This is a genomic window from Mesorhizobium sp. LCM 4576 (assembly GCF_001854815.1).
GTDB classification, from domain to species: Bacteria; Pseudomonadota; Alphaproteobacteria; order Rhizobiales; family Rhizobiaceae; genus Mesorhizobium; species Mesorhizobium plurifarium.
Map to the genome: position 1 here is coordinate 173,014 of NZ_MDDT01000057.1, position 115,343 is coordinate 288,356.

Below are 115,343 nucleotides of genomic sequence, written 5' to 3' on the forward strand. Positions count from 1 at the left end.
GCTGCCGTCGCTCGATATTGAGGCCCAGCCGCTTGGCGGCGATCTCGAAGCGTCGGCCGATCTGCCAGGCATAGGGGCCGGCGCCCTTCATGCGCTTGCCCCATTCCGAATCGTAATCCTTGCCGTCGCGCATCGAACGGATCAGCGACATCACATGGCGATAGCGGTCCGGATAATGCCGCAACAGCCAGTCCTTGAAGATCGGCGCCACTTCGAGCGGCAGGCGCAGGATGACGTAGCCGGCCTCCCTGGCGCCCGCGGCTCTGGYCGAATCGAGGATGCGTTCCATCTCCGGATCATTGAGACCCGGGATGATCGGCGCCACCATCACGGATGCCGGAATGCCGGCATCCGAAAGCTGCCTGATCGCCTCCAGCCGCTTCGTCGGCGTCGACGCGCGCGGCTCCATGGTGCGGGCCAGCATGCGGTCCATCGTCGTCACCGACAGCGCCACTTTTGCAAGGCCGCGCTCGGCCATGCGCGACAGGATGTCGATGTCGCGCGTCACCAGTGCAGACTTCGTCACGATGCCGACCGGATGGCCGCGCGCCTCCAGCACTTCCAGGATCTCGCGCATGATCCGGTATTGTTTCTCGATCGGCTGGTAGGGATCGGTGTTGGTGCCGATGGCGATCGTGCGCGGCAGATAGCCCGGCTTCGACAATTCCCGGTCCAGCATGCGCGCCGCGTCCGGCTTGGCGAACAGCTTCGATTCGAAATCGAGCCCCGGCGACAGGCCCATGAAGGCATGCGTCGGCCGGGCGAAGCAATAGACGCAGCCATGCTCGCAGCCGCGATAGGGGTTGATCGAACGGTCGAAGGAAATGTCGGGCGACTCGTTGCGCGTGATGATCGTGCGCGGCTTTTCGACCTGCACTTCCGTCTTGAACGGCGGCAGTTCCTCCAGCGAGTTCCAGCCGTCGTCGAACACATGTCGGCTGACCGGCTCGAACCGGCCGGACGGGTTGATGCCGGCCGAACGGCCGCGATTGCGATCGGGCCGCACGCGCATGCCGCTCTGCTCGATCATCGCATTTGCCATCTCGGCTCGTCCTGCTCCGAAAGCAGCAATATCGGCGCGTACGATCTGTTCCATTTTCGCCCTCTCCCAAGGACTGTCGGCAGGCTGTCGAATCGCTYTGTTCATGAAACTATTCCTATTTTACCGATGAGAACAAAGCAAGAACTTTTTCGCTTGGAGCGCCCAACTGGCGCTTCGCCGCGCTTTCCGCTATTCGGCTGATATGCTCAGCGTTCTCATCGAAACCTTGAACGACGAGGAGGGTCTTGCCCGCACGCTCGCCTCGCTGGTCGGCGGCGCGGTCGAAGGCGTGGTGCGCGACGTGATCGTCTGCGATCAAGGCTCGACCGACCAGACGCATCGGGTGGCGGAGCATGCCGGCTGTCATTATGTGACCGGCGGGATCGCCGTGGGCATCGGCCAGGCCAAAGGCGATTGGCTGCTGCTTCTGGAACCCGGCGCCCGGCTCGCCGAAGGCTGGATCGACGAGGTCGTGGCGCACACGGCGAAGCAGACTATGCCGGCGCGCTTTTCACGCGCCCGCGCCGATCGGGCGCCATTCCTGGCCCGCGTCTTTTCGGGCAACCGGGCGCTGGCCGAAGGCCTTGTTATAAGCAAGCGCCAGGCATCGGCCTTGGCAAAGAGCGCGCGCAGCGCTGAAGCCCTGGCGCGCGGCCTGGCGACCAGGCGGTTGAACGCCGAAATCTGGGTGGCGCCGCCGAAGTAAGGCCGGCTCTCCCTTCTCCCACAAGGGGAGAAGGAAGAAGCGCAACCCAGCCCAGTCAGATCCCCTCGATCTCAACCGGCATCCAGGCACTGCGGCGCCTGGCCAGGCGCTRCTCGCGCGTCTCGGTGTCGAACCAGACGGCGACCGGCTCGCRCGAGAACGACGCGCGATCGTCGAGCGCGTTGACGATGACGACCGCCGTGGCGTCGTCGCCCTGACCGGCGATTGCCGCGACATAGACGCCGCAGTCGCGGCAGACGAGATAGTCGGCGGTGCGCAGGCCGAAGCGGTAGACCTGGAAGCGATCCCTGTCCGCGACCGAGATAACCAGCCTGCCGTTCGGGTCGGCGGCCGCGCGCGAGCCATGGCGTGTGCAGAAGGAGCACTGGCAGGCGCGAATTTCCAGCGCGGCCGGATCGAGCGCTGTGGAGAAGATCAGACGGATGTTGYCGCAATGGCAGCCGCCGCTGTGAACGGTCATGGCAAGGTTCCTTGTTCGCGGCGCAAGGTACTTTGCTGGTGCCGGCTTCGAAATGGCTGCTCGCAGGCCATAGCGCCATTTCGCCTGCGAACCGGATGCCGGCCGCTCGCTTTGCCTGCGGTTAGGAGGCGGGCTTGCCGCCGCGCCGGAGATGCTCGTCCAGCCGCGGCATGATCTCGACGAAATTGCAGGGCATGTGGCGGTAGTCGAGCTGCGCCTTGATGATGCCGTCCCAGGCATCCTTGCAGGCGCCGGGCGAGCCCGGCAGCACGAAGACGAAGGTGGCGTTGACGACCCCGCCTGTCGCCCGGCTCTGGATCGTCGAGGTGCCGATCTTGTCGTAGGAGATGCGGTGGAAGACTTCCGAAAAGCCGTCCATGCGTTTCTCGAAGATCGGCTCCAGCGCCTCCGGTGTCACATCGCGGCCGGTGAAGCCTGTGCCGCCGGTGGTGATGACGACATCGATGTTTTCGTCCTTCGACCAGCCGAGCACCTTGTCGCGGATCWTGTCGCGGTCGTCGGTGACGATGTCGCGCGCGGCAAGCGTATGGCCGGCTTGCGTGATGCGGTCGGCCAGCGTCTGGCCGGACTTGTCGTCGGCAAGGCTGCGCGTATCGGAGACCGTCAGCACCGCGATGCGCACCGGGATGAAGGGCCGGTTTTCGTCAAGCTTCGCCATCGCTCACCTCCATGCTGCGCGTCGCCGCGACGAACCAGTCGGGGTGGYGGGCGCGGATCGCGATCGCCGCGCGCTTGGCGACATTGCCGGTCTCGAACAGGCCGAAACACGTGGCGCCCGAGCCGGACATGCGCGCGAATGCGGCGTCGGCGCGCTTGAGCGCCTTGAGCGCCTCGCCGATCGCAGGTTCGATCGAGCGGGCGGCGCCTTCGAGGTCGTTGCGCGTCGCCGTCARCCAGTTGCGGACGGCGTGGAAGTCGAGGCGCTTCGGCAGCGGCGGCAGCGCCTCGTTGTCGCGGCTGGACAGCGCCTTGAACACCTCCGGCGTGGAGACGGCGATACCCGGATTGACCAGGACGAGGCCGAGCGCCGGAAATGCGGTGAGCGGCGACACCTCATCGCCGATGCCGCGCGCGACCAACGGCTGCGACTTCAGGCACATCGGCAGATCGGCGCCGAGCGAAAGCCCGATCCGGGCCAGCGAACGATCGTCGATATCGAGCTTCCAGAGCCGTGCCAGGCCATTGAGCGCGGCCGCCGCGTCGCTTGAACCGCCGCCGACACCTGAGGCGATCGGCAGGTTCTTCTCCAGCCGGATGGCGACGGGCGGCGCATGTTGCGCGCCGGCTTCCAGGCGCAAGGCATCGCGGGCCCTGACCACCAGATTGCCGTCGTCGAGCGRCAGGCCGGCGGCGTAGCGGCCGGACACCGAGAAGTCGTCCTGCTCAGCCGGCTCGATCTCGAGCCGGTCGCCGAAGCGGGTGAAGACGGCAAGGCTGTCGATGAGGTGGTAACCGTCGTCGCGCCGTCCGGTAATATGCAGCGCCAGGTTGACCTTGGCCGGCGCAAGCCACGTCCGGACCTCTGTGCCGGGCTCAAGAATGTCGGCTGCTGGCGAGATGGGATCAGTCCTTGGCCAGACGGTATTCGCCGGTCTTCGGATCCTTGACCAGCGTCCCCATCGTGCCGTTCGCCGCCTGTTTCTCGGTGCGCCGGATCTTGGCCGTCACGCGTTCGGCCTCGCGCACGAACGCGCGGTAGCCGAAGTAAGCGGYGGCGCCGACGACGGCGAAGAAAATGATCTGCGGCATCTCAAACTCCTCCCGCGTTCTCGCGGCAAGGCCGGCCGAATGGGTCGGTCAAGCGGTTATGCTAGACGCAATCATGGCTTTTTCAAAGCCCGAACCGCGCCCACAATGCGCGCTCTTCCGCCGCATCGAGCACGCCGTTTGCAGCGGCAGCGGCGATATCGGGCGCCGAGAAGCGTGAGCCGAACAGGCCGAAACGGCCAAACAGACCGCGTGGCGCGGTGATAAGCTTGAGCTGCGTCTTGTCGCCGAAACGGGTCTTGAGCACGCTGCGCATATCGCCCAGCGCATCGACGAGGCCGAGCTCGAGACCGCGCTTGGCGGTCCAGAACAGGCCGGTGAACAGGTCCGGATCGTCCTTGAGCTTCGACCCGCGCCGCTCCTTGACCAGGTCGATGAAGGTCTCGTGCACTTCGAGCTGCAGCGCCTTCAGCCGTTCGACGTCTTCCTTCTTCTCCGGCTTGAACGGGTCGAGCACGGCCTTGTTCTGGCCGGCGGTGTGGACGCGCCGCTCGACGCCGATCTTCTTCATCAGCTCCGGGAAGCCGAAAGAAGCGGAGACAACGCCGATCGAGCCGACGATCGATGACGGATCGGCGAAGATCTCGTCGCCGGCGACCGCGATCATGTAGCCGCCGGAAGCCGCCACGTCCTCGACGAACACCAGCACCTTCTTGTTTTTCTCGGCTGCGAGATCGCGGATACGCTTGAAGATCAGTCGCGACTGCACCGGCGAGCCGCCCGGCGAATTGATCGAGATCGCGACCGCCGGCGCATCGAAGCCGAACGCCTTTTCGATGACACCGGCCGTCGAGGCGAGCGACAGGCTCGGCCGGAACTGGCCGCCGCCGGCCATGATGGCGCCTTGCAGCCGGATGACCGGAATGGTGACGACTGTCGAGCGCCAGGATTTCGGCAGCAGGCGGTTGAAGAGGCGTTTCACGAACGGGTGTCTCCGATGGAATGCAAAGAAGCAAGATGAGATCGGTTACGTCGGTAATGTCTCTCAGGCGCGACGTCATCTTGCTCTGGCATGTAGGAATTCGCCGCCTAACGGCAATGCCGCATCGCGCGCCTGGGATCAATCGCCGAACAGCGACGCCAGGCCGTTATTGATCATTTCCGCCCGCTCCGCCGGCGCGTTGCCGGACGGCCCGTGCAGGATGAGCGGCGGGCGGATCGACAGTTTTCCGCGCGCCCCGAGCGCCGCCCTGACGACGATGCGGATCGCCGCCGCGTCCGGACGAGGATGAACGCAAAGCATCTCGGCATCGCCGAAACGTCCCTCGATTGCATCGAGGATGGCGACCAATTGCTCGGGCCGGGCGATGATGGCCAATCCGCCGCGCGGCTTCGTCACGGCCGCCGCGCTCCTGATCCAGCGCTCGAACAGCCCGTCCTCGCCCACATGCGCTTGCCTGCGCAGCGCGTCGGGCGTCGAGCGGTCCTCAGCCGCGTTGAACGGCGGGTTCATGATGACGAAGTCGAAGGAATTGTCGGCAAGCCCGGCGTCCGCTCGCGCCCGGCCGGTCAGCGTCACGTCGGCCGTCAGCACCGAGGCGCGGTCGCCGAGATGCGCGTTGCCCGGATGCGAAAGCGTGGCGGCGGCGAACCCCGCCATTTCGGTCGAGCGCTCGACCAGCACGGCCCGCGCCGCCGGACAGCGCGACAGCACGGCAAGGGCGGCAGCACCCGCGCCAGCGCCGAAATCGGCGAGCCGGCCGGAAAAGCCGGACGGCACGGCGGCCGCCAGCATCATGGCGTCCATGCCGGCGCGATGACCGCCCCGGCTCGGCTGCACCAGCCAGAAGCGCCCGCGATGGAAGGCATCGACCGTGTGCGCCGGCGTATCTGGGGTGGTTGTCGCTGCCATTATTTCTGGCGGATCTCGTTTTCGATGCCGGCATCCTTGAGGATGCGGCGCGCCACGTCGGCCTTGTCGGCGTCGACCATGACACGCTTTTGCAAAAGGCCGATCGACCCTTCGAGCACGCTCATATTCTGGTCGGCGACGAAACAGGCGATGCCGGCGTCGCGCATCAGCGATTCGACGAAGGAKATGACGACGGCGTCATTGGTGCGGACAAGCTCGATCATGGAACGAAAATCGCAGGTTGCGGCGTTCGTGTAAACGTGGGAGCGACCCGCGCGCCAACAGCCGCGCCAATTCGCCTCTTGCCGTGCCCGGTTGTACCGACCTAGAGTCGGAACGGGATTAAGGGTGCCGTCGTGCGCGTTAAGTCGCGCGCGTTAATAGACGGGAGTTGTCGTGGTGGGTGTCGTTCTCAACATCGAAGGCAAGCGGGAACCCGCTTCCATCAAGGATTTGATCGATCTGACGGCCGCCGACATGGGGCGTGTCAACGAGCTGATCCTGTCCAAGGCCGGCTCCGACGTCGAGATGATCCCGGAGATCGCCAACCACCTGATCTCCTCGGGCGGCAAGCGGCTGAGGCCCATGCTGACGCTGGCCGCCGCGCAGATGTTCGGTTATTCCGGCGAAGGCCATGTCAAGCTCGCCACAGCCGTCGAGTTCATGCACACCGCGACGCTGCTCCATGACGACGTGGTCGACGAGAGCGCGCTGCGCCGCGGCAAGAAGACGGCGCGCATGATCTGGGGCAACCAGGCGAGCGTGCTCGTCGGCGATTTCCTGCTCGGCCAGGCCTTCCGCATGATGGTCGAGGTCGGCTCGCTGGAGGCCCTCGACATCCTGTCGAGTGCCGCTTCCATCATCGCCGAGGGCGAGGTGATGCAGCTTGCCGCGGCCAAGAACCTCGACACCACCGAGGACGAGCATTTCGCCGTCATCAAGGCCAAGACCGCGGCGCTGTTCTCGGCCGCGGCCGAAGTGGGGCCGGTGATCGCGCTCGCCTCGCGCACCGACCGCGCGGCATTGCGCTCCTACGRCATGAATCTCGGCCTTGCCTTCCAGCTCATCGACGACGCGTTGGACTATGGCGGATCGAGCAAGGATCTCGGCAAGAATGTCGGCGACGATTTCCGCGAGGGCAAGGTGACGCTGCCGGTGATCCTCGCCTACCGGCGCGGCACCAAGGCCGAGCGCAGCTTCTGGAAGCGCGCCATCGAGGAAAACGTCACCGACGATGCCGGGCTGGAAAAGGCGATCGGCCTGATGGCCCGCCATGGCGCTATCGCCGACACGATCGGCCGCGCCCGCCATTTCGGCGAGATCGCCCGCGACGCGCTGGCGCCGCTGGAGGCGACGCCGCAGAAGTCGGCTTTGATCGACGTTATCGATTTCTGCATCAGCCGGGTGAACTGAGCCTGCTGGTCTCTCTGCGCTTGCCTGGCATCCTCCGGGCAGGGCGCCTGTGAATCCCGTGCCGGCCGTCTCGACAAAGGGCGGCCCGGCAAATTATCTATAAAATATGGCCAGCACAGAAGATACGATCGCCGTTCGCATCAGCAAGGAACTGGCGGACCGCATCATTTCGGGCGCGATCGAGCCTGGATCGCGGCTGCGCCAGGACCATGTCGCCGAGGAATTCAACACCAGCCATGTTCCGGTGCGCGAGGCCTTCCGGCGCCTTGAGGCGCAAGGGTTGGCGATCRGCGAGCCCAGGCGCGGCGTGCGCGTCRCCTCTTTCGATCTCGGCGAGGTGAGGGAGGTGGCTGAGATGCGCGCCGCGCTAGAAGTCCTGGCGCTGCGCCATGCCGCGCCGCATCTGACGGCGTCGATCCTGGACCAGGCCGAGGAGGCGACCAAGGCCGGCGACAAGTCCCGCGACGTGCGCTCCTGGGAAGAGGCCAACCGCACCTTCCACCGGCTGATCCTGGCGCCCTGCAACATGCCGCGCCTGCTCTCCACCATCGACGACCTGCACGCGGCGAGCGCGCGCTTCCTGTTTGCGGCTTGGCGCTCCGAGTGGGAAACCCGTACCGACCAGGATCACCGCGCGATCCTGGGAGCGCTGAGGCAAGGCAACACCGAATCCGCCRCCGCGACGCTCGGCCGCCACGTGCAGTGGATCGGCCAGAAACCGGTCAAGACCGCTTCTGGCAAGACGCGCGACGCGTTCGCCATCGTGGGGTGATGTCGGCGCAATCTCCACGCGGTCCTCATTCCAGGGCGGAGCAAGGAGCGAAGCGACGCGCGCAGACCCTGGAATCCATTCCGTGACGTCGAAGCTTTGCAGCGGTGCAGAACGCCCCCTGTTCTGCGCCGCTTTTGCCATTCGGCCAAGGTCACGGAATGATCCTCGGGTCTCCGCGTCCGCTTCGCTTCCGCTCCGCCCGTGGATGACGAACCTGYGGGCTTGCCATCGTCGCGAAAATATGGATTCGATAATAGATGAAGTTCAAAAATTATCTATAATTTACTCGAACCAGGGAAGACACCGTGACCAACGCAGCCATTTCGACCCCAAAACCCTCCTTCAGCCCGTTGCGGCTGCAAAGCCGTTCGCTCGCCTGGCAGATCGGCGCCGTGATCCTCGGATCGCTGTTCCTGGCGCTGTCGTCCTATATCGAGGTGCCGATGGTGCCGGTGCCGGTGACCATGCAGACCTTCGCCGTCACGCTGGTCGGCGCGCTCTATGGCTGGCGCTTCGGGGCGCTGACCATCGCCGCCTGGCTGGTCGAAGGCGCGGCGGGATTTCCGGTGCTGGCGGGTGGGGCGGCCGGCGTTCAGCATTTCGTCGGTCCGACCGGCGGCTATCTCTTGGCCTTCCCGGTCGTCGGCGCCGTCGCCGGCTGGCTGGCCGAACRCGGCTGGAACGGCAAGCGTGTCATGCTTGCCTTCGCCGCCATGCTCATCGGCAACCTGCTTTGCCTGGTTCTCGGCACCGCTTGGCTCGCCGTCATGATCGGCGCCGAGAAGGCTGTCACGTTCGGCTTCCTGCCGTTCATCGTCGGCGGCCTGCTCAAGTCGGCGCTGGGCGCGGCGACATTGAAGCTGTTCTCGACCTATCAGGCGGCGCCGCGCGACCGCTCGCCCGCGGCCTGATGACCATCAGGTTGCGCTCCCATCATCTGCTCTGCCTGCTGACCTATGTCGGCAAGGGCTACTCGCCGGCCTTCACCGCCAATTACGACCAGGTGGTGAAGCGCCTGGGCGAGGGCGAGGCGGTGGTGATCGTTTCCGGCCCGGATGATATCTGTGCGCCGCTGATCGGCGAGCCGGAACCGCATTGCCTGCGCCAAAGCGCCGCCGAGCGGGACGGGCTCGCCGCGCGCGACGTGGGGGCTCTCCTCGGCCGGCCGATCCAGGACRGCGACCGGTTCGTGCTGGACGCCTCCAGCCTTTCAGGGATGCGAAAGGCTTTTTCCGCCGGYCTGACGCGCCAGGCATGCTCCGGCTGCGAATGGTCCGGCCTGTGCGATACGGTTGCCGCCGGCGGATTCCGCGATACCTGTCTGTAGGCATCCCGGTACCACATGTCGGYGTCCCGGACCTCCGCGCGGGATTTTTCGGTGGCGCCGCATCGTTTTTTAAGCCGGATGATTGCATTGTGATTCGCTCGGCGATTGAAGCTCGACCCCAAAAAGGCCATGCTTTGACCGGAAAAGATCGAGTCTGCGGGCGGTCCGCCAAGGGCGGGATCGCGTCTGGCTGAAAGGGATACGATGCGGCAAGGACGTGCGCGCTGGCTGACGAGGCTGGCATTTTTGGCCGGTGTGGCGCTTTGGGTGCYGCCGGTCCAGGCCAAGGAAGATGCCCAACCGCTGCAGATCACGTCTTTCTCGGGCGCCTATCTTGCGGCCCATATCGCCGAAAGCGACAACGACCTCGACGACGCGATCGCCTATTACAAGCAGGCGCTGGCCTTTGCGCCGGACGACAAGGAACTGCAGCAGAGCCTGATGCTGGCTCTCGTCGCGCAGGGCCGCTTCGAGGAATCGCTGGTCTATGCTGACAAGCTGAAGGAAGTGCCGGATGTCGAGCGCTTCTCGCGTCTGGCGCTGGCCATCGATTCCTTCCACAAGAAGGACTACGCCAAGGCGCAGTACTGGCTGAAGCTGTCGCTCGAATCCGATCTAGACCGGCTGGTGTCCGGCGTCATGGATGGCTGGGCCAAGGARGGCGCCGGCAACGCGTCCGAGGCCATGGATTCCATCGACAAGCTCAAGGGTCCGGACTGGTTCGGCCTGTTCAAATCGTTCCACCGCGCGCTGATCGCCGATGCCGCCGGCCTGAACGACAAGGCCGATGCGATCTACGCCGCCACGCTCGCCGACACCACGGCCGGCGGYTCCTCGCCCGAAACCTGGATGCGCAATGYCCAGGYGTACGCCTCCTTCCTAGCCCGCAAGGGCGACGAGTCGAAGGCGCTGGCGGTGTTGAACCAGGCCGAAGCCTTCGCCCCCGGCAAACTCGAGATCACCACGCTGCGCGACCGCATCGCCAAGGGCGACAAGATCGAGCCGTTGGTGGCCAGCCCGGCCGACGGCGCGTCCGAAATTCTGCTCGACCTTGCCACCGCGCTCAACCGCGGCGGCGGCGAGCCTTTCGTACGGCTTTACCTGCAATACGCGCTGGCGCTGAAGCCGGACAGCGATGCGGCCCTGGTGCAGCTTGCCGCCGTCGCCGAGCAGCTCAAGGACGGCGAGGGCGCCATCGCGCTTTATCGCCGCATTCCGGCGTCCTCGCCGCTGAAGGAGCTTTCCGACCTGCAGCTCGGCCTGAACCTCGCCGATCTCGACAAGCATGACGAGGCGATCGCCCATCTCAAGGCCTATCTCGACAAGCATCCGGACGACATGCGCGCTTATCTGGCGCTTGGCGGCGTCTATGGCTCGAAGGAAGATTTCCGCTCGGCCGCCAATCTCTACGACAAGGCCGTCGAACAGTTGAAGAACCCGACCGCCGCCAATTGGAACATCTTCTACCAGCGCGGAATCGCCTATGAGCGGCTGAAGGAATGGCCGAAGGCGGAACCGAATTTCCGCAAGGCGCTGGAGCTGCAGCCCGACCAGCCGCAGGTCATGAACTATCTCGGCTATTCCTGGGTCGACATGAACATGAACCTCAAGGAAGGCCTGGCAATGATCCAGAAGGCCGTYGATCTGCGGCCGAACGACGGCTACATCGTCGATTCACTGGGCTGGGCCTATTACCGCCTCGGYCGCTTCGACGACGCCGTGCGCGAGATGGAGCGCGCCGTTTCGCTGAAGCCRGAGGATCCGGTCCTCAACGACCATCTCGGCGATGCCTACTGGCGCGTCGGCCGCAAGCTCGRGGCCACCTATCAGTGGACGCAGGCACGCGACCTGAAGCCGGATCCGGACGTGCTCGCCACCTTGCAGCAGAAGCTGCTCAAGGGCCTGCCGCCGATCGAGTCCAACACCGCGCAGGAAACCCCCAAGGTGAAGCCGGTGCCGGCGCCCGCGCCGAAAGGCTGATCCTTCGCTAGCGTTCAGGACGACGGGGCTCATCGAGCCCCGTTTTCGTTTCGGCTTGGCGTCGCGATCGTCATCCACGGGCGGAGCAAGGAGCGAAGCGACGCGCGCAGACCCGAGGATCCATGCCGTGACTTGGAAGCGTCGCCACGGTGCAGAATCCTGAGCCGTTGCACGCCTTGGCGAAGGTAACGGCATGGATTCCAGGGTCTCCGCGACGCCGCTTCGCGGCTGCTCCGCCCTGGAATGACGATCGCGATGGGCGTTTCGGCTAATCTCCAAGGCATGGCGCCTGYCAACCCAAACAGGGCCGACCGGTCAAAGCTCCGGTGCCCTAAAACATCTTGCGATAAACGACGAACCCGGGCTTCTCGCCGACCTTGTCGTAGAGCTGCATCGCCGTGTGGTTCGTCTCATGCGTCAGCCAATAGACGCGGTTGGCGCCTGCTTGCCTGGCGCGCTCATAGACGCCCTCGATCAGCGCCCGGCCGACGCCCTGGCCGCGCGCGGCTTGCGTGGTGAAGAGATCCTGCAAATAGCAGTTCGGCGCGATCGACGTCGTCGAGCGGTGGTAGAGATAGTGGACGAGGCCGAGCAGATTGCCTCCTCGCTCGGCCACCAGCGCATGCATCGGCTCGTAGGCATCGAAGAAACGCGACCATGTCATCTGCGTGATTTCGCCGGCCAGCGCCGTCGGGCCGGAGCGCCCGTAAAACGCGTTGTAGCCCTCCCATAGCGGCAGCCATTGCTCGTAATCCTGCCTCGTGACGGGTCGGACGGTGAGTGGACCGGGCATGACGGAACCTTCGCTATTAGAACTCGACGGAGCAAAGGATCACCGCCGTTCGCCGGCAATGGGCCAGCCGAGCGCAAAGCGTTCAACCTCCTCGGATGTGTGGCGCTGCCTTGACGCTTGCCGGCCCGGCAACTAGGGAAGCGTCATCCTGCGCTTTCCGAGGCCGCCGTGACCATCGACATCCCCGCCCATATGCATCCCAGCCGCTCCTTCCAGGGGCTGATTCTGACCTTGCACAATTACTGGGCGGACTATGGCTGCCTCATCCTGCAGCCCTACGACATGGAGGTCGGCGCCGGCACCTTCCATCCGGCGACCACCTTGCGCGCGCTGGGCCCCTTGCGCTGGAACGCCGCTTACGTGCAGCCGTCGCGCCGCCCGAAGGACGGCCGCTACGGCGAGAACCCGAACCGCCTGCAGCATTATTATCAGTATCAGGTGATCCTGAAGCCCAATCCGCCGAACCTGCAGGAGCTCTATCTCGGCTCGCTCGAGGCGATCGGCGTCGATCCGCTGCTGCATGATATCCGCTTCGTCGAGGACGACTGGGAGAGCCCGACGCTGGGCGCCTGGGGGCTTGGCTGGGAGTGCTGGTGCGACGGCATGGRAGTCTCGCAATTCACCTACTTCCAGCAGGTCTGCGGCATCGAATGCGCGCCGGTGGCCGGCGAACTGACTTACGGGCTGGAGCGGCTCGCCATGTATGTGCAGGGCGTCGACAATGTCTATGACCTGAACTTCAACGGCCGAGAGGGCGCCGAGAAGGTCACCTACGGCGACGTCTTCCTGCAGGCCGAGCAGGAATATTCGCGCCACAATTTCGAATTCGCCAACACCGCGATGCTGYTGAGGCACTTCGAGGACGCCGAGGCCGAGTGCAAGGCGCTGCTCGATGCTGGCACGCCGAAACCGAGCGACAATCTGCCGATGCACCRCATGGTCTTCCCGGCCTACGACCAGTGCATCAAGGCAAGCCACGTCTTCAACCTGCTCGACGCGCGCGGCGTGATCTCGGTCACCGAGCGGCAAAGCTACATCCTGCGCGTGCGCAATCTGGCCAAGGCCTGCGGCGAGGCGTTCCTGAAGACGCGGGCGGGCGGGCTGGCGGCGGCTTAAGCCGACACAGCCTTTACGACCTCGGTGGCGGCGCCGGCCGGCAACACGATCTGCGCCGTTGCGCCGTCGATCGTGCGCATGGCCTGCCTGACCCCCGGCATCGTGATCGTGCCATGCGCCTGGGCGGCGAAGCAGGCRCTGAGCGCCAGGATCTGCAGGGTTCTCGATGCCGTCTTCATCGTCGTTCAGCCAATAGGTCTCTGCCTGAGCGTTTGTCGCTTCAGCGCAGCGTTCGGTTCATGGGATGGTCTGCTCCAAGGACGACCGGCTTCGCCGCGTCCCGACAGCGGGCTGAAAAATTCCGTCAAATCGCTTGAAGGGGCGATCCGTTAGCGGGGTGACAGCGGCCGGCCGAGTTGCTATGCGCTTCTACCTCCCCCTTGATGGGGGAGGTCGCCGCGAAGCGGCGGGTGGGGGTGACTGGCGCTTCCCTATGCCAAAACTTGACCGTTTCAAGTTGCAGTCCGCGCGAAGGCTCCGCGCCTCGATGACGGATGAAGAACGGCTGCTATGGCGGCACCTGTGGCGCATCCCGGTCGAAGGGACGCATTTCCGACGACAGGCGTCAGTCGGTGTCTACTATCCAGATTTCATCTCGCATCGACTGAAATTGATTATCGAGGTGGATGGCTCCCACCACAGTGCCGATGATCAGCTGCGCCATGATGAAGTTCGAACACGATGGTTTGAAAGCCAGGGCTATCGCGTCGTCCGTTTCTGGAACCATGAGATAAAAAACGAACTAGATTCCGTGCTCGATACAATTTATGCGGCGGTGGAAGAACGCAAATTACACCTGCATTTGCGCGATGGTGCCGAAGGTATTGGCAGCTGAGAGGCCGCCACCCCGCCCCGGCGCTACGCGCCGACCCTCCCCATCAAGGGGAGGGTGGGGAGCTTAACTATGCCTGACCTGCTCTTGGAACTTCGCTCCGAGGAAATCYCCGCCCGCATGCAGCGCAAGGCTGCCGGCGACCTCAGGAAGATGCTGACCGACGGTCTGGTCGAGGCGGGTCTGACCTATGAAGCGGCGCGCGAATACTGGACGCCGCGGCGCTTGGCGCTCGACATAAGGGGCTTGACGCCGCGCTCCAAGGACATCCGCGAGGAGATCAAGGGTCCCTCGACCACGGCGCCCGAGCAGGCGGTGCAGGGTTTCCTGCGCAAGGCCGGGCTTTCGTCGATCGCCGAGGCGCATGTCCATTCCGACCCGAGGAAGGGCGACTTCTATGTCGCCCATATCTCGAAGCCGGGCCGGGCCGCCGAAGAGATCATCGCCGAGCTGGTGCCKGGCATCATCAAGAGCTTCCCGTGGCCGAAGTCGATGCGCTGGGGGCCGGCCTCGGCCAAGCCTGGCTCGCTGCGCTGGGTGCGCCCGCTGCAGTCGATCGTCTGCACCTTCGGCCCTGAGACCGAGGAGCCGGTGGTGGTCGATTTCGAGATCGACGGCATCCGCGCCGGCAACGTCACCTATGGCCATCGCTTCCACGCGCCGGGTGCCATCACCGTGCGCCGCTTCGACGACTATGTCGCGAAGCTCGAAGCGGCCAAGGTCGTGCTCGACGCCGACCGGCGCAAGGAAATCATTCTTCACGACGCTCGCAACATCGCCTTCGCCAACGGCCTCGACCTGGTCGAGGATGAAGGCCTGCTGGAGGAAGTCTCCGGCCTGGTTGAATGGCCGGTCGTGCTGATGGGCGAGTTCGAGCAGGATTTCCTCACCATTCCGGGCGAGGTCATCCGGCTGACCATCCGCGCCAACCAGAAGTGTTTCGTCACCCGGCCGCAGGGCGCGGGCGAGGACCTCTCGAACCGCTTCATCCTCGTCGCCAACATCGAGGCGAACGATGGCGGCAAGGAGATCGCCTACGGCAACGGCAAGGTGGTGCGCGCGCGCCTGTCCGATGCGCTCTATTTCTGGAAGACCGACCAGGGCGATTTGCCCGACCTCGACCAGCTTCGGGAATCGGCGGCGAAGTTCGACCTGGATCTGAAGAAGCCGCTCGACCAGCGCATGGCGCGCCTCGACCATCTCAACGTGACCTTCCACGCCAAGCTGGGCACGCAGGGCGCGCGCGTCGAGCGCATCAAGYGGCTGGCGGAAGAACTGGCGCCGGTCGTTGGCGCCGATCCCGCGCTCGTCGCCCGCGCGGCAGTGCTCGCCAAGGCCGATCTGCAGACCGAAGTGGTCGGCGAGTTCCCTGAGCTACAAGGCGCCATGGGCCGCAAATACGCGCTGCTGCAAGGCGAGCATGCATCGGTGGCCGCAGCCGCCGAGGAACACTACAAGCCGCAGGGCCCATCCGACCGTGTGCCGACCGATCCGGTCTCGGTTGCCGTCGCGCTCGCCGACAAGCTCGACACGCTGACGGGCTTCTGGGCGATCGATGAAAAGCCCACCGGCTCGAAGGACCCGTTCGCTCTGCGGCGTGCCGCGCTTGGCGTGGTCAGGATCCTCATCGAGAACCGCATTCGTCTGTCGCTGACGTCTGTTTTCGCCAAGGCTTTTGCAAACTTCAAAGGCGGCGCGGATCAGTCGTCCGACCTCCTTGCCTTCTTCCACGACCGCCTGAAAGTCTATCTGCGTGAAAGCGGTGCACGGCATGACTTGATCGATGCCGTGCTGTCAGCGGGCTCGCGCCCAATCTCCCCCCTTGTGGGGGAGATGTCGGCGAAGCCGACAGAGGGGGGCGCTGTCCCGCCGGCCCCGCGCTCTGTCGCGCCCCCCTCTGCCCTGCCGGGCATCTCCCCCACAAGGGGGGAGATCGGCCAATCGCCTAACGACGACCTGCTGCAGATCGTCCGACGCGTCGAGGCGCTGGGCTCCTTGCTCGACACCGAGGAGGGCAAGAACCTGCTCGCCGGCACCAAGCGCGCCGCCAACATCCTGGCGGCCGAGGAGAAGAAGAAAACCCTCGTCGCCGAGACTGTTCAGCCGGCGCTGTTCCGCGAGGAAGCGGAAAAGAAGCTCAATGCCGCAGTGAATCAGGCCGAGAAGGAAGCCGGCCAAGCGATTCAAAACGAAGATTTTTCCGCCGCCATGCTGGCGCTTAGCGTGTTGCGCGAACCGGTTGATTCATTTTTTGAAGGCGTTCTCGTCAATGATGAGGACCAGGCCGTGCGCGCCAACCGTCTGGCGCTGCTCGCCCGCATCCGGACCGCCACCGATCAGGTCGCGGATTTTTCAAAAATCGTCGGCTGATAGCTCGAAAAATCGCAGGTTCGGCACTGCCTGCATCCGCTAGGATGCGGGCAGGCTTGAACAATTCGGCGCCCGAAATTTAATGCGCCGGAGCCGGCTTACAGTCATATGACGATGACCTCCGCATGGGAGAACCAATGCATGTCGCCCGGAAGTGTACCGCGGTTCTGGGACAACGACATGCATCAGACAAAAAACGTTCCCCAAACCACGGAGGCATGCCATGAATTCCGTTGACGATATCCACTTGATTGAAGAGACCCCCGCCGCCGCCGAGGCCATCGAAGCCGCTTCCGAAAACCTCCTCGACCATGCCGCCGCTGCAGCGGTCGAATCCGCCGATCCTTCCGAAGACGACGAGGAAGAAGGCGATGACGAGGAAGCCACGGCCTCGGCCGACGATGAGTCGGACGACGAGGAGGAAGATGACGACGAAGACGATGACGCCGACGAAGAAGCCAAAGCCTCGGGCGACGATGAGTCCGACGACGAGGATGAAGATGGCGACGACGATGAAGACGACGCCGATGAGTCCGACGATGACGACAAGGAAGAAGCGGCCTGAGCTGTCTCCTGGGTCTGAAGCATGAAGGGCGACGCGTAACGCGTCGCCCTTTTCGTCAGGCTCGTCAATCTTCCAGGAAGATTGACCCCGTCAATCTTCTATGATGCTGACCCGCACGCTGTCCGGATAGACGTCGACCTCGATCAACGGCTCGCCATTGACGATGGCGCGCCTGGTGGCGCTGCTCATGGCGCCGCCGCGTTCCAGCATGCGCTGCAGGCCGGCGCGCGAGCCGTCGCGGCGGAACCAGGGATCGCCCTGGTCGTCGCCGTCACGCCGGTGGAACTYGTGCCAGTTGGCGCGGTCCTGCCGCACCATTTGCGCCGCGCTGCTCAGCGGATAGCCGTCGCTGGCGCGGTGATCGCGGTCCGAGATCCGCGCGACGTAAGAGCCGAGCATGTCGTCGGCCCGCGCCACACTCGCGCCCAGTGTCGTCGCCGCCACCAGTGCGGCAACGGCCATTGCTTTCGAAACAGTCATGAAAYCCCCCTTTTGAAACGCCAGCACCATCGTGCCCGACCCCGGTGACGGGAATCGGACAGAGTTAAGCGCCTAGCACATAGAGGCGGTATCCAGTGTGATCTACATCGCCTTGCCGACGCGCGGCAGGGGCTGGCCATTTGACGGCTGCGCCTGTGGCTGCGCGTTGGCCGTCGCGGCCGGTTTGTCGCCGGTTTTGCCGTTGCCGTTCGAAGCAGACGCCGTGCCGTTCGCGGGCGTTGCCGGCGAAGTGCCGTTTGCCGGGGCGGCCGCGGTTGCCGGTGCCGTKGGCTTGGCTGCCGCGGTCGCCGCGGGCGTCGCGAAAGCGCCGCCGACAATGCCGCCGCGAATGATCATCGGGGCCTGCTGGTGCCTGAACTTCTCGGGGATCGCCGCGACCTTTTCGTCGGTCACGGCGGGCATAGGATCGCCCAGCGCTATCATCGACGGCGTCGAGGCCGAGGACAGCTTGGCCGGCTCGATCGCATTCAGCCTGATGACCGAAGGCGTCGAGGTCGAGGGSCCGACCACGACGATAGACGAGGCATGCGCCGCGCCGCTCATCGCCAGAAGGCTGATACCGAACGATCCAAGCAAACGCATCACAACAGCTCCCAAGCCCGCAACCGCATCGAACCCGCGCCCTAAGCAGGTTCCGCAAAAGTGTCCCACGGTTTTGCGATCAGAACCTGCGAAACCCAGGGAACCTAAACAGATATTCGTGGGGTACCCCACGAATATCTGTTTAGGACCGGCAGATTGAAGCCGGCTTGCGTGGAAACTTAACATTTTAGGGATTGATAAATCGCCAATGCCTGCCCTTGCCCGATGAAGGCCGCCGTATTACGGGACCGGCATGTTCAGGACTGGTGGCGGATTTGGCTGAGATACTGGCGGCCGGCGAGGCTATGAAGCGGGCATTGGCGCTGCTCGAAGACGGCGATGTCGTCGCCATCCCGACCGAGACGGTTTACGGCTTGGCGGGCGATGCCACCAACGGCGTCGCCGTGGCGCGCATTTTCGAGGCCAAGGGCCGGCCGCGCTTCAACCCGCTGATCGCCCATGTCGCAAATCGCGCGATGGCGGACCATATCGCCGGCTTCGATCCGCTCTCGGCAAGATTGGCCGAAGCCTTCTGGCCCGGCCCGCTGACGCTGGTGCTGCCGCAGCGCGCCGACAGCGGCATCCATCCGCTGGTCACAGCGGGGCTGGACACGATCGCGCTGCGCATGCCGCGCGGCTTCGGCGGCGAGCTGATCGCGCGGCTCGGCAGGCCGCTCGCCGCCCCCAGCGCCAATTCCTCAGGCAGGATCAGCGGCACGACGGCAGGGGCGGTCGCCGCCGATCTCGGCGACAGGATCAGGCTGGTCGTCGATGGCGGCGCGACGCCGGTCGGCCTGGAATCGACTATTCTCAAGGTCGAGAACGGCAAATTGCGGCTGTTGCGGCCCGGCGGCATCGGCGCCGAGGAGATCGAAGCGGTGGCCGGCGCGAAATTGTCGCGCGGCGCTTCCGGCATCGAGGCGCCGGGCATGCTCGCCTCGCATTACGCGCCGGGCGCCGCGATGCGGCTCAATGTCGGGGACGTTGCCGAAGGCGAGGCGTTGCTTGCCTTCGGCCGCAATCGCGCCGAGGGCTGGGAACGGGCCGTTGCATTGCGCAACCTCTCCGAGACAGGCGACTTGCGCGAAGCAGCCAGCAACCTCTTTGCCGCCATGCAGGCGCTCGACCGTGTCGGCGCCGCGACCATCGCCGTCGAGCCGATCCCGTTCGAGGGCCTGGGCGAGGCGATCAACGACCGGCTTGCCCGCGCCGCCGCCCCCCGTGACAAGACCGCTTGAGCCTATCTCTTTGTTTTGATGCAATTCCGGGCGGAACCGCTTCGCACTTTTCCTGGAATTGCTCTAGGTTCTGACCCATGAATGATCAGCCCTTCGACCTCGATCCCGCCGTCATCGACCGCTTCGTCGCGATCGTCGGCGACAAATATGCGTTGCGCGACCAGGCCGACATCGCGCCTTACATCACCGAGCGGCGCGGCCTCTGGCACGGCCGGACATCGCTGGTGTTGCGCCCCGGCAGCGTCGAGGAGGTGAGCCGCATCATGCGGCTTGCGACCGAGACCGGCACGCCGATCGTGCCGCAGAGCGGCAACACCGGGCTTGTCGGCGCCCAGGTGCCGGACAAATCCGGTCGCGACATCGTGCTGTCGCTGTCGCGGCTGAACCGCATCCGCGAGATCGATGTCTTGTCGAACACGGTGACCGCCGAGGCCGGCGTCATCCTGCAGACGCTGCAGGAAGCGGCCGACGCCGCCGGCCGGCTGTTTCCGCTGTCGCTCGCCGCCCAAGGCTCCTGCCAGATCGGTGGCAATCTTTCCTCCAATGCCGGCGGCACCGGTGTGCTTGCCTATGGCAATGCGCGCGAGCTCTGCCTGGGTGTCGAGGTGGTGCTRCCGACCGGCGAGGTGTTCGACGATTTGCGTAAGCTGAAGAAGGACAACACCGGCTACGACCTCAAGAACCTGTTCGTCGGCGCCGAGGGCACGCTCGGCATCATCACTGCCGCGGTGCTGAAACTGTTCCCGAAGCCGAAGGGCAGGGAGGTCGCCTTTGCCGGCCTGCCGTCGTCCCCCAAGGACGCGCTGTCGCTGTTCACCCTGGCGATGGACAGGGCCGGCGCCTCGCTTACCGCTTTCGAGCTGATCGCCAAGAGGCCTTACGACTTCACGCTCAAGCATGGGCAAGGCATCACGCGGCCGCTGGCCGACGACTGGCCGTGGTATGTGCTGATGCAGGTCTCCTCAGGCCGTTCCGAGGAGGACGGCAAGGCACTGATCGAGGAGGTTCTTTCGGCTGGCCTCGAGCAAGGCATCGTCRGCGACGCGGTGGTGTCGGCAAGCCTTGCCCAGGGYGACGCCTTCTGGAATTTCCGCGAGACGCTGCCCGAATRCCAGAAGCCGGAAGGCGCCTCGATCAAGCACGACATCTCGGTGCCGATCGCCTCGATCCCCGAGTTCATYGAAAAGGCGGCTGGCGCGGTGGAAGGCGTCTGCCCCGGCGCCCGCGTCGTCTGTTTCGGCCACATGGGGGACGGCAATCTCCACTACAACATCTCGCGCCCGGTGGACTGGCAGGACGAGGCGTTCCTCGACCTCTACCACCCCATGAACAAGGCCGTGCACGATGTCGTGCGCTCTTTCCACGRCTCGATCTCGGCCGAGCACGGCATCGGCCAGYTGAAGCGCGACGAACTGATCGCCACGGCGCCGCCGATGGCGATCGACCTGATGCGCCGCGTGAAGACGGCCTTCGACCCGGCCGGCGTCATGAATCCCGGTAAGGTTATCTGATCCTCACCACATCTGGTGGCCGGTCGCATTCCGATAACCATCCCCGAGATCRGCAAAATTTAACCGACTTTCTTAAGCGCGCCGGTAAGAAGCGAGCGCTAATATTTCTTCCCATAACGAGGCCRGAAAAACCGGCCCTGAGAGAACCGGAAAAACGGCCCTCAGGACTAACAGGGAAGACATCGATGAACACTGGACTGAAGCCAGTCTGGGCCGGTCGCAACATGCGTCTCGACCCGTTTCGCCTGCCGCAGATGGTGAGCTATGYCACGCGCGACGATTATGGCGATGTGACCTTCACCATCGACCAGCGCGGCGCGGTCATCCGCCGGGTGCTGGAGATGAGCGGCGTGCCGGCGATCATCGCGCTGCCCCCCAATGCGTTCCGCGGCGTCGCCGCCCGCGCCATGGAGGATCCGGACGGCAACGTCACGGTGACGCTGGAACTCCTGCACAATGATCCGATGCTGTCGGTGCCGCTTCTGGTCGCCGACGACCTCGACGACGTCGCCGCCGACTGGCGCGCCTGGGCCGACGCCTATCGCCTGCCGATGCTGCTGATCGAGGCCGACGGCATCGCCCGCACGCTGGAAGAATCGCTCGGCGCCGCCATCAAGGCGCTGCCGCCGCAGGAGCGCCGCAAGGGCCGCGTCTCCACCACGCGCCGCCCGCGCTTCCTCGCCCGCCGCAAGGCCGGCAATCTGGGCTTGCGGCTGGTTATCGACGGCCAGGAGATTATCGCAAGGGAGTAGGTTTCTTCTCCCCGTTCTACGGGGAGAAGTGCCGGCAGGGCGATGAGGGGCAGCACCGGCCTGGGTGTTTGGCCACCTCACAAACCGACGACATTTTGYCGCTGCAAATTGCCTCAAGGCTGGCGCCGCCCCTCATCCGGCTGCCGCCACCTTCTCCCCGTAGAACGGGGAGAAGGGAGAACTACACCAGCGGCTTCAGCCAAATCCACACCGACCCGCCGATCAGGCCGAGGAAGATCAGCCAGCCGACCTGGTTGTTCGACTTGAACAGTTTCAGGCACTGGTCCGGATTGTTGATGTCGAGCCGGATGATCTGGCGCGCCATATGCGCGCCGGCGGCGATCAGCCCGGCCAGCGACACCACGGGCGCCTGCGCCGAARCGAAGGCGATGGCGAAGCAGATCAGCGCGCCGCCATAGAGCCCGGTGAGCCACATCTTGGTGTTGTCGCCGAACAGCCGCGCCGTCGAGCGCACGCCGACGATGGCATCGTCTTCCTTGTCCTGATGCGCGTAGATCGTGTCGTAGCCGATCACCCACAGGATCGAGCCGATATAGAGCATGATCGCCGGGTCATCGATGTCGCCGAACTCGACCGCCCAGCCCATCAGCGCGCCCCAGGAGAAGGCGAGCCCAAGCACGAATTGCGGCCAGTTGGTGATGCGCTTCATGAAGGGATAGACCGCGACGATCGCGAGCGAGGCGATGCCGAGCGGAATGSCGAAGCTGTTGAACTGCAACAGCACGGCAAGACCGATGAGCGCCTGGATGATGACGAACGCCCAGGCTTGGCGGCGCGTCACCTTGCCGGCGGGCAGCGGCCGCGAGCGGGTGCGCTCGACCTGGTTGTCGATGTCCTCATCGGCAAGGTCGTTATAGGTGCAGCCGGCGCCGCGCATGGCGACGGCGCCGATGAAGAACAAAAGCAGATACCAGGGCGCCGGCAGCAACGTCAGCAGCGGGTCGGTCGGGCGCGGATAGGCGCCGGCGGCAAGTGCCGCCGACCACCAGCAGGGCCACAACAGCAATTGCCAGCCGATCGGCCGGTCCCAGCGCGCCAGCTGCGCATAAGGCCACAGCCAGCGCGGCAACACCCGGTAGACCCAATGGCCGCTCGGCGCGTCGGCGACGCGGCCCTGGATCGCTTTCGACTGGACGGTTTCCATCACGTTGAAGTGACAGTCGCAAGTGACGCCGTCAAGCGGCCGCGGTGTCGCTTACGCGGTGAAAACATCGTGACCGGCAAACCATGCCCTGGCGACGTCGATGAAGGCCGCGGCCGCCTTCGACAGGCGCTGGCGGGTGTCATGGGTCAGGATGATGCGCTGCATCGGCAGCGCGTCGGAGAGCGGTTTGCAGACCAGCGGCAGTCCGTCATAGCTGCGGTCGCCATAGGGCCTCGTATAGCTGACCGCGACGCCGAAGCCGTTGGCGACCATGGAGCGCTGCAATTCGAACGAGCTCGTCGCCGTCCGCGCGATCGGCGACAGGCCGCGGCTGAGGAAGAGGTCCAGCATGTGCTGCCAGCTGTGCGGCTGGTCGGTGGTGATCAGCGGATGCTGGGCGAGCTCGGCCAGGCTGACGGCATGCTTGTCCGCAAGCTCATGGCCGGCMGCCAGAAGCGCATGCGGCCGCAACTCGTGCAGCAGGATGCGCTTGAAATGGCCTGGAAGGCCGAGATCGTAGGTGAGGCCGAGATCGACGGCGCTGTCGGCGAGCCGCCGCCCCAGCGTCTCGAAGGTCTCGTCGCCGATGACGACCGTGACGGCGGGGCAGCGCTCGGCGAAGGTGCGCATCAGCGCCGGCGCGAAATAGGGCGCCAGGTCCTCGAAGCAGCCGAGCACCAGCTCGCCGCCGATATCCGCCTCGCGCGTACCGAGCGCCGCCAGCTCGTCCGCCTCGCCCAGCACCTGCCTTGCCTTGGCGACGGCCTTGCGGCCGAAGGACGTCAGCGCAACGCCGCTTCCGCGCTGGCGCACGAACAGTTTCTGGCCAAGCGCGTCCTCGACATTGTCGATCGCCACCGAGATCGACGGCTGCGACACGTTCAGCGCCTGGGCCGCCGCGGTCACGCTGCCATAGCGGGCCACGGCGACGACATAGCGCAACTGGGTGAGGGTCAGTCTCATAGGTCAAAACTATAAATTACATGACAAGTTATTATTTTACGCGATGTCCGACGCTTGCGATAGTCGCTTGCCAAATGCAAGGAGAACGCGCCATGGCCAGCCCAAAGATCGATGCCGAGACGATTGCCGATTACCAGCGCGACGGCGCGGTCTGCATCCGCGGCGCCTTCAAGGACTGGGTCGACGTGATCGCCGCCGGCATCGAGCGCAATATGCAGAACCGCAGCGCCACGGCCTCCGACATCGCCGGCGGCAAGGGCAGCTTCTTCGACGATTACTGCAACTGGGAACGCATCCCGGAATTCGTCAGGATCGTCAGGGAATCGCCGGCCGCCGAGCTTGCGGCGGCGGTCATGCAATCGCGCAGCGCCCAATTCTTTCACGACCACGTCCTAGTGAAGGAGCCCGGCACGCAGAAGCCGACGCCCTGGCATCAGGACATTCCCTATTACTTCGTCGACGGTAGCCAGACGGTGAGCTTCTGGATCCCGATCGATCCGGTGAAGGAGGCGACGCTGAGGCTGATCGCCGGCTCCCACAAATGGGAAAAGATGGTCCTGCCGGTGCGCTGGCTGAACGACGCCAACTTTTACGCCGACGAGGGCGACTATTTGCCGGTGCCCGATCCCGACAACGACCCGTCGATGAAGGTGCTCGAATGGGAGATGGAGCCGGGAGACGCCATCCTGTTCGATTTCCGCACCGCCCACGGCGCGCGCGGCAACCTGACCGCGGCACGGCGCCGGGCGCTGTCGCTGCGCTGGGTCGGCGACGACGCGCATTATGTCGAACGCCCCGGCCGCACCTCGCCGCCCTATCCCGGCCACGACATGAAGCCTGGCCAGAAACTGCGCGAGGACTGGTTCCCCGTTATCTATCAGAGCTGAGTCGTTTTCCCGCCCGGTCAGGACGCGTGACTTGCCTATCACATCTTGATGAGGCCCATGTTCCCGTGCGCAATTGCCGCCAAAATGCCAAGACGCCTTGACCCRCCGCCCGCGGACCAATAGCGGGTTCGGGGAGACGATCAGCAAGAGGTGGCCATGAACGTTCTTCTTCTCGGCTCGGGTGGCCGCGAACATGCGCTCGCCTGGAAGATGTCCGCTTCGCCGCTGCTGACGAAGCTCTACGCCTCGCCCGGCAATCCGGGCATCGGCCGTGTCGCCGAACTGGTCAAGCTCGACGTCGCCGACCATTCCGCCGTCGCGTCCTTCTGYCAGGAAAAGAAGATCGACCTGGTCGTGGTCGGCCCGGAAGGCCCGCTGGTCGCCGGCATCGCCGATGATCTGCGCGCCTGGGGCATCCGTGTCTTCGGCCCGTCCAAGGCGGCGGCCAGGCTCGAGGGGTCGAAGGGCTTCACCAAGGATCTTTGCGCCAAATTCAACATCCCGACCGCCGCCTATGGCCGTTTCGGCGACCTTGCCTCGGCGAAAGCCTATGTCGAAAAGACCGGCGCGCCGATCGTCATCAAGGCCGACGGGCTCGCGGCCGGCAAGGGCGTCACCATCGCGATGACGCTCGATGAGGCGAACGCCGCGCTGGAAGCCTGTTTCGACGGTGCCTTCGGCGCCGCCGGCGCCGAGGTCGTCGTCGAGGAGTATCTGACCGGCGAGGAGGCGAGCTTCTTTTGCCTGTGCGACGGCGCCACCGCGCTGCCCTTCGGCACCGCGCAGGACCATAAGCGCGTCGGCGACGGCGATACCGGGCCGAACACAGGCGGCATGGGCGCCTATTCGCCGGCGCCGGTGATGACGCCGGAGATGACCGAGCGCACCATGCGCGAGATCATCGAGCCGACCATGCGCGGCATGGCCAAACTCGGCGCGCCCTTCGCCGGTATCCTCTTCGCCGGTCTGATGATCACCGACCAAGGGCCGAAGCTCATCGAATACAACACCCGCTTCGGCGATCCCGAGTGCCAGGTGCTGATGATGCGGCTGAAGGACGACCTGCTCGTTCTGCTTAACGCCGCCGTCGATGRCCAGCTCGCGCATATGTCCATCCGCTGGAGCGACGAGACGGCGTTGACCGTGGTGATGGCGGCGCGGGGCTATCCGGGCACGCCGGAAAAGGGCTCGGTCATCCGCGGTCTCGACGAGGCGGAAGRCGAGGGCGCCCAGGTCTTCCATGCCGGCACCRCCATCAATGGCGGTGCGCTGGTCGCCAATGGCGGCCRCGTCGTCAACGTCACCGCGCTCGGCAAGACCRTCGGCGAGACGCAGCAAAAAGCATACGCGGCGATCGATCATATCGATTGGCCGCAGGGCTTTTACCGCCACGACATCGGCTGGCGCGCCGTCGAGCGCGAGAAAGCTGGAAACTGATCAGGCGGCCTTGCTCCTGCCGCCCTTGCGCGCCCAGGCCGGCAGCCAATCGCCATGCGCTGCAAGCAGGTCGTCGACCAGCGACCAGATCTGGTCGAGGTCGAGCTCGGCCGCGGTGTGCGGATCCATCATCGCGGYGTGGTAGATGTGCTCGCGATTCTCGGTCGTGAGCGCCCGGACCGTCAGTTCCTGCACATTGATGTTGGTGCGGATCAGCGCCGTCAGCTGTGGCGGCAGGTCGCCTATATAGGTCGGCTGGATGCCGGAGGCATCGACAAGGCACGGCACTTCCGCCGCGCAATCGGCAGGCAGCGAGGTGATGCAGCCATTGTTGCGGACATTGCCGTAGATCACCGACGGCTCGCCGGTCCACACCGAATTCATGATCGAGGAGGCATATTCCTTCGAGTGCTCGACCTCGATCCTGTCGGCCGAGCGATAGGCTTCCGCCTGGCCCTTCCAGCGCTCGATCTGCTCGATGCAGCGTTTCGGATATTCGTCGAGCGGAATGCCGTATTTCTCGATCAGGTCGCCGCGTCCGTCCTTGATGAAATAGGGCGTGTATTCGGCGAAATGCTCCGAGCTTTCGGTGACGAAATAGCCGAGCCGCGTCAGCATCTCATAGCGCACCTTGTTCGGGCAGCGCGGATTCCAGCCGGGTTTCGGCGCGCGGCCCTCGCGATAGGCGCGCACGAGATCGGGATAGAGGTCGCGATAGGAGCCGTCCGCCTGGCGATGCTCGAACTTCAGGTAAAAGGCCATATGGTTGATGCCGGCCGAGCGGTAGCGGATTTCTTCGTAGGGAAGGTCGAGGTCGTGCGCCAGTTCCATCGCCGTGCCCTGCACCGAGTGGCAGAGCCCAACCTGCTTGATCGTGGGGTATTTCTCGGCGATCGCCCAGGTGTTGATCGCCATCGGGTTGACATATTGCAGCATGATCGCCTCCGGGCAGACGGCGAGCATGTCCTCGCAGATCTTCCACAGATGCGGCACGGTCCTCAGGCCCCGCATGATGCCGCCGACACCGAGCGTGTCGGCGATGGTCTGGCGCAGGCCGTATTTCTTCGGCACCTCGAAGTCGGTGACGGTGCATGGCTCGTAGCCGCCGATCTGGAAGGCGACGACGACGAAGTCCGCGCCTTTCAGCGCCTTGCGCTGATCCGAATAGGTCTCGGCTTTCGCCTTGACGCCCAGCGTCGCGATCAGCTTGTTGACGACGATGGCGCTCTCTTCCAGCCGCTGCGGGTTGATGTCCATCAGCGCGATGGTCGCGCCCGACAACGCCGGCCGCTGCAGCACGTCGCCGACGATGTTCTTCATGAACACCGTCGAACCGGCGCCGATGAACGCGATCCTGGGATTTCTTGCCACTGTAAAACCTCCGGCACTTCTAGGCCACGTCGAAAGCGGCCCTGACGAGCCGTTCGGTGTAGGCGGTCTTGGGATTGGAAAGGACCTCGTCGACGGGTCCCTGCTCGACGATCTTGCCGTGCTGCATGACGATGACGCGGTGGCACAGCGCCCGCACCACCTTGAGGTCGTGCGAGATGAAGAGATAGCTGAGGCCCCGCTCGTCCTGCAGCTTGCGCAGCAGGTCGATGATCTGCGCCTGGACGGAAAGGTCGAGCGCCGATGTCGGCTCGTCGAGCAGGAKGAATTCCGGCTCCAGCGCAATCGCCCGCGCGATCGCGATGCGCTGCCGCTGGCCGCCCGAGAATTCATGCGGGAAGCGCGACAGGATGTTGCCGGGCATGCCGGCGCTGACCAGCGCTTCGCGTACCCGCTCGACCCGTTCGCGCCGGTTCGCGCCCAGCCTGTTGACGACCAGCCCTTCCTCGATGATCTGGCCGATCGTCATGCGCGGGTTGAGCGAGGAGAACGGGTCCTGGAAGACGATCTGCATGCGTGAGCGCAGCGGCCGCATCTCGGCGCGCGTGAGCTTGTCGATCGGCTGGCCGTCGAAGCTTATTTCGCCGCGCTTGGCGTCCTGCAGCCTGAGCAGCGCCTGGCCGAACGTGGTCTTGCCGGAGCCGGATTCGCCGACCAGCCCCAGCGTCTCGTGGCGGCAAAGCTTCAGGTCGAGGTCATCGACCGCGACCAGCTCGCGCCAGTCCGGCTTCAGGAACGTGCCATGGCGCAGCATGAAGCAGACGCGCACGCCGTTCGCCTCGAGGATCGTGCCGCTGCCCTCCGGCAGCGGCTGCGGCCGCCCGTGCGGTTCGGAAGCGAGCAGCCGCTGCGTGTAGGGATGTTGCGGATTGGCGAACAGTTGCTCGGTAACGTTGTGCTCGCGCATCTCGCCATGCTGCATGACATAGACATAGTCGGAGAATTTGCGCACCACGGTGAGGTCGTGGGTGATCAGGATCACCGCCATCTTCAGCTCTTTCTGAAGATTGCGGATCAGGTTCAGGATCTGCGCCTGCACCGTGACGTCGAGCGCCGTGGTCGGCTCGTCGGCGATCAGCACGTCGGGGTCGTTGGCCAAGGCCATGGCGATCATCACGCGCTGCCGCTGGCCGCCCGAGAGCTGGTGTGGATATTGCTTGAGCCGCGCTTCCGGCTCGGGGATCTGGACATGCTTGAGGAGCTCGAGCGCCCGCGCCCAGGCCTCCTTGCGGCTCACTTTCCGGTGCACAYGGATCGCTTCGACGATCTGGCCGCCGACCGTGTAGATCGGGTTGAGCGAGCTCATCGGCTCCTGGAAGATCATCGAGATGCGGTTGCCGCGCAGCTTGCGCCGGGCGGCCTCGGGGAATTTCAGGATGTTCTGCCCGAGATAGTCGACGCTCGACCGCGGCGACACGGTCGCGCGCCGCGTCAACAGCCCCATGACAGTGCGCGCCGTCACCGACTTGCCGGAGCCGGATTCGCCGACGATCGCGATCGTCTCGCCGCGATAGAGCTGGAACGAGACGTCCTTGACCGCTTCGACGGTGCCATGCTCGACCTTGAAGGCGACCTCGATGTTGCGGGCGTCGATGATAGGCTGTTCATGGCGCGCGGCGTGGTCGAGCCGGACGGCCGGTGCGAAATTGTCTGCAAGCGCGATCGTCGTCATCCCGGCCACCTCAATAAGGATCGACGGCATCGCGCAGGCCGTCGCCCAGCGCGTTGAAGGCAAACACGGTGATCAGCACGAAGCCGACCGGCGACAGGATCCAGGGATAGRTGCCGATGACCGAATAGGTCGCGGTGTCYTGCAGCATCAGACCCCACGAGATCAGCGGCGGCTTCACCGCGAAGCCGAGGAAGCCGAGGAAGGATTCCAGAAGCACCACGGTCGGGATCGCCAACGTCACGGCGACGATCACGTGGCTCATCACATTGGGGAAGATGTGCTGCATGATGATGCGCCGGTYGGTGGCGCCGACCGCCATGGCGGCGCRCACATAGTCGATCCGCGCCAGCGCCAGCGTCTTGCCTCGTACCTCGCGCGACATCTGCGCCCAGCCCAGCGCCGACATGACGATGATGACGAAGGCGAGGAAGACGTTGGTCGGCGCGGTGACCGGGATCAGCGTCGTCAGCGCCAGATAGAGCGGCAGCTGTGGGAAGGCGAGCACAAGCTCGACGAAGCGCTGCACCCAGACATCGAACCTGCCGCCGAAATAACCGGAGACCATGYCGACGCTGGTGCCGATCACGGTGATGATGAAGACCACCGTCAGCGCGATCATCAGCGACACGCGCGAGCCGTGGATGGCGCGCGACAGCACGTCGCGGCCGAACTTGTCGGTGCCGAGGAAATGCACCGGCTGGCCGTCCATCGAGGCAAAGAAATGCCGGTCCGCCGGGATCAGCCCGAACAGCCTGTAAGGCGCGCCCTCCACGAAGAAGCCGAGCAGCCGCGGATGGTCGTAGTCGGGGCCGACGATCGGCTGAAAGGTGACCGGATCGAGATCGGCCGAGTCGGCCAGCGCATAGACCCTGGGCCGCGCGACGAAATTGCCGTCCTTGTCGTGGAAAACGGGCACTTGCGGCGGCGCGAAGGCGACGTCGGTCGCCTTCGGGTCCATCGGCGCCAGGAATTCGGCAAACACCGCCATGACAAGCAGGAGCACGACCAGGAAGAGCCCGGCCATGCCGGTCCAGGAGCGTCTCAGCCGGCGCCAGACAAGCGCGATATAGCTCTCATTGCCGTGCGCGGCTTCGGCTACGGTCACGCCTTCGGCCGGCAAGGGCGTAAGGGGCGTCGGGAAGGGGTCGCGCGCCAGCATCTAGCGCTCCCCGAATTGGCGGATGCGGGGATCGAGCAGGACAAGCAGCATGTCGGCGATGATGTTGCCGACGATCAGCGTCGCCGACAGCACCATCATGAAGGTGGCGGTCACGTAGACGTCGCCCACCGCCATGGAGCCGACGATCGCCGGACCGACGGTGGGCAGCGCGAAGATGATCGCCGTCTCGATCTCGCCGGTCAGCATATAGGGCAGCACCACGCCCTGATACATCACCAGCGGGTGCAGCGCGTTGGGCACGGCGTGGCGCACGACGACGGCGCCGCCGGTCAATCCCTTGGCCTTGGCCGTCTCGACATATTGGGCGTTGAGCGTGTCGAGCAGATTGCCGCGCATGACGCGCATGTTGTAGGCGAGCCCGCCGAAGGTCGCGATCGCCACAACCGGCCAGACGTGCTTGACMAGGTCGACGAACTTCGCCCACGACCATGGCGCGCCACCATATTGCGGCGAGAAGAACGAGCCGATCTCCGACACGTTGAACTGGAAGACYAGGAGATAGACGATGATCAGCGCCATCAGGAAGCGCGGCACCGTCATGCCGAGGAACGAGATCGCTGAAAGTGTCGAGTCGATCCAGGAATATTGCCTTGTCGCCGCCCATATGCCGAAGCTGATGCCGAGCACCGAGGCGAGCAGGTGGCAGACCARAGCAAGCAACAGAGTGCGGGGCAGGCGTTCGCCCACCACATCGGCCACCGGCTTGTTGTAATAGAGGCTGTAGCCGAAATCGCCGCGCGTGACGATGCCGCCGATCCAGTTGAGATACTGGACGGCCAGCGGCTTATCGAGGCCATGCTCGACGCGATAGGCCTGTGCCTGCGCCTCCGCCTGCGCATAGGAGGCCCCGCCCTGGTTGATGAGCTGCGATTTGATGTAGTCGGCATAGTCGCCGGGCGGAGCCTGGATGATGGCGAAGGTGACGAGGCTTAAGATTGCGAAAACCGGAATCGCCGAGGCGATGCGCATGAGCAGGAATCGCAGCATCGGATCGTCCGCCTTCTTGTCTGCCCGCCGCYCCCCTCGGGGGCGTTCGGAGATTTCGCTTCGTCCGGCCACGCCGCGGCGCGGCCGGACGTCTCTCGGTCAGGGGAGGTAAGACTTAATCYATCGGCCCCTTGCTTCCCGGTTTGCCGGGAAGCTCCTCGGGGAACAACTCATATTTTGCCTGCTTGTCCGCCTTGACGAACACGCGCTCGCGGATGATCGAATCCTCGGCCCAGTTGAACATGTAGATCGGCGTGCCCTGCGGGATGTTGGAGAAGCGCTTGTTGATGATCAGCGCGCCCGGATATTCCGTCAGGCCGACATTGTAGACGTGCTCGGTCGAGATCTTCTGGAAGTTCCGCATCAGCTCGGCGCGCTGGTCGTTGTCCTGCGTGGAYGCGAACTTGTTGACGATGTCGACGAGGTCCTTCTCGAAGGRCATCAGGTCGACCTGGCCGCTTTCCGGCRCGCRGTGGTTCCAACTGGTCTTCGGCCCGACCGGCGCCAACTGCTCGGTGTTTTGAACGACGGATGTGAGCTCGGTTTCGTTTCGCCGGATCAGCCAGTCGAAGCGGCCGGAATATTGCGTGGCATCGCGCTGCGTGYCGTTGAGCCCGTTGAGCACGACCCTGAGGCCGAGCTTCTCCATCTGCGCGACCACGCCTTCGGCGAGGCTCTTGTCGGTCGTGTAGTCGTTGTTGACCAGCATCACGATCTCGACATCCTTGCCGCCGGCCGTGCCGGCCGGGAAGTTCACGATGCCGTCGCCGTCCGTATCCTTGAGGCCGGCCTTGGCGAGCAGGGCCTTGGCGCCTTCGAGGTCGAACGGGTAATAGACGGTCGACTTGCGGTCATAGAAGCTCGTGCCTGACGAGAAGCCGCCCGGATAGATCGCGGTGAACGGGCCCTTGACCAGCGAGTCGCCCAACGCCTTGCGGTCGAGCGCCATGGTGACGGCCTTGCGGAAGTCCTCGTTGCGGTTCAGTTCGCGGATAGCCTGRCCGCGCTCGTCCGGGTTGCCCCAGCCATTGGCGGAAAAATTCATGCGCAGATTGTAGCCGATCAGGCGTGGGCCGAAGGCAAGGCGTGCAGGCGCGTTCTTATCGGCCGCGCGCTTCAGCGAGGCGACGAAGTTTTCCGGCTGCTCGAGGTTGGAGAAGTCGCCCGAGCCCGCCACCGCCTGGACGTCGCGGTCGGCCCAGGTCGAGAGCTTGTATTGCAGCTCATTGAGGTAGGGCAGCTGGTTGCCCTTCTCGTCGACCTTCCAATAATAGGGGTTGCGGCGCATGACGATGATGTCGTCCGGCCGGTACTCCACCGGCACCCAGGCGCCCATCACCGGCATGTTCATATATTCGGGCGGGAAGGCGTTCTTGAACTGGTCGTAGGTGTTCTTCGAATATTTCGGATGCTGCGGCTTCAGGATGTGCGACGGACCGGGACAGAAGGTGCCGTAGGCCATCGCGTAGAGGTACTGCCGCGGGAAGGCGTCCTTGAACGTCCACTCGACGGTGTAGTCGTCGATCTTCTTCAGCGTCGTGCCGACGCCGAAGGTTTCCGGCGTGGCTCCGTTGAGCGGCGAGACGTTCGGATCGACGACCTCGTCGTCCCAGTAGAACATCACGTCGTCGGCGTTGAAGGGCGCGCCGTCCGACCATTTGGCGCCTTCGATCAGATGCATGGTCAGCTTGTGGCCGTCGCTCGACCAGTCCCAGCTCTTGGCGAGGTTGGGCAGCGGCTCGGTGTCCTTGGCCTCGACCTGGAACAGCGGCGCGGTGCGCGTCAGGCATTCGGAGAGGCCGATATCGATGCCGCCCCAGCCTTGCGTCTGGCCGGCGCCGTAGTTCCAGCCTTCCGGCCTGCCGCCGATGACATGGCGCATCGTGTCGCCATAGACGCCGATGYCGTCCGGCATGTTGCCGGTCTTGAAGACCAGCGGTTCCTTCGGCAGCCTGTCCTTGACCGGCGGCAGCTTGCCGGTCTTGACGTATTTCTCCGTCACCCAGTCCGGCTCGTGATATTCGGGCAGCGCCTTGAATTCCAGGATGGAGTCGCGCGGCACATAGTGGATCTTGCCTTCGGCCGGAAACGTCGCCGGCTCGGGCGGGATCGTCGGCTCGGATGCGAAGACGTGTGCCGGAACGGCAACGCTCATCGCCAGTCCGGCGGTAAAGCCAATTCTGCGTAAAATCCTCATCGTCTCCTCCCAGTTGTTTTGGACGCCTGCTGCTGCCCGCCTCTTGTTTCTGGACGGCTGATCCGGCGGGCGCGCCTGCTGYGCGTCCGCCTGCTTGCCGGCGCTTTCAGCCGGCCTGTTTCAGCGCCGCCTTTTCGGCGCGCAATTCCTCGATCGAGCGCACGTTGCGCCGCGCCGCGCCCGCCCATTCGCGGGTCTTGACCTTGGATTTCGAAAGCCGCTCCTTTGCCGCCGGTACGGCGTGCGCATATTGCGGCAGCCATGCGGCTTCAGCGACCACCATCTCGTCCACCATCTGCCAGACCTCCTCCGGCGTCGACACGGCGCCGACGAGCGGGTCGTGCAGCACGGCGAGCTTCAAGAGATCGATGTCGCCGGCGATCGCCGCATGCACCGACATGCGCTGCACGTTGATCGAGGCCATGCAGGTTGCGGCGCAGGCTTCGGGCAGCGTGATGCCGGCGGCCATGTTGATGCCGAAACGGTCGACGAAGCCGGGCGATTCGATGATCGCGTCCTGCGGCAGGTTGGTGATCACGCCGTTATTCTTGACGTTGAAATGGCCGCGATAGACGCGGTTGGTCTCCAGYGCCTCGAGGATGTGGCTGGCATGCTCGTTGGAGCGTCTTGCCAGGTCGATCGGCTTCGACGCCGCTTCGAGGAATTGCGGATATTCGGTCTCGAACCAGTTGCGGGTCTCGGTCGAGTAGCGCAGATAGCCGCCGGTCTCGCCATGGATCCAGTCGGACATGTCGATCCAGCGCGTGATCTCGTCGGGGYGCTTGCGGTACCAGGGCAGGTACTCGGAAAGATGCCCGTTGCTTTCGGTCGAGTAGACCCCAAAACGCTTCAGCACGTCGATCCTGAGCTTTTCCTGCTTCGAATAGACGGGATGCGCCTCGAAGGCGGCGACGAGCTCGTCCTTGCCGATCGGCCGCCCGTTCAGCCTGAGCTCGATGAACCAGGTCTGGTGGTTGATGCCGGAACAGACATAGTCGAGTTCCTTGGGCGATTTCGCGCCGAGCACCTCGGCAATCTGCTCGGCGCCATGCTGCACGCCATGGCAGAGCCCGACCGTGTCCACCTTGCCGTACTCGATCGCCGCCMATGTGTTCATCGCCATCGGGTTGGCATAGTTGAGGAACTTGGCGTTGGTGTCGGCGACCTCGCGGATATCCCGGCAGAAGTCGAGGATCACCGGGATGTTGCGCTGGCCGTAGAGGATGCCGCCGGCGCAGATCGTGTCGCCGACGCACTGGTCGATGCCATATTTCAGCGGAATGCGGATGTCGTCGGCATAGGCTTCGAGCCCGCCGACGCGCACGCAGCTGATGATGTAGCGCGCGCCCTCCAGCGCCTCGCGGCGGTTCGTGGTCGCCGTCACTCTGGTTGGCAATTTGTTGGCTTCGACGATCCGGTCGAGGATCGCCTTGATCATCGAAAGATTGTGCTCGCTGACATCGGTCAGCGCGAATTCGATGTCCTTGAATTCCGGCACGCACAGGATGTCGGTGAACAGCTTTTTGGTGAAGCCGACGCTGCCGGCGCCGATAATAGCGATTTTGAAGCTCATCACCTTCACCTCGATCCGTTCGAATGCTAGGCAAGGAGCAGCAAGGGAGGACAGGGCCGCGCGCCGTTGCGCACGCACCGCTCAAAGCCGGAAATCCGGCCTTTCTCCTCCCGCCCGCTCCTCGACCGCGGGTCTGTCGCGTTCTTGAGGGCCCGATTATGCGCTTATTCGCCGGCGCGGCCAGAGAAGGATTATGCTTTCGAGGGTAATTTTGTGCTGCGGGATCTGATCGCCAACGGAAAGCTGATGCGCACGATCTCGCTGCCGCGCGGCCGCCAGCGCCTGCATGCCATGCCGACCAGCACCGGCTACGAGCTGCGCGAGGACGAGACATATGACTGGGACGGGCGCAGGCGCGGCCAGACCCCGTTCACGGTGCTCCAGCATACGATCGGCGGTACCGGCCAGTTGCGCTACGAGAACCGCAACTATCGCCTGCAGGCGAACGACACGCTGCTGGTTCTGGTGCCGCACAATCATCGCTACTGGCTCGCCAAGGGCGACCGCTGGGAATATTTCTGGATCTCGATGAACGGCGAGGAGGCGCTGCGCATCCACAAGTCGATCCTCAGCGTCTCAGGCCCGGTGTTCAGGCTGCAGCCGGCGACCATCGACCATCTCGCCGATTGCAGCCTGCGGCTGATCAAGGGCGCGGCTTCGCCCGGCGCTGCCTCGGCCATCGCCTATGAGGCGGCCATGGCGCTTTATGACGATGTCTTCGGCTCGCACGCCTTCGCCGAGAAGCAGAGCGCCATGCAGCCGGTCATCGACCACATCAACGCCAATCTCGAYAAGCCGCTGCCGGTGGCGGAGCTGGTCGAGATCAGCGGCCTCAGCCGTGCCCATTTCTCGCGCTRCTTCGCCGAGAGCGAGGGCCTGCCGCCGGCCGAATTCGTCCTGCAGCAGCGCCTGCAGCGCGCGGCGAAGCTGCTCACCAAGGCGGATTTCCTGCCGGTTAAGGAGGTGGCTGTACTCTGCGGCTTCGAGGATGCGAACTACTTCTCCAAGGTCTTTCGCCGCTGCTACGGCATCAACCCGACGCAGTTCCGCACCACCGGCATGTATGCCAGCCTCGGCAGCCATCGCTGACGGCTTCAAAGCTTTTGGAAGAAGTCAGCGCCTGGCGCTGTCGAGCGTCGTCGAGGCGGTGCTGACCGGATCGGCCGCCGCGGCGAAAGCCGCGTCGATCTGCTCGGGCGTGCGCTGTCCGGAGCGCTGCCAGGCGACATATTGCACGATGCCGAAGATGGCACGCCGCGGCACCGTCTTCACCACCGGCATGCGGAATCCGTCGCGGAACTTTTCCCAGCGCGCGCCGAGCACGGCGACCATTTCCTCCACGGTCGGCGGCGTCGCCACATCGGCATAGGTGATCGTGACCTTGCCGGCGAGGGCTTTTTCGCGCGAGAGCGGCACCGGGATCGAGGCAAGGTAGTCGGCCGGCACGTCGAGCAGGCCGCCGAAGGCCCATTGCCGGCGCAGCTCGTCGACGCTCATCGGCGCGACGCTGACGTCGATGTCGTTGGGCGTGCCGGGCACGCGGTAGGGGCAGGAGAAATGGCCGCAATTGGCCTGCGCCGAGAATTGCCACAGCGCGTAGCCCTGCCAGTTGCCCATCGGGAAATGCACGTCGATAGCGGGCTTGTAGCGCGCATACCAGAGCGGCAGCCGCGACAGGAGCCGATACTGGTAGCGGTTGTCGGCGATGTACTGGGCGGTCTTGCCGTTGACATAGAGCACCGGGAAGCGGCCGAGGYGGCGATGCACCTGGCGCACGAATTCCTCGGCGTCTTCCAGCGACATCCATTGCGTGGGGTCGATGCCTTCGATGTCGAGGGCCATCAGCTCATCCGGCGCCGGCTCGGCGAAGTCGATGAAATTGTTGGCCTGTTCGACCGGGTTGCCGGGGCGGGCAAGGTGATAGGCGCCCCATTTGAGGCCGAGAGCCTTTGCCACCACCTTGCGCGTCTGGAACAATTCGCGCGTCACCGCATAGCGCTTCCATTGCGCCTTGCAGAGTTTGACGTCGGCCTCGGCGCCGAAGCAGACATAGGGCGGCGGCAGGCCGTCGGACGCCTTGTTGATGAAGCCGGCGATGCGCTTGTCGGTGACGAGCTGCTGCCAGTCTATCGAGTTGTATTCGTAGGCGTCGATCACCAGCGGGCGGTCGGCATTCTTCCACGGCTCGGAGAAATCCGAGGCCTTTGCCGCCGTGCCCAGCGCAACCGCAGCTGCGAGAAGCGCCAGGCGGCGAAGAGGGCGCGCCGGCTTTTTCAATCAGGGTGTCCCCACTGACCAGGGGACGATCCTGAACCGCTATGGTTAAGGAAGTGCTTTCACAACAGCGGCTTGCTTCGCTTCGCTCCAAAACGTCAAAAAAGTATCGGTCGGGTGGACAAGCCGTGGTGGCAGGCGCTTCAATTGCCGCCTAAGCTTTCAATCACGGCGGCCAGTGGGGAGACACAGGCCCGCCTGACGAAGCGCAGCAACCGGTCACAAGGCCGGACCCGCGCGGGGAGGAAATGAAGATGAATCCGGACCTGGAAGTCGTCCAGATCAGACAGGGAGAGTCGTTCAAGGCCTGGGCCCACGGCTATCCTTTCCGCACTGTCCGCTGGCACTTCCATCCCGAATACGAGTTGCATCTGGTCGTCGCCACGACCGGCCGTTATTTCGTCGGCGACTTCATCGGCGAATTCGAGCCGGGCAATCTGGTGCTCACCGGGCCGAATCTGCCGCACAACTGGGTCAGCGACGTGCCGCCGGGCGAGACCGTGCCGCTGCGCGGCCGTGTCGTRCAGTTTTCCGAAGAATTCATCGCCAGCGCTTCCGCCGCGTTGCCCGAGCTTGCCGCCTGCGCCGGCATCCTCGAAACCAGCCGCCGCGGCGCGCTGTTCTCGACGGCGACGGCCGAGCTCGCGGCGCCCTTGCTGGCGGAGCTGGTGGAGGCRCAAGGGGTGCGCCGCCTGGCGCTGTTCATGGCCGTGCTCGATATCCTGAACCGCGCCAGCGATGTCCGCACGCTGGCCAGCGCCGGCTATCTGCCCGATCCCTCCGGCTTCATGTCGGCCGGCATCAACCAGGCGCTTGCCTACATCAATTGCCACCTGACCGAGCCCTTCAGCGAAGGCACGCTCGCCGAGATCGCCGGACGCAGCCCGAGCGCCTTCTCGCRCAGCTTCCGCCGCCACACCGGAATGGCGCTGGTGCAGTATGTCAACCGCCTGCGCATCAACCTCGCCTGCCAGCTCTTGATGAGCGAGGCGCAGATGTCGATCACTGAAATCTGCTACGCCGCCGGCTACAACAACATCTCGAATTTCAACCGCCAGTTCCTGGCGCAGAAAGGCATGTCGCCTTCGCGCTTCCGGGCCTTGCTGGCTGAGAACATCAACGCGGAGATTGCCGCCTAACAGGGAGGAAGCGGGAGGAGCCAAAGGCATTCCGGTCCGAAGACCTTTCGTCCGGAATTGCATCAAACAAAGAAACACTCAGGGAAGGAAAGACGCGGGGTGCAGGGCACCCTGTGCTGGGGTTCGTTTGCCCGAAATCCAGCACGTTCAGGAGGATGTCCGCGTGGTTCATCGGGATCGAGCGATCCCCGACTGCCGTCATACTCCTTTCAACAGTTCGACATGCAGTCAAGGCCTGGGGCGTTGTCCACCGCTCAGGTCCTGGTGAAACCATTTCTCGAAACGGAGACATTCGAATGACCAGACATGCTTGGAAATCGCCGTTTGCCTTGAAGTCGACGATCGCTGCCGTTTTCGCGGTCTCGCTGCTCGGCGGCACCGCGGCATTCGCCGACACGGTCACCGACGCCACGGTCGCCTTCCTGATGCCCGACCAGGCATCGACCCGCTACGAGCAGCACGATTATCCCGGCTTCGTCGCCGAGATGAAGAAGCTCTGCCCGGGCTGCAAGGTGATCTACCAGAACGCCGATGCCGACGCGGYGCGCCAGCAGCAGCAGTTCAATTCGGTGATCTCGCAAGGCGCCAAGGCGATCGTGCTCGATCCGGTCGATTCGACCGCCGCCGCCTCGCTGGTCAAGCTGGCGCAGAGCCAGGGCGTCAAGGTGATCGCCTATGACCGACCGATCCCGACGGCCCCCGCCGATTTCTACGTGTCCTTCAACAATGAAGGCATCGGCAAGGCCATCGCCGACTCGCTGGTCGAGCACCTCAAGGCGCTCAAGGTCGACCCGGCCGGCGGCGGCCTGCTGCAGATCAACGGCTCGCCGACTGATGCGGCCGCGGGCCTGATCAAAAAGGGCATCCACGAGGGCCTCGACAACAGCGGCTATCCGATCCTGGCCGAGTTCGACACGCCGGAATGGGCGCCGCCGAAGGCCCAGCAATGGGCGAGCGGCCAGATCACGCGCTTCGGCGCCAAGATCCTCGGCGTCGTCGCCGCCAATGACGGCACCGGCGGCGGCGCGATCGCGGCCTTCAAGGCGGCCGGCGTCGATCCGGTTCCGCCGGTGACCGGCAATGACGCGACGATCGCCGCTTTGCAGTTGATCATCGCCGGCGACCAGTACAACACCATCTCCAAGCCGAGCGAGATCGTCGCGGCCGCCGCGGCCAACGTCGCTGTCAAGCTGTTGTCGGGCGAGACGCCGAAGGCCGAGATGACGCTTTACGACACGCCCTCGCAGCTCTTCACCCCGGCGGTGGTGACGCAGGAGAACCTCAAGGCCGAGATCATCGACAAGAAGATCAACACGGCGGCCGAGCTCTGCGTCGACCGCTATGCCGAGGGCTGCAAGAAGCTCGGCATCACCAACTGATCAGTTGGCATCCGGCCGCCGACGGGCGGCCGGATGTCCAAGGAACGAAGTCAAGAAAGGCGGCGCATGAGCGAGAGTTTTGAAAGGTCGGCTTCCGTCGGCGAGCTGGTGCTCAGCCTGCGCGGCATATCGAAGAATTTCGGCGCCGTCTCGGCGCTGACCGATATCGACTTCGACGTCCATGCCGGCGAGGTCGTCGCACTTGTCGGCGACAACGGCGCCGGCAAGTCGACGCTGGTCAAGATCCTGGCCGGCGTGCACCAGCCGAGCTCGGGAACGATCAATTTTCGCGGCCAGCCGGTCACGCTGCCCGACCCGCGCGCGGCGCTGACGCTCGGCATCGCCACGGTGTTCCAGGATCTCGCGCTCTGCGAGAACCTCGATGTGGTCGCCAACATTTTCCTCGGCAACGAGCTCAGCCCGCTGCGGCTGGACGAGGTGGCGATGGAGATGCGCGCCTGGACGCTGCTCAACGAATTGTCGGCGCGCATCCCGAGCGTGCGCGAGGCGGTCGCCTCGCTGTCCGGCGGCCAGCGCCAGACGGTCGCCATCGCGCGCTCGCTGCTGCTCGAGCCGAAGCTCATCCTGCTCGATGAGCCGACCGCCGCGCTCGGCGTCGCCCAGACGGCGGAGGTGCTCAACCTGATCGACCGCGTCCGCGCGCGCGGCCTCGGCGTCGTGATGATCAGCCACAACATGGAGGATGTCCGCGCCGTCGCCGACCGCATCGTGGTGCTGAGGCTCGGGCGCAACAACGGCGTCTTCGAGCCGGACGCCTCGAACCAGGACCTGGTGAGCGCCATCACCGGCGCGTCTAACAACGCGGTGTCGCGTCGCGCCGAGCGCCTGCGCATGGAGCGCGATCACAGCGGCAGCGCACAGGCGAGGGAGCAGCGCCCATGACGGAGCAAGGCAATTCGGCTCCGCTGGCGCTCGACCGCGCCGATGCGCGGGTGAAGCATGAAGCCGGCGTCGGCGGCGCGGTCCGCGCCTTCCTCGACCGCGTGCGTAGCGGCGATCTCGGCTCGCTRCCGGTCATCGTCGGCCTCGTCGTTATCTGGACCGTCTTCACCAGCCTCAACCCGGTCTTCGTTTCCAGCAGCAATCTGGTCAATCTCCTGTTCGACTGCTCGACGGTCGGCGTCATCGCGCTCGGCATCGTCTGCGTGCTCATGGTCGRCGAGATCGACCTCTCGGTTGGCTCGATCAGTGGCTTCGCCTCGGCGCTGGTCGGCACGCTCTGGGTCAACCAGGGCTGGCCGGTTGCGCTCGCCATCATCGCGGCGCTCGTCTTCGGCGCCCTGATTGGCTCGCTCTACGCGCTGCTTTTCAACCGGCTCGGCATGYCGAGCTTCGTTTCGACGCTGGCCGGCCTGCTCGCGGTGCTGGGCATGCAGCTCTACATCCTCGGCTCCACCGGCTCGATCAACCTGCCATACGGCTCGGCATTGGTGGATTTCGGCCAGCTGATGGTGATGCCGAAATGGGTCTCGCACACGCTGGCCGCGATCCCGGGCCTGGCGATGCTGGTAAGCGGGCTGCGCACCTTCGCGCGCCGCCGCGCGGCCAATCTCTCGACGCCGTCCGTAGCCGGGCTCGTCCTGCGCGTCGCCACGATCACCATCGGCCTCGAGCTGATCGTGGCCTACCTCAATCAGTCGCGCGGCATCCCCTGGATGTTCGGCCTGTTCGTCGGCCTCGTCGTGGCCATGAACTATGCGCTGACCCGCACCAAATGGGGGCGTTCGATGACCGCCGTCGGCGGCAACCGCGAGGCGGCGCGGCGCGCCGGCATCAAGGTGCGCGCCATCTATCTCAGCGCCTTCGCGCTGTGCTCGCTCTTCGCCGCGCTCGGCGGCGTGCTCGCGGCGGCGCGGCTCGCTTCCGCCAGCCAGCAGGCCGGCACCGGCGACGTCAATTTGAACGCCATCGCGGCCGCGGTCATCGGCGGCACCAGCCTGTTCGGCGGCCGCGGCAGCGCCTATTCCGCGCTGCTCGGCATCATCGTCATCCAGTCGATCGCCAGCGGGCTCACGCTGCTCGATCTGTCCTCGTCGCTTCGCTACATGATCACCGGTGCCGTTCTGGCCATCGCCGTGATCGTCGACTCCCTCGCGCGCCGCTCCCGTGCTTCGCACGGCCGCGCCTGAACAGTTCAAACGAGAAGGGTACACATGGCTCACAATCTTTCGGGAAAAGTCGCCGCGGTCACCGGCGCGGCATCGGGCATCGGCCTCGAATGCGCCAGGGCGATGCTTGCCGCCGGCGCCCGCGTCGTGCTGGTCGACCGCGCCGAGGACAGGCTGAAGGAGGTCGTCGCCGAGCTCGGCGCGGGCGCGATCCCGCTGGTGGTCGACCTCACCAGCCCCGCCAGCGTGGCGACCATGCTGCCCGGCATTCTCGACAAGACCGGCCAGCTCGACATCTTCCACGCCAATGCCGGCTCCTATGTCGGCGGCGAGATCCTCAACGGCGATCCCGACGCGTGGGACCGCATGCTGAACCTCAACATCAACGCGGTGTTCCGCTCGGTGCATGCGGTGCTGCCGCATATGGTCGAACGCAAGACAGGCGACATCATCGTCACCAGCTCGATTGCCGGGCTCGTCCCCGTCGTCTGGGAGCCGGTCTACACAGCCTCCAAGCACGCCATCCAGGCCTTCGTCCATACGCTGCGCCGGCAGGTCGCCAAGCACGGCCTGCGCGTCGGCGCCGTCGCGCCAGGGCCGGTGGTGACGGCGCTGATCAGCGACTGGCCGAAGCAGAAGCTCGAGGACGAGCTGGCGGCCGGCGGGTTGATGCRGCCCACCGAGGTCGCGGACGCCGTCCTGTTCATGCTGACACGGCCGAGGAACATCACCATTCGAGATCTGGTGATCCTGCCGCAGAGCAATGATTTGTAGGCAGTAGGAACTAGGCAGTAGGCAGTAGGGAATAGGGAAAGAGACTCTTGCGGCCGGCCGTTCAAGGCTGACCATCTCCTACTGCCTACTGCCTACTGCCTACTGCCTACTGCCTACTGCCTACTGCCTACTGCCTGCTCCCCTACCTTTTGAGGTCCCTATGCCTTCCTACTTCCTCGGCATCGATGTCGGCACCGGCAGCGCGCGCGCCGGCCTCTTCGACGAGCGCGGCGATCTGCTTGCTTCCGCCAAGCGCGACATCGCACTCTTCGTCGAGCCCGGTGAGATTGCCGAGCAGTCGAGCCGCGACATCTGGCAGGCGGTCTGCGCCAGCGTGCGCGAAGCGGTCGCGAAGGCGGGCGTCGATCCCCGGGACATCGGCGRCATCGGCTTCGACGCGACCTGTTCGCTGGTGGTGGTTGGCGACGATGGCGAGCCATTGCCGGTCGGCCGCTCGGGAGACAGCGACAGGAACATCATCGTCTGGATGGACCATCGCGCCCTCGACCAGACCAGGCGCATCAATGCCCTTAAGCATCCCGTCCTCGACTATGTCGGCGGCGTCATTTCGCCGGAGATGGAGACGCCGAAGCTTTTGTGGCTGAAGGAGAACCTGCCCGAGACCTTCGCCGGGGCGAGGCATTTCTTCGACCTCGCCGACTATCTCACGTGGCGTGCCACGGGCAGCCTTGCCCGTTCGGTCTGCACGCTCGCCTGCAAATGGACCTATCTTGGCCATGAGCGGCGCTGGGACGACAGCTATTTTTATTCCATCGGGCTCGCCGAGCTTGCGGACGAAGGATTTGCCCGCATCGGCACCGAAGTGGTCGATCCAGGCACGGCGCTGGGCGCCGGCCTGACGGAAACGGCCGCGGCCGAACTGGGGCTGGTCGCGGGCACAGTCGTCGCCGCCGGGCTGATCGACGCCCATGCCGGCGGTGTCGGCACGGTAGGCGCTGCCGGCGACGCCGGCACCATTTCCTCGCGCATGGCTTATGTGCTCGGCACCTCGGCCTGCACCATGGCGAGCAGCCAAGATCCGGCCTTCGTGCCGGGCGTGTGGGGACCCTATTATTCCGCCATGGTGCCCGGGTTTTGGCTGAGCGAGGGTGGCCAGTCGGCGGCCGGCGCGGCCATCGATCTCCTGGTGCATTTTCACCCGGCCGCAGCCGAGGCTGCTGCGCGCGCCGCGGCCGAAGGCAAGTCGCTGGTCGATTGGCTGGCGGCGACCGCCATGGCGGCCTCAACCGACCTCTCGGCCGCCGCCACGCTCGCGGGAAGCATCCATGTCGTGCCCGAATTCCTCGGCAATCGTTCGCCGCTGGCCGATCCCGATGCTCGCGGCCTGATCGCCGGGCTTGGCACCGATCGTTCCGTCGAAAGTCTCGTCGGCCTTTACGTCGCCGGGCTTTGCGGCCTCGGCTATGGCGTGCGCCAGATCGTGGCGGCGATGGCGTCGTCCGGCCTTGCCGTCGACACCGTCGTCATCAGCGGCGGCGCCGGTCAGTCGCCGTTGGTGCGCCAACTCCTTGCCGATGCCGCCGGCCTGGYGGTCGCCGCCTCGCAATCGCCGGAGCCGGTGCTGTTGGGCGCCGCGATGCTCGGAGCGGTCGCGGCCGGACGTTACCCCGACCTTTCCAGCGCCATGCCTGCCATGTCCCGGCTTGGCGACGTTTTCACACCCGCGACGGGCGACATCCGCGCTTGGCACGACCGCCGTTACGAAGCCTTCCTGGCGTTGCAGGCGGTGGGCCRCAGCATACGCTGAGGGATCGATCAGCGCCTGAACAGCGACGGAACCTCGAACGGATCGGGCGCCGGCTCCTGCGGCAGCGTGCCATCGGCCCTGCGCTTCTTGTGGTGCGCAAGCGAGCATTGCGGCGAGCACAACAGGCCGCGATCTGTCCAGTAAGCGGGGCCTTCCTCGAGCATCCCGTGATAGTAGTTGAAATCCGGGGCCCGGTAGGGCAGCCCGCATTCGATGCAGCGATAGGCGTCGGGTCTGGCAAGCATGGGATGTCCGGTTTTGGTCTGCAATCGGCGGACCATACCAGCCGGATGCAATTCGTGGTGGAAATTTTGAGGTTGGGCCGCAGCCTTCACGGGTTCGTCATCCACGGGCGAAGCAAGGAGCGAAGCGACGCGGCGCAGACCCGAGGATCCATGCCGTTACCCACGAGCGTTGCAGCGGTTCAGAACGATCTCCGTTCTGCACCGCCTCTACCCTTCGCGCGAGGTCATGGCATGGATCCTCGGGTCTGCGCGACGCTTCGCGTCGCTCCGCCCGTGGATGACGAAGCTCGGGGCGCTTCGGCCAATCTCCGAGGTCGGCGATCTGCTTCGTTGGTGGAAAGCGTCTCCCGACCTTCGTGGTTAGCCGAAACGCTCGCGATTTCGTCATCCAAGGGCGGAGCAAGGAGCGAAGCGACGCAGCGCAGACCCGAGGATCCATTCCGTGACGTTGAGGCGTTGCGACGGTCCAGAATTCTGCTCCGCTGCGTTCTACGGTCAAGGTAACGGAATGGATCCTCGGGTCTCCGCGCCGCTTTGCGTCGCTCTGCCCGTGGATGACGAAGTTCAGATGCTTCGCCTAATCTCCGATGTCGGTGATCGGTTCGTTTGGGCTAGGCGCCTCTTAATCTATGCGATTGGCCGAAACGCTCGCGACGTCGCTATCCTCGGGCTTCGCGCTGCGCTCGCGCTCCGCCGTCGATGACGACCCCATGCAAAATCCGCGTGACAAAGTTTGACGTTTACGTAAAAAGAAGGCGCGAAATCGACGCATGGTTTCGCTTCGGCCATGCATTACGATCGGCCGGAACGGAAGGAGGAGCAGACATGTATCGCGCGCCGGTCGAGGACATCGCCTTCACGCTGAAGCAGGTGGCGGGGCTGAAGCCGGCGCTGGACGCCGGCATTTTCGGCGATCTCGGCGAGGACCTTGTCGACGCGATCCTGGCCGAAGCGGGACGTTTCGCCAGCGAGGACGTCGCTCCGCTCTACAAGATCGGCGACGAGCATGGCGCGGTGCTGAAGGATGCCGCCGTCACCACGCCGCCCGGCTGGAAGGATCTCTACCGGCGCTGGATCGAGGGCGGCTGGAATGCGCTGTCCGGTCCTGAGGAATTCGGCGGGCAAGGCCTGCCGACCATGCTCGGCGTTGCAGCGCTCGAAATGTGGAACTCCGCCGCCATGGCCTTCGGCATCGGCCCGACGCTGACCATGGGCGCGGTCGAGGCGCTCGACAAGCACGCCTCGGAGGAACTCAAGGCCAAATATCTCGCAAAGCTCGTCTCGGGCGAGTGGATGGGCACGATGAACCTKACCGAGCCGCAGGCAGGCTCGGACCTCGCGGCCTTGCGCAGCCGCGCCGAGCCGGTCGGCGACGGCACCTATCGCATCTTCGGCCAAAAGATCTTCATCACGTATGGCGAGCACGATTTCACCGACAACATCGTGCATCTGGTGCTGGCGCGCCTACCCGACGCGCCGGCCGGCACGCGCGGCATCTCGCTGTTTCTGGTGCCGAAGYTCTTCGTCAATGACGACGGCTCGCTCGGCGCCCGCAACGACGTCTTCTGTTCGGGTCTCGAGCACAAGCTCGGCATCCATGCCTCGCCGACCTGCACCATGATCTATGGCGACGGCTTCCGGGGCGCGACGCCCGGCGCGATCGGCTGGCTGATCGGCGAGCAGAACAAGGGGCTCGCCTGCATGTTCACGATGATGAACAATGCCCGCCTTGCCGTCGGCATGCAGGGCGTGGCCGTGGCCGAGACCGCCACCCAGAAGGCGGTCGCTTATGCCAATGAGCGCCGCCAGGGCAAGGCGTCCGACTATTCCGGCTCCGGCATGGCGCCGATCGTCCATCACCCGGACGTGCAGCGCAATCTCTTGACCATGAAGGCGCTGACCCAGATCGCGCGCTCGATCAGCTATTCCTGCGCGCATGCGATTGACCGCGCGCGCGTCGGCGAGGGCGRGGCAAGGGCGAAATGGCACGACCGTGCCAGCCTGCTGACGCCGCTCGCGAAAGCCTTCTCCACCGACGCCGGCGTCGAGGTCGCCTCGCTGGGCGTCCAGGTACATGGCGGCATGGGCTTCATCGAGGAGACGGGTGCCGCCGCGCTTTATCGCGATGCGCGCATCGCGCCGATCTATGAGGGCACCAACGGCATCCAGGCGATCGATCTGGTAGCGCGAAAACTGCCGCTCGGCGGCGGCGAGCATGTGCATGGCTACATCGKCGAATTGAAGGCCGTGGCCGACGCCGTGCGCACCTCCAACATCGATGGCTTCGGCCGCACCGCCGACAATCTCGACCGTGCGCTGGCCGATCTCGACGAGGCGACGCGCTTCCTGCAGAAGCTCACGGACGAGGGCAAGGCCGACGCCGCGATGGCCGGCGCCACGCCCTATCTGCGCCTCATCTCGCTTGCCGCCGGCGGCGCGTATCTGGCGCAGGGCGGGCTCGCCGACCGCGGCCGCATCCCGCTTTGCCGCTTCTTCGCCGAAAACCTGCTCGGCGAGACGCGCGCCTTGAAGGAGCGCGTCATCGACGGCGCCGAAAGCCTCGCCGCCGCCGGCAAGGCGCTGATTTCCGCTTAGGCATCCTGACGTTCAAAGGACCAATCGTGACAGACCATATCCTCGTCGAGCGCCAGGGCGCCGTGCAGATCATTCGGATGAACAGGCCGGACAAGAAGAACGCGCTGACCCGCGCCATGTATGCGAAAATGTCTGCGGCGCTCGCCGAAGGCGATGCCGACCCGGCGGTCCGCGTCCATGTCTTCCTCGGCGTTCCGGGCGCCTTCTCCGCCGGCAACGATCTCGCCGATTTCCTGGTCATCGCCACCGGCGGCGAGGGCGGCAACGAGGTCTRGGATTTCCTGATGGCGCTGGCCAGGTCGCAAAAGCCGATGGTGTCGGGCGTCGACGGCATTGCGGTGGGCATCGGCACCACGCTCAATCTGCATTGCGACCTCACCTTCGCCACGCCGCGCACGCTCTTCCGCACACCCTTCGTCGACCTCGGCCTTGTACCGGAGGCCGGCTCCAGCCTGATCGCGCCGCAACTCCTGGGACGGCAGGGCGCCTTCGCGCTGCTCGGCCTCGGCGAGGGCTTTTCGGCCGAGCGCGCCAAGGCCGCCGGCATGATCTACGACGTCGTCGCGGAAGACGCGTTGGAAAGCGCGGTGCTGGCCGCCGCCGACGGCATCGCCGCCAAGCCGCCGCAGGCGCTGAAGATCGCGCGCGACCTGATGCGCGAGYCGCGCGAAGCGCTCGTCGCCCGCATCAAGGTGGAAAGCGAGCATTTCCGCGAGCGGCTGACCTCCGAAGAGGCGCGCGCCGCGTTGACGGCTTTCATGACGCGCAAGAAGGCGAGCTGATTTCACGACACTGTCAGGTTGTGGCAGGTTCGAACGAAACTCGCGTAAAACGCGATTTTCGGTCTGTACACTCGCGTCATGCCGCCCTATCTCACGAATTCGACGGGCGGGGGCCGAGTCGCCTGGAGAGGACATGGCCCGCAATATTGCCGCCCACGCGCAATCTTCCGAAATGATCAGAGGCCTGCATTGACGGATTGAAGCGTCCGACATGCTTGCCGTTGCCGTAAAACCGCCGGTTCTGACCCTGAGACTCTGGTGGCGCTTCTGGCCGCAACTGGTCGCCATGGTGCTTCTGGGCATCGTGTTCGGCGACCTGTTCATGCAGGTCGCGGCACGCGCGGCCTTGCTCAACCACATGGCCGGCTTGGCCTTGCTGACGCTGGTGGCGCTGACACAGCTCATCGTCACCGTGGCCATGTTCCAGACGTTGCTGCCTGCCTTGCCGGCCGTGCGTGCCGCGCAGCAGGCGGCCCAGGGCGAAAGCGAAACCGGGCCTGCCGGCGGCAGCGCGCGGCTGGCGCGCATGATCACCGTCGCGCTGCTGCCCTTTTTCGCCTATTACGCCGCCTGGGGTTTTCTCGGYGACACGGTGCGGCAATATTCGCGCGTCGCGCTCGACATGGCGCCTTTCGGCGAGGGTGCCGGCAATGTGCTCGATGTGCTGGATTCGCGCTGGCTGATCGTGTCGGTCGTCATCTCTTGGCTGATCAGGCGCTTCGCCACCGCCATGCAGAAGCGCGGCGGCTCGCGCTCCTTCTGGCAGATCGTCGTGGTCATCTGCGAAACCAACTGGATCTTCATCGGTCTCTACGTGATCTCGCGCTGGAAGGACGAGRCCATCGCCTGGATCATGAGCCGCAACATCTTTTCCGTGCTGCAGGCGGCGGCCGACGGCGTCACGCATCCCATCGCCGGCGCCTTTGCCGCCCCGATGGTGYCGGTCGAGGTCACCTCCGTCGACACGACGACCAGGCTGGTGAACCTGTTCTTCTACATGCTCCTGCCGGTGATCTGGCTGGTTCTGGCGGCGCTGATCTATGGCTATGACGTGCGCGACGACAAGGAATTGATGCGCGTGCACCGGCGCGTCGAGCGCCTGGGCGAGCGCTATCGCGCCATCCCGAAATTCCTGCGCGACTTCGCCGAGCATTTCATCTCCGGCTACCGATCGCGCTACCTGCCGATCGCCAACGGCGTGCGCATCACGTTGAGCTCGGGCGTGGTGCTGATCGTGACGCTCATCGTCGGCTACCGCCTGATCGACTGGCTGGCGGCGTGGGCGTGGCTCGGCATGACGCGGCTCATCGGTCCGCACGAGCTCGACACCTGGCAAGTGCTCTCCGAAGGTGTATCGCTGCTGTTCGGCAGCCCATTCCAGGATTCCTCGACCGGCATCCTGGTCGAGCCGCTGCGCATCTCATTCCTCGCCGCGATCCTCGAAACCRCCTTCGCGCTGCCCAAGCGCCAGGTCGGCGAGAGTGGGCAGCCTTCCGGACCGACGAGCACGGCAGAGGCGCAGCATGCTTGAAAGCGCCCGCTCACGGCTGAAGRCATGGACCGTCGCCGGTATCGGCACGGCGGCCGCAATCGCCGCTGCCGGCGTGCTCGGCGCTTTCGGCGCAAGGCATGAACCGCTGCCGGTTCTGGCGCCGGCAAGCCAGATCGACACAGGCGAGTGGCTGCTGCGGCCCTTGAAGGCCTATGTCACCGCGGAGAAATACGCTTACGGGACGTTGCTCAAGCCGGGCGGCAAGGCGCTGGTGCTGGAGGTCGAGATGACCAACCGCACGGCAAAATCCACCAAGGACTATTTCGACGTGCTGCAGGCGGGGCCGACGGTGGTCGATCCGGCAACCAAACCCTTCATAGTGCTGACGCGCGATTCCACCATGTCGCCCGAGCTGCATCCCGGTATGCCGGAGCGCATGGCCTATATCTGGCAATTGCCGGACGGAGCGGCCGTACCGGCAAGTTTCGACCTGACCGTCATCCGCAAGATCTACAAGCCGCGCGACAACCTCTACGGCCTGCCGGGTTGGTTCAATCCCACGCCGGCCGGCACGCTGACCATTCCCGTCGGCGCCGGACCCGCCGGCGCGGATATCCAGCCATGAGGGGCCCATGATGCGAAAATCGGCCAACATCGTCCTGCTGCTTCTCGCCGTGGTGTTCTGCTACGGCCTGCAGATATCGAAGCCGCATTATGGCGACCTGATCGGGCCGATCCCGGCGCGCGGGAAGCTGGGCGATACGGTCGTCGGGCGCGCCTTCGAGGTCCGTGCCGAAAAGATCGAGTTCGCCCGCAAGCTGAAGGTCGACCAGTTCGRCCAACAAAAGGTGCTGACCACCGGCGGCGTCTGGGCCGTGGTCACGGTCGCGTTCGCGGCGCGGGCAGAGTCGACCGTGGTCTCCGTCGCGTCCTGGYAGGGGCCGACAGGCCTCACTTACGACCAGACCGAGCGGCTGTCCTTCATGAACGGGCTTTTGCCGGTCGCGGTCGATCCCGGCCTGCCGAGGAAGGCGAGGCTGATCTTCGAAGTGCGGCCGGACCAGGCGAACAACGCGACCTTGCTCATTTCGGAGAAGCTGGTGGCAGCGCTGGACTCGCAGGCCGAGATCTCGCTTGGGCCGGTGACGATCACGGCGGACGGCCTGCCCGGCGGCACGGTCGATACGCTGGATATGGCTGAGCCACTCTGAGGAGAGCGAATGACGGCAGAGGMTCTGGATCGGGACAATAGGGCAAGCGAGCGGAAATGGCGCCGCCGCAGCCTGTGGTCGCTCGTGCTGCTGATCCCGTTCGCCTTGGCCGTGGAGTCCTATGACAGTGTCAAGACGCTGCTTGGAAACAACGATCTGTTCCCGCGCCGTGTCGCCTGGGGCCAGAGCGCGCAGTTCGGCGGCAGCGACTGGAAGCTGACCGATTTGCGCGGCRCTTTCGGCATGTCGAACCTGCCGCCGGACTCCGCGCCGGTGCTTGCCGACTTCCAGGTCAAGATCGGCAATCCGGACCTGCAGAAGCTCTGGCTCGGCTGCAAGATCGTGCTGGTCGACAAGGACGGCCGGCGCTGGTCGCCGACCTCGATCGTCTCGCTGAAAACCCCCGACAATGTCGGCAACTGCATCTCGGCGATCTTCTCGGGCGCCAAGAGCGGCGACACGCTCAACCTGCGCGAGACGTTCCTGGTGCCGAAGGAAGCGACGACGTCCATACGCCCAGCCGTCAGCGTCGCCAGCGAACGGCCGCATTTCCTGCTGTTTCAGCTCGAGAAGGACTGATCTCCCGCCTCGAGGTCAGGGATAGAGTCGCGTCTTATCCCAGCCGCCCTTGGCGTTGCGCGAAAAGACGACACGGTCGTGCAGGCGGAACGGCCTGTCGTGCCAGAACTCGATCGTCTGCGGCAGGATGCGGAAGCCCGACCAGTGCTTCGGCCGTGGAATCTCGCCGATGGCATAGCGCGCCGTGTATTCGGCCACCGCCTTCTCCAGCGCGAAGCGGCTCTCCAGCGGCCGCGACTGTTTCGAGGCCCAGGCGCCGATGCGGCTGCCGCGCGGCCGTGTCGCATAATAGGCGTCGGCCTCGGCGTCGCTGACGATCTCCACCGGCCCGCGCACGCGCACCTGGCGGCGCAGCGATTTCCAGTGGAAGCACATCGCCGCCTTCATGCTGCCAAGAATCTCGCGGCCCTTGGCGCTCTCGAAATTCGTGTAGAAGACAAACCCCTTTTCGTCGAACCCCTTGAGCAGCACCATCCGCACATCCGGCATGCCGTCGGCGTCGACGGTTGCCAGCGCCACGCCGTTGGGATCGTTGGGCTCGCTTTTGCCGGCATCCTCCAGCCATGCGGCAAAGAGCCGGAATGGCTCCGCAGCTTCGGTGAAGTCACTGCTTGTTAACTCGGTTTCGTTCATAGTTTTCCAAATTTTTAACATTGCGGGAGGAGTTCGCCGATTGTCGCGTATCGCGCAAGCTTTTGACAGCAGGYAATGGAGCGTTATCGCTTCGGCCAGCGCCAAGGCTGCGCTGTTGACGTTGGTGCTTCCCCTTGCCGCCTGCGGCGCCGGCGGCTTCAGCCTCGAAAAGGTCGATGTCGACCRCTCCATCGTCACCTCCAGCACGCCGTACTCGCCTGCGGCGCCGGCTTCGGCCGACCAGGATTCCGACCAGACCACGATCGGCAACGCCGTTTCATCCGCCGACATCAAGGAGCTTGGCGGCCAGGCGGTGCCATGGGCCAATGCCGGCACCGGCTCGCGCGGTGCCATCACCGAACTGGTGGAGTTAAAGGAGGGCGGCCTGACCTGCCGTCGTTTCAGCGCCACGCGCGAGAGCTTCGATGGCGTTGCCCTCTACAAGGGCGAGCTGTGCCTCGCCGGCGCCGGCGGCTGGCGCATGCAGGAATTCAAGGCGCTCTGATTATCGGATGCCGCGAATTCGGGCACTCTCAGTTTCGTGCGCTAATTGCCTTGCACTACTGGAATTTCTTCCTATGCGAGYGCATATAGGGGGCGACTACAAATCCATTCTCTCTAGCAGGCAGGAAGCATGCGCGACCCCTATGAGGTGCTGGGCGTTGCCAAGAACGCATCGGCCAAGGACATAAAATCGGCTTACCGCAAGCTCGCCAAGAAATATCATCCGGACCAGAATCCGAATGATCCCAAGGCGAAGGACCGTTTTGCCGCCGCTAACCAGGCTTACGAGATCGTCGGCGACGAGAAGACGCGCGCCGCCTACGATCGCGGCGAGATTGACGCCGAGGGCAAGCCGAAATTCCAGGGTTTCGAGGGCGCGGCCGGCGGCGACCCGTTCGCGGGCTTCCGCCGTCAGCAGGGCCCGGGCGGTGCGCATTTCGAATTCCGCACCGGGCGTCCGGGCGGCGATCCGTTCGACGGCAACAGCGACATCTTCAGCCAGATCTTCGGCGAAGCCTTTTCCGGCGCCCGCGGCGCAGGCCGGGCCGACCGCCGCCAGCCGGTCCAGGCGGYCGACCTCAACGTCACCATGGATATCAGCGTCGAGGAGGCAGCCACCGCCGATAAGGTGACGGCGATGTTCCCCGATGGCCGCAAGGTGGCAGTCAAGCTGCCGGCCTATGTCGAGGACGGCCAGACGATTCGCCTGAAGGGCCAGGGCGAGCAGGGGCCGGGCCAGCCGGGCGACGCGCTGGTCAAGATCCACATCCGCCGCCATCCGCGCTATCGTATCGAGGGGCGCGACCTGCATGTCGATCTGCCCGTCGATCTGGCCGACGCCGTGCTCGGCGCCAAGGTGGCGGTCGAGACGCCGACCGGCAAGCTCGCGGTCAACGTTCCGGCATGGTCGAGCTCGGACAAGGTGCTGCGCCTGAAGGGCAGGGGCCTGCCGGAAAAGGCCGGCGGCCGTGGCGATCTCTATGCCCATGTGCGGCTGATGCTGCCGGAAGGCGGCGATGCCGAGCTTGAGGCCCTGATGCGCCGCCAAAAAGGCTGATTGGGGGAATTTTGTTCCTGTTGCAGTGTCTTTTGGGCGCTTGAAGGGGCTCTRTGCCTGTGCGATAGGCTCTCCACAAAGCAGATATTCTTGCGGAGAGCTTGCACATGGCAGGTGGACAGGGCCTGATGGCCGGTAAGCGAGGCCTGATCCTGGGCGTCGCCAACAATCGGTCGATCGCTTTCGGCATCGCCAAGGCTTGCGTCGATCACGGCGCCGAAATCGCTCTGACCTATCAGGGCGAGGCCTTCAAGAAGCGCGTCGAGCCGCTGGCGGCCGAACTCAATGCGCATGTTGCCGGCCATTGCGACGTCACCGACCCGGAAAGCCTCGACGCCGTCTTTGTCGATATCGCCAAGCACTGGGGCAAGCTCGACTTCCTCGTCCATGCCATCGCCTTCTCCGACAAGGACGAGCTCACCGGCCGCTATGTCGAGACGACGCGTGACAATTTCCTGCGCACCATGGACATCTCGGTGTTTTCCTTCACCACCATCGCCAAGCGCGCCGAGCCGCTGATGAGCGAAGGCGGYTCGCTTCTGACGCTGACCTATTACGGCGCCGAGAAGGTGATGCCGCATTACAACGTCATGGGCGTTGCCAAGGCGGCGCTTGAGGCCAGCGTTCGCTATCTGGCCGTCGACCTCGGCGCCAAGAAGATCCGCGTCAACGCGATCTCGGCCGGTCCGATCAAGACGCTTGCCGCTTCCGGCATCGGCGACTTCCGCTATATCTTGAAGTGGAACGAGTACAATTCGCCGCTGAAGCAGACGGTCACTCAGGAGGAGGTCGGCGATTCCGGCGTCTATTTCCTGTCGGACTTGTYGCGCGGCGTAACCGGCGAGGTCCACCACGTCGATTCCGGCTACCATGTCGTCGGCATGAAGGCCGTCGACGCGCCGGATATCTCGACCGTCAAGGACTGATCCTCTCCGCTTATCCCGCGTCCAAGCAATTCCAGGAAAAGTGCGAAGCGGTTTTCCGTCCGGAATTGCTTGAAAAGCAAATAGCGCCCGACCTCCGGAAGACCTGATGTATCCGCTCGTCTACATCGCGCGCCACGGCCAGACCGAGTGGAATGCCGAGCACCGCCTGCAGGGCCAGGCGGACACCGATATCAACGCATTCGGCCGCGAGCAGGCGAGGCTTAACGGCCGATGGTTGGCTGAGCTTGTCAGAAATCCCGCGGATTTCGATTTTGTCGCCAGCCCGATGCGCCGCACGCGCRAGACGATGGAATTGATGCGCGAAGCGATGGGGCTCGATCCCACCGCTTACCGCACCGATGCGCGTCTGGTGGAGATAAGTTTCGGCGACTGGCAGGGTTTTACCTTCGCCGAGCTCGAGGAACGCGCCCCCGGCTCGACCGACGGCCGCCGCCACGCAAAGTGGGATTTCCAGCCGCCCGGCGAGGGCGCCGAAAGCTACGAGATGCTGCTTGAGCGGATAAAGCCATGGTTCGCCGAACTTCGGCAGCCGACCGTCTGCGTCACGCATGGCGGCGTCATCCGCTGCTTCTTCCGCTTCGTCGCCGGCCTTTCCAAGCAGCAAGCGGCCGGCCTCRATGTCCCTCAGGACCGCCTGCTGCGGCTGGAGGGCCGCAGTTTGCAGTGGTTGTGAGGCAGTCTCAAAGCCTACAGGAGAGCGGACGAAGCCACCTGAATTCGTCATCCCAGGGTCTACGCGACGCTTCGCTCGCTCCGCCGTAGGATGACGAAGCTTCGGCGTTCCGGCCAGTTTCCAAGGTCGTCATATACCCGGCTCAGTACAGCGGCCAAAACCCCGCGGCGTAGACTAGTTCTGGTCGCTGTCGGGCAGCTGCATATCCGTCACGACATTCTCGCCATTGGTCACGTCATAGGCGATGACGATGTCCATGCCGGGCTTCAGCGAGTCGATATCGGTCTCAGCGTTGAGCTTGTAGGCCTTGCCGTCGTCAAGCGTCAGCGTCAGCGTGTCCTTGTCGACCTTCTTGATCAGGCCTTCGGTCTGGCCGGCGAACGCGGCGGCGGTGGAAATCATGAGCATGGCGCAGGCGGCGCCAATCAGGGTACGCATCGTCGTCCTCTTTGGTCATTGCGCCGGCTGGTCAGCGGCGGATCCTCAACGGCGGATGGGAAGAGAGCAGAAACCAACCGAATGTGTCAAAACTAAATCCGCCACATCACAGTTTGATGCAGCCGATCACCGTTTGACCACTGTGGAAAACGCCAATAGAAGGCAGCCTTAACCGGGTTCCCTCACCGGGGCAKGGCGTATTTTCATGTCTCACAACACCTTCGGCCACCTCTTCCGTGTCACCACCTGGGGTGAAAGCCATGGTGCGGCGCTCGGCTGCGTTGTCGACGGCTGCCCGCCCGGCATCCGCTTCAAGCGCGAGGACATCCAGGCCGAGCTCGACCGCCGCCGCCCTGGACAGTCGCGCTTCGTCACCCAGCGCCGCGAGCCGGACGAGGTCAAGATCCTGTCCGGCTTCATCCTCGACGAGGACRGCGAGACCATGATCACCACCGGCACGCCGGTGTCGATGCTGATCGACAATGTCGACCAGCGCTCCAAGGATTACGGCGAGATCGCCCGCCAGTACCGGCCCGGCCATGCCGACTACACCTATGACGTCAAATACGGCCTGCGCGACCACCGCGGCGGCGGCCGCTCCTCTGCGCGCGAGACGGCGGCCAGAGTGGCGGCGGGCGCGCTCGCCCGCAGGATAGTGCCCGGCATGGTGGTGCGTGGCGCGCTGGTTTCGATGGGCGAGAAACAAATAGATCGCGCCAACTGGAACTGGAATTTCGTCGGCGACGCCGAAAACCCGTTCTTCACCCCGGATCCGGCCTCGGTTCCGGTCTTCACCGCCTATCTCGACGGCATCCGTAAGGCCGGCTCCTCGGTCGGCGCGGTGATCGAGATCGTCGCCGACGGCGTGCCGGCGGGGCTCGGCGCGCCGATCTACGCCAAGCTCGACCAGGACATCGCGTCCGGCCTGATGTCGATCAACGCCGTCAAGGGCGTCGAGATCGGCAATGGCTTCGAGGCGGCCCGCATCACCGGCGAACAGAATGCCGACGAGATGCGCATGGGCAATGACGGCAAGCCGGTGTTTTTGTCCAACCATGYCGGCGGTATCCTGGGCGGCATCTCGACCGGACAGCCGATCGTCGCCCGCTTCGCCGTCAAGCCGACGTCTTCGATCCTCACGCCCCGCAAGTCGATCGACAAGGACGGCAAGGATGTCGAGGTGATGACCAAGGGCCGCCACGACCCGTGCGTCGGCATACGCGCCGTTCCGATCGGCGAGGCCATGGTTGCTTGCGCGATCGCAGACCATTATCTGCGGCATAGAGGACAGACAGGGAAGGCAGTAGGCAGTAGGGAATAGGCAGTAGACCGCCCGACACAGCCGTTTCTTTCTTCTACTGCCTACTGCCTAATTCCTGCGAGCGAAGCGAGCGCCCCATGCCTTACGACCAGAAGAAGATCGTCGAAGCGATCCGCGCCTTCGAGCGCGGCGAAATCGTCGTCGTCATGGACGATGACGGGCGCGAGAACGAGGGCGACCTGATCGTCGCCGCCGTGCATTGCACGCCGGAGAAGATGGCCTTCATCGTGCGCAACACCTCCGGCATCGTCTGCACGCCGATGCTGCGCGAGGATGCCAGGCGCCTGAACCTCGCACCGATGGTGGCTGACAACGATTCCGCGCACACCACCGCTTTCACGGTCAGCGTCGACTTCAAGCACGGCACGACAACAGGCATTTCCGCCGACGACCGCACGCTCACCGTGCGCAACCTTGCCAACGGCAATGTCGGCCCGTCGGATTTCGTGCGCCCCGGCCACATCTTCCCGCTGATCGCGCGCGAAGGCGGCGTCTTGATGCGCTCCGGCCATACCGAAGCCGCGGTCGATCTCTGCAAGCTCGCCGGCCTGCCGCCGGTCGGTGTCATCTCCGAGTTGGTCAACGACGACGGCACGGTCAAGCGCGGGCCGGAAGTGCAGGCCTTCGCCGAGGAACACGGCCTGAAGCAGGTTTCGGTCGCCGATCTCATCGCCTACCGCCAGCGCAAGGAAACGCTGGTCCAGCGCGTCGCCTGTTCCGACATCGAAACGCCCGGCGGCAAGGCGCAGGCTTTCACCTACACGCTGCCATGGGATACCATGCACCACCTGGCGGTCGTTTTCGGCGACATCCGTGACGGCGAGGACGTGCCGGTGCGCCTGCATCCGGAAGATGTCGTCACCGACGTCTTCGGCACCAGCCACCGGCTCGACGGCATCATGAAGGCGATGGGCGAACGCCGGCGTGGCGTCATCGTCTATCTGCGCGAGGGCTCGGTCGGCGTCGCCCACCAGGAGCGCAAGCGGCCGCAGAGCGGCGACCGCGAGGACCACGAGGAAGCCCGCCGCCGCGAGAACGAATGGCGCGAGATCGGCCTCGGCGCCCAGATCCTCAAGGACCTCGGCATTTCCTCGATCAACCTGATCGCCTCGCGCGAGCGCCATTATGTCGGCCTCGAGGGCTTTGGCATCCACATCGCGAAGACGGAAATTCTGTAAGTCGACGAGCGGTTCGCGTCACTCCGCCGGGGCCACCGCCTCGCGCCTGTCCACGTCGCAATCGCCTGTCGCCAGCCGGCATTGTCCGGCGAGCACGGTGGCCAGCGCAATCGCGCCGGCTGCCACAGACACCCAGAACCCGTTCTGCGGTCCGAACGTGTCGACCATCCAGCCGGCGGCGAAGGAACCCAGCGCCATGCCGATGCCGATGCCGGTCGTCACCCAGGTGACGCCTTCGGTGAGCATCGCCGGCGGCACGTGGTGCTCGATCAGGCCGAAGGCGGTGATGAAGGTCGGCGAGATCGCGACGCCGCTGACGAACACCGCCAGCGCCAGCGTCGGCACTGTGTCGGCAAAAAGCAGCGGCAGCGTGGTGAGCGCGATCACGGTGACCGCGACCGCCAGTTGCCGCTGCAGCGGCGCCTTCGGGCCGAGCGCGCCGACGATGATGCCGAGCACGAAGGAGCCGAGCGCGTAGACGCCGATGACCAGGCTTGCCGCCTCAGGCTGGCCAAGCGCCTTGGTGATGGCGACTGTCGTGACTTCCGTGGTGGCGAAGGTCGCCCCGACGAAGATCAGCGCGAAGGTGATGATCTGCACCGGCCGCAGGCGGATCGCCGAGCTGGTCGCCCCATGTTCCGCCGGGCGGATGGGCGGCTCGGAGGAACGCTGCAACAGGAATGCCGCCGAACCGAGCGCGAGCAGCAATGTGCTGGCCACCATGCCGGCCTCGGGAAACAGCGCCGCGCTCAAGCCAACCGACAGCGAGGCGCCGGCGACGTAGACCAGCTCGTCGGCGGCGGATTCGAAGGCGAAGGCGGTGTTCAGCTCGGGGCGATCGCGAAAAATCTCGGTCCAGCGCGCCCTGACCAGCGCCGGAATGCTGGGCATGGCGGYGGCAACCAGCGCCGATCCGAACAGGGTCCAGGCCGGCCAGTGCTGGTTGGCCGCGACGATCAACGTCGCGAAGGCAAGCACCGAGACGAGCGTGGTCGGCAGGGCAATCGCGGTTTGGCCGCGCTGATCCACCCATCGCGAGATCTGCGGCGACAAAACTGCATTCACAAGGGCATAGGTCGCTGAGACTGCTCCGGCCAGCCAGTATTCGCCATGTGTCTGCGACAGCATCGCCACGATGCCGATCGGCGCCATGGCGATCGGTAGCCGCGCGATGAAGGCGGCCGCTGCGAAGCCTTTGGTGCCGGGAGCCCGAAAGATGTCCGCATAGGGGTTTCGCATGATCCTGCTCCTCGACAAGGGTGAATACCACAATTACATACGTCGCGTATGAATGTCAGATAATTCATACGCCGCGTATGTCAATTGGCATACGACGCGTATGTGAGTAGGGCCAGAGYCATGCACAGACCGCGCAAGGAGATGATCGCCGAAACGCGCGCCAAGCTGATCGCGGCTGCCCGCCACGCCTTCGGCACGGTCGGCTATGCCGAGGCCTCGATGGACGATTTCACCGCGTCGGCCGGTCTGACGCGCGGCGCGCTCTACCATCATTTCGGCGACAAGAAAGGCCTGCTGCAGGCGGTGATCGCCGAGATCGACGGCGAAATGRCCGTGCGGGTGAACGAGGTGGCCTCGAAGGCGCCGACCCGCTGGCAGCATTTCGTCGACGAATGCACCACCTATATCGAGATGGCGCTGGAGCCGGAGATCCAGCGCATCATGTTCCGCGACGGCCCGGCCGTGCTTGGCGACCCGGCGCAATGGCCGAATGCCAGCGCCTGCACGGCCTCGATGACCGAGCATCTGACCAGGCTGCAGGAAGAGGGCGTGGTCGTCGCCGATGTCGATCCCGAGACGGCCTCGCGGCTGATCAATGGCGCCAGCAGCCAGGCCGCGCAGCGCATCRCCAATTCGAAGGATCCGGAAGCCACCTCGAAGAAGGYGATCGCGGCGTTCAAGCAGCTGCTCGAAGGCTTGCGCAAGAAGCCTTGAGGGCACGCTTGGGTAACCAGGCCACCGCGTTGTGCACTGGTTTCAGGCCGGTGCAACCCTGCCGTGATTGACAATCAATAGGGCGAGCGCATCCTCCCCAGCCATTCTCTTACAGCGCCGCGCGTTCTTTGAACGCGCAAAGGACGCTGTAAAACTTTGATTTGGCGCATGATCCTCTCCGAAAATCGCTTCCGATTTTCGGGGTCATGCGCGGGGTGTGGGGAGTCGGGGCCATGTGGGACTTCAGCATTGGCCGGTCTGTGTCGATCATGATGCGGACATGGCCGTTCATCGTCTTTCGCATGATCGTCTATTTCGGCATCACGGTCGCCTACATCATGGCGACAGGCACGGGCGCCAGCGTCGGCTACGGCGTCGGCCACATCTCGACCGATCCCGACGGCCCGATGTCCTTCGCGCTCTGGGGCGRCGTGGTCGGCTTCGGCATCGTCTCGATCGCCGTCTACTGGATCCGCGAATACATCCTCTACGTGCTGAAAGCGGGCCATATCTCCGTCATGGTGCATCTGATCGACGGCCATGACGTGCCCGACGGCCAGGGCCAGATCGCCTATGCCAAGGAAGTCGTCACCCAGCGTTTCGCCGAGGCCAACATCCTTTTCGTCGTCGATCAGCTGGTCAAGGGCGCCATCCGCGCCATCACCGGCCTGATCGGCGGCATCGCCGCCTTCCTGCCCATTCCGGGCCTGAGCGGCATCGTCAGCTTCATCAACACCGTCATCCGCATCTCGCTGACCTATGTCGACGAGATCATCCTGGGCTACAACATCCGCGTCAATTCGAGCTCGCCCTTCGAGACGGCGCGCCAAGGCGTCGTGCTTTACGCCCAGAACGGCAAGCACATGGTCAAGAACGCCGTCTGGCTTGGGGTGATCATGTGGGGCGTGTCCTTCGTCATCTTCCTGCTGATGCTGGCGCCTGCCGCCGCCATCCTGTGGGTCATGCCCGGACAATTGGCCGGCTGGGCCTTCGTGCTTGCGATCGTCTTTGCCTGGGCCTTCAAGGCAGCCTTCATCGAGCCGTTCGCCATCGCGTCCTTGATGCAGGTCTATTTCGAAGCCATCGAAGGTCAGGTGCCCAATCCCGAATGGGACACGCGGCTTGCCGAGGCCTCGTCCAAATTCAGGGAACTGCGCGACAAGGCGCTGGGCTCCTTCGGCGGTGGATCGCGCTGGGACACGCCCCGGGCCGCTTGATCACGGCTTTGGCGGGCCGCTAAGTCTCGCAATCGCCGATTTGAGTGGCGCTTCTCCGGCGCCRCAAAACGTCTCGCTCATCACCAGCTCGGGCAGCGACAGGCGCCTGCCCCAGCCATGCGCTTCGAGGTCCGGTTTCGGTGCGAAGGCCGAGACGCGGCCGACGCACAGATAGGCGATCGGCGTGACATGCTCCGGGATCGACAGAAGCCGCTTCAGCGCCTCCGTTTCGATGATGCTCACCCARCCGACGCCCACGCCTTCCGCGCGTGCCGCCAGCCAGAAATTCTGCACCGCGCAGACGGTGCTGTAGAGGTCCATCTCCGGATTGTGCCAGCGCCCGAGCGGCGAGTCCTTCGATCGCTGCCGGTCGCAGGTGATGCAGAGATTGAGCGCGCTTTCGCAGATGCCTTCGAGCTTAAGCTTGCGGTACAGCGCCTGCCGTTCCGCCTCGATCRCCGGCAGTTCCTGTTCGCGCGCGGCGAGGAACAAGTCGCGGACCTGCCGCCGCCTTGTCTGGTCGCGGATAACGATGAAATTCCACGGCTGCATGTAGCCGACCGACGGCGCGTGATGAGCGGCGGTGATGAGCCGCGCCAGCACGCTGTCATCGAGATCGTCGGGGACAAAATAGCTGCGCACGTCACGCCTGGTGAACATCGCACGATAGACCGCGTCGCGCGCCAATTGGTCAAAATCGTCGCCGCTCGCGGCGATCGCTGCTGCCGTCATCGCATTTCCCCTTGCGACAAGCAGTCATCCGCCTGACCAAGCGGATGACCATGTCTGCCGGGCCGGTCTTCTGGCTCGGGATCGTCCCGCTCCGGCGCCTTCCCGTCATGGACAGTGGCGTTTGCCGGCGCGGTCCCCCTCACAGCGTTGGGCACGCCACGGAGTTCAACCGTGTTCCCGATTCTCCCGCGTCACGGGCACCAGGCAGCGAAGTGACCTTACCGCAAAGTTCGGCGCCCGCCAATGGCGCGGACGACATCGGCTGGCGCAATTTCCCCAGCCATTCGGCGTTTCAAACATGGTCATTACGGCCGCGGGTGCCTAGATTAGGCGCCATGGCCACCCGTCTCTACACGCACCCGATCTTCCTCGAACACCTCACGCCGCCCGGCCACCCCGAGCGGCCCGACCGGCTGCGCGCCATCGAGCGTGTGCTGGACGACGATGCCTTTTCGGCGCTCGACCGCGTCAAAGCGCCCGAAGGCGACGAGAAAACGATCCTTTACGCGCATCCCGAGCAATTCGTCGAACGCGTCCGCGCGGCAATCCCTGAGACCGGCATCGTCTCGATCGACGCCGACACCAGTGCCAGCCCGAAGAGCTGGCAGGCGGCGGTGACGGCGATCGGGGCGGCCAATGCCRCCGTCGACGATGTCTTCGAGGGCCGTGCCGCCAATGTGTTCGTCGCCGCCCGCCCGCCGGGACATCACGCCGAAAAGACCACGGCGATGGGCTTCTGCCTGTTCAACACGGCCGCCATCGCCGCCCGCTATGCGCAGAAGAAACATCAGGCCGAGCGCGTCGCCATCGTCGACTGGGATGTCCATCACGGCAACGGCACGCAGGACATTTTTTGGGACGATCCGTCTGTGCTTTATTGCTCGACGCATCAGATGCCGCTTTACCCGGGCACCGGCGCGAAGAGCGAAACCGGCGCCGGCAACATCGTCAACGCGCCGCTCGCGCCGCAGACCGGCAGCGACCTGTTTCGAGACGCCTTCCTGTCGCGCGTGCTGCCGTCCATCGATGCGTTCGCGCCGGACCTGATCATCATTTCCGCCGGCTTCGACGCGCACCACCGCGATCCGCTGGCCGAGATCAACCTGACCGAGGACGATTTCGACTGGGCGACCGGCAAGCTGATGGAGCGCGCCGGGCGCCACAGCTCCAACAGGCTCGTCAGCCTGCTGGAAGGCGGCTACGATCTGCAGGGACTGGCATTTTCAGTCGCCGCCCATGTCGGGCGGCTGATGAAGGGATAGGGTATGGCAGTGGAAGGCAATGAGGACGTCAAGGCGATGAGCTTCGAACAGGCGCTCGACGCGCTGGAGAAGATCGTCGATGATCTGGAGCGCGGCGATGTTCCGCTCGACCAGTCGATCCGGATCTATGAGCGTGGCGAGGCGCTGAAGGCGCATTGCGATCGGCTGCTGAAGGCGGCCGAGGACAAGGTCGAGAAGATCCGGCTGTCGCGCGACGGCAAGCCGGCGGGAACGGAGCCGTTGGACGCGGAATAACTTGGGGGCAGAGCAAGCAGGTAAGGAGTCCAAGCCATGTGCCGCAACATCAAGACCCTGGCCAATTTCGAGCCGCCGGCGACCAATGACGAAGTGCATGACGCAGCGCTTCAGTTCGTGCGCAAGCTGAGYGGCTCGACGAAACCGTCCAAGCGCAACGAGCATGCTTTCCACCACGCCGTCGAGGCAATCGCGGCCGCCGCGCGCGAACTGATCGATTCGCTCGAAACCAGCCAGGAACCGCGCAACCGCGAGGTCGAGGCGGCCAAGGCGAAGGCCAGGTCGGCGCTGCGTTTCGCCTAAGAGACAGTCATGAGCTTCTTTCCCGGAAATGATCCTGAACCCGGCGATGCCTTCGCCTGCGACCAGATCGAACTGATGGTCGTCCCCAACGCCAAGGACATCGGCGGCTTCGAGGTGCGCCGCGCGCTGCCGACGGCAAAGCGCCGTCTGGTCGGGCCGTTCATCTTCTTCGACCGCATGGGGCCTGCGATCCTGCGCGCCGGCCATGCGCTCGACGTGCGCCCGCATCCGCATATCGGCCTTTCCACCGTCACCTATCTGTTCGACGGCAAGATCAGGCATCGCGACTCGCTCGGCACCGAAATGGTGATCGCGCCGGGCGACGTGAATTTGATGACCGCGGGGCGCGGCATCGTCCATTCCGAGCGCACGCCGGAAGAGCTGCGCGGTGCGCCGATGTCGGTCTCCGGCCTGCAGACCTGGCTCGCGCTGCCCGACGGCAAGGAGGAAATCGCCCCGGTGTTTGCGAACACGTCGGTGGCCCGCCTGCCTGAGATCGATGCCGAGGGCGTCAGCGGCCGCGTCGTCATCGGCGAATTCTCAGGATGGCGCTCGCCGGTGGCGACCGCATCGGACACGCTTTACGCTGATCTGCGCCTGGCGGCCGGCGCCAGCGTGCAGATCCCCGCCGACGCCGAGGAACGCGCCATCTACACGCTGGAAGGCGAAGTCTCGATCGCCGGCGATGTCTTCCCGGCCGAGCGGCTTCTGGTGTTCAAGCCGGGCGAGGAGATCGTCGTCGCCTCCGAGCGCGGCGCCCACTTCATGCTGTTCGGCGGCGCTTCGCTCGGTTCCCAGCGCTATATCTGGTGGAATTTCGTCTCGTCCTCGAAGGAACGCATCGAGCAGGCCAAGCAGGAATGGAAGACAGGCCGCTTCGATATCGTTCCCGGCGATGAGGAGGAGTTCATTCCGCTGCCGGAGAACTAGAGATCCATCACCGGCGCGCATTTACATTCGCCCGGCGGCGGCCTATTCCGCGCATGATTATGGCGCAATCTGCTGGTAGCGCCGTGTTCGATCAATTGAGGCAGGCCGAGTGAAGCCAGACACGCCGCTGCTCGACAAGGTTCGCATCCCGGCGGACCTGCGGACGCTTGATGAAAGTGCGTTGCCGCTGCTTGCCGCGGAATTGCGCGCCGAGYTCATCGACGCCGTGTCGCAGACGGGCGGCCATCTCGGCGCCGGGCTCGGTGTCGTCGAGCTGACCGTCGCGCTGCACTACGTGTTCAACACGCCGCAGGACCGGCTGATCTGGGATGTCGGCCATCAGGCCTATCCGCACAAGATCCTGACCGGCCGTCGCGATCGCATCCGTACGCTGCGCCAGGAAGGCGGCCTTTCCGGCTTCACCCGGCGGGCCGAGAGCGAATACGACCCGTTCGGCGCGGCGCACTCCTCGACCTCGATATCGGCCGGCCTCGGCATGGCCATGGCGCGCGATCTGTCAGGCGGGCGCAACAATGTGATTTCCGTCATCGGCGACGGCTCGATGTCAGCCGGCATGGCTTTCGAAGCGCTGAACAATGCCGGCGCGCTCGATGCCCGCCTGATCGTCATCCTCAACGACAACGACATGTCGATCGCGCCGCCGACCGGCGCCATGAGCGCCTATCTGGCCAGGCTCGCCTCCGGCAAGGCCTATCTCGGCCTGCGCGACTTCGGCAAGAAGCTGACATCCTATCTCGGCAAGCGCGCCGACCGCGCCATCACTCGCGCCGTCGAGCATGCGCGCGGCTATGTCACCGGCGGCACGCTGTTCGAGGAGCTCGGCTTCTATCACATCGGCCCCATCGACGGGCACAATCTCGAGCATCTGATCCCGGTGCTGAAGAACGTGCGCGACAACGGCAAAGGCCCGGTGCTGATCCATGTCGTGACCCAGAAGGGCAAGGGCTACGCGCCGGCCGAGGCCGCGGCCGACAAATATCACGGCGTCAACAAGTTCGATGTCATCACCGGCGCGCAGGCCAAGGCGCCGGCCAACGCGCCCGCCTATACCAAGGTCTTCGCCGAAAGCCTGATCCAGGAAGCGCGCGAGGACGACCGCATCGTCGCCATCACCGCCGCCATGCCGAGCGGCACCGGCCTCGACCTGTTCGGCGAGGTGTTTCCCAGGCGAACCTTCGATGTCGGCATCGCCGAGCAGCACGCGGTGACCTTCGCGGCGGGGCTCGCCACCGAAGGTTACAAGCCCTTCGCCGCCATCTATTCCACTTTCCTGCAGCGCGCCTACGACCAGGTTGTCCACGACGTGGCGATCCAGAAGCTGCCTGTGCGCTTCCCCATCGACCGCGCCGGCTTCGTCGGCGCCGACGGCGCCACCCATTGCGGCGCCTTCGACACCACTTTCCTCGCCTCGCTGCCGGGCTTCGTCGTCATGGCGGCGGCCGACGAGGCGGAGCTGCGCCATATGGTGCGCACCGCGGCCTCCTATGACGACGGCCCGATCGCCTTCCGCTATCCGCGCGGCAACGGCGTTGGCGTCGACATGCCGGAGCGCGGCTCGGTGCTGGAAATAGGCAAGGGCCGTATCCTGAAAGAGGGCGCCAAAGTCGCGCTGCTTTCCTTCGGCACGCGGCTGCAGGATTGCCTGTTGGCCGCCGAGGAGCTCGGCGCGGCGGGCCTCTCCACCACCGTCGCCGACGCCCGCTTCGCCAAGCCGCTGGATGAGGATCTCATCCGGCGCCTCGCCCGTTCGCATGAAGTGCTGGTGACCGTGGAGGAGGGCGCCATCGGCGGCTTCGCCAGTCAGGTCCTGCATTTCCTCGCCCATGAAGGCCTGCTGGAAAGCGGCCTCAAGGTGCGCCCGCTGGTGCTGCCGGATGTGTTCACAGACCACGCCAAGCCCGAAAAGATGTATGCCGACGCCGGCCTGGATGCGGCGGGCATCGTGCGCACGGTCTTCGCGACGCTCGGCCGTGGCGTTCAGGCGCAGCGCGCCTGAATCAAGACGTTAGCTCTTTGAATCAGTTTGCCGGCTTTTTACGCTAACCATTTGTTAACGCTTCCGTTTGGCGGTTCGCTTACCCTGTCTCTTGGCCGATTTTCAACGGCACCCTGCTAAGACCTTGGTCCTAGGCAGGGGATAGGAACCATGAAGTCGTTCATTTGCGGCATGGCCTTTTTGGCGGCCATGATTGCGCCGGCGGCAGCCGAAACGCGTTACGACCGCAATATCGAAAAGGCGGCAATCGACATCGTCGCCGGCAAGATGGGCAACATCCGCGGCGGCTTCTCCTACAAGCAGAAGCCTCAACTCRTCGTGCTGCCGGACAGTCCGCCGTCCGCACCGGCGCCTGTTGAGCCGCCGCGCAAGGAGGCCTCCGGCAATGATGGCCTGACGCCGGCCGTCGAGCGCCAGGTTTCGCGGACCGTCTTCTAGAGCAATTCCAGGAAAAGTGTGACGCGATTTTCCGTCAGGAATTGCGTCAAAACAAAGAGATAGAGCGGTTCGCCGTTTCCGTGAAACGGTGAAACGCTCTAGAACCACATATCGCGCACGCAGCGGCCGTCGCGCGGCAGGTCGTCGAATGTGTCGAGGCCGTCGAAATGATCGATCGGCAGGTTGGCGACCTCCTCCGGCGGCGCCAGCCTGACATTGACGGCGATGCGCGTGCGCCCGCTCTTGGCCGCGCGCAGGCCACGCCAGGCGACCACGCAGGCGCAGGTCGGACAGAACAGGATCTCCAGCGCGGGTTCCGCCACCTCGGCGCGCGTGTAGGACTTCAGCGGCCCGGCTATGCGTATGCGTTCGTCGACATAGTCATAAGCCCAGAGCGTGCCGTAGCGGCGGCAAAGCGTGCAATTGCAGGCGGTGATCCCACCGGGATCGCCTTCCAGCGTCCAGTGAGCCGCGCCGCAATGGCAGGTCCCCTTCAGCATTGCCACCTCCATCGGCTGATCGCCTGTTCCTTCGGGCATTCTGCAGCCTCTTGCCCGATATTCAAACCCATTGCGTTCGCGCCCGGCTTTCGCCAATGAAGGCCGATGAGTTCCCCTTTGCCATTAAGCCAGCGCCAGCGGCTCGACGAATTGCTCGTCGGGCGCGGCCTGTTCGCCAGCCGTTCGCGCGCCCGCGATGCGATCGAGCGCGGCACGGTGACGGTCGATGGCATCGTTGCCCGCAAACCCGGCCAGCCCGTCGCGCCGGGCTGCCTGGTCGCCATCGACGATCCGGCGCGGGCCTATGTGTCGCGCGCGGCACTGAAGCTGATCGCCGGCCTCGACCATTTCGGCCTGGATCCTTGCGGCAGCGAAGCGCTCGATGTTGGCGCCTCGACCGGCGGCTTCACCCAGGTGCTGCTCGAGCGCGGCGCGGCCCATGTAACGGCGATCGATGTCGGTCACGGCCAGATGCATCCCGACATTGCCGGCGACCCGCGCGTGACGGCGATCGAAGGGCTGAACGCCCGCGATCTGACGGCAGCCGATCTCGGCGGCCGCATCCCCGGTTTCCTGGTCTGCGACGTCTCCTTCATCTCGCTCAAGCTCGCGCTGCCGCCGGCGCTGGAATTGGCGGGCGAGGGCGCCAGGGCGATTCTCCTGGTCAAGCCGCAATTCGAGGCCGGTCGCGAGGCCATCGGCAAGGGCGGCCTGCTGAAGGAGCCGGCGGATGCCGAACGCATCGCTGCTGAGCTGCGCGATTGGCTGTCCTCCATTCCCGGTTGGCGTGTGCTCGGACTCCACCCGTCGCCGCTCGAAGGCGGCGACGGCAACCGCGAGTTCCTCCTCGCCGCCGTAAAGGATGCGGGTTCGCGATGAGCACACGCTTCACCATCGCCAGGCTCGGCTCGCAGGGCGACGGCATCGCCAGTGCCGAGGGCGGAGAGGTCTTCGTCCCGTTCACGCTGCCCGGCGAAACGGTTACGGCCGCGCGCCAGAAGGATCGCGCCACGCTGATCTCGGTGCTGGAAGCCGCGCCGCTCAGGATCGATCCGGCCTGCCGCCATTTCACCGAATGCGGCGGCTGCGCGCTGCAGCATTACGAAGCCGAAGCCTACCAGCAATGGAAGCGCGAGAAGGTCGTGCAGGCGCTGAAGGCCAAGGGCATCGCTGGCGAGATCGCCGCGCTGGTGCCTTGCGCGCCGCACACCCGCCGCCGCGTCACGTTCAGCGCCAGGCGTACCGAAGCCGGCATGCTGCTCGGCTTCGTGCGCGCGCTGTCTTCCGAGATCATCCCGATCGAGGAATGCCCGATCTCGCTGCCGGCGATCGTCTCGGCGCTCGATAAGTTGCGCGCCCTGGCCGGTCTGGTCTGCGCCACGCCAAAGGCGTTCCATATGACGGTGACCGTCACCGCCTCTGGCCTCGACATTGCCGTCCATGATGCCGGCAAGCTTGGCGACCACCAGCGCCGCATCGCCTCGAACTTCGTCATGGCTGAGGGCCTGGCGCGGCTTTCCGTCGACGGCGAGATCGTCGTCGAGCCGAAGAAGCCGGTGGTGCAATTCGGATCGGTTGCTGTCGCCATGCCGCCCGGCGCCTTCCTGCAGGCGACGGAAGCCGCCGAGCAGGCGATGGCTGGTCTTGTCGGCCAGCATCTGTCGCGCGCCAAAAAGGTCGCGGACCTGTTCGCAGGCTGCGGCAGCTTCGCGCTGCGGCTTGGCGCGAAGTCGGAGGTCCATGCCGTGGAAGGCGATGCGCCGGCGCTCGCCGCACTCGACCGCGCCTACCGCTTCGCCACCGGCTTGAAGCGGGTGACCAGCGAACGCCGCGACCTGTTCCGCCGGCCGCTGACCTTCAAGGAGTTGAACGCCCTCGACGGCCTGGTCTTCGATCCGCCGCGCGCCGGCGCCGAGGACCAGTCGAAGCAGATCGCCCGCTCCGACGTGCCGCTGATCGCCGCCGTGTCGTGCAATCCGGTGACGCTCGCGCGCGATTTGCGGATTCTCCTCGATGGCGGCTACACGCTGAAGAGTGTCACGCCGATCGACCAGTTCCTGTGGTCGCCGCATGTCGAGGCTGTGGCGCTGCTGGAGAAGCCGAGAAGGCGGCGGTAGGTATCCAGCCGTCCGTTGCGCTTGAATTGCGCTTGGATTGGGCATATTTTGATGTTATCGTATCAAAACACGCTGGAAAATAGTCATGAGTTCCGCAATGCTTGAAATTCCGGCGTCGCGCTTCGGCGAGGAGCGGTCTCCATACCTGTCCGCGCGGCGTGTCGCCGAATTGCTCGGCGTCAACCTGACTGAACTGGCTGGCCTGATTGGCGTTGCGCGCAACACGCTCGCCGCCAAGACCGGTGCGCGCAAGGTCGATGCCGCGCTGAGCCCCGTCGTTCGCATTCTGGCGATGGCAGGCGAAATGGCYGGCGGCGAGCAGCGCGCGGCGATCTGGTTCAAGCATCAGCCCATCCCGGGCTGGGCCGGAAAGACTGCTTACGATCTCGTTCGCGAGGGCAAGACGGACAAGGTGCTTGCCTACCTGGAGGCCGTCCGCTCCGGCGTCTATGCGTGAAATCAGGCTGACGCTGTGGCGTGCCTTCGTGCCACGCTGGGCCTATCTGCCGCTTTCCGGCGAGGGCGCGGCCCGGTTTGGCGGCCGTTGGAACCCCCTGGGCRCCCCGACCATCTATGCGGCGCAAGAACTGTCCACTGCCTGGGCCGAGTRTAATCAGGGTTTTGTCCAGCACCCGGCTTTGATCGCTCAATTGGAACTTTCTTGCGCGCGGCTGGCCGACCTGACCGACGCTGCGACTCTGGCCGGACTGGGCGCCACGATGGATATTCATCGATGTGAGTGGCGGGATTTGTTGGATCGGGGACTGGTGCCCGAGACGCACCAGCTCCGCGACCGCCTGCTGGCCGATGGGCTACATGGCGTGATCTATCCATCATTTATGTCGCCCGGCGGCACCTGTGTTGCGCTCTGGCGCTGGAACGGGAACGGCGCGCCGCGCCTCGACGTCGTCGATCCCGAGCATCGCCTGCCGGAAACGCCAGCATCGTGGCTATAGAACGGTTTAAAACGGAGCCACCGGAGGCGCTCGGCGCTATCACATTTCGTTGAAGCGGCCGCTTGCGCGCAAGCCGCCGGAATCGCGCCGCAAAGCCGCCGTTTTGCACGGTCTAGGCTGGATCCGCTGGAGGAGGGGAAGGGCCTCGACAGCATCGGTTGCTCTTAACAGAGGTGGCCTGAAATGCGGATGCTCCAGAAATTCCTCGGTTTTGTCGTCCTCTTCCTTTTCGTCGCCGTCTCGGCGACCGGCGYGCTCGCGCAACAGCAAAAGCGGCTGGCCTTCGTCATCGGCAACGCCGCCTATCCGTCCGGCGCGCTGGCGACGCCGGCCAACGACGCCGGCCTGATCGCGCAGACCTTGCAGGCGGCCGGCTTCGACGTCGTCGGCGCCCGCGACGTCGACCAGGAATCGCTGCGCGGGGCGTATCGCGATTTCCTCGCCAAGGTTTCGGCAGCCGGTCCCGACGCGGTCGTCTTCGTCTATCTGGCCGGCCACGGCGCGCAGTTCGAGGGCGAGAACTATTTCCTGCCGGTCGACGCCAAGATCGCCAATCCGGCCGACGTGCCGATCCAGGCGGTGCGCATTTCCGATTTGACGCGGCCGCTTGCCGCTCTGCCGACGAAGGTCAACATCGTCGTGCTCGACGCGGCGCGGCCGAATGACTTCCCCCAGTGGGACCAGCCGCTGGCGGGTGGCCTCGCGCTGGTCGATCCTGACCCGAACATGCTGATAGCTTTCAACGCCGCGCCCGGCACCGCGGCGCCGGAAGGCAAGGGGCCATATGGCGCTTACGCCCAGTCGCTCGCCGAGATGATGCGCGATGGCGGCCTGTCGCTTGAGGATGTGTTCGACCGCACGCGCCTGCGCGTCAATGAGGTGACGCAAGGCGCTGAGGTGCCGTGGGACGCTTCGAAGGTCGATGCGCCCTTCGTCTTCTTCGACCGCGCGCCGGATGCGCCGGCGCCGAAGGTTTCCGAAGCCGAATCCCAGGCCGACCGCACCAGGGAAATCCGCGATTTCGACGCCCATGACGCCTATGTCGCGGCGCTCGACCGCGACACGATGCGCGGCTATGAGGATTTCCTCGTCGCCTATCCGCACGATCCAATGGCCAGGCGCGTGCGCGCCATCATCGCGGCGCGGCGCGAGGCGATCACCTGGCGGCAGACCTGGATGCGCGATACGCCGGAGGCCTACTGGTCCTATCTCGAACGCTATCCGCACGGCCCGCATGCCTGGGACGCCCGCCGCCGCCTGGAGCATTTCGACGCCGAGCTGGAGCCGCCGCCGAGCTTCTCCGTCATCGTCTATGACGTGCCGCCGCCTCCGCCGGAGGAAATCGTCTATGTCGACCGTCYGGTGCTCTATTTCGATGATCCCGATTTCGATTTCGAGCCGCCGCCGCCGGTCGCGGTGATATTCCTGCCGCCGCCTCCGCCTGACTTCGTGGTGCTGGCCCCACCGCCGCCGCCCGTCGGCATCTTCGTCCTGCCATCGCCGGCCTTCGTGCCGTTCCCGAGATGGATCAACCCGCCGCATGACATCGTGCCGCCGCCGGACAACATCATCTTCAACAACATCCACAACACGACCGTCATCAACAACACGACGATCAACGAGAACAACCAGGCAGGGCAGGGCGGCGGCCTCACCACCAGCCAGAAGCTGACTGCCGGCGCGGTTGGACTGGGCGCCGCCGCCTTGGCCACCAAGGTGGCGCTGCCGCCGCTGCTGCAGAAGCGGGCGGCGCTCCAGCAGGGCAAGCAACCGGGCCTGGTGGCGCCCCTGGGAACGCCCTTGTCGAAAACGCTTTCGACCGATCATGCCCTGCCCGGGGCCAACGGCAAGACTCTGCCCCTCGTCAACGGCAAGACGCTGCCGCGCGTGAACGGCAAGACCGTTCCGCTCGCCAATGGCAAGACGCTTCCGCTCGCCAACGGCAAGACCACGGTGCCGCTCGTGAACAACGGCAAGCCGCTGCCTCTGGTCAACGGCAAACCGGCGCTGGCGGACAGGCACTTGAGGACACTCGGCAAGCAGGGCGAAGTCGTGACCGGACAGGGCGCCGGGGCGCAGACCGGCAACAAGGGCAAGTTCCACAGGCTGCCCACCGTCAACGGCGCGCCTGTCACGAACGGGCCCACGATTCAGGATAAGCTCGGAAGGAACAGCCCGACGATCCTGCCCGACCAGAACGGCGGGAAACCGAAGAGGCTTACGCGCAAGGACCTGGCCGCAGGCGCGACCTTGGCTCCGAACGGGCAGGGTGGCGACAGCGGCAAGAAGTTCCGCAAACTGACCGGAAACGGCGGCGGAGCGGCAGGCGCGGAAGTCAACGTCCAGCACAACCTCAAGGTCAACAAGCCGAACCTGGAGGTGCTGTCCAGGCAGGAAAGGCCGCAATTCCATGTGCAGCCGAAGCTCCAGCTTCAGCCACAGGAGCGGCGCCTAGTGCAGCAGCCCAGGCAGCAGCCGCAGCAGGCAAACAAGAGGCCGACCTGCGGGCATCCGGGCGAGCCGCCCTGCAAGCAATAGGCCCCGCGCAGGCGGCATAGCCATTTCGTCGGTGGGYCGGAGGTCCTGGCCCATCGATCCTGCAAAATCGGGGATCGTTGATCAGTGGTGCGCCAACCGACCTCAAGCCGGGCCGCGCGGATTATGATACGGTTTTGGTCTAATGCATGTCGCCCAGAAGTGCGCAGCGGTTCTGGGACAACGACATGCATCAAAACAAAGACTTAAAGCGCGTCGCCTGAATCCGTTTCAGCGCGACGCGCTTTAAGAGCTTGGAGACAGCCGTTTCGCCGTGCCGCCGCGCTGGTTGAGCGAAACCCAGATATTCGGATTCTGCTGCGACTGGCGTTTCAGGAAATAATAGCCGGTCGCATTCCAGGGCCGGATTYCATCGACCAGATTGTCCAGCACGAGATCGCCCTTGTCGGTCTTCACCGTCAGGATGGTGTGGCCCTCATTGTGAAGGTCGCGCACCACCGTCATCAGCAGCGCCTGCCGGGGAAATCCCGCTTCCTGGAGAAGCTTGCGCTTGTAGAGCGCGTAGATCTTGCAATCGCCCTTGCCGTCCACCGGATAGTCCCAGTGGTCCATCGTCGTGCCCCAGTGGTCGTAGTTGCTGACCGGCTTGATGGAGCGGTTCGCCTTCTGGTTTATCCGCTTGAGGATGCTCATGTTCTGCGCGGTCAGCTTGACGCTCGCGGCCGGCAGGGCGGGCACCTTGCACTCCTTCGGCCGGCGATGACAGAAATCGAGCCAGCCATATGGGACGCTGGTGCTGCCGCCAACCGAGGCGGAACTGGCGGCAGGCCGCGTCGACGCCAGCTTGAGCAGCGACGACTGBGCCGCCGCTGGGCTGGCTTGCAGYGACGAAGCGCCTACCAACGAAACAAGGCCAAGGAGGAGAGAGGAGGTCGGGACACCAGGGGATCGCTTCACTGCCAACACCACCGCAACGAGGAGACTGGCGACAGGCTAATGCGCAAACGCCGGCCCAGCCAATTAAACAATTAATAATGTCCTAACACGATTGTGTTCAGTTCAAGGTCGAGGATGCCTTCAAGTCGGAATGYGAGCATCAACCTGGCGGGACACTGCGGCTGGTCGTAGCCCCGGACCGCGCTGGCTTCATGCCTCCCGCACGCCTTCAGACCCGGTCCTTTTTGCGGCTTTCACGAAATTGCGGTCAAAGGTTGCAAAGCCGGTACAGTGGGATGATTTGCCGAGATGCAGCGCATCCGCGAAATCCACGCCGGCCTCGACCAGATCGAGCGCTGAAGCGACAACAGGGGCATCTTCGATCTCGACCGTAGGAAGTCCGCCGAACTGCCGCAGCGCCCTGACGATATCAGCCTGGTCATAGCCATAGGCGCTGCGCAGCACCCACTCGGTTTCCAGGATCACCGTGACGGCGGCAAAAACCTGTTGGCCGTCGATCAACCGCCTGGCGCGCGCGGACTGCTTGGGATGGTCGTTCGTCAGGTAGCGAACGACAACGTTCRTATCAATCGCGAGCATGGCGCCGCCGTGCTTCGGCGAGGWCGCCCGCGTCCATTTCTTCGAGTGTCTTTGGCGCGCCGCGGGATGGCAGGGAACCGAACACGTCTTTCGGCTGCGTTGCCGCGAATGCAGGCGCCAGCTTCAAAAGCACGCCCTCCGGCGTTTCCTGAACTTCGAGTCTCGTTCCAGCGCTCCATTCTCTCCGTTTCCGAATGGCGCTAGGCAGAATCACCTGTCCCTTGGTCGAGACGGTGGTCGTGAGCTTTTGAGAAGTAGACATGGCACTTTACCTATGTAAGACAAAGGTAAGATAACTGGTGCCGTGGTTCAATTCAAGCCATATCCGGCCAGTCCTCAAACCCTCGTCCCGCCCACCGTCATCTGGTTCATCCTGAGATGCGGCTGACCGACGCCGACGGGCACGCCCTGTCCGGCCTTGCCGCACACGCCGATGCCGTTGTCGAGCTTCATGTCGTTGCCGACCATGCTGACGCGGTGCATGGCGTCCGGTCCGTTGCCGATCAGCATCGCGCCCTTGATCGGCTGCGTCACCTTGCCGTTCTCGATCATGTAGGCCTCGGTGCAGCCGAACACGAATTTGCCCGAGGTAATGTCGACCTGGCCGCCGCCGAAGGAGACGGCGTAGATGCCGTTCTTGACCGAGGCGATGATCTCTTCCGGCTGCATGTCGCCCGCGGTCATGTAGGTGTTGGTCATGCGCGGCATCGGCTGGTGCGCATAGCCCTCGCGGCGGCCGTTGCCGGTGGCCTTCATGCCCATCAGCCGGGCGTTCTGGCGGTCCTGCATATAGCCGACCAGTTTGCCGTCCTCGATCAGCACGTTGCGCGCCGAAGGCGTCCCTTCGTCGTCGACGGTGAGCGAGCCGCGCCGCTCGGGGATCGTGCCGTCATCGACGACGGTGAYGCCCTTTGCCGCCACCTGTTGGCCCATCAGGCCGGCGAAGGCGGATGTCTTCTTGCGGTTGAAGTCGCCTTCGAGCCCGYGGCCGACCGCTTCGTGCAGCATCACCCCCGGCCAGCCGCTGGACAGCACGATGTCGAACGTGCCGGCCGGCGCCGGAACCRCTTCCAGATTGACCAGCGCCTGCCGCAGCGCCTCGCTGGCCGCATGCTTCCAGCTTTCCTCGCTGACGAACTCGCCGAAGCTCTTGCGGCCGCCCATGCCGTAGGAGCCGCTCTCCTGCCGGTCGCCGCTGCCGACCACGACCGACACGTTGATGCGGACCAGCGGGCGGATGTCGCGCACGATCTGGCCGTCGCCGCGCACGATCTCGACATGCTGCCAGGAGGCGGCGAGCGAGGCTGTCACCTGCCGCACGCGCGGATCCTTGGCTCGCAGCCAGCCGTCGATCTCCTGCAGCAGCTTGGCCTTGGCCTCGAAGCTGGGCGAGGGGATGGGGTTCTCGTCGCCATAGAGGTGGCGGTTGGTGCGGGCGGGTGCTGCGGCGAGCGTTCCGGAATAGCCACCCTTGACCGCCGAGACGGCATCGGCCGCGCGCCTGAGCGAGGCTTCGGACAGGTCGCTCGAATGCGCATAGCCGCTGGCCTCGCCGGCCACGGCGCGCAGGCCAAAACCCTGGTCGGTGTTGAAATTGGCCGTCTTGAGCCGGCCGTTGTCGAACATCAGCGCTTCGCTTTCGCTGTATTCAAGGAACAGTTCGCCGTCGTCGGCGCCCTTGATGGTCTCGGTGACGATCTCTTTGACGCGATCGTCGGAAATGTCGAATTGGCCGATCAGGCTGTTCATGGCAGGTCCATTCGTGGAAACAAAATCGTTCTAGAGCATGATGCCGAAAAGTGTGTAGCGGTTTTCGGACGACATCATGCTCTCTTTGCACTAGGGGATGTAGGCGCGAAGCGGCCGCCAGACAATCGCTAACGGGATCGAGGCCGGCAAGCGCCGCCGCCTTCACTTGCCGTTGATGAAGTCCTTGATGTTGCCGGCCATCGCGTTCCAGTTGGAGAACTGCTCCTCGAGATTGGCCCTGGTGATGCCGCCGGCGAAGGAGACATCCATCTTGAAGTTCGAGCCGTCGCCGGAATAGGCCTTGACCCAGCGGTATTTTGCGTTCCAGGCATTGGCCTGGTCGGCGGTCAGCGGATCGCTGTAGCCGGTCGAGAACTGCAGCGACTTGCAGTTCTCGTGGTTTTCGCAGCCATAGAAATAGATCACGTATTTGACGCCCTCGATCCGCCMCGAAATCATCGGATCGCCATTGTCGTCCTTGTCCATCCTGGCCGAGCCGTAGCCCTTGGCGATATCGAGGATCGCCGCCGGCTCGGGTTTCTGGAGGATTTCGTCATCCTCGGCACGTGCGGCCGAAACCGCGGCGAGCAGCGCCAGACCGGTGATGGAAGCGGATAAATTCGCGCGCATTGAGCCTCCTGGCCGCCAAACGCGCATTCGCCACCGGACTTCGGCGTCGGGAGCGGCGCATGGGCAAGAAGATCAAGGTAGGGCGGCGAAACCTTCCGCAAAGCCCTTGAGGTCGACGGGAATACCGATGCCTTCCTCGGGCGTCTGGAAGACGATGAAGGTGGCCGAGGTGCCGCTCTTCAACGTGTCGAGCAACGGCTTTTCGAGGATCACCTCGGCGTAGCAGCCGTCCTGGAAGCAGCGCACGAAATAAGCGCGGCCGATATCCTTGCCGTCGACATTGAGACCGAGACCGTTGGGGAGCARCACGCCGAGCGGCGCCAGCACGCGCAGGATCTCGGCCTTGTTGTCGGCGGTGCGCAGCACCACGACCGAAAGCCCCATTTCAGGACGGTCCTCGGCAACGACATTCTGCATCATAACGCATTGTTCGGAGGTCGCGCCCGCCGGCGTGTCGCAGATGATCGACCACGCGCCATGCGTCGACTTCACCGTGCCGCTCGGGGGCGAAGCATTGTTCGGCGAGGCGGCGGCGCCAACGGCTACGCCGACGCCGAGCAAGGCGACGGCAAGGACGACCTTCGCCAGGGTTCTCGAAAGCCAGGAAGTCATAACGGCTCCATTGCGAATCACGGCACTTTAAGCCGCGCCGGGGCCAAGTAAAGGACGAGACCGTCGCCGGCCCGCCCCGATACCGGCAATTCCATGCTTTTCCAAAGCAAATTCGCCCGAATTGCGACCGTTGCGTATATAGCGCGGCGGGGCCTGAAGACGGCCTTCGGCCTGCGCGCAAAAATGCCGCACGGTTTCCTCCGCTCCTTTCTTGCGGAGGGAAATAGAGTATGGTTTGAACCACCCTAGGGACAGACCGGGATTCCCAATCCCGGCAGCGTCCGTTATTGGTGCGACCAGATCGCGGGAAGTGGGAGACGAGAGGGCGATGAGGAAATTCCTGGCAAGCGCTGAATTCTTGGCAGGTGCGGCAGCTTCGGCCGTGCTCTTCTCCAGTGCGGCGGCCCGTGCCGACCAGCCGCGGGAATGGGAGGTGACCTTCCAGGCTCCGGCGACCGATATGATGCGGCAGATCGAGCGGTTCGGGAACTACACCATGTGGTTCATCGTCCCGATCACCATCCTCGTGCTGGCGCTTCTGYTGGTCTGCATMGTCAGGTTTCGCGCCAGCGCCAATCCGGTGCCGTCCAGGACYAGCCACAACACGCTGATCGAGGTGATCTGGACGGTCGGRCCGGTGATCGTGCTTCTGCTCATCGCCATTCCCTCCTTTCAGCTGCTCACCGCGCAATACACCCCGCCGGAAGAAGCCAAGCTCACCGTCAAGRCGACCGGCAACCAGTGGAACTGGGATTATGAATACCAGGTCGACAAGAGCTTCTCCTTCAACTCGGCGGTTCTCCAGGATGCCGACCGCGCCAAGGCCGGCAAGGAAGATCGCTCGCTCTATCCGCGCCTGCTGGCGGTCGATAACGAGCTGGTCGTACCGGTCAACACCACGACCCGCGTGCTGATCACCGCCACCGACGTTATCCAYTCCTTCGCCGTGCCGTCCTTCGGCATCAAGATGGACGCCGTGCCCGGCCGCACCAACGAGACCTGGTTCAAGGCGGAGAAGGAAGGCCTCTATTACGGCCAGTGCTCGCAGCTCTGCGGCAAGGACCACGCGTTCATGCCGATCGCCGTGCGCGTCGTGTCCGATGCGCAGTTCAAGACCTGGCTGGAGACGGCCAAGACCGACGTGCCTGCCGCCAACAAGGCGCTGATGGCCGAGATCGATGGTACCAACAAGGTAGCGGCCGCCGGCAATTGATGCCGCGGGTYAGCAAGATTTAGGGAACGGAGCGGAACATGGCAGAGGCTGCAGCTCACGATCACGACGACCACAGGCCGCATGGCTGGGTCCGCTGGGTCTACTCGACCAACCACAAGGACATCGGCACGCTCTACCTGATCTTCGCGATCATTGCCGGCATCATCGGTGGTGCGCTCTCGGTCGCCATCCGCATGGAGCTGCAGGAGCCGGGCATCCAGATCTTCAGCGGCCTGGCGCAGATGGTCTACGGCATGCAGGGCGACGCCGCCATCGACGGCGGCAAGAGCATGTACAATGCCTTTGGCGCCGCGCACGGCCTGATCATGATCTTCTTCATGGTGATGCCGGCGCTCATCGGCGGCTTCGCCAACTGGATGGTGCCGATCATGATCGGCGCGCCTGACATGGCGTTCCCTCGCATGAACAACATCTCCTTCTGGCTGCTGCCGCCGGCCTTCATCCTGCTGCTCTGCTCGATGTTCGTGCCGAGCGCGCCGGGCGCTTTCGGTCCCGGAGGCGGCTGGACGATCTATCCGCCGCTCTCGACGTCCGGCCAGCCGGGGCCTGCGCTTGACCTGGCGATCCTGTCGATCCACATCGCCGGCGCATCGTCGATCCTCGGCGCCATCAACTTCATCACCACCATCTTCAACATGCGCGCTCCCGGCATGACGCTGCACAAGATGCCGCTGTTTGCCTGGGCGGTGCTGATCACCGCCTTCCTGCTCCTGCTCTCGCTGCYGGTCCTCGCGGGCGCCATCACCATGCTGCTCACCGACCGCAATTTCGGCACCGCCTTCTTCGTGCCGGATCAGGGTGGCGATCCGATTCTCTTCCAGCACCTGTTCTGGTTCTTCGGTCACCCCGAAGTGTACATCCTGATCCTGCCGGGCTTCGGCATCATCAGCCATATCGTCTCGACCTTCTCGAAGAAGCCTGTCTTCGGCTATCTCGGCATGGCCTACGCCATGGTCGCGATCGGCGCCGTCGGCTTCATCGTCTGGGCTCACCACATGTACACGACCGGCCTGTCGCTCGACACGCAGCGCTACTTCGTGTTCGCCACCATGGTCATCGCGGTGCCGACCGGTGTGAAGATCTTCTCCTGGATCRCCACCATGTGGGGCGGCTCGATCTCCTTCAAGCCGCCGATGCTGTGGGCGCTGGGCTTCATCTTCCTGTTCACCATCGGTGGCGTCACCGGCGTTCAGCTGGCCAATGCCGGCCTCGACCGCTCGCTGCACGACACCTATTTCGTGATCGCCCACTTCCACTACGTGCTGTCGCTGGGCGCGGTGTTTGCCATTTTCGCCGGCTGGTACTACTGGTTCCCGAAGATGACCGGCTACATGTACTCGCCGGTGATCGCCAACACCCACTTCTGGGTGACCTTCGTCGGCGTCAACCTGATCTTCTTTCCGCAGCACTTCCTCGGCCTCGCCGGTATGCCGCGCCGCACCGTCGACTATCCGGACGCGTTCGCCGGCTGGAACATGATCTCGTCCTACGGCTCCTACATCGCGGCCGTCGGCGTTGCGATCTTCCTCTACGGCGTGTTCGAGGCCTTCCAGAAGAAGCGCGTCGCCGGCGCCAACCCGTGGGGCGAGGGTGCCACCACGCTGGAATGGCAGCTGCCTTCGCCGCCGCCGTTCCACCAGTGGGAACAGCTGCCGAAGATCAAGTAGGCGGCGTCCCGACTTACACGAGGCCGCCGGCTTGCCCGGCGGTCTTGGCCAACGGAATGATGGACTTTAAGTACGCATGGCCCTTGCCGAAGACAGATTGATGGAGGAAGCGGGCTTTCGCATGTCGGAAGCGACCGCTGGCGATTTCTTCGCCCTCCTGAAGCCGCGCGTCATGTCGCTGGTCGTCTTCACGGCCTTTGTCGGCCTGGTCGCGGCGCCCGTCGCCATCAACCCGTTGCTGGCGATGATCGCCATATTGGCAATTGCCATCGGCGCCGGCGCTTCCGGCGCGCTCAATATGTGGTACGACGCCGATATCGACGCGGTGATGACCAGAACCGCCGGCCGCCCGGTGCCGGCCGGGYGCGTCACGCCGGGCGAGGCGTTGAGCTTCGGCCTGGTGCTCTCGGTGCTGTCGGTGATGACGCTCGGCGTGCTGGTCAACTGGCTGTCGGCATCGCTTCTCGCCTTCACCATCTTCTTCTACGCCGTCATCTACACCATGTGGCTCAAGCGCTGGACGCCACAGAACATCGTCATCGGCGGCGCCGCCGGCGCCATCCCGCCGGTGATCGRCTGGGCCGCGGTGACCGGTTCGGTCAGCCTCGAAAGCGTGATCCTGTTCCTGATCATCTTCCTGTGGACTCCGCCGCATTTCTGGGCRCTGGCTCTCTTCAAGTCCGACGACTACGCCCGCGCCGGCATCCCGATGATGCCGAATGTCGCCGGCCAGGCCTCGACCCGTCGGCAGATCTTCGCTTATGCGCTGATCCTGGCGCCGGTCGGCGTGCTGCCCTGGGCGCTCGGCTACACTACGGCCGGCTATGGCGTCGTCTCGGCGGTCCTCGGCGCGGGCTTCGTCTGCTACGCCTGGAAAGTGCTTGCCATGGCCGCCGACGACCACGCGATGAAGCCGGCAAAGGCCTTGTTCGGCTATTCGTTGCTCTATCTCTTCGCCATCTTCGCCGCCTATCTCGTCGATTGCGTCGTCGGGCGCGCGCTGATGATGGGGGGGATATGATCGTGGCCGACAAGAACCTCGAACTGGTTACGCTGACCGAGCGCCAGCGCAAGGCGCGCCGCAACCGTTCCATCGCCATCGCCGTCGCGCTGGCCGCGTTGGTCATCATCTTCTATGCCGCCACCATCGTGCGCTTCGGTCACCAAGGCGCGAGCCTGACCGGCTCGGGCCTGCTTGGGGGCGGCTGATGAGCGGCGACTTGAGCAAGCCCCGCAAGGTCAACAACGGCATCGTCGCCGCTGTCTGCCTCGCCTTCTTTACCGGCATGGTCGGCATGGCCTATGCGGCGGTGCCGCTCTACAAGATGTTCTGCCAGGTCACCGGCTATGGCGGCACCACGCAACGCGCCGAAAAGCAATATGCCGGGCGCGTGCTCGACCGCGACATCACCATCCGTTTCGACGCCAACACCAACGGCATTCCATGGCAATTCGAACCGGTCGCCCGTTCGGTGACGATCAAGATCGGCGAGACGACCCAGGCGCATTACAGCGCCACCAACAAGTTCGACCGCCCCATCACCGGTCGCGCGTCGTTCAACGTGCAGCCTGAAATGGYCGGCGCCTATTTCAACAAGGTGGAGTGCTTCTGCTTCACCGACACGACGCTGAAGCCCGGCGAGACGCTGGACATGCCGGTCGTGTTCTATGTCGATCCAGACATCGTCAATGTGCCGGAACTYAAGGACTTGAAGACGATCACCCTGTCCTACACGATGTTCCCGGTCGAAAAGAAACAGCCGGTCGCCTCGTCGGTGCCGGCCGCTGGCAGCAGCAAAAAAGTTCCAGATTCCGAAGCAAGCCTCGGGGGTTGATATGGCAGACGCGCACGCAAAACCACACCACGACTACCATCTCGTCAACCCGAGCCCCTGGCCCTTCCTGGGTTCGGTCGGCGCGCTGGTCACCGCCGTCGGCGGCGTCTGCCTGATGCAATATCTGAAGGGCGGCAACTTCCCGGTCTTTGGCCACAACATCGCTAATCCGTGGCTGTTCTTCATCGGCATGATCATCGTGCTCTACACGATGTTCGCCTGGTGGTCGGACACCATCAAGGAAGCGCATGAGGGGCACCACACGCGCGTCGTGTCGCTGCATCTGCGCTACGGCATGATCATGTTCATCGCCTCCGAGGTGATGTTCTTCGTCGCCTGGTTCTGGGCCTTCTTCGACGCCAGCCTGTTCCCGGGCGAAGCCGCGCAATACGCCCGCACCGCCTTCACCGGCGGCGTCTGGCCGCCGAAGGGGCTCGAAGTCCTCGATCCCTTCCACCTGCCGCTCTACAACACCATCATCCTGCTTCTGTCGGGCACGACGGTGACCTGGGCGCACCACGCGCTGCTGCATGGCGACCGCAAGGGCCTGATCAATGGCCTGGTGCTGACCGTCGGTCTCGGCATGCTGTTCACCATGGTGCAGGCCTACGAGTACATGCACGCTCCCTTCGGCTTCAGGGATTCGATCTACGGCGCTACCTTCTTCATGGCGACTGGCTTCCACGGCTTCCATGTCATCATCGGTACCATCTTCCTGCTGGTCTGCCTGGTGCGTGYGATGCGCGGCGACTTCACGCCGAAGCAGCATTTCGGCTTCGAGGCAGCCGCCTGGTACTGGCACTTCGTCGACGTGGTCTGGCTGTTCCTGTTCAGCGCCATCTATGTCTGGGCCTCGAACGGCGCACTGATCGAAGGCCATTGAGYCGACGGTTTTCGGGCATCCAAAGGGCGGCTGCGGCGACGTGGCCGCCTTATCTTTTGGGGCGAAAGGGTCTACGGTGCGGACATGAGTGAAGATAAGGCGATCTGGCCCCCCATCGATCCGATCTCGGCCGGGCTGCATGGCCGCTGCCCGCGCTGCGGCGAAGGCAAGCTGTTCTCCGGTTTCCTCACCGTCGGCAAGCGCTGCTACAATTGCGGGCTCGACTATTCCTTCGCCGATGCTGGCGATGGACCGGCGGTGTTCGTCATCCTGATCATCGGCTTCGTCGTCGTCGGCCTGGCATTGTGGATGGAGGTGACGTTCAGCCCCCCGCTCTGGCTGCACTTCATCCTGTGGATACCCCTGGCGCTGGTGCTCTGCCTGACGGCGCTGCGCCTCATCAAGGGTGTGCTGATCACCTTGCAATATTCGAAGAAGGCCTCCGAAGGCAGGCTGGAATCCCACGAATGAATGGGACGACAGGCTCGGTGGCCGGCCGTTCGCGGTCGCRCTCGGCGTTGCTCATCGGTCTCGGCCTTGTCCTGTTCGCCGTCCTGATCGGGCTCGGCACCTGGCAGGTCCAGCGCCTGCACTGGAAGGAAGACCTGCTCGCGACCATCGACAAGCGCACGCATTCCGAGCCGTTGYCGCTGGCCGACATAGAGAGGGAGTTCGCCGCTTCCCATGACGTCGATTACACGCCGGTGACGGTGACCGGCACTTTCCTTCACCAGGGCGAGCGGCATTTCYTTTCCACCTGGCAAGGCGACAGYGGTTTCAACGTCTACACGCCCTTGCAACTCGAGGACGGCCGCTTCGTGCTCGTCAACCGCGGCTTTGTTCCCTACGAGCTCAAGGACCCCGCCAAGCGGCCGAAAGGCGAAGTAGCCGGYAAGGTGACGGTGACCGGGCTTGCCCGCAATCCGCTGCCGGGAAAACCGTCGATGATGCTTCCCGACAATGATGTTGCCAAGAACATCTTCTACTGGAAGGACCGTGRCGTCATGGCGGCGACCGCCGGTCTGCCTGCCGGTTTCGTGCTGGTGCCGTTCTTCATYGATGCCGACAAGACGCCGAATCCCGGCGGCCTGCCGGTCGGTGGCGTCACCATCATCGACCTGCCGAACAACCACCTGCAATATGCCGTCACCTGGTACGGGCTGGCCGCCGCCCTTGCAGCCGTGCTGATCCTGAGGCTGCGCCGCCCGGCGAAAGAAGGCTGAGGCTGGGTCGCTCTTGACAGGGCAGGGGTGCGCACCTCATTTCGCCACAGGATTCCGACTGAACCGGCTTCGCATTCATGACCGAGAAAAAGCCACCGCTGACGATCAGGCTCTGCCAACCACGCGGCTTCTGCGCCGGCGTCGACCGTGCCATACAGATCGTCGTGCTGGCGCTGAAGAAATACGGCGCGCCGGTCTATGTCCGCCATGAGATCGTGCACAACCGCTATGTCGTCGAAGGGCTGCAGAGCCTCGGCGCCGTCTTCATCGAGGAACTCTCCGAGATTCCGCCGGAGCATCGGCAGTCGCCGGTGGTCTTTTCCGCGCATGGCGTGCCGAAATCGGTGCCGGCGGATGCCGAGGCGCGCAATCTCTTCTACCTCGACGCCACCTGTCCGCTCGTCTCCAAGGTGCACAAGCAGGCGATGCGCCACCAGCGGCTCGGTCGTCATGTGCTTTTGATCGGCCATGCCGGGYACCCGGAGGTGATCGGCACGATGGGCCAGTTGCCGGAAGGCGCCGTAACGCTGATCGAGACCGAGGCCGACGCCGCGCGCTTCGTGCCCGTCGACGCTTCGGCGCTGGGCTTCGTCACCCAGACGACCTTGTCGGTCGAGGACACCGCCGGCATCATCCGGGCGCTGCAGGAGCGGTTTCCCGAATTGCACGCGGCCGCGGCCGAATCGATCTGCTACGCCACCACCAACCGCCAGGAAGCGGTGAAGGAGACCGCGGCGGGCGCTGATCTTTTCCTCATCGTCGGCGCTCCCAATTCGTCCAATTCGCGTCGTCTTGTCGAAGTGGCGGAGCGTGCGGGTGCTGCGATGTCGCTTCTCGTGCAGCGCGCCGCCGAAATTCCGTGGGATGAGATCGCCGGGATCAGGACACTCGGCCTGTCGGCCGGCGCCTCGGCGCCGGAAATCATCGTCGATGAGATCATCGACGCATTCCGGCAGCGTTTCGACGTCACCATCGATCTGGCTATCACGGCCACGGAAACGGAGGATTTTCCGGTGATGCGGGTGCTGCGCGATGTCGAACTGACGGCGGCCGACATGGCCTTCGTCAACGGAGCGGCGTGAACCGCATGGCCGTCTACACCGACGTCAACGAAGGCGAGCTGACTGCGTTCCTCAAAGCCTATCCGGTGGGTGAGCTGCTCTCCTACAAGGGCATCGCCGAAGGCACCGAGAATTCCAACTTCCTGGTCCACGCCTCGACCGGCTCCTATATCCTGACGCTCTACGAAAAGCGCGTCGACAAGGCCGACCTGCCGTTCTTTCTCGGCCTGATGGGCCACCTCGCCAGGAAGGGCATTTCCTGTCCGCTGCCGGTCACCGCGCATGACGGCACCGTCATCGGCACGCTGGCCGGCCGGCCTGCGGTTATCATCACCTTCCTCGAGGGCCTGTCGCTCAGGCGCCCGACCGCCGCGCATTGCGCGGAAGTGGGCAAGGCGCTCGCCGGGCTCCATCTTGCCGGTCAGGATTTTCAGATGAGAAGGCCGAATGCGCTGGCGATCGACGGCTGGCGCAAGCTCTGGGCGGCATCGCGCGAGCGCGCCGACGAGGTCGAGCCGGGCTTGGCGGCCGAGGTCGATGCCGACTTTACCGATTTCGAACGCAACTGGCCGACCGGCCTGCCGCAAGGCATCATCCACGCCGATCTGTTCCCGGACAATGTCTTCTTCCTCGGCGAGAAACTGTCCGGGCTGATCGACTTTTATTTCGCCTGTGACGATCTCTACGCTTACGATGTCGCCACCTGCCTCAACGCCTGGTGCTTCGAGAAGGATTTTTCCTTCAATCTCACGAAGGGGGCCGCGCTGCTTTCCGGCTATCAGTCGGTGCGGCCGCTTCAGGGTGACGAGAAGGCGGCGCTGCCTATGCTGGCGCGCGGCTCGGCGCTGCGCTTCATGCTGACAAGGCTCTATGACTGGCTGACCGTTCCGGATGGCGGGCTAGTGATGAAGCGCGACCCGACCGAGTATATCCGCCGCATGCGCTTCCACCGCGCCATCAAGTCGCCATCCGAATATGGGCTGACATGAACAAAAAGATCGAGATCTTCACCGACGGCGCCTGCTCGGGCAATCCCGGGCCGGGCGGCTGGGGCGCGGTGCTGCGCTACAACGGCGTCACCAAGGAACTGTCCGGCGGCGAGGCGGAGACCACCAACAATCGCATGGAGCTGCTCGCCGCCATCACCGCGCTCAACGCGCTGAAGGAACCTTGCACGGTCGACCTCTACACCGACAGCAAATACGTCATGGACGGCATCTCCAAATGGATCCATGGCTGGAAGAAGAACGGCTGGAAGACCGGCGACAGGAAGCCGGTCAAGAATGGCGAGCTCTGGCAGGCGCTCGACGAGGCCAACCGGCGCCACAAGGTGACCTGGTACTGGGTCAAGGGCCACGCCGGCCACCCGGAGAACGAGCGCGCCGACGAGCTGGCCCGGCAAGGCATGGCGCCGTTCAAGCCGAAGCTGGCAAGGCCTGCGGCGGCTGCGGCTGCGCCACAGAAAGCCGCTCCAACAGGCAAACGCGCACCCCGGCGCTCTACGCAGAGCTATTGAGATGCGCTCACCGTTGGCAGATTGGTCAGGTACGCGCGAACTGAAGCAAGAAGACGTGCGCCGGCTGCGGCGACTCTGGGATGAGGGCAAGGCGAGCGGGAGACCGGGGCCTTTGGATTTTCACGCCCTCCGAAAAGAGGCTCGGAGGAAGTTGGCGGAAGCGGCGCCGAGGAGCTGTTAGCTCCTGAACGGGAGCTGCCCCYTTTGCCGCTTCAGCGGATCAGCAGYGCCGTCGAGAACATGCCGAGCGCGAACACCGTATGCGCCACCAGGTTCAGTGCGCGCACCTTCATCGGATTGGGCAGCCTGGATGCCGCCCAGCCTGCGCCCATGCCAGGCGCCAGCAGGAACCAGCCGGCCCCGACCGTGACGATGCCGAGGATGAAGGCCGGCAGGAAGGTCGGCGCCGCCAGCCAGCCCGCGCCGGCGAGCACGACAAGGATGACGCCGTAGAGGATGCCGACCAGATAGTGGAAGGCCCAACCCAGCGCCTTTTCATGCGCATAGGGCGCTGCCTTGCCGATATCGTCGTGAAAAACCCGCTCCGGCAGATGCCGGACCCAGCGTCCGACCATGCCCCAATTGGGCAAGGGCTGGCCGATCGCTTTGTTGAGGATGATCGCCCAGATATCCATGAACACCGTGGCGCCGATGCCGATCGCCACCGCGCGCCAGAGGATGTCCAGCATCAGAGTATGATCCCGAAAAGTGGGAACCGGTTTTCGGACAAGATCATGCTCCAACAAAAAGTCAGATCGGGATGGCGGGTCAACGAAACGTCATCCTGATCTAGAGCTGCTCGAGGATCTTGGCGGCGCCGCTTTCGTTGACGCCAGGCTTGGTCTCGACATTGAGCGCCACGACCTTGCCGTCGTCGACGATCATCGAAAAGCGCTTGGAGCGCAGGCCCATGCCGGCCGCGGAAAGATCGTTGTCGAGCCCCACGGCCTTGGCGAAATCACCGCTGCCATCGGCGAGATAGAGGATCTTGCCTTCGCCGCCGGAGAAGCGCGCCCAGGCGCCCATGACATGCACGTCGTTGACCGAGACGACGGCGATCGTGTCGACGCCACGCGCGAGGATGGCGTCGTGGTTTTCCAGATAGCCCGGCAAATGGTTGTTGCTGCAGGTCGGCGTGAAGGCGCCGGGAACACCGAACAACACCACCTTCTTGCCAGCGAAGATTTCTTTGCCGCTTATATCCTTCGCGCCATCGGCGGTCATCGTTTTGAAGGTCACGTCGGGCAGTTTTTCGCCAACCGAAATGGTCATGGGGAGCCTCGTTTACGGGAGATGGGAAGGACCAGCGCCTTCGATAACGGACCGGACGCTTTCCCGCAACCTTGACCACATGCTGGATCAAGGGAAAGGCAGCAACCCGTCCACCGAACCCTCGGCGCTGGTCAGCGTGTAGTACAGCCCGCCATCGGTCGGCGTCGCCGACGGCCGGTCGAGGATCGGCACGGTGAAGACGAGCTTGCCGTCCTTCTGGCTGCGCACCGGCGCGCCGAACATATAGTCGCGTTCCCCGGCGATGAAGAAATCGACGGATGCCGGATCGCCGGGCGACTGCGCCTGGACGACAAGGGTTTCATGGTCGCCGGGCAGCACGTTGATGCCGAAATCGGGCCGGGCCGGGGAAGGCAGCGTCGCCAGCGCGGTCTTCACCAGTGCGGCGTCGGTCGCGTTATCCGGATCGGAGYCGGGGTCGACGCTGAGCCGGGTCTGCACCGGAATGYAGATCGTCTCGCAGATGCCGAGGAAGACATGGGCGTCGATGGTCGCCGGTTGGCCGGGCGAAGACAGCGTGAAGGTCACCGGCAGCGAGACCGGACGATCGTAGCCGGCCCATTTGCCGTAGCCGTCGTCATGCCGCTGAGGCGGCGGGAACGACAGTTGCGCGTCTGCGATGTTGGTGCTGCCGGATATGTCGAGCTGCGGCGGCACGCCGGCATCGCCCGGATCGCGCCAATAGGTCTTCCAGCCGGGCTTCAACGCGATGTCGAGCACASCGTGGATCTTGCCGGCCTGGTCGGGCCTGCCGGTGGTTACCAGCCGAACCTTGCCGCCTTCCGAATTGTACCAGTCCGAGGAAGAGGCCTCGGCCGGGAGGCTTGCAGCCCACCCCAAAACGACGCCGAGAACCAGTATTTTCATGTATCTCATGCGGTGATTTGACCGTCCGTTCTTGGCCGCGCAATGACTTCGTCAGCCTCCCGGTATCATATTTGCGTGACATAGGGGACCGTCACCATCTTTTCGGCGCTGCCGAAACGCGTTACGCTCAAGCCATGGACTTGCTGCGCCACAAGAAGGCGGCCGCCGGACGCGGCTTCCTCGACGACCAGTTCCTGATTGCCATGCCTGGCATGAAGGACGACCGTTTCGCGCGCTCCGTCATCTACGTCTGCGCCCACAGCGACGAAGGCGCGATGGGGCTGATCATCAACCAGACGCAGCAGATGCTGTTTCCGGACCTGCTGGTGCAGCTCGGCATCATGAACGAGCAGGAAGCGATCCGCCTGCCGGCGCATACGCGCGATTTCGTCGTGCRCAATGGCGGGCCGGTTGATCGCAGCCGTGGCTTCGTGCTGCATTCGGGCGACTATCGCGTGGAATCCTCGCTCACCGTCTCCGACGACATCTGCCTGACGGCAACCGTCGACATATTGCGCGCCATCTCCACCGGCCGCGGCCCGCGCCATGCGCTGATGGCGCTCGGCTATTCCGGCTGGGGCGCCGGCCAGCTCGAGACGGAGATCGCCGAGAACGGCTGGCTCACCTGTCCGGCCACGCAGGAACTTCTGTTCGACGCCGATATCGAGCGCAAATACGACCGTATCTTGGCTTCGATCGGCATCGACCTTGCTCATTTGAGCGCGGCTGCGGGGCATGCTTGACGCTCGCGATTTGGCGCGAACGCCCGCGACGTCGTCATCCTAGGGTCTGCGCCGCGTCGCTGCGCTCCTTGCTCCGCCCCAGGATGACGAACTGAGARGCGCAATCGCCGAAGCGACAGGCCTCTAAGCCTGCGTCAGCGGGTACTGCTCCCTCAGCGTCTTCAGCACCTGGTCGCCGGGCATCGGCGCGCCGAACATGAAGCTCTGGACATATTCGCAGCCCATCTGGCGCAGCTCCAGCGCGTCGCTCTCGTCCGAAATGCCTTCCGCCACGACCGAAAGCCCCAGCTCATGCGCCATGTTGACCATGGATTTGAGCAACACGGCGCGCTTGGGCGTCGCGTCGTCAACAAAACTCTTGTCGATCTTGATCGTGTCGAAGGGGAAGCGCGTCAGATAAGAGAGCGAGGAATAGCCGGTGCCGAAATCGTCGAGTGACAGGCCGATGCCGAGCTGCTTMAGCTTGGTCAGCACATGCGCGGTCTGCTCGGGATTGTCCATCACCAGGGATTCGGTGAGCTCTAGCCGGAAGCAGCGCGGTTTCAGATTGGCTCGCGCGATGACCGACCGGACGTCRCTGACCAGGTCGCGGCGGATGAGCTGACGGCTGGAGAGGTTGACCGAGACCGACAGCGGCGCGTCGCCGATCTGCTTTTGCCACGCAGCCAGATCCTCGGCCGCCTGCTGCATGGCGAACAGCCCGAGCTGCACGATCAGCCCGCAATTCTCGGCCACCGGGATGAAGTCCCCCGGCGGGATCATGCCGCGCCTGRGATGGTCCCAGCGAAGCAGCGCCTCGAAGCCGGCGACGCTGCCGTCCTCCAGCCGCACGATCGGCTGATAGGCAAGCGTGAACTCACGCCGCTCGATGGCGCGGCGAAGGTCGGATTCGAATTGCAGCCGGTCGGTGCCGACGGTGCGGAAGGCGGGCCGGAATGGCTCGATCCTGTCGCCGCCGAAGCGCTTGGCCTGGTGCATGGCAAGCTCGGCGTCCTTGACCATGTCTTCGGCCGAGGTTTGCGCCGTCGTCCAGGTGATCAGGCCGATCGAGGCGGTCAGCACGATCTCGCGCTTGGCGAAGGTGATCGGATTGTTGATCGCGTGCTTGATGGCGTCGGCGATGGCCGCGATGCGGGCCGGGTCCTGCTCCGAAAGCAGCATCAAGGCGAACTGGTCGCCGGCGAAGCGCGACAGCGAATCCTTCGGCTTCAGGAGCCGGTGCAGCCGGCGCGCGACGGTGAGAAGGATGGTGTCGCCGGCGGAAATGCCGAGACCGTCATTGACCTGCTTGAAGCGGTCGATGTCGATGATGAAGACCGTCGGGCRCACCTTGTCCTCGGTGCGGGCGATCGAGATGATCGCCTCCAGCCGGTTYATGAACAATTCGCGGTTCGGGAGGCCGGTCAAATTATCGTGCACGGCGTCGTGCAGCAGCCTTTCCTCGGATTTCTTCTGCTCGGTCACGTCGACCATGGTGCCGACGCAGCGGATCACCTCGCCGTCGGACCCGATCACCGGGCGGGCGCGCAGCGAGAACCAGTGATAGTGGCCGTCGGCGCCGCGCAGGCGGAAGTTCTGCGCCACCTTGCCGCGCCGGTGCTCCAGCACCACGTCGAGCGTGGTGCGGAACGTGTCGCGGTCGTCGGCATGCAGCGCCGGCAGCCAGTTGCGGGCAGCACCGCCGAGGCTGTTCGGCGCAAGGCCGAGCTGCAGGCTAATGTCCGGCTTGGTCACCACGCGGTCACGCAGCACGTCCCAGTCCCAGACGATGTCGCCCGAGCCCGCGACGGCGAGCGCCTGGCGCTCGAGGTCGGAGAACAGGCCCTGATGCAGCGCGCCGCCGGCAAACGCATGCTGCATGACGGTGAAGCCGATGAGCAGGATGATGAGGATCAGCCCGCCGCCCAGAGCCGGCTGGGCGATGTCGTTGTCCAGCATRCCGGTGATCGCCATCCACGAGCCGCATAGCCATAGGAGCACCATGACCCAGCTCGGAACCAGCATGATCGCGCGATCATAACCACGAATCCCGAGGAAGATGATGAGGCCGAGGCCGGTGAGCGCGGTGGCGGCGAACGAGATGCGCGCGATGCCGGCGGCGACCGCCGGATCGACGATGGCCACCCCCGCGATCAAGAGCAGTCCGAGAATCCAGACCAGGGCGCCATAGCTGAAATGGCCATGCCAACGGTTGAGGTTGAGATRGGCGAACAGGAACACCACGAAGGTTCCGGCAAGCGCCACCTCAGTGCCGGCCCGCCATATCTGTTCGTTGCCGGGCGAGATCTCGATGATCTTGTTGAGAAAGCCGAAGTCGACGCAGATATAGGCGAGCACGGCCCAGGCGAGCGCCGCTGTCGCCGGAAACATCGAGGTTCCCTTGACCACGAAAAGAATCGTCAGGAACAGCGCCAGAAGCCCCGAAATGCCAATCACGATGCCGCGGAACAGCGTGTAGGAATTGACCGAATCCTTGTAGGAATCCGGCTCCCAGAGATAGACCTGCGGCAGCTTCGGCGAGGCGAGCTCGGCGATGAAGGTCACCACCGTTCCGGGGTTCAGCGTCACCCGGAACACGTCGGCGTCGGGGCTTGTCTGGCKGTCGAGCGCGAAGCCTTCGCTGGGCGTGATCGCGGCGATGCGCGTCGAGCCGAGGTCGGGCCAGAAGATGCCGGAATTCACCAGGCGGAAATGCGGGGCGACGATCAGCCGGTCGAGCTGCTGGTCGGTGGTGTTGGCGAGCGCGAAGACGGCCCAGTCGCCGCTGGAGCGCGCGTCATTGGCCTCCACCTCGATGCGCCGCACGATGCCGTCGGGGCCGGGCGCGGTCGAAACCTGGAAATTCTCACCCTGGTTCCGGTAGATCTCCACGGCGCCGGAGAGGTCCAGCGCCTTGTCGTCACGCGCGATCTTGATCGGCTCGACGGCGAAAGCCGGCATCGCCGAAAAAAGCGTGACGACGACCGTCATGATGAGGGCGAACAGCGACGCTAATCGCGGAGAATTCGTCACATTCAGCCCTTCGTTCCGTCGCTCGGCGGATCGTCCGCGATCCGGGCGTAGAGGTAGTGATCCTGCCAGATGCCGTTGATTCTCAGATAGGATCGCAGCAGTCCTTCGCGCCGGAATCCGGCTTTTTCAAGCACGCGGATCGACCGGGCGTTTTCGGGGATACAGGCAGCTTCGATCCGGTGCAACCTGAGCGTATCGAAGGCGAAGCGCGACACCAGCTTGACYGCCTCGGTCATCAGTCCGCGTCCGCCGAAGCGTTCGCCGATCCAGTAGCCGATATGGCCGCTCTGCGCGACGCCGTGGCGGATGTTGCCGAGCGTGATGCCGCCGGCGAGCTTGCCGCTCGATTTTTCGAAGATGAAGAAGGCGATGGCCGTGCCCTGCGCGTAATCCTCGCGGTAGCGGCTGATGCGCAACCGCCAGGCGGTGCGGTCGAGCTCGTCCGGCTGCCAGCGCGGCTCCCAGGGCTCGAGGAAGGCGCGGCTTTCGCCGCGCACTGCCGCCCATTCGCGGTAGTCATTGGTCAAGGGCACGCGCAGCGTGACTTTTTCGCCTCTCAGTGCCGGCAGGTCGCGGCGAAAGAAAGGGAGCGCGAACACGGCGCTGGTTCTAAGCGGATATTCGTGGGATGCCCCACGAATATCCGCCTAGATTCCCTGGTTGCTCGCAGGTTCTGATCGCAAAACCGTGGGGCACTTTTGCGGAACCTGCTTAGGGTCAAACGGCGAGCCGGCGGGCCGTCGTCTGCGGGCCCGCAAGCGATTCGAGGATCGCCTCGTAGGGCGCAAGCGTGCCCACGGGGCCGACCGCGGTGAGCGTCGGCTTGGTCGAGAACAGCCGCGAGGAGAGGTCGGTCAGCCGGTCGACGGTCAGTGCCGAAAGCCGCTCCATCAATTCCTCCTTGGCGATCGGCCGTCCGAACAGAAGCAACTGCCTGGCGATCTGCGAGGCGCGGCTGGCCGGGCTTTCGGCCGACATGATGAGGCCGGCGCGATATTGCGCGCGGGCGCGGTCGAGCTCTTCCTGCTGGATGCTCTCGCCGGCCTTCTGCAATTCGTCGATGATCACCGGCACCAGCTTGGCGATGTCGCTTTGCCCTGTCGCGGCGTGCACGCCGAAGATGCCGGTGTCGGAAAAACCCCAGTGGAAGGCATAGACCGAATAGCAGAGGCCGCGCTTCTCGCGCACCTCCTGGAACAGCCTCGACGACATACCGCCGCCGAGGATCATCGACAGCACCTGCGAGGCGTAGAAATCGCGCACATGGTAGGCGCGGCCCTCGAAGCCGAGCACGATCTGCGCGTCCATAAGGTCGCGGTCCTCGCGGAAATCGCCGCCGACATATTGCGCGTATTGCGGGATATTGCCCGCCGCCTTGGCGCGGAAGCCGCCGAGCTGCTTCTCGACCTCGCGCACGAAGTTGTCGTGTTTGACGTCGCCGGCCGCTACGATCACCATCCGCTCGGCGTCGTATTGCCGCTCRATGAAGCCGTGCAGCTGCTTGGAGGTGAAGGATTTGACCGTCTCCGGCGTGCCCAGGATCGAGYGGCCGATGGTCTGATGGCGGAAGGCCGTTTCGGTGAAGCGGTCGAAGACGATGTCGTCGGGCGTGTCGTGCGCGGCGCCGATCTCCTGCAGGATCACATGCTGCTCGCGCTCCAGCTCTTCGGGATCGAATTCGGATTGCTGCAGGATGTCGGCCAGGATATCGACCGCCAGCGGCACGTCGTCGGAAAGCACCCTGGCATAGTAGGATGTCGTCTCGACGCTGGTGGCGGCGTTGATCTCGCCGCCGACATTCTCGATTTCCGAGGCGATCTCGAAGGCGCTGCGGCGCTTGGTGCCCTTGAACGCCATGTGCTCGAGCAGATGGGCCATGCCATGCTCTTCGTCACGCTCGTTGCGAGCGCCTGACTTGACCCAGGCCCCAAGGGCAACCGATTCGATGCTTGGAAGGGTTTCGGTGGCGACTGTCAGGCCGTTCGACAGACGGCTTACCTCAACACCCATATGGCAAGTACTCCCTAACGCGCCGCCCGCGAGTGGCGGCTCACGTAATCTTCCACCATTTTCAAGTCGGATGGAAGTATCGWGTATTTTTCGTCGGCTGTCATCAAGCCGCCTAGCCAGGCGGGCAGGGCAGGGACGATGCCGCTCGCCGCCTCCACCGCCGCCGGGAATTTCGCCGGATGCGCGGTGCCAAGCACCACCATGGGCACCGGGCCGGAGGCACGGACGGTGGCGACATGAACGGCGGCGGCGGTGTGCGGGTCGAGCAGGTAGCTGCTTTTCTCCAGCGTCGCGCGGATGGTGGCGGCGACCTCCTCGACAGTGGCGCGGCCGGCGTCGAATTCGCTGCGGATGCGTGCCATCTCGCCGGCTTCGATGGYGAAGGCGCCGGACTGCTTCAGTCCGTTCATGTAGCGTCTGACCGTCTCGGCATTGCGCCCCGCGGCCTCGAACAGCAGGCGCTCGAAATTCGACGACACCTGGATGTCCATCGACGGCGAGGTCGTGGCGAACACGCCCTTGGTGCGGTATTCGCCCGTTGCAAGCGTGCGCGCCAGGATGTCGTTGTCGTTGGTGGCGATGATCAGCCGCTCGATCGGCAGCCCCATGCGTTTGGCGGCGTAACCGGCGAAGATATCGCCGAAATTGCCGGTCGGCACCGTGAAGGAGACCGGTCGGTCGGGCGCGCCGAGCGACAACGCCGAGGAGAAATAATAGACGATCTGGGCCATGATGCGGGCCCAGTTGATCGAGTTGACGCCCGACAGCGACACCCGGTCGCGAAAGGCATGGTCGTTGAACATGTCCTTCACCAGGCCCTGGCAGTCGTCGAAATTACCCTCGACCGACAGCGCATGGACGTTGGCGRCCGAAGATGTCGTCATCTGGCGCTGCTGCACCGGCGAGACCTTGCCGTTGGGGAAAAGGATGAAGATGTCGGTGCGGTCGCGCCCGGCGAAGGCGTCGATTGCCGCGCCGCCGGTGTCGCCGGAGGTGGCGCCGACGATGGTGGCGCGCTGGCCCCGTTCGGCAAGCACGTGGTCCATCAGCCGCGCCAGCAACTGCATCGCCACGTCCTTGAAGGCCAGCGTCGGGCCGTGAAACAATTCGAGAATGAAGGTGTTTTTCCCGGTCTGCACCAGCGGGCAGACGGCCTCATGCCGGAACGTCGCATAGGCTTCGCGCACCAGCCGTTCGAAGACGGGCGCCGCGATCTCGCCGCCAAGGAATGGCGTCAAGACGCGGATGGCGAGGTCCGGATAGGCAAGCCCGCGCATGGCACGGATGTCGGCGGCGGAAAACTGCGGCCATTCGCGGGGCACGTAAAGCCCGCCGTCGCGCGCCAGGCCGGCCAGCACCGCGTTTGAAAATCCAAGCGCGGGCGCTTCCCCGCGGGTACTCACATATTGCATCGTCAAAGGCCCATTGCTGCCGGTCGCGTCATCCACGGCAATTGGTTAATTTTCCGAGCCGGCTCAGTCGCATTTTTGCCGCGCGGTTGCTATACGTCACCGGCTTTGTGAGAGGGAAGTGCAGTTTCATGGCGTTTTATTCGGTCAACCGTCGTTTTGTCGCGGGTCTGGCGCTCACCGGCTTTATGCTTGCCGCCGCCGGCTGCCAATCGAGCGACAATGGTATTCTGAACCTCGGTTTCGGCAAGAAGAGCGATCCGACCGCGCCGCCGCCGCCGCAGGATCCCAAGATCCTTGCCAGCCAGTTGCGCGCCTATTGCCCTAAAGTGACGTTGCGCGACGGCACCGCCTATTTCAACACCTATGCCAAGGGCGCAACGGCGAAGCCCAAGAAAAAGAAGCTTGATCCGGCGGCGCAGGCCGAGGCCGAGGCAGCCGCCGCGGCCGCCCAGACCGGCCCCAACGGCCAGCCGATCGATCCCGATCACGACCCGTCGAAGATCATCTACCAGGCCTCGATCACCGATGTGACGCGCGATTGCACCCATGCCAACGGTCAGATGTCGATGAAGATCGCCGTGGCGGGCAAGATCGTGCCAGGCCCGATGTTCGCGCCCGGCACCGTCACCATGCCGATCCGCATCGCGGTCCAGCATGGCGACGAGGTGCTTTATTCTCAATTGCATCCGTATCAGGTGCAGGTCACCGACCCCTCGGCCGCTACTCAGTTCGCCTTCGTCGACAACAATGTCGTGGTGCCGGAGCCGACCGCGCGCGACTACCAGGCCTATGCCGGCTATGACGAGAACACGCCGRCCGCCACCGGGGACAAGTCGAAGGGCAAGCGGAAGAAGCGCGCTCCGGCGACGAACTGAGCAAGGTCAGGGTTCGAACGAGCCCTAGGCGTCTTCCGACCACTCCGACAGTGCCGCGATCGTGCTGCTCAATTCCGCCCAGCGGCGGATGACCGTCGCGGCGCCGGCCTCGGTCAACGCATCGGCGTGGCCCGGATAGCTATGACCCGCGCCGGTGAAGCCGATCACCCGCATGCCCGCCGCCCTGGCGCCGGCGATGCCATGGACAGAGTCCTCGATGACGAAGGTGTTCTTCGGGTTGGCGCCGAGCTTTTCGGCGGCGTAGAGGAACACGTCCGGCGCCGGCTTGGTCTTCTTGCTGGGAATGTCCAGTCCCGAAAAGATGCGACCGGCGAAGAACGGCAGCAGCCGCACCTTCTCCAGCATGAATTCGACCCGCTCGGTGCGCGAGTTGGAACAGACGGCGCGCGGTGCCGTGACGGCGGCGACCGCCTCGCGGGCGCCGTCGATGATGCGCACGTCTGCGCGCAGCTTGCGGTCGACCAGTTCCTCGGCGCGGTCGATCAGCGAGGCCTGGAACGGGATCTCGGACTTCTCCTCGAGCCGCAGCATGATGTCCTTGAACGTCAGCCCCGCATAGGTCTCGAAAATCTCCTCCGCCGATATTTCGAATCCGGCCGATGTCAGAAGCTCGGCCTCGACGCGCGCGGCGACGATCTCGGAATCGACGAGTACGCCGTCGCAATCGAAAATGACAAGATCTGGCTGGGGCATGGCAATCCGGAAACGTTGGAGAGGGGCCTGAATGGCTTAGAGCATGATGCCGAAAAGTGTGGAGCGGTTTTCGGACGACATCATGCTCCATTTCTTTGATCTAGAGACGGATTCAGATTTCGGGTCCTGTCGACCTGAAATCTGAATCTGGCTTTAGGYGGGCGCGGCATACACCAACGGGCGKGCCTTCGCAAACCGTCGAGGGTCAGGCGGCGGCCTTCACCGAATGTTTACGCTGATCGGTAACCATAACAGCCAGTAAACCGTAACGCGTTTTTTGGGTGTTTCGATGTCTGCCGTGCGTCTTCTCGACGAGCTTTCCCACGCTCCCCTTAAGTCCGAGTGGCTGGACACGATCCTGAAAGGCGATTGCGTCGCTGCGCTCGACAGGCTGCCGGAAAAGTCGGTCGACATCATCTTCGCCGACCCGCCCTACAATCTGCAGCTCGACGGCGACCTGCACCGGCCCGACCAGTCCAAGGTCGATGCCGTCGACGACGACTGGGACCAGTTCGAGAGCTTCGAGGCCTATGACGCCTTCACCCGCGCCTGGCTGCTCGCGGCGCGCCGCGTGCTGAAGCCCAGCGGCACCATCTGGGTCATCGGCTCCTATCACAATATCTTCCGCGTCGGCGCCCGCATGCAGGATCTCGGCTTCTGGATCCTCAACGACATCGTCTGGCGCAAGACCAACCCGATGCCGAATTTCCGCGGCCGCCGCTTCCAGAACGCGCATGAGACGATGATCTGGGCCTCGCGCGACCAGAAGGCCAAGGGCTACACCTTCAACTACGAGGCGCTGAAGGCTTCGAACGACGACCTGCAGATGCGTTCAGACTGGCTGTTCCCGATCTGCACCGGCGGCGAACGGCTGAAGGACGAGAACGGCAACAAGCTGCACCCGACGCAGAAGCCGGAGGCGCTGCTGGCCCGCATCATGATGGCCTCGACCAAGCCGGGCGACGTCGTGCTCGATCCGTTCTTCGGCTCCGGCACCACGGGCGCCGTCGCCAAGCGCCTCGGCCGCCACTTCGTCGGCATCGAGCGCGAGCAGGCCTATATCGACGCCGCCAATGAGCGCATCGCCGCGGTGCGCCCGCTGGAAAGCGCCGATCTCACCGTGCTTTCGGGCAAGCGCGCCGAACCGCGCGTCGCCTTCATCAGCCTGATCGACAACGGCCTGGTGGCGCCGGGCGTCACGCTCTACGACGCCAAGAAGCGCTGGGCGGCGAAGGTGCGCGCCGACGGCACGCTGGCGATCGGCGACAGCGCCGGCTCGATCCACAAGATCGGCGCCGAGGTGCAAGGTCTGGATGCCTGCAACGGCTGGACCTTCTGGCACTATGAGCGCAGCGGCGGCCTCACCCCGATCGACGAGTTGCGCCGCATCGCCCGTCTCGGCATGGAGCGGGCAGGAGCCTGAGCGGCCGCCCGCTCTTGAATCAAGACTTCAACGGATCGCCGCAAGCGATTGAGTTCAAGCCGCAATCCCGAACCGTTCAAGGTCCGCTTTAAGCGTCCTGGCGTCGGTGAACAGCACTGACTGCCAGCCGGCGACCCTGGCGCCATCGACATTCTTCTGGCTGTCGTCGATGAACAGYGATGCCGCCGGATCGAGCCCAAACGACGCCACGTGATGGTCGTAGATCGCGCGGTCCGGCTTGATCAGGCCGATATCGCCGGAGACGGTGACACCGCGCGGTTTCTCCAGGAACGGAAAACGGGCGCGCGCCTCGCGGAACGTGTCCGAGGCCCAGTTGGTGAGCAGCGTCACGTCGTGGCCGCCGTCGATCAGGCCTTCGAGCAGGGCGACGCTGTCTTCATAGGCGTGCGGCGCCATCTCGTGCCAGTGCCGGCGGAAATTGCGGATGTTCTCGGCGTGATCGGGATGCTCGGCGATCAGCAATGATTCGGCTTCTTCCCAGGTTCGGCCGCGATCCTGCTCGAGGTTCCAGGCGCTGGTGCAGACATTGTCGAAGAACCACTTCCGCTCCGTGGCGTCCGGGATCAGGCGGCTGAACGGGATGTCCGGATCGTAATGGACCAGCACCTTGCCGATGTCGAAGACGATGTGGCGAATTTCGGTCATTGCGGGCCTTTCAGCGGGTAGGTTGCTTTTTGGTCGCCCCCGGTATGGCCGCCTCGATTACCTTTTTCATGACGGTGGGCAACGCTTCCCCGGGAATTTGATGGGCCAGCGACCAGAAATGTCCTGCCGGCGCATCGCCTTTGATCCGGGCATGGAAGATGTCGAGTTCGAGCGCGAAATGGGTGAAGACATGCCCGATCCGCCCGGCGCGACGCCAATCGGCTGGAAAGGGCGCGGCGTCGGCCGTCGTGGCGCCGTCTACGCGGGCGGTCCAAGCCGTGGTCGGCACCTCGGTCATGCCGCCGAGCAGGCCCTTCTCAGGCCGCTTGCGCAGAAGGATGGCGCCGTCGTCGCGCTCGGCGACGAAGGCAGCGCCCTTGCGAAGCGGCTTGTCGTCTTTCGGCAGGCGGACCGGGAAACGCTCGGGATCGCCCGAAAGAATGGCGCTGCAATCCTCGCGCACCGGGCAGAGCATGCAGCGCGGGCGTTTCGGCGTGCAGATCATCGCGCCGAGATCCATCATCGCCTGGGCGAAATCGCCGGGTCGCGTCTCCGGCACCAGCTTTTCGACCAGCGCGCGGATTTGCGGCTTGGCCTCGCTGAGCGGCGTTTCGATCGAATAAAGCCGGGTCACGACCCGCTCGACATTGCCGTCGACGACCGCGGCCGGCCGGTCGAAAGCGATGGCCGCGATCGCCGCTGCGGTATAGGCGCCGACTCCCGGTAGTTCGCGCAACCCGGCCTCGGTGTCGGGAAAGCGGCCGCCCTTATGCGCCACGAGGTCGGCGCAGGCCTTCAGGTTGCGCGCCCTGGAATAATAGCCAAGCCCGGCCCAGGCCTTCATCACGTCCTCGGCCGGCGCCGCCGCCAGCGCCTCGACCGTCGGCCATTTCTCGACGAAATTGCGGAAATAGGCTTTCACCGCCTCGACCGTGGTCTGCTGCAGCATCACCTCGGACATCCACACGCGATAGGGATCGGCACGCACGCCGCGCGCAAACGCGCCCGGCGTCACGCGCCAGGGCAGGTCGCGATGATGCGCGTCGTACCAGGTAAGCAGGCGGGATGCGATGCCCGTATCGCCGGATGCGGCCTGCTGTGATGCCTTGCGGGTCTGGTCTAGCGGTGCCATTGATCGGATGAACTGGGGGACTGGAGAACGCACATGGCAGGGAAAAGGGCCTTCGGCAATCCCGTTCCGGTGAGCGATCTCGCGACCGAGATCCTCGATCCGGTGCTGAGGAAGCGCGCCGGCATCTCGATCGGGCTGGTGCAGTCCTGGGAAGAGATCGCCGGGCCGCGCCTTGCCACCCATTCGCGCCCGGAGAAGATCCAGTGGCCGCGCCGCCTGCACGAGGACGATCCGTTCGAGCCGGCGACACTGATCATCGCCTGCGAAGGCATGGCGGCGCTGCATCTGCAGCATGAGGCCGGCGAGGTCATCAACCGCGTCAATGYCTTCCTGGGCTTCAACGCGATCGGCCGCATCAAGATCCTGCAAAAGCCGGTGCTTTCGCAAAAGGCGCGGCCGAAGCCGGCGCCGCTGCCCTTGAGCGAGGCAGAGAAATCGAAGCTTTCGCATCTGGTCGGCAAGATCGAGGACGACGGCCTGCGCGCTTCGCTGGAGCGGCTCGGCGCCACGATTATGGGTGAAAGGAAGCGCAAAGGGTCGTAAGAAGCGTCATGAATGCGTCACCAATCTCGCGCATTCGTGATGCTTATGATCAAGTTTCGCGATTGGATTGGGGATCGCGATGCCTTAATTCGCGCCAACTCTCGCCTTTTCTAGCTCTTGCATTGCAAAATCCAACCGATATCAGGTGATTCGCATGAACCGCGCCCCGTTTGGCAAAAGTCTGTCCCGCAGAAACGTTCTGACCACGCTGGCCGCTGTTCCCGCGGTRGCGCTGCTTGCTGCGTGCAGCGACTCCGGCGAGGAGGCGAAGGCCGCCRATGTGAAGCCTGCCGACCCGTCGACGCCTGCCAAGCCGGCCACGACCCCGGCCGCGGTCCAGGTGCCGGAGGCGCAAGGCACCGTCGATATGGCGGAACTGCTGAAGCCCGGCGCGCTGCCCGACAAGCAGCTCGGCAAGGACGATGCCAAGGTCACCATCGTCGAGTATGCGTCGATGACCTGCCCGCATTGCGCGCATTTCAACGACACGACCTTTCCTGAGTTGAAGAAGAAGTATATCGACACCGGCAAGGTTCGTTACATCCTGCGCGAATTTCCCTTCGACCCGAGYGCCGAGGCGGGCTTCATGCTGGCGCGCTGCTCCAAGGACAATTACTTCGCCATGGTCGACGTGCTGTTCAAGCAGCARCCGAGCTGGGTCGGCGTCAACAACACCAAGGAAGCGCTGCTGCAGATCTCGAAGCTGGCCGGTTTTACACAGGAGTCCTTTGAGTCCTGCTTGACGGACCAGAAACTTCTGGACGATGTGAGAGCAGTCCAGAAACGCGGAGCGGACGAGTTCAAGGTCGACTCGACGCCGACCTTCTTCATCAACGGAAAGACCTACAAAGGGGCGATGTCGATTGAGGAAATGTCGGCCATCATCGACCCTCTGCTTTGACATCCAGGCCGCGCCGAAGCGGTCGGGCTTCGGCGCCATGGCCTGTAGTGTGGGGCGGCGCGAATGAAATTTTCGCGCCTTCGCCTCCTCGGTTTCAAATCCTTCGTCGAGCCCGGCGAGTTCGTCATCGAACGCGGGCTGACCGGTATTGTCGGGCCGAACGGCTGCGGCAAGTCGAACCTCGTCGAAGCTTTGCGCTGGGTGATGGGCGAAAGCTCCTACAAGAATATGCGCGCGTCCGGCATGGACGACGTGATCTTCTCCGGCTCAGGCGCGCGCCCGGCGCGCAACACCGCCGAAGTCACGCTTTTCCTCGACAACACCGACCGCACGGCGCCCGCCGCCTTCAACGACGCCGATGAGTTGCAGGTATCGCGCCGCATCGAGCGTGAGGCGGGCTCGCTCTATCGCATCAACGGCAAGGAAGCGCGCGCCAAGGACGTGCAGCTTCTGTTCGCCGACCAGTCGACCGGCGCGCGCTCGCCGTCCATGGTCGGCCAGGGCCGCATCGGCGAGCTGATCCAGGCAAAGCCGCAGGCCCGCCGAGCGCTGCTCGAGGAAGCCGCCGGCATTTCCGGCCTGCACACGCGCCGGCACGAGGCGGAACTCCGGCTCAAGGCCGCCGAGCAGAACCTGGAACGGTTGGACGATGTCGTCGGCGAACTGGAAGGCCAGATCGACAGCCTGAAGCGCCAGGCGCGCCAGGCCTCGCGCTTCAAGAACCTGTCGGCCGACATCCGCAAGGCGGAAGCGACGCTCTTGCATCTGCGCTGGACGCTGGCCAAGACCCAGGAAGGCGAGGCGCGTTCAGCGCTTGCCGTCGCCACCACGCTGGTCGGTGACCGCGCCGCCGCCCAGATGGCGGCGGCACGAGAGCAGGGCATCGCGGCGCACCGGCTGCCGGACCTGCGCGACGCCGAAGCCGCCGCGGCCGCCGCCTTCCAGCGCCTGTCGATCGCCAAGACCCAGATCGAGGAAGAGGCCGGCCGCATCCGTGCGCGCCAGACCGAGCTCGAACGCCGCCTGCAGCAGCTCGATGCCGACATCGCCCGCGAGGAGCGGATGGTGCGCGACAATGCCGACATCCTCGAACGCCTGCGCGCCGAGGAAGCCGAGCTCAACTCGGACAATGCAGGCGCGGCCGAGCGCGAGGCGACCACGCGCGCGGCCTTCGAGCAGGCGGGTGCTACGCTGTCGCAAAGCGAAGCGAAACTTGCCGCGCTGACCGCCGAACGCGCCGAGGCGGCCGCCTCGCGCCATCAGATCGAACGCAGCCTGCGCGAGACCGCCGAGCGCCGCGACCGCTTCGCCCGCCAGCTCGCCGAGGTCGACCGCGAGCTTTCCGACATCGTCGCGCGCATTTCCGGCCTGCCGGATCCGGCCGAGAAACGGCTGCTAGTCGAGGATGCGCTTGCCCGGCTGGAAGAGAGCGAGGCAGGCGCCATTGCCGCCGAGCAGGCCGTCGCCGAGGCGCGCGCGGCCGAAAGCGCCGCACGGCCGCCCCTGCAGGACGCCAGGGCGGAGCTGGCGCGCATCGAGACCGAAGCGCGCACGTTGGCGAAAATCCTCAACGCCACCAGCGGCGGCGATCTTTTCCCGTCGGTGCTGGAGCAAATCAGCGTCGAGCGCGGCTACGAAACCGCGCTTGGCGCGGCCCTTGGCGAGGACCTCGACGTCCCGCTCGACCGCAGCGCTCCGGTGCATTGGGGCGAGAGCGCGGTGCAGCCCGGCGATGCGGCGCTGCCCGAAGGCGTGAAGAGCCTGGCAAGCGTCGTGCGCGCGCCGGCGCAGCTTGCGCGCCGCCTGGCGCAGATCGGCATCGTCGAGGCCGCCGACGGACGCCGTCTTCAAGCGTTGCTGGCGCCCGGTCAGCGGCTGGTCAGCCGCGACGGCGCGCTGTGGCGCTGGGACGGCCTGACCGCGAGCGCCGACGCGCCGACTGCCGCGGCGCTGCGGCTGGCGCAGAAGAACCGCCTGGCCGAGCTCGATGCCGAAGCCGTGCAGGCGACGCGCGTCGTGCGCGAGGCTGAGGAAGCATTGGCGCGCGCCGAACAGGCGATGCGCGAGGCAAGTGAGGCCGAGCGCAATGCGCGTCAGRCCGGCCGCGACGCCCAGCATGCGCTGGATGCCGCCCGCAACGCGCTGGCCGAGGCCGAGAAGGCCGGCGGCGAGCTGGTGAGCCGCCGCGCTGCTCTGGACGAAGCCCGTGCCCGCATCGTCGACAGCCACGAGGAGACACAGGCCGCTTTCCTCGAAGCCGAGGAGATGCTGAAGGACGCGCCCGATCTCGGCGACCTGCAGCTGCAGCTCGAACAGGCCTCCGCCAACGTCTCGCGAGACCGCGCCACGCTTGCCGACGCGCGCGCCGTGCATGATGGACTGCGGCGCGAGGCCGAGGCGCGGATGCGCCGGCTGGACGCCATCGGCGCCGAGCGCAAGAACTGGCTGGAGCGCGCCGAAAACGCCTCGACGCAGATTGCCGCCCTCGGCGAGCGCAAGGCCGAGGCCGAAACCGAGCGCGAGCGGCTGGCCGATGCGCCGGACGAGATCGACGCCAAGCGTCGCGCTCTCTTGACGCAACTTTCCGAGGCCGAGGCGCTGCGCCAGGCGGCAAGCGACCGCCTGCAGGAAGCGGAAAACCAGCAGGCCGAATTCGACAAGGCGGCCACCGCCGCCATCCAGTCGCTTGCCGAGGCGCGCGAAACCCGCGTCCGCGCCGAGGAGCGGCTCACCGCCGCCGACGAGCGCCGCGCCGAGGTCGAGGCGCGTATCCAGGAAGCGCTGAACACGCCGCCGCATCTCGTCATCCAGCATACCGGCCTCAAAGCCGACGATCCGATGCCAGATATGGCCGAGATCGAGCGCCAGCTCGACCGGCTGAAGATCGAGCGCGAGCGCCTCGGCGCCGTCAATCTGCGCGCCGAGGAAGAGCAGAAGGAGCTGTCCGACAGGCTGGAGACCATCGTCTCCGAGCGCGAGGACATCATCGAGGCGATCAGGAAGCTGCGCCAGGCGATCCAGAGCCTCAACCGCGAGGGCCGCGAGCGGCTGCTGTCGGCCTTCGAGGTCGTCAACGGCCATTTCCAGCGGCTGTTCTCGCACCTCTTCGGCGGCGGCACGGCCGAGCTGCAGCTGATCGAGTCTGAAGACCCGCTCGAAGCCGGTCTCGAAATCCTGGCCCGGCCGCCCGGCAAGAAGCCGCAGACCATGACGCTGCTCTCCGGCGGCGAGCAGGCGCTGACGGCGATGTCGCTGATCTTCGCCGTCTTCCTCACCAATCCGGCGCCGATCTGCGTGCTCGACGAGGTCGACGCGCCGCTCGACGACCACAATGTCGAGCGCTTCTGCAATCTGATGGAAGAGATGGCCAAGACGACCGAGACGCGCTTCGTCATCATCACCCACAACCCGATCACCATGGCGCGCATGGACCGGCTGTTCGGCGTCACCATGGCCGAGCAGGGCGTCAGCCAACTGGTCTCGGTCGACCTGCAGGCGGCCGAGGCGATGCGCGAGGCGAGCTGACCTAACCGGCCCGCCCGAGGCTATCGCGTCRAGATCGTTTCCGACGGTATGAAGCGGACGCTTGCCGACCGGCTCTCACCGGGTGCGAGCACCATGCAACCTGTGTCTTCCTCCAACCGATTGAAGGCGTCGGTGATGTTGCTGACCGGCTCGGCGCAGAAGAAGGGCTCGCCCGGCGGTGTGTAGAGCACCAGGAAATCGAGCGGCGCTTCGGCCTCGATGTCCAGCAGCCGTTCTTCGTCCGGCCAGGTGATGCGCGCTCGGCGTGTCCATCCGGTGAAGACGGTGTCGAACGCGGCCTCGGCGACGTCGAAGCCTGTGGTCGGATCAGCGCCCGCGGGCGGCGGAACGTGGCGTGTGGGCAGAACCTCGGCGTCGGTTTCCCACATTCCCGTGACACCGGCCTGGATATGCGTCCATGGGGTGGCGGGAAAGTATGGATGAAGTCCGAGCCCGGCCGGCATGGGCGTATCCGAGAGGTTGCGCAACGAGATCCGGATGCTCAGGCAGCCCCCTACGAGTCCGATCCTCTGCTCGGCCTCGTAGCTCCATGGCCAGGAATCGGCATCGTGGCGACAGCGCAGGATGGCCGCTGCACCTCGATGCCCTGCCAACGTCCACGGCCGGCGCCAGCCATGGCCGTGCTMATAATGCGGATCGTCGGGCCGCGTCGGCAATTCGACGGTCCGGCCGGCGAAGCTGAAACGGCCGCCTCTTATGCGATTGGAATAGGGGACGAGCGGGAAGCAGGCCATGGYGCCGGCGTTGCGGCCGGCGAGCGCGGCGGGGCCGGCGGGACGCAGCCAGTCGATGGCATGCCCGTTATTCTCCCAGCGATACGACGCCAGCGCGCCGCCGACGGCCGGGGCGATCTCTACCGTCGCCAGGCCATCGGCGATCGTGACCAGCCCTTCGCGCCCGCCGGCGCCGCTTATTTCAAAATTCCCGTCCATCTTCTCCCCGATGCCTTGACTCTCGTCGCCGCTTGGATAAAGACATATCATATGAATAGTATGAAGAATACGAAATCCTTCAGCATCGCCCGCACGTCGCGGGTCGTCGCCGCGGTTGCCAGCGGCTCGACGGCGCTGCATGCGACGGTCGTCGAGCAGATCGGGTTGCGCATCGTGCAGGGCGACTTCCTGCCCGGCGAGGCGCTTCCCAATGCCGACGATTCCAGTGAGATGCTGGGCGTCAGCCGCACCGTGCTGCGTGAGGCGATCAAGGTGCTGGCGGGCAAGGGGCTGGTCGAGTCGCGGCCCAAGACCGGCACGCGGGTGCGTCCCCGCTCCGACTGGAACTTCCTTGATCCCGACGTCCTTTCATGGCGCTACGCGGCGGGCGTCAGCGCCGAGGACGTCACCGCGCTTTTCGAGTTGCGCCGGGCGATCGAGCCGATGTCGGCCGCGCTTGCTGCCAAGCGGGCGACGCCGGCACAGCTTGCCGAGCTTAACGCCGCGCTTGCTGAAATGGAGGCCGTGGGCGACGACGGCGACCGCTTTGCCAAGCCCGACCTCGTCTTCCATCAGACCATCCTGCGCATGACGGGCAATGAGTTGATCGGCTCGCTGGCGGCACTGGTGGAGACGGCTCTGATGATGAGCTTCCGCCTCTCCAATGACAATCCGGAGGGGCAGCGCCACTCGCTGCCGCTGCACCGCGAGGTGGCCGAGAAGATCGCCACCGGCGATGGGGGCGGCGCGCAGMAGGCTCTTCTCGTGCTCATCGACAATGCCGAGGAAGACGTTCGCCGCAGTGTCGAGAACCGCAACAGGCGCCGTAAGGAACAGAGAACGTGAGCGGAAGACGAAAGCTGCGGTCGACGGCATGGTTCGGCGGTGACGGCAAGAACGCCTTCATGCATCGCAGCTGGATGAAGAACCAGGGCATCCCGGCCGACGCATTCGACGGGCGCCCGGTGATCGGCATCTGCAATACCTGGTCGGAGCTGACCCCATGCAATGCGCATTTGCGGGCGCTCGCCGATCACGTCAAGCGCGGCGTCTACGAAGCCGGCGGCTTGCCAGTGGAATTTCCGGTGACCTCGCTCGGCGAAAGCAACATGCGCCCAACCGCGATGCTGTTCCGCAATCTGGCGAGCATGGACGTCGAAGAGTCCATTCGCGGCAACCCCATCGACGGCGTCGTGCTCATGGTCGGCTGCGACAAGACCACGCCGTCGCTGCTGATGGGGGCGGCGTCCTGCAACCTGCCGACCATCGCCGTGTCGGGCGGTCCGATGCTGAACGGCAAGTTCCGCGGCCAGGACATCGGCTCCGGCACCCATGTCTGGAAATTCGCCGAGGACGTGAAGGYGGGGCGCATGAAGGTCGAGGACTTCCTTGCCGCCGAGCAGGGCCAGAGCCGGTCGGCTGGCAGCTGCATGACCATGGGCACCGCGTCCACCATGGCCAGCATGGTCGAGGCGCTGGGCATCGGCATGCCGGACAATGCCGCCATACCGGCGGTCGACTCGCGCCGTGGCGTGCTTGCGCAGCTCGCCGGACGGCAGATCGTCGACCTTGTGCACCGGGACGTGACGGTCTCGCAAATTCTCACCCGTCAGGCCTTCGAGAACGCCATCCGCGTCAACGGCGCCATCGGCGGATCGACCAACGCGGTGCTGCACCTCATAGCGATCGCGCATCGCGTCGGCGTCGATCTCAGCCTCGACGACTGGGATCGCCTCGGCCGCGATGTGCCGACGATCGTTGACCTGATGCCGTCGGGCCGGTTCCTGATGGAAGATTTCTACTACGCCGGGGGGCTGGCTGCGGTCATGGCGTCGCTGGATGGGGCGGGGTTTCTCCACCGCGACGCCATGACCGTCAGTGGAAAGACGATCGGCGAGCTGGTCGACGGCGCGCCGAACTACAACAGCGAGGTGATCCGGCCGCTCGACCGGCCGCTGACCAGGGAAGGTGGCATATCGGTGCTGCGCGGCAATCTTGCGCCCAACGGCGCCGTCATAAAGCCCTCGGCGGCGACGCCGGCGCTGATGCAGCACCGGGGCAGGGCGGTGGTCTTCGAGAATATCGAGCACTATTACGCGCGCATCGACGACCCGGACCTCGACATCGACGCCTCGTCGGTGATGGTGCTCAAGAATTGCGGGCCGCGCGGCTATCCGGGCATGGCCGAGGTCGGCAACATGCCGCTGCCGGCGAAGCTCCTGAAACAGGGCGTTTCCGACATGGTCCGCATCTCCGATGCGCGCATGAGCGGCACCGCATACGGCACCGTGGTCCTGCATATTGCTCCCGAGGCTGCGGCCGGTGGCGCCCTTGCCCTGGTTCGCGACGGCGATCTCATCGATCTCGACGTGGCCGGCAGGCGTCTCGAATTGCTGGTTTCCGAAGAGGAGCTTGCCGCCCGCCGCCGCGACTGGAGGCCGCCGGCGCCGCCCGAGGGCGGCTACCAGAGCCTCTATGTCGAGCGCGTGCTGCAGGCTGATCAAGGCTGCGATTTCGATTTCCTTGTCGGGCGCCGCGATGCCGGCATCCCCCGCCATTCGCATTAGGTGCCGCAATGAACGACCAAATCGGTACCTATGCCGTCTACCCCAGCCTCAAGGGCCGCAGCGTCTTCATAACCGGCGGCGGCAGCGGCATTGGCGAGAGCCTCGTGCGCCACTTCTGCGCGCAAGGCAGCCGCGTCGCCTTCGTCGACATGGCGGTGGAACCGTCGAGGCAGTTGGTCGCGGCGATCACGGCGCAAGGCCATCCGGAGCCGCTCTTCATTCCTTGCGATCTGCGCGATGTCGAGGCCCTRCAGGCGGCCGTCGAACAGGCGAGAGAGCGAAATGGCCCCATCCAGGCGCTGTGCAACAACGCCGGCAATGATGACCGCCACCAGACCGCGGATGTCAGCGTCGCCTATTGGGACGACCGCATGGCGGTCAACCTGCGCCACCAGTTCTTCGCGGCACAGGCCGTGCGCCCGCAAATGAAGGCGCTGGGCGGCGGCTCGATCATCAATTTCGGCTCCATCACCTGGATGGTCGGCGATCCGGACTGCCCTGCCTATGTGACGGCGAAGGCGGCCGTCTACGGCATGACACGGGCGCTTGCCCGCGAACTTGGCCCCGAGCGCATCCGCGTCAACTGCATGGTGCCGGGCTGGGTGATGACGGAGCGCCAGATGCGCCTGTGGCTGAYGCCGGCCGGCGAGCGCCAGATCGAGGAAAGGCAGTGCCTGCCCGATCGGCTGCAGCCTTCCGACATTGCGCGCATGGCGCTGTTTCTTGCCGCCGATGACAGCCGCATGTGCTCAAGCCAGCAATTCATCGTCGATGGCGGCTGGGTGTGACCCGGCGAGAAGGAAAAGGTAGGTTCATGCGTCTCGTTCAGTTCAACTTGCCCGACGGCAGCCGCCACGTGGGTCGCGTCAGCGCCGATGGCGATCAGCTCCACCTCCTTGCCGGCACCGAAACCGTCCTCGATCTCGCCACGGCGGCTATCGCCGAAGGCAGGTCCATCGCCTCGCTTGTCGAGGAGCGGACCGGCGGCGAGAAAGTGGACTACAACCAGCTGCTGCGCGAAGGCCGCGTGCTTGTCCCGGTCGACCATCCGGAGCCGGCGCGTTTCCTCGTCACCGGCACCGGCCTGACGCATACGGGAAGCGCTGCCGCGCGCGACAAGATGCATGTGCTGACCCACGGCAAGGACGCCGCCGAATCCGACTCGCTGAAGATCTTCCGCATGGGGCTGGAGGGGGGCAAACCCGCGCCGGGCAAGCTCGGCGTCCAGCCTGAATGGTTCTTCAAGGGCGTCGGCACCTGCGTTGTGCCGCCGGGCGCGCCGCTGCCGCTGCCGGCCTTCGCCAAGGCAGGCGCCGAGGAAGCCGAGATCGTCGGACTCTACCTCAACGGGGCGGACGGCCGCCCCTATCGCATCGGCTATGCGCTGGGCAACGAATATTCCGACCACGTGACCGAGGCCGAGAATTATCTCTACCTGGCGCACTCCAAGCTGCGCTCCTGCTCGATCGGGCCCGAGCTTTTGATCGGCGAGCTTCCGCGGGAGGTGCGCGGCCATTCCCGCATCCGGCGCGACGGCGCCGTCATCTGGGAGCAGGAATTCCTCTCGGGCGAGGCGCACATGTCGCACTCGATCGCCAACCTCGAGCACTACCATTTCCGCTACCCGATGCACCGCCGGCCAGGCGATCTGCACGCCTATTTCTTCGGCGCGGCGGTGATGAGCTACGCCTCCGGCATCAAGACACAGCCCGGCGATGAATACGAAATCCAGGCACCGGAATTCGGCAAGCCGTTGCGCAACCGGATGCAGGCGGTGCCGGACGAGGGGCTGGTGGCCGTCACCCCGCTGTGACGGCTAGTCCCGCGGACTGAGATCATCAGAACAACAAATGGGAGAATGATCATGCTACTGAAGAAACTGCTTCTAGGGATAGCGGGTGTCGGCCTGGGCATCGGCCTGATGGCCTCGTCGGCGCTCGCCGCCAACCTGCGCGTGCTGGCTTGGGACGGTTATGCCGACGCCGACTGGGTCAAGGATTTCACCGCCGAGACTGGCATCGGCGTCGATGTCGTCTTCATCGGCAGCGACGACGAGATCTGGGCCAAGATCAAGGGCAGCGAGGGGCAGGACTTCGACGTCTTCGCCGTCAACACCGCGCAGCTCCAGCGCTACATCAAGGCCGATCTCGTCACGCCGATCGACCTGTCGAAGCTGCCCAACCAGAAGGATACGCTGCCGCGCTTCCGCGACATCACCAAGGTCAGCGGCGATACCAAGGACGGCAAGGTCTACGGCATCCCGTTCTGCTTCGATTCGATCGGCCTGATCTACGACACCGACAAGGTCAAGCCGGCGCCGACCTCGATGTCGGTGCTGTGGGATCCGGCCTACAAGGGCAAGGTGCTGGCCTATGACAATGGCGAGCACAATTTCTCCTTCACCGCGCTGACGCTGGGCTACAAGGACCCCTTCAATCTCAGCGCCGAGCAGATGGCGGCGGTCAAGGCCAAGCTGGTCGAGCTCAAGCGCAATGTCTTGAGCTTCTACACCACCGCCGACGAGGCCCAGCAGATCTATCAGAACAACGACGTCGCCCTGATCTGGGCCAACTACGGCCAGCAGCAGGTCAAGGCCTTGCAGAAGATMGGCGCCCACGTCGCCTACATCAACCCGAGCGAAGGCGCTCTCGCCTGGCTCGACAACTGGGTCATCTCGAAGGGCGTTCGCGACAAGGACGCGGCTGAGAAGTGGATCGACTTCATGCTGAGCAAGAAGGTGAGCGGCGCGCTGTCCGAGCGGACCGGCTTCGGCAACACCGTGGTCGAGTCGAGCAGCGCCGGCAGCAACGACAAGCTGGTCTGGCTCAACAATGTCGAGGACCCGACCAAACGCTCCGACCTTTGGAACGAGATCAAGGCGACGCCCTGAGCTTCTTTGGCAAGCTTCGAAGGACCTGGCGGTCCGGACCGTTCCGGACCGCCGACACCGTATTTCTTGAAAGTCGGCCATGAACCAGAACAGCGACCTGCTCACGCTGCGCTCCGTCTCGAAATCCTATGGCACGGTTCCCGTGCTCTACGGCATCGACCTTGCAATCCGCGACGGCGAGTTCCTGACCGTGCTGGGGCCGTCCGGTTCGGGCAAGACCACGGTGCTCAGGCTCATCGGCGGCCTCGAGCCGTTGACGTCGGGCGAGATCCGGCTCGACGGCCAGGACATCAGYGGCATGCCGATCAACCGGCGGCCCTTCAACACCGTTTTCCAGGACTATGCGCTGTTTCCGCATCTGACCGTCGCCGGCAATGTCGGCTATGGCCTGTCGGTCCGCCACGTGCCGCGCAAGGAGATATCGCGCCGCGTCGCGGAAGCGCTGGAACTGGTGCAACTCGGGCGCTTCGCCGACCGTTTTCCGGCCCAGCTCTCGGGCGGGCAGCGGCAGCGCGTGGCGCTGGCGCGGGCGCTGATCTGCCAGCCCCGCCTCGTCCTGCTCGACGAGCCGCTCGCGGCGCTCGATCTTGAATTGCGCCGGCAAATGCAGGAGTTCCTGAAATCCATCCAGCGCGAGGTCAAGACCACCTTCCTGTTCGTCACCCACGATCAGGAGGAAGCCATCGGCATGGCCGACCGGATCTGCGTCATGCAGGCCGGCCATATCCGCCAGCTCGGCACCCCGCACGAGCTCTACTACAAACCGAATTGCGAGTTCGTGGCGCGCTTTTTCGGCGAGAACAATCTGGTGGCCGGCACGCTCGGCGAGATTCGGGGCGAGTTCCGCGCGGTCGAGACGGCTCTCGGCCGGCTCGTCTGCTCGGTCAATGGCCAGCCGCATCTCAAGGCGGCGGCCRCTGGCGCCAGCGGCTTCGCCGCCTTCCGCCCCGAAGCGCTGCATCTTGCCGGCGACGGCGATGCCGACAATCGTCTTTCCGGCACCATCGCCGACCTTGCTTTTGCCGGTTCCTCGACGGTCGCCACCATCACCGCCGGCGGCGACACCGCGCATCGCCTGAGGCTGCGGTTTCCGAGCAGGGTGGACGGCAGCGCCTTGAGGGTCGGCGAGACCGTCGCGCTTTCCTTCGCGCCGCACGAAGGCCACCTGGTGCTGGCATGAGCGGGACCGGCTCGCCACAACCCCTCGACGGGCGGTGGTCGCCTCTGGTGACGGTGCTCGCCTTCGCGCTGCCGGCGATCTTCGTCCTCGCGCCGCTGGCGATCTTCCTCGTCTACAGCTTCTTCAGCGTCGACCAGGGCCAGATCGTCTACGCGCCGACGCTTGCCAACTATGCCCGCTTCTTCACCGATCCGGTCTTTCTTCCCGTATTCTGGCGCACGATCGTGCTCTGCCTTTCGGTGGCGGCGATCTCGATCCTGCTCGCCTATCCGACGGCCTATTTCCTGACCACGCTTGAAGGCCGGTGGCGCTACGCGCTGCTGATGCTGCTCATGGTGCCGTTGTTGATGAGCTACGTCATCAAGATCTACGCGATCCGCAGCATCCTCGGCCTCAACGGATTTCTCAACAAGGCGCTGGTGGCGCTCGGCATCATCACGGAGCCGTCGACGCTTTTCGTCTTCAACATGAACGCCATCCTGCTCACGCTAACGCTGCTTCTGATCCCCTTCGCGATCCTGCCGATCTTCCTGGCGCTGGAGCGTATCCCGCAGGTGCTGCTGCGCGCCTCCGACGATCTCGGCGCGACCGGCCTGCAGACGTTCCTGCGCATCACCTTGCCGCTGTCCCTGCCCGGCGTCGCCTCGGCGGCGAGCTTCGTCTTCGTGCTGGCGATCGGCGATTTCCTGACGCCGCAGATGGTGGGCGGCATCAGTGGCTTCACCTTCGGCCGCATCCTCTACAGCCAGTTCGGCACCGCCTTCAACTGGCCCTTCGGTGCCGCTCTTTCGGTTGCGCTGGCCGTCGTGGTGATCCTCGCGATCCTCGCCGGCGAGCGGTTCGGGCGCAATCGGGGAACTTCGCATTGACCATCGCGCCGCGCCTGTCCACGCTCCTCCTCGCAGCGATCACCATCCTGGTTGCGGCGCTGCTCTACAGCCCGCTCTTCGTGCCGATCGTCTCGTCATTCTTTCCGGTGGCGCGCGGCGAGGTCGACTGGTCGTCGCCGACCGTCTCGACCTATGTCGCGCTGGCCGCAAACCACGAGATACTGCTGGCGCTGCGCACCACGCTGGTCGTCGGCGCCTGCACGGTCGTGCTGTCGGTGGCCGGCGGCACGCTGCTTGCCCTCTACTATCACGGGCGCCGCGCAGGCCGTTCGCTGCTGCAGTTCATCATCTTCCTRCCGTTCCTGATGCCGCCTATCATCAGCGGCCTCGCGCTGCTGGTCTTCTTCCGCGAGGTCGGCATCGAGCGCTCGCTGCTGACGGTCGTGATCRGCCACACCGTCTTCGTGCTGGCGATCGTCTACCGCACGGTGCTGACGCG

116 protein-coding genes and 1 riboswitch (2 of these 117 only partly in view) are annotated in these 115,343 nt (G+C 64.9%); of the genes, 72 read left to right on the forward strand and 44 right to left on the reverse strand.

Annotation, left to right across the window (positions count from 1 at the left end):
* A protein-coding gene (locus tag LCM4576_RS26590; RefSeq protein WP_071035452.1) for a PA0069 family radical SAM protein crosses the window boundary here: on the reverse strand, positions 1-1,096 show its 5' portion. 59 nt of this gene lie to the left of the window's left edge; only the first 1,096 of its 1,155 coding nucleotides appear in the window; the start codon lies at positions 1,094-1,096; its stop codon lies off the left edge, out of view.
* 148 nt (positions 1,097-1,244) lie between these two features.
* Here LCM4576_RS26590 and LCM4576_RS26595 point away from each other — a divergent pair, with 148 nt between their 5' ends.
* Complete coding sequence (locus LCM4576_RS26595; protein WP_071035453.1) at positions 1,245-1,748, forward strand: glycosyltransferase; 504 nt, start codon at positions 1,245-1,247, stop codon at positions 1,746-1,748.
* Positions 1,749-1,803: 55 nt separating this feature from the next.
* On the opposite strand, the gene LCM4576_RS26600 is transcribed toward LCM4576_RS26595, so the two are convergent.
* The 7 genes from LCM4576_RS26600 to LCM4576_RS26630 all read right to left on the reverse strand — a co-directional run bounded on the left by LCM4576_RS26600 (position 1,804) and on the right by LCM4576_RS26630 (position 6,093).
* Positions 1,804-2,229 (reverse strand): GFA family protein, encoded by a 426-nt coding sequence (locus tag LCM4576_RS26600; protein ID WP_071035454.1) that lies wholly within the window; start codon positions 2,227-2,229, stop codon positions 1,804-1,806.
* A 121-nt stretch (positions 2,230-2,350) separates the two neighbouring features.
* Positions 2,351-2,908 (reverse strand): molybdenum cofactor biosynthesis protein B, encoded by a 558-nt coding sequence (gene moaB / locus LCM4576_RS26605; RefSeq protein WP_071035455.1) that lies wholly within the window; start codon positions 2,906-2,908, stop codon positions 2,351-2,353.
* Positions 2,895-3,791: a 4-(cytidine 5'-diphospho)-2-C-methyl-D-erythritol kinase gene (locus LCM4576_RS26610; protein ID WP_071035456.1), complete on the reverse strand. Its 897-nt coding sequence runs from the start codon at positions 3,789-3,791 to the stop codon at positions 2,895-2,897. Before LCM4576_RS26610 ends, moaB begins: the two co-directional genes overlap by 14 nt.
* Positions 3,792-3,813: 22 nt before the next feature.
* Entirely contained in the window at positions 3,814-3,999 is a 186-nt protein-coding gene (locus tag LCM4576_RS26615) for a hypothetical protein (protein WP_071035457.1), read from the reverse strand.
* Positions 4,000-4,081: 82 nt separating this feature from the next.
* Entirely contained in the window at positions 4,082-4,939 is an 858-nt protein-coding gene (locus LCM4576_RS26620) for a S49 family peptidase (protein WP_041005036.1), read from the reverse strand.
* Positions 4,940-5,077: 138 nt separating this feature from the next.
* Entirely contained in the window at positions 5,078-5,869 is a 792-nt protein-coding gene (locus LCM4576_RS26625) for a tRNA1(Val) (adenine(37)-N6)-methyltransferase (RefSeq protein ID WP_071035458.1), read from the reverse strand.
* Positions 5,869-6,093 carry a DUF2007 domain-containing protein gene (locus tag LCM4576_RS26630; RefSeq protein ID WP_040991013.1) on the reverse strand — a complete coding sequence of 75 codons (225 nt, stop codon included), beginning with the start codon at positions 6,091-6,093 and terminating at the stop codon, positions 5,869-5,871. The genes LCM4576_RS26625 and LCM4576_RS26630 overlap by 1 nt, the downstream gene beginning before the upstream one ends.
* Positions 6,094-6,268: 175 nt before the next feature.
* Here LCM4576_RS26630 and LCM4576_RS26635 point away from each other — a divergent pair, with 175 nt between their 5' ends.
* The 5 genes from LCM4576_RS26635 (at position 6,269) to LCM4576_RS26655 (ending at position 11,361) form a co-directional block, all read left to right on the forward strand.
* Entirely contained in the window at positions 6,269-7,282 is a 1,014-nt protein-coding gene (locus LCM4576_RS26635) for a polyprenyl synthetase family protein (protein ID WP_071035883.1), read from the forward strand.
* 106 nt (positions 7,283-7,388) lie between these two features.
* On the forward strand, positions 7,389-8,054 hold the full coding sequence (locus LCM4576_RS26640; RefSeq protein ID WP_071035459.1) for a GntR family transcriptional regulator: 666 nt from the start codon (positions 7,389-7,391) through the stop codon (positions 8,052-8,054).
* A 305-nt stretch (positions 8,055-8,359) separates the two neighbouring features.
* Complete coding sequence (locus tag LCM4576_RS26645; protein ID WP_071035460.1) at positions 8,360-8,965, forward strand: biotin transporter BioY; 606 nt, start codon at positions 8,360-8,362, stop codon at positions 8,963-8,965.
* Positions 8,965-9,381 (forward strand): DUF1284 domain-containing protein, encoded by a 417-nt coding sequence (locus LCM4576_RS26650; protein WP_071035461.1) that lies wholly within the window; start codon positions 8,965-8,967, stop codon positions 9,379-9,381. Before LCM4576_RS26645 ends, LCM4576_RS26650 begins: the two co-directional genes overlap by 1 nt.
* 204 nt (positions 9,382-9,585) lie before the next feature.
* Positions 9,586-11,361, forward strand: coding sequence for a tetratricopeptide repeat protein (locus tag LCM4576_RS26655; protein ID WP_071035462.1), 1,776 nt, complete (start codon positions 9,586-9,588; stop codon positions 11,359-11,361).
* A gap of 331 nt (positions 11,362-11,692) precedes the next feature.
* Here LCM4576_RS26655 and LCM4576_RS26660 read toward each other — a convergent pair whose 3' ends face one another.
* The gene (locus tag LCM4576_RS26660; protein WP_041005046.1) at positions 11,693-12,154 is read right to left on the reverse strand and encodes a GNAT family N-acetyltransferase; all 462 of its coding nucleotides are present in this window, start codon (positions 12,152-12,154) and stop codon (positions 11,693-11,695) included.
* A 192-nt stretch (positions 12,155-12,346) separates the two neighbouring features.
* On the opposite strand from LCM4576_RS26660, the gene LCM4576_RS26665 reads away from it, so the two are divergent.
* Positions 12,347-13,270 carry a glycine--tRNA ligase subunit alpha gene (locus LCM4576_RS26665; RefSeq protein WP_198540334.1) on the forward strand — a complete coding sequence of 308 codons (924 nt, stop codon included), beginning with the start codon at positions 12,347-12,349 and terminating at the stop codon, positions 13,268-13,270.
* Here LCM4576_RS26665 and LCM4576_RS26670 read toward each other — a convergent pair.
* Positions 13,267-13,449, reverse strand: coding sequence for a hypothetical protein (locus LCM4576_RS26670; protein ID WP_071035464.1), 183 nt, complete (start codon positions 13,447-13,449; stop codon positions 13,267-13,269). The two genes, LCM4576_RS26665 and LCM4576_RS26670, sit on opposite strands and share 4 nt — an antisense overlap.
* A gap of 182 nt (positions 13,450-13,631) precedes the next feature.
* Between LCM4576_RS26670 and LCM4576_RS35280 the strand changes: the two genes are divergently transcribed.
* The 3 genes from LCM4576_RS35280 (at position 13,632) to LCM4576_RS26680 (ending at position 17,037) form a co-directional block, all read left to right on the forward strand.
* A complete protein-coding gene (locus LCM4576_RS35280) occupies positions 13,632-14,105 on the forward strand; it encodes an endonuclease domain-containing protein (RefSeq protein ID WP_244508435.1) in 474 nt (157 codons plus the stop codon).
* A gap of 69 nt (positions 14,106-14,174) precedes the next feature.
* The gene (gene glyS, locus LCM4576_RS26675) at positions 14,175-16,472 is read left to right on the forward strand and encodes a glycine--tRNA ligase subunit beta (protein ID WP_071035465.1); all 2,298 of its coding nucleotides are present in this window, start codon (positions 14,175-14,177) and stop codon (positions 16,470-16,472) included.
* 223 nt (positions 16,473-16,695) lie between these two features.
* The gene (locus LCM4576_RS26680) at positions 16,696-17,037 is read left to right on the forward strand and encodes a hypothetical protein (RefSeq protein ID WP_041006098.1); all 342 of its coding nucleotides are present in this window, start codon (positions 16,696-16,698) and stop codon (positions 17,035-17,037) included.
* 90 nt (positions 17,038-17,127) lie between these two features.
* Here LCM4576_RS26680 and LCM4576_RS26685 read toward each other — a convergent pair whose 3' ends face one another.
* Together LCM4576_RS26685 and LCM4576_RS26690 are read right to left on the reverse strand one after the other, a co-directional pair.
* Positions 17,128-17,517, reverse strand: coding sequence for a hypothetical protein (locus tag LCM4576_RS26685; protein ID WP_071035884.1), 390 nt, complete (start codon positions 17,515-17,517; stop codon positions 17,128-17,130).
* Between the two features lie 102 nt (positions 17,518-17,619).
* Complete coding sequence (locus LCM4576_RS26690) at positions 17,620-18,120, reverse strand: hypothetical protein (protein ID WP_041006100.1); 501 nt, start codon at positions 18,118-18,120, stop codon at positions 17,620-17,622.
* A gap of 275 nt (positions 18,121-18,395) precedes the next feature.
* On the opposite strand from LCM4576_RS26690, the gene LCM4576_RS26695 reads away from it, so the two are divergent.
* The 3 genes from LCM4576_RS26695 to LCM4576_RS26705 all read left to right on the forward strand — a co-directional run bounded on the left by LCM4576_RS26695 (position 18,396) and on the right by LCM4576_RS26705 (position 21,621).
* Entirely contained in the window at positions 18,396-19,358 is a 963-nt protein-coding gene (locus LCM4576_RS26695) for an L-threonylcarbamoyladenylate synthase (RefSeq protein ID WP_071035885.1), read from the forward strand.
* A gap of 77 nt (positions 19,359-19,435) precedes the next feature.
* Positions 19,436-20,869 carry an FAD-binding oxidoreductase gene (locus LCM4576_RS26700; RefSeq protein WP_071035466.1) on the forward strand — a complete coding sequence of 478 codons (1,434 nt, stop codon included), beginning with the start codon at positions 19,436-19,438 and terminating at the stop codon, positions 20,867-20,869.
* A 185-nt stretch (positions 20,870-21,054) separates the two neighbouring features.
* Positions 21,055-21,621 (forward strand): DUF6101 family protein, encoded by a 567-nt coding sequence (locus LCM4576_RS26705; protein ID WP_071035467.1) that lies wholly within the window; start codon positions 21,055-21,057, stop codon positions 21,619-21,621.
* Positions 21,622-21,802: 181 nt separating this feature from the next.
* On the opposite strand, the gene ubiA is transcribed toward LCM4576_RS26705, so the two are convergent.
* Both ubiA and LCM4576_RS26715 read right to left on the reverse strand, forming a co-directional pair.
* Positions 21,803-22,786 carry a 4-hydroxybenzoate octaprenyltransferase gene (ubiA, locus tag LCM4576_RS26710; RefSeq protein ID WP_071035468.1) on the reverse strand — a complete coding sequence of 328 codons (984 nt, stop codon included), beginning with the start codon at positions 22,784-22,786 and terminating at the stop codon, positions 21,803-21,805.
* A 51-nt stretch (positions 22,787-22,837) separates the two neighbouring features.
* Complete coding sequence (locus tag LCM4576_RS26715; RefSeq protein WP_071035469.1) at positions 22,838-23,749, reverse strand: LysR family transcriptional regulator; 912 nt, start codon at positions 23,747-23,749, stop codon at positions 22,838-22,840.
* A gap of 92 nt (positions 23,750-23,841) precedes the next feature.
* Here LCM4576_RS26715 and LCM4576_RS26720 point away from each other — a divergent pair, with 92 nt between their 5' ends.
* On the forward strand, positions 23,842-24,636 hold the full coding sequence (locus tag LCM4576_RS26720; RefSeq protein ID WP_071035470.1) for a phytanoyl-CoA dioxygenase family protein: 795 nt from the start codon (positions 23,842-23,844) through the stop codon (positions 24,634-24,636).
* Between the two features lie 156 nt (positions 24,637-24,792).
* Positions 24,793-26,073, forward strand: coding sequence for a phosphoribosylamine--glycine ligase (gene purD, locus LCM4576_RS26725; protein WP_071035471.1), 1,281 nt, complete (start codon positions 24,793-24,795; stop codon positions 26,071-26,073).
* Here purD and LCM4576_RS26730 read toward each other — a convergent pair whose 3' ends face one another.
* The 6 genes from LCM4576_RS26730 to LCM4576_RS26755 form a co-directional block, all read right to left on the reverse strand.
* A complete protein-coding gene (locus LCM4576_RS26730) occupies positions 26,074-27,444 on the reverse strand; it encodes an alpha-glucosidase/alpha-galactosidase (protein WP_071035472.1) in 1,371 nt (456 codons plus the stop codon). It lies immediately after the preceding gene.
* A gap of 19 nt (positions 27,445-27,463) precedes the next feature.
* Entirely contained in the window at positions 27,464-29,134 is a 1,671-nt protein-coding gene (locus tag LCM4576_RS26735) for an ABC transporter ATP-binding protein (RefSeq protein WP_071035886.1), read from the reverse strand.
* A gap of 10 nt (positions 29,135-29,144) precedes the next feature.
* Positions 29,145-30,293: an ABC transporter permease gene (locus LCM4576_RS26740; RefSeq protein WP_071035473.1), complete on the reverse strand. Its 1,149-nt coding sequence runs from the start codon at positions 30,291-30,293 to the stop codon at positions 29,145-29,147.
* Positions 30,294-31,301 carry an ABC transporter permease gene (locus LCM4576_RS26745; RefSeq protein WP_071035474.1) on the reverse strand — a complete coding sequence of 336 codons (1,008 nt, stop codon included), beginning with the start codon at positions 31,299-31,301 and terminating at the stop codon, positions 30,294-30,296.
* Between the two features lie 115 nt (positions 31,302-31,416).
* Complete coding sequence (locus LCM4576_RS26750; RefSeq protein WP_071035475.1) at positions 31,417-33,498, reverse strand: ABC transporter substrate-binding protein; 2,082 nt, start codon at positions 33,496-33,498, stop codon at positions 31,417-31,419.
* A 106-nt stretch (positions 33,499-33,604) separates the two neighbouring features.
* Positions 33,605-35,071 carry an alpha-glucosidase/alpha-galactosidase gene (locus LCM4576_RS26755; protein WP_071035476.1) on the reverse strand — a complete coding sequence of 489 codons (1,467 nt, stop codon included), beginning with the start codon at positions 35,069-35,071 and terminating at the stop codon, positions 33,605-33,607.
* 213 nt (positions 35,072-35,284) lie between these two features.
* Between LCM4576_RS26755 and LCM4576_RS26760 the strand changes: the two genes are divergently transcribed.
* On the forward strand, positions 35,285-36,160 hold the full coding sequence (locus LCM4576_RS26760) for an AraC family transcriptional regulator (protein ID WP_071035477.1): 876 nt from the start codon (positions 35,285-35,287) through the stop codon (positions 36,158-36,160).
* Between the two features lie 24 nt (positions 36,161-36,184).
* Here the strand turns inward: LCM4576_RS26760 and LCM4576_RS26765 are convergent, their stop codons facing one another.
* On the reverse strand, positions 36,185-37,348 hold the full coding sequence (locus LCM4576_RS26765) for a glycoside hydrolase family 25 protein (protein ID WP_071035478.1): 1,164 nt from the start codon (positions 37,346-37,348) through the stop codon (positions 36,185-36,187).
* Between the two features lie 251 nt (positions 37,349-37,599).
* Here LCM4576_RS26765 and LCM4576_RS26770 point away from each other — a divergent pair, with 251 nt between their 5' ends.
* The 6 genes from LCM4576_RS26770 (at position 37,600) to LCM4576_RS26795 (ending at position 44,534) form a co-directional block, all read left to right on the forward strand.
* Positions 37,600-38,484, forward strand: a complete 885-nt coding sequence (locus tag LCM4576_RS26770) for an AraC family transcriptional regulator (protein WP_071035479.1) — start codon at positions 37,600-37,602, stop codon at positions 38,482-38,484.
* A gap of 296 nt (positions 38,485-38,780) precedes the next feature.
* Positions 38,781-39,863 (forward strand): sugar ABC transporter substrate-binding protein, encoded by a 1,083-nt coding sequence (locus LCM4576_RS26775; RefSeq protein WP_071035480.1) that lies wholly within the window; start codon positions 38,781-38,783, stop codon positions 39,861-39,863.
* Between the two features lie 66 nt (positions 39,864-39,929).
* Positions 39,930-40,766 (forward strand): ATP-binding cassette domain-containing protein, encoded by an 837-nt coding sequence (locus LCM4576_RS26780; RefSeq protein WP_071035481.1) that lies wholly within the window; start codon positions 39,930-39,932, stop codon positions 40,764-40,766.
* Entirely contained in the window at positions 40,763-42,013 is a 1,251-nt protein-coding gene (locus LCM4576_RS26785) for a sugar ABC transporter permease (RefSeq protein WP_071035482.1), read from the forward strand. Before LCM4576_RS26780 ends, LCM4576_RS26785 begins: the two co-directional genes overlap by 4 nt.
* A 24-nt stretch (positions 42,014-42,037) precedes the next feature.
* Entirely contained in the window at positions 42,038-42,766 is a 729-nt protein-coding gene (locus LCM4576_RS26790; protein ID WP_071035483.1) for an SDR family oxidoreductase, read from the forward strand.
* Positions 42,767-42,926: 160 nt separating this feature from the next.
* On the forward strand, positions 42,927-44,534 hold the full coding sequence (locus LCM4576_RS26795) for an FGGY-family carbohydrate kinase (RefSeq protein ID WP_071035484.1): 1,608 nt from the start codon (positions 42,927-42,929) through the stop codon (positions 44,532-44,534).
* An 8-nt stretch (positions 44,535-44,542) separates the two neighbouring features.
* Here the strand turns inward: LCM4576_RS26795 and LCM4576_RS26800 are convergent, their stop codons facing one another.
* Positions 44,543-44,779, reverse strand: a complete 237-nt coding sequence (locus LCM4576_RS26800; protein ID WP_071035887.1) for a hypothetical protein — start codon at positions 44,777-44,779, stop codon at positions 44,543-44,545.
* A gap of 825 nt (positions 44,780-45,604) precedes the next feature.
* Between LCM4576_RS26800 and LCM4576_RS26810 the strand changes: the two genes are divergently transcribed.
* From LCM4576_RS26810 to LCM4576_RS26835, 6 genes are all read left to right on the forward strand, one after another.
* Positions 45,605-47,374: an acyl-CoA dehydrogenase family protein gene (locus LCM4576_RS26810; RefSeq protein ID WP_071035485.1), complete on the forward strand. Its 1,770-nt coding sequence runs from the start codon at positions 45,605-45,607 to the stop codon at positions 47,372-47,374.
* A 26-nt stretch (positions 47,375-47,400) separates the two neighbouring features.
* Complete coding sequence (locus tag LCM4576_RS26815) at positions 47,401-48,156, forward strand: crotonase/enoyl-CoA hydratase family protein (protein WP_071035486.1); 756 nt, start codon at positions 47,401-47,403, stop codon at positions 48,154-48,156.
* Between the two features lie 211 nt (positions 48,157-48,367).
* The gene (locus LCM4576_RS26820) at positions 48,368-49,687 is read left to right on the forward strand and encodes a hypothetical protein (RefSeq protein ID WP_071035487.1); all 1,320 of its coding nucleotides are present in this window, start codon (positions 48,368-48,370) and stop codon (positions 49,685-49,687) included.
* Complete coding sequence (locus LCM4576_RS26825) at positions 49,680-50,273, forward strand: hypothetical protein (protein ID WP_071035488.1); 594 nt, start codon at positions 49,680-49,682, stop codon at positions 50,271-50,273. Before LCM4576_RS26820 ends, LCM4576_RS26825 begins: the two co-directional genes overlap by 8 nt.
* 7 nt (positions 50,274-50,280) lie before the next feature.
* Complete coding sequence (locus LCM4576_RS26830) at positions 50,281-50,859, forward strand: hypothetical protein (protein WP_071035489.1); 579 nt, start codon at positions 50,281-50,283, stop codon at positions 50,857-50,859.
* 9 nt (positions 50,860-50,868) lie between these two features.
* Complete coding sequence (locus tag LCM4576_RS26835) at positions 50,869-51,438, forward strand: hypothetical protein (protein ID WP_071035490.1); 570 nt, start codon at positions 50,869-50,871, stop codon at positions 51,436-51,438.
* Between the two features lie 15 nt (positions 51,439-51,453).
* On the opposite strand, the gene pdxH is transcribed toward LCM4576_RS26835, so the two are convergent.
* Positions 51,454-52,071, reverse strand: coding sequence for a pyridoxamine 5'-phosphate oxidase (gene pdxH / locus LCM4576_RS26840; protein WP_041005309.1), 618 nt, complete (start codon positions 52,069-52,071; stop codon positions 51,454-51,456).
* 40 nt (positions 52,072-52,111) lie between these two features.
* Between pdxH and LCM4576_RS26845 the strand changes: the two genes are divergently transcribed.
* The 4 genes from LCM4576_RS26845 (at position 52,112) to LCM4576_RS26860 (ending at position 55,252) form a co-directional block, all read left to right on the forward strand.
* Positions 52,112-52,576: an RT0821/Lpp0805 family surface protein gene (locus LCM4576_RS26845; protein WP_071035491.1), complete on the forward strand. Its 465-nt coding sequence runs from the start codon at positions 52,112-52,114 to the stop codon at positions 52,574-52,576.
* A 129-nt stretch (positions 52,577-52,705) separates the two neighbouring features.
* The gene (locus LCM4576_RS26850) at positions 52,706-53,632 is read left to right on the forward strand and encodes a DnaJ C-terminal domain-containing protein (RefSeq protein ID WP_071035492.1); all 927 of its coding nucleotides are present in this window, start codon (positions 52,706-52,708) and stop codon (positions 53,630-53,632) included.
* Between the two features lie 107 nt (positions 53,633-53,739).
* Positions 53,740-54,558: an enoyl-ACP reductase FabI gene (gene fabI / locus LCM4576_RS26855; RefSeq protein WP_071035493.1), complete on the forward strand. Its 819-nt coding sequence runs from the start codon at positions 53,740-53,742 to the stop codon at positions 54,556-54,558.
* Positions 54,559-54,664: 106 nt separating this feature from the next.
* Positions 54,665-55,252, forward strand: a complete 588-nt coding sequence (locus LCM4576_RS26860; protein ID WP_071035494.1) for a histidine phosphatase family protein — start codon at positions 54,665-54,667, stop codon at positions 55,250-55,252.
* Positions 55,253-55,426: 174 nt separating this feature from the next.
* On the opposite strand, the gene LCM4576_RS26865 is transcribed toward LCM4576_RS26860, so the two are convergent.
* Positions 55,427-55,690, reverse strand: coding sequence for a DUF1344 domain-containing protein (locus LCM4576_RS26865; RefSeq protein WP_040991091.1), 264 nt, complete (start codon positions 55,688-55,690; stop codon positions 55,427-55,429).
* A gap of 205 nt (positions 55,691-55,895) precedes the next feature.
* Here LCM4576_RS26865 and aroC point away from each other — a divergent pair, with 205 nt between their 5' ends.
* Positions 55,896-57,011, forward strand: coding sequence for a chorismate synthase (gene aroC, locus LCM4576_RS26870; protein WP_071035495.1), 1,116 nt, complete (start codon positions 55,896-55,898; stop codon positions 57,009-57,011).
* Between the two features lie 77 nt (positions 57,012-57,088).
* The gene (ribB, locus tag LCM4576_RS26875; protein ID WP_041005110.1) at positions 57,089-58,189 is read left to right on the forward strand and encodes a 3,4-dihydroxy-2-butanone-4-phosphate synthase; all 1,101 of its coding nucleotides are present in this window, start codon (positions 57,089-57,091) and stop codon (positions 58,187-58,189) included.
* 18 nt (positions 58,190-58,207) lie between these two features.
* Here ribB and LCM4576_RS26880 read toward each other — a convergent pair whose 3' ends face one another.
* Positions 58,208-59,428: an MFS transporter gene (locus LCM4576_RS26880; protein WP_071035496.1), complete on the reverse strand. Its 1,221-nt coding sequence runs from the start codon at positions 59,426-59,428 to the stop codon at positions 58,208-58,210.
* A gap of 120 nt (positions 59,429-59,548) precedes the next feature.
* Between LCM4576_RS26880 and LCM4576_RS26885 the strand changes: the two genes are divergently transcribed.
* Positions 59,549-60,142 carry a TetR/AcrR family transcriptional regulator gene (locus LCM4576_RS26885; RefSeq protein WP_071035497.1) on the forward strand — a complete coding sequence of 198 codons (594 nt, stop codon included), beginning with the start codon at positions 59,549-59,551 and terminating at the stop codon, positions 60,140-60,142.
* A gap of 233 nt (positions 60,143-60,375) precedes the next feature.
* Positions 60,376-61,359 (forward strand): hypothetical protein, encoded by a 984-nt coding sequence (locus tag LCM4576_RS26890; protein WP_071035498.1) that lies wholly within the window; start codon positions 60,376-60,378, stop codon positions 61,357-61,359.
* Here LCM4576_RS26890 and bluB read toward each other — a convergent pair whose 3' ends face one another.
* A complete protein-coding gene (gene bluB / locus LCM4576_RS26895; RefSeq protein WP_071035499.1) occupies positions 61,360-62,091 on the reverse strand; it encodes a 5,6-dimethylbenzimidazole synthase in 732 nt (243 codons plus the stop codon).
* A 42-nt stretch (positions 62,092-62,133) separates the two neighbouring features.
* Positions 62,134-62,311: riboswitch (cobalamin riboswitch) on the reverse strand.
* Positions 62,312-62,426: 115 nt separating this feature from the next.
* Between bluB and LCM4576_RS26900 the strand changes: the two genes are divergently transcribed.
* The 6 genes from LCM4576_RS26900 to LCM4576_RS26925 all read left to right on the forward strand — a co-directional run bounded on the left by LCM4576_RS26900 (position 62,427) and on the right by LCM4576_RS26925 (position 67,296).
* Positions 62,427-63,353 (forward strand): histone deacetylase family protein, encoded by a 927-nt coding sequence (locus LCM4576_RS26900; protein WP_071035500.1) that lies wholly within the window; start codon positions 62,427-62,429, stop codon positions 63,351-63,353.
* Positions 63,354-63,356: 3 nt separating this feature from the next.
* The gene (locus tag LCM4576_RS26905) at positions 63,357-63,608 is read left to right on the forward strand and encodes an exodeoxyribonuclease VII small subunit (protein WP_071035501.1); all 252 of its coding nucleotides are present in this window, start codon (positions 63,357-63,359) and stop codon (positions 63,606-63,608) included.
* Between the two features lie 36 nt (positions 63,609-63,644).
* Positions 63,645-63,911 carry a DUF2277 domain-containing protein gene (locus LCM4576_RS26910; RefSeq protein WP_040991104.1) on the forward strand — a complete coding sequence of 89 codons (267 nt, stop codon included), beginning with the start codon at positions 63,645-63,647 and terminating at the stop codon, positions 63,909-63,911.
* Positions 63,912-63,920: 9 nt separating this feature from the next.
* The gene (locus tag LCM4576_RS26915) at positions 63,921-64,841 is read left to right on the forward strand and encodes a pirin family protein (RefSeq protein ID WP_071035502.1); all 921 of its coding nucleotides are present in this window, start codon (positions 63,921-63,923) and stop codon (positions 64,839-64,841) included.
* Between the two features lie 109 nt (positions 64,842-64,950).
* Positions 64,951-66,858 carry a 1-deoxy-D-xylulose-5-phosphate synthase gene (gene dxs / locus LCM4576_RS26920; protein WP_071035503.1) on the forward strand — a complete coding sequence of 636 codons (1,908 nt, stop codon included), beginning with the start codon at positions 64,951-64,953 and terminating at the stop codon, positions 66,856-66,858.
* 150 nt (positions 66,859-67,008) lie between these two features.
* The gene (locus LCM4576_RS26925; RefSeq protein ID WP_071035504.1) at positions 67,009-67,296 is read left to right on the forward strand and encodes a hypothetical protein; all 288 of its coding nucleotides are present in this window, start codon (positions 67,009-67,011) and stop codon (positions 67,294-67,296) included.
* Positions 67,297-67,394: 98 nt separating this feature from the next.
* Here the strand turns inward: LCM4576_RS26925 and LCM4576_RS26930 are convergent, their stop codons facing one another.
* On the reverse strand, positions 67,395-67,796 hold the full coding sequence (locus LCM4576_RS26930; RefSeq protein ID WP_041005311.1) for a GFA family protein: 402 nt from the start codon (positions 67,794-67,796) through the stop codon (positions 67,395-67,397).
* Between the two features lie 105 nt (positions 67,797-67,901).
* Between LCM4576_RS26930 and LCM4576_RS26935 the strand changes: the two genes are divergently transcribed.
* The 5 genes from LCM4576_RS26935 to LCM4576_RS26955 all read left to right on the forward strand — a co-directional run bounded on the left by LCM4576_RS26935 (position 67,902) and on the right by LCM4576_RS26955 (position 73,407).
* Complete coding sequence (locus tag LCM4576_RS26935) at positions 67,902-68,675, forward strand: TlyA family RNA methyltransferase (protein ID WP_071035505.1); 774 nt, start codon at positions 67,902-67,904, stop codon at positions 68,673-68,675.
* Positions 68,672-69,913, forward strand: coding sequence for a class I SAM-dependent RNA methyltransferase (locus LCM4576_RS26940; RefSeq protein WP_071035506.1), 1,242 nt, complete (start codon positions 68,672-68,674; stop codon positions 69,911-69,913). Before LCM4576_RS26935 ends, LCM4576_RS26940 begins: the two co-directional genes overlap by 4 nt.
* A gap of 85 nt (positions 69,914-69,998) precedes the next feature.
* Entirely contained in the window at positions 69,999-70,370 is a 372-nt protein-coding gene (locus LCM4576_RS26945) for an antitoxin Xre/MbcA/ParS toxin-binding domain-containing protein (protein ID WP_040991110.1), read from the forward strand.
* Positions 70,363-70,869 carry an RES family NAD+ phosphorylase gene (locus LCM4576_RS26950; protein ID WP_071035507.1) on the forward strand — a complete coding sequence of 169 codons (507 nt, stop codon included), beginning with the start codon at positions 70,363-70,365 and terminating at the stop codon, positions 70,867-70,869. Before LCM4576_RS26945 ends, LCM4576_RS26950 begins: the two co-directional genes overlap by 8 nt.
* A gap of 183 nt (positions 70,870-71,052) precedes the next feature.
* Positions 71,053-73,407 (forward strand): caspase domain-containing protein, encoded by a 2,355-nt coding sequence (locus LCM4576_RS26955; protein WP_071035508.1) that lies wholly within the window; start codon positions 71,053-71,055, stop codon positions 73,405-73,407.
* 243 nt (positions 73,408-73,650) lie between these two features.
* Here LCM4576_RS26955 and LCM4576_RS26960 read toward each other — a convergent pair whose 3' ends face one another.
* From LCM4576_RS26960 to LCM4576_RS26980, 6 genes are all read right to left on the reverse strand, one after another.
* Positions 73,651-74,334, reverse strand: a complete 684-nt coding sequence (locus tag LCM4576_RS26960; protein ID WP_320411879.1) for a transglutaminase-like cysteine peptidase — start codon at positions 74,332-74,334, stop codon at positions 73,651-73,653.
* 177 nt (positions 74,335-74,511) lie between these two features.
* On the reverse strand, positions 74,512-74,901 hold the full coding sequence (locus LCM4576_RS26965) for a type II toxin-antitoxin system VapC family toxin (protein ID WP_071035509.1): 390 nt from the start codon (positions 74,899-74,901) through the stop codon (positions 74,512-74,514).
* Positions 74,888-75,163, reverse strand: a complete 276-nt coding sequence (locus tag LCM4576_RS35285) for an AbrB/MazE/SpoVT family DNA-binding domain-containing protein (RefSeq protein ID WP_083361541.1) — start codon at positions 75,161-75,163, stop codon at positions 74,888-74,890. The genes LCM4576_RS26965 and LCM4576_RS35285 overlap by 14 nt, the downstream gene beginning before the upstream one ends.
* Positions 75,164-75,237: 74 nt before the next feature.
* Entirely contained in the window at positions 75,238-76,650 is a 1,413-nt protein-coding gene (gene tldD, locus LCM4576_RS26970) for a metalloprotease TldD (protein ID WP_071035510.1), read from the reverse strand.
* 162 nt (positions 76,651-76,812) lie between these two features.
* A complete protein-coding gene (locus LCM4576_RS26975) occupies positions 76,813-77,280 on the reverse strand; it encodes a YbjN domain-containing protein (RefSeq protein WP_071035511.1) in 468 nt (155 codons plus the stop codon).
* A 72-nt stretch (positions 77,281-77,352) separates the two neighbouring features.
* Complete coding sequence (locus tag LCM4576_RS26980; protein WP_071035512.1) at positions 77,353-77,892, reverse strand: invasion associated locus B family protein; 540 nt, start codon at positions 77,890-77,892, stop codon at positions 77,353-77,355.
* A gap of 328 nt (positions 77,893-78,220) precedes the next feature.
* On the opposite strand from LCM4576_RS26980, the gene coxB reads away from it, so the two are divergent.
* The 11 genes from coxB (at position 78,221) to rnhA (ending at position 87,311) form a co-directional block, all read left to right on the forward strand.
* Positions 78,221-79,105, forward strand: a complete 885-nt coding sequence (gene coxB, locus LCM4576_RS26985; RefSeq protein WP_116398018.1) for a cytochrome c oxidase subunit II — start codon at positions 78,221-78,223, stop codon at positions 79,103-79,105.
* 38 nt (positions 79,106-79,143) lie between these two features.
* Complete coding sequence (gene ctaD / locus LCM4576_RS26990) at positions 79,144-80,793, forward strand: cytochrome c oxidase subunit I (RefSeq protein WP_071035514.1); 1,650 nt, start codon at positions 79,144-79,146, stop codon at positions 80,791-80,793.
* Between the two features lie 76 nt (positions 80,794-80,869).
* Positions 80,870-81,814 carry a heme o synthase gene (locus LCM4576_RS26995; protein WP_071035515.1) on the forward strand — a complete coding sequence of 315 codons (945 nt, stop codon included), beginning with the start codon at positions 80,870-80,872 and terminating at the stop codon, positions 81,812-81,814.
* Positions 81,811-82,002 (forward strand): hypothetical protein, encoded by a 192-nt coding sequence (locus tag LCM4576_RS27000; RefSeq protein WP_071035516.1) that lies wholly within the window; start codon positions 81,811-81,813, stop codon positions 82,000-82,002. Before LCM4576_RS26995 ends, LCM4576_RS27000 begins: the two co-directional genes overlap by 4 nt.
* On the forward strand, positions 82,002-82,628 hold the full coding sequence (locus LCM4576_RS27005; protein ID WP_071035517.1) for a cytochrome c oxidase assembly protein: 627 nt from the start codon (positions 82,002-82,004) through the stop codon (positions 82,626-82,628). Before LCM4576_RS27000 ends, LCM4576_RS27005 begins: the two co-directional genes overlap by 1 nt.
* A 1-nt stretch (position 82,629) precedes the next feature.
* Positions 82,630-83,511: a cytochrome c oxidase subunit 3 gene (locus tag LCM4576_RS27010; protein WP_071035518.1), complete on the forward strand. Its 882-nt coding sequence runs from the start codon at positions 82,630-82,632 to the stop codon at positions 83,509-83,511.
* Positions 83,512-83,595: 84 nt separating this feature from the next.
* Positions 83,596-83,982 carry a DUF983 domain-containing protein gene (locus tag LCM4576_RS27015; RefSeq protein ID WP_071035519.1) on the forward strand — a complete coding sequence of 129 codons (387 nt, stop codon included), beginning with the start codon at positions 83,596-83,598 and terminating at the stop codon, positions 83,980-83,982.
* Positions 83,979-84,734, forward strand: a complete 756-nt coding sequence (locus tag LCM4576_RS27020; protein WP_071035520.1) for an SURF1 family protein — start codon at positions 83,979-83,981, stop codon at positions 84,732-84,734. Before LCM4576_RS27015 ends, LCM4576_RS27020 begins: the two co-directional genes overlap by 4 nt.
* A 77-nt stretch (positions 84,735-84,811) precedes the next feature.
* A complete protein-coding gene (gene ispH, locus LCM4576_RS27025) occupies positions 84,812-85,816 on the forward strand; it encodes a 4-hydroxy-3-methylbut-2-enyl diphosphate reductase (protein ID WP_071035521.1) in 1,005 nt (334 codons plus the stop codon).
* Between the two features lie 5 nt (positions 85,817-85,821).
* On the forward strand, positions 85,822-86,784 hold the full coding sequence (locus tag LCM4576_RS27030) for a homoserine kinase (RefSeq protein WP_071035522.1): 963 nt from the start codon (positions 85,822-85,824) through the stop codon (positions 86,782-86,784).
* Complete coding sequence (gene rnhA / locus LCM4576_RS27035) at positions 86,781-87,311, forward strand: ribonuclease HI (protein ID WP_071035523.1); 531 nt, start codon at positions 86,781-86,783, stop codon at positions 87,309-87,311. Before LCM4576_RS27030 ends, rnhA begins: the two co-directional genes overlap by 4 nt.
* Before the next feature lie 212 nt (positions 87,312-87,523).
* Here rnhA and LCM4576_RS27040 read toward each other — a convergent pair whose 3' ends face one another.
* The 3 genes from LCM4576_RS27040 to LCM4576_RS27050 all read right to left on the reverse strand — a co-directional run bounded on the left by LCM4576_RS27040 (position 87,524) and on the right by LCM4576_RS27050 (position 89,477).
* Positions 87,524-88,000, reverse strand: coding sequence for a DUF2938 domain-containing protein (locus LCM4576_RS27040; RefSeq protein WP_041005155.1), 477 nt, complete (start codon positions 87,998-88,000; stop codon positions 87,524-87,526).
* 100 nt (positions 88,001-88,100) lie between these two features.
* A complete protein-coding gene (locus LCM4576_RS27045; protein WP_041005157.1) occupies positions 88,101-88,583 on the reverse strand; it encodes a peroxiredoxin in 483 nt (160 codons plus the stop codon).
* Positions 88,584-88,670: 87 nt separating this feature from the next.
* Entirely contained in the window at positions 88,671-89,477 is an 807-nt protein-coding gene (locus LCM4576_RS27050; RefSeq protein ID WP_071035524.1) for a protein-disulfide reductase DsbD domain-containing protein, read from the reverse strand.
* 125 nt (positions 89,478-89,602) lie between these two features.
* Between LCM4576_RS27050 and LCM4576_RS27055 the strand changes: the two genes are divergently transcribed.
* Positions 89,603-90,211: a YqgE/AlgH family protein gene (locus LCM4576_RS27055; RefSeq protein WP_071035525.1), complete on the forward strand. Its 609-nt coding sequence runs from the start codon at positions 89,603-89,605 to the stop codon at positions 90,209-90,211.
* A 123-nt stretch (positions 90,212-90,334) separates the two neighbouring features.
* Here LCM4576_RS27055 and LCM4576_RS27060 read toward each other — a convergent pair whose 3' ends face one another.
* The 4 genes from LCM4576_RS27060 to thrC all read right to left on the reverse strand — a co-directional run bounded on the left by LCM4576_RS27060 (position 90,335) and on the right by thrC (position 96,645).
* Positions 90,335-93,181, reverse strand: coding sequence for an EAL domain-containing protein (locus tag LCM4576_RS27060; protein ID WP_116398019.1), 2,847 nt, complete (start codon positions 93,179-93,181; stop codon positions 90,335-90,337).
* Between the two features lie 44 nt (positions 93,182-93,225).
* A complete protein-coding gene (locus LCM4576_RS27065; protein ID WP_040991155.1) occupies positions 93,226-93,822 on the reverse strand; it encodes a GNAT family N-acetyltransferase in 597 nt (198 codons plus the stop codon).
* A 118-nt stretch (positions 93,823-93,940) separates the two neighbouring features.
* The gene (locus LCM4576_RS27070) at positions 93,941-95,233 is read right to left on the reverse strand and encodes a pitrilysin family protein (RefSeq protein ID WP_071035527.1); all 1,293 of its coding nucleotides are present in this window, start codon (positions 95,231-95,233) and stop codon (positions 93,941-93,943) included.
* Between the two features lie 14 nt (positions 95,234-95,247).
* Complete coding sequence (thrC, locus tag LCM4576_RS27075; RefSeq protein WP_071035889.1) at positions 95,248-96,645, reverse strand: threonine synthase; 1,398 nt, start codon at positions 96,643-96,645, stop codon at positions 95,248-95,250.
* 128 nt (positions 96,646-96,773) lie between these two features.
* Between thrC and LCM4576_RS27080 the strand changes: the two genes are divergently transcribed.
* Complete coding sequence (locus LCM4576_RS27080; protein WP_071035528.1) at positions 96,774-97,520, forward strand: hypothetical protein; 747 nt, start codon at positions 96,774-96,776, stop codon at positions 97,518-97,520.
* Positions 97,521-97,544: 24 nt separating this feature from the next.
* Here the strand turns inward: LCM4576_RS27080 and LCM4576_RS27085 are convergent, their stop codons facing one another.
* The gene (locus tag LCM4576_RS27085; protein ID WP_071035529.1) at positions 97,545-98,234 is read right to left on the reverse strand and encodes an HAD family phosphatase; all 690 of its coding nucleotides are present in this window, start codon (positions 98,232-98,234) and stop codon (positions 97,545-97,547) included.
* A gap of 289 nt (positions 98,235-98,523) precedes the next feature.
* On the opposite strand from LCM4576_RS27085, the gene LCM4576_RS27090 reads away from it, so the two are divergent.
* Positions 98,524-99,657, forward strand: coding sequence for a site-specific DNA-methyltransferase (locus tag LCM4576_RS27090; protein WP_071035530.1), 1,134 nt, complete (start codon positions 98,524-98,526; stop codon positions 99,655-99,657).
* A 54-nt stretch (positions 99,658-99,711) separates the two neighbouring features.
* Here the strand turns inward: LCM4576_RS27090 and LCM4576_RS27095 are convergent, their stop codons facing one another.
* Positions 99,712-100,323, reverse strand: a complete 612-nt coding sequence (locus LCM4576_RS27095; protein WP_071035531.1) for an HAD family phosphatase — start codon at positions 100,321-100,323, stop codon at positions 99,712-99,714.
* A 10-nt stretch (positions 100,324-100,333) separates the two neighbouring features.
* Positions 100,334-101,455 carry an A/G-specific adenine glycosylase gene (gene mutY, locus LCM4576_RS27100; RefSeq protein WP_071035532.1) on the reverse strand — a complete coding sequence of 374 codons (1,122 nt, stop codon included), beginning with the start codon at positions 101,453-101,455 and terminating at the stop codon, positions 100,334-100,336.
* A gap of 33 nt (positions 101,456-101,488) precedes the next feature.
* Here mutY and LCM4576_RS27105 point away from each other — a divergent pair, with 33 nt between their 5' ends.
* The 3 genes from LCM4576_RS27105 (at position 101,489) to smc (ending at position 106,424) form a co-directional block, all read left to right on the forward strand.
* Positions 101,489-101,998, forward strand: coding sequence for a DUF721 domain-containing protein (locus tag LCM4576_RS27105; protein ID WP_071035533.1), 510 nt, complete (start codon positions 101,489-101,491; stop codon positions 101,996-101,998).
* A gap of 154 nt (positions 101,999-102,152) precedes the next feature.
* A complete protein-coding gene (locus tag LCM4576_RS27110) occupies positions 102,153-102,899 on the forward strand; it encodes a DsbA family protein (protein ID WP_071035534.1) in 747 nt (248 codons plus the stop codon).
* A gap of 63 nt (positions 102,900-102,962) precedes the next feature.
* On the forward strand, positions 102,963-106,424 hold the full coding sequence (gene smc / locus LCM4576_RS27115; RefSeq protein ID WP_071035535.1) for a chromosome segregation protein SMC: 3,462 nt from the start codon (positions 102,963-102,965) through the stop codon (positions 106,422-106,424).
* Between the two features lie 20 nt (positions 106,425-106,444).
* Here the strand turns inward: smc and LCM4576_RS27120 are convergent, their stop codons facing one another.
* A complete protein-coding gene (locus tag LCM4576_RS27120; protein ID WP_071035890.1) occupies positions 106,445-107,377 on the reverse strand; it encodes an aldose 1-epimerase in 933 nt (310 codons plus the stop codon).
* Positions 107,378-107,428: 51 nt separating this feature from the next.
* Between LCM4576_RS27120 and LCM4576_RS27125 the strand changes: the two genes are divergently transcribed.
* The 8 genes from LCM4576_RS27125 to LCM4576_RS27160 all read left to right on the forward strand — a co-directional run.
* Positions 107,429-108,223: a FadR/GntR family transcriptional regulator gene (locus LCM4576_RS27125; protein ID WP_244510932.1), complete on the forward strand. Its 795-nt coding sequence runs from the start codon at positions 107,429-107,431 to the stop codon at positions 108,221-108,223.
* Between the two features lie 59 nt (positions 108,224-108,282).
* Positions 108,283-109,944: an IlvD/Edd family dehydratase gene (locus LCM4576_RS27130; protein ID WP_244510945.1), complete on the forward strand. Its 1,662-nt coding sequence runs from the start codon at positions 108,283-108,285 to the stop codon at positions 109,942-109,944.
* A gap of 8 nt (positions 109,945-109,952) precedes the next feature.
* Positions 109,953-110,732, forward strand: a complete 780-nt coding sequence (locus LCM4576_RS27135) for an SDR family NAD(P)-dependent oxidoreductase (protein ID WP_071035538.1) — start codon at positions 109,953-109,955, stop codon at positions 110,730-110,732.
* A 26-nt stretch (positions 110,733-110,758) separates the two neighbouring features.
* Entirely contained in the window at positions 110,759-111,757 is a 999-nt protein-coding gene (araD1, locus tag LCM4576_RS27140) for an AraD1 family protein (RefSeq protein ID WP_071035539.1), read from the forward strand.
* A gap of 51 nt (positions 111,758-111,808) precedes the next feature.
* On the forward strand, positions 111,809-112,834 hold the full coding sequence (locus LCM4576_RS27145; protein ID WP_071035891.1) for an ABC transporter substrate-binding protein: 1,026 nt from the start codon (positions 111,809-111,811) through the stop codon (positions 112,832-112,834).
* Between the two features lie 79 nt (positions 112,835-112,913).
* Entirely contained in the window at positions 112,914-114,014 is a 1,101-nt protein-coding gene (locus LCM4576_RS27150) for an ABC transporter ATP-binding protein (RefSeq protein WP_071035540.1), read from the forward strand.
* Positions 114,011-114,883 (forward strand): ABC transporter permease, encoded by an 873-nt coding sequence (locus LCM4576_RS27155; protein WP_071035541.1) that lies wholly within the window; start codon positions 114,011-114,013, stop codon positions 114,881-114,883. The genes LCM4576_RS27150 and LCM4576_RS27155 overlap by 4 nt, the downstream gene beginning before the upstream one ends.
* Positions 114,880-115,343 carry the 5' portion of an ABC transporter permease gene (locus tag LCM4576_RS27160; protein ID WP_071035542.1) on the forward strand. The gene runs 337 nt beyond the window's last position, so 464 of the gene's 801 nt are visible here — the first part of the coding sequence; it begins with the start codon at positions 114,880-114,882; the stop codon falls past the right edge of the window. Before LCM4576_RS27155 ends, LCM4576_RS27160 begins: the two co-directional genes overlap by 4 nt.

Bases quoted from the DNA above. Each gene is read 5' to 3' on its own strand.
- LCM4576_RS26595 (WP_071035453.1), top strand. From the start codon at position 1,245: ATGCTCAGCGTTCTCATCGAAACCTTGAACGACGAGGAGGGTCTTGCC.
- LCM4576_RS26625 (WP_071035458.1), bottom strand. From the start codon at position 5,869: ATGGCAGCGACAACCACCCCAGATACGCCGGCGCACACGGTCGATGCC.
- LCM4576_RS26660 (WP_041005046.1), bottom strand. From the start codon at position 12,154: ATGCCCGGTCCACTCACCGTCCGACCCGTCACGAGGCAGGATTACGAG.
- LCM4576_RS35280 (WP_244508435.1), top strand. From the start codon at position 13,632: ATGCGCTTCTACCTCCCCCTTGATGGGGGAGGTCGCCGCGAAGCGGCG.
- LCM4576_RS26680 (WP_041006098.1), top strand. From the start codon at position 16,696: ATGAATTCCGTTGACGATATCCACTTGATTGAAGAGACCCCCGCCGCC.
- LCM4576_RS26720 (WP_071035470.1), top strand. From the start codon at position 23,842: ATGGCCAGCCCAAAGATCGATGCCGAGACGATTGCCGATTACCAGCGC.
- LCM4576_RS26780 (WP_071035481.1), top strand. From the start codon at position 39,930: ATGAGCGAGAGTTTTGAAAGGTCGGCTTCCGTCGGCGAGCTGGTGCTC.
- LCM4576_RS26800 (WP_071035887.1), bottom strand. From the start codon at position 44,779: ATGCTTGCCAGACCCGACGCCTATCGCTGCATCGAATGCGGGCTGCCC.
- pdxH (WP_041005309.1), bottom strand. From the start codon at position 52,071: ATGAACGAAACCGAGTTAACAAGCAGTGACTTCACCGAAGCTGCGGAG.
- LCM4576_RS26865 (WP_040991091.1), bottom strand. From the start codon at position 55,690: ATGCGTACCCTGATTGGCGCCGCCTGCGCCATGCTCATGATTTCCACC.
- ribB (WP_041005110.1), top strand. From the start codon at position 57,089: ATGCCTTACGACCAGAAGAAGATCGTCGAAGCGATCCGCGCCTTCGAG.
- LCM4576_RS26905 (WP_071035501.1), top strand. From the start codon at position 63,357: ATGGCAGTGGAAGGCAATGAGGACGTCAAGGCGATGAGCTTCGAACAG.
- LCM4576_RS26915 (WP_071035502.1), top strand. From the start codon at position 63,921: ATGAGCTTCTTTCCCGGAAATGATCCTGAACCCGGCGATGCCTTCGCC.
- LCM4576_RS26930 (WP_041005311.1), bottom strand. From the start codon at position 67,796: ATGCTGAAGGGGACCTGCCATTGCGGCGCGGCTCACTGGACGCTGGAA.
- LCM4576_RS26935 (WP_071035505.1), top strand. From the start codon at position 67,902: ATGAGTTCCCCTTTGCCATTAAGCCAGCGCCAGCGGCTCGACGAATTG.
- LCM4576_RS26940 (WP_071035506.1), top strand. From the start codon at position 68,672: ATGAGCACACGCTTCACCATCGCCAGGCTCGGCTCGCAGGGCGACGGC.
- LCM4576_RS27000 (WP_071035516.1), top strand. From the start codon at position 81,811: ATGATCGTGGCCGACAAGAACCTCGAACTGGTTACGCTGACCGAGCGC.
- LCM4576_RS27015 (WP_071035519.1), top strand. From the start codon at position 83,596: ATGAGTGAAGATAAGGCGATCTGGCCCCCCATCGATCCGATCTCGGCC.
- LCM4576_RS27030 (WP_071035522.1), top strand. From the start codon at position 85,822: ATGGCCGTCTACACCGACGTCAACGAAGGCGAGCTGACTGCGTTCCTC.
- rnhA (WP_071035523.1), top strand. From the start codon at position 86,781: ATGAACAAAAAGATCGAGATCTTCACCGACGGCGCCTGCTCGGGCAAT.
- LCM4576_RS27045 (WP_041005157.1), bottom strand. From the start codon at position 88,583: ATGACCATTTCGGTTGGCGAAAAACTGCCCGACGTGACCTTCAAAACG.
- LCM4576_RS27085 (WP_071035529.1), bottom strand. From the start codon at position 98,234: ATGCCCCAGCCAGATCTTGTCATTTTCGATTGCGACGGCGTACTCGTC.
- LCM4576_RS27090 (WP_071035530.1), top strand. From the start codon at position 98,524: ATGTCTGCCGTGCGTCTTCTCGACGAGCTTTCCCACGCTCCCCTTAAG.
- mutY (WP_071035532.1), bottom strand. From the start codon at position 101,455: ATGGCACCGCTAGACCAGACCCGCAAGGCATCACAGCAGGCCGCATCC.
- araD1 (WP_071035539.1), top strand. From the start codon at position 110,759: ATGCGTCTCGTTCAGTTCAACTTGCCCGACGGCAGCCGCCACGTGGGT.
- LCM4576_RS27155 (WP_071035541.1), top strand. From the start codon at position 114,011: ATGAGCGGGACCGGCTCGCCACAACCCCTCGACGGGCGGTGGTCGCCT.